Source organism: Rhodovulum kholense, assembly GCF_003053725.1.
GTDB classification, from domain to species: domain Bacteria; phylum Pseudomonadota; class Alphaproteobacteria; order Rhodobacterales; family Rhodobacteraceae; genus Rhodovulum; species Rhodovulum kholense.
Genome location: NZ_QAYC01000008.1, coordinates 56,712 through 167,397, shown reverse-complemented (window position 1 = coordinate 167,397; position 110,686 = coordinate 56,712). Strand labels below are relative to the sequence as shown.

Annotated in this window: 108 protein-coding genes, 2 tRNA genes, 1 other RNA gene and 1 pseudogene (2 of these 112 only partly in view); 72 read left to right on the top strand and 40 right to left on the bottom strand. The window is 68.6% G+C overall.

The annotated features are described in order from the left end of the window. On the top strand, positions 1 to 288 hold the 3' end of the coding sequence (gene catB / locus C8N38_RS12270) for a type B chloramphenicol O-acetyltransferase (protein ID WP_108027467.1). Its footprint begins 345 nt before the window's first position; the window shows 288 of its 633 coding nt (coding positions 346-633); its start codon lies off the left edge, out of view; the stop codon is at positions 286 to 288. Positions 289 to 389: 101 nt separating this feature from the next. Here the strand turns inward: catB and fmt are convergent, their stop codons facing one another. The 4 genes from fmt to def (C8N38_RS12250) are packed head-to-tail and all read right to left on the bottom strand — an operon-like array spanning position 390 to position 2,801. Next, positions 390 to 1,289, bottom strand: a complete 900-nt coding sequence (gene fmt / locus C8N38_RS12265; protein ID WP_108027466.1) for a methionyl-tRNA formyltransferase — start codon at positions 1,287 to 1,289, stop codon at positions 390 to 392. Next, positions 1,289 to 1,792: a peptide deformylase gene (gene def / locus C8N38_RS12260; RefSeq protein ID WP_108027465.1), complete on the bottom strand. Its 504-nt coding sequence runs from the start codon at positions 1,790 to 1,792 to the stop codon at positions 1,289 to 1,291. Before def (C8N38_RS12260) ends, fmt begins: the two co-directional genes overlap by 1 nt. After that, positions 1,789 to 2,283: a peptide deformylase gene (gene def, locus C8N38_RS12255; protein ID WP_108027464.1), complete on the bottom strand. Its 495-nt coding sequence runs from the start codon at positions 2,281 to 2,283 to the stop codon at positions 1,789 to 1,791. Before def (C8N38_RS12255) ends, def (C8N38_RS12260) begins: the two co-directional genes overlap by 4 nt. Continuing rightward, positions 2,280 to 2,801, bottom strand: coding sequence for a peptide deformylase (gene def / locus C8N38_RS12250; RefSeq protein ID WP_108027463.1), 522 nt, complete (start codon positions 2,799 to 2,801; stop codon positions 2,280 to 2,282). The genes def (C8N38_RS12255) and def (C8N38_RS12250) overlap by 4 nt, the downstream gene beginning before the upstream one ends. 135 nt (positions 2,802 to 2,936) lie before the next feature. Here def (C8N38_RS12250) and C8N38_RS12245 point away from each other — a divergent pair, with 135 nt between their 5' ends. The 3 genes from C8N38_RS12245 to C8N38_RS12235 all read left to right on the top strand — a co-directional run bounded on the left by C8N38_RS12245 (position 2,937) and on the right by C8N38_RS12235 (position 6,474). Beyond that, positions 2,937 to 4,112, top strand: a complete 1,176-nt coding sequence (locus C8N38_RS12245) for a MalY/PatB family protein (protein WP_108027462.1) — start codon at positions 2,937 to 2,939, stop codon at positions 4,110 to 4,112. A 99-nt stretch (positions 4,113 to 4,211) separates the two neighbouring features. Beyond that, the gene (locus C8N38_RS12240; RefSeq protein ID WP_108027461.1) at positions 4,212 to 5,201 is read left to right on the top strand and encodes a glutathione S-transferase family protein; all 990 of its coding nucleotides are present in this window, start codon (positions 4,212 to 4,214) and stop codon (positions 5,199 to 5,201) included. Positions 5,202 to 5,280: 79 nt separating this feature from the next. Then, positions 5,281 to 6,474 (top strand): lytic murein transglycosylase, encoded by a 1,194-nt coding sequence (locus C8N38_RS12235; protein ID WP_108027506.1) that lies wholly within the window; start codon positions 5,281 to 5,283, stop codon positions 6,472 to 6,474. A gap of 46 nt (positions 6,475 to 6,520) precedes the next feature. Here C8N38_RS12235 and C8N38_RS12230 read toward each other — a convergent pair whose 3' ends face one another. The 3 genes from C8N38_RS12230 to C8N38_RS12220 form a co-directional block, all read right to left on the bottom strand. After that, positions 6,521 to 6,967: a YbjN domain-containing protein gene (locus C8N38_RS12230; protein WP_158272348.1), complete on the bottom strand. Its 447-nt coding sequence runs from the start codon at positions 6,965 to 6,967 to the stop codon at positions 6,521 to 6,523. Positions 6,968 to 7,113: 146 nt separating this feature from the next. Continuing rightward, positions 7,114 to 7,596 (bottom strand): YbjN domain-containing protein, encoded by a 483-nt coding sequence (locus C8N38_RS12225; protein ID WP_108027459.1) that lies wholly within the window; start codon positions 7,594 to 7,596, stop codon positions 7,114 to 7,116. A 76-nt stretch (positions 7,597 to 7,672) separates the two neighbouring features. After that, positions 7,673 to 11,131: an AAA family ATPase gene (locus C8N38_RS12220; RefSeq protein ID WP_108027458.1), complete on the bottom strand. Its 3,459-nt coding sequence runs from the start codon at positions 11,129 to 11,131 to the stop codon at positions 7,673 to 7,675. Positions 11,132 to 11,344: 213 nt separating this feature from the next. Between C8N38_RS12220 and mnmH the strand changes: the two genes are divergently transcribed. Beyond that, the gene (mnmH, locus tag C8N38_RS12215) at positions 11,345 to 12,406 is read left to right on the top strand and encodes a tRNA 2-selenouridine(34) synthase MnmH (RefSeq protein WP_108027457.1); all 1,062 of its coding nucleotides are present in this window, start codon (positions 11,345 to 11,347) and stop codon (positions 12,404 to 12,406) included. A gap of 3 nt (positions 12,407 to 12,409) precedes the next feature. Here mnmH and C8N38_RS12210 read toward each other — a convergent pair whose 3' ends face one another. The 5 genes from C8N38_RS12210 to C8N38_RS12190 all read right to left on the bottom strand — a co-directional run bounded on the left by C8N38_RS12210 (position 12,410) and on the right by C8N38_RS12190 (position 18,005). Further along, a complete protein-coding gene (locus C8N38_RS12210) occupies positions 12,410 to 13,531 on the bottom strand; it encodes an FAD-dependent oxidoreductase (protein ID WP_108027456.1) in 1,122 nt (373 codons plus the stop codon). 3 nt (positions 13,532 to 13,534) lie between these two features. Next, complete coding sequence (locus C8N38_RS12205; RefSeq protein WP_108027455.1) at positions 13,535 to 14,590, bottom strand: lipocalin-like domain-containing protein; 1,056 nt, start codon at positions 14,588 to 14,590, stop codon at positions 13,535 to 13,537. Beyond that, positions 14,580 to 16,997, bottom strand: coding sequence for an ABC transporter permease (locus C8N38_RS12200; RefSeq protein ID WP_108027454.1), 2,418 nt, complete (start codon positions 16,995 to 16,997; stop codon positions 14,580 to 14,582). The genes C8N38_RS12205 and C8N38_RS12200 overlap by 11 nt, the downstream gene beginning before the upstream one ends. After that, positions 16,994 to 17,653: an ABC transporter ATP-binding protein gene (locus tag C8N38_RS12195; protein ID WP_108027453.1), complete on the bottom strand. Its 660-nt coding sequence runs from the start codon at positions 17,651 to 17,653 to the stop codon at positions 16,994 to 16,996. The genes C8N38_RS12200 and C8N38_RS12195 overlap by 4 nt, the downstream gene beginning before the upstream one ends. Before the next feature lie 148 nt (positions 17,654 to 17,801). Beyond that, positions 17,802 to 18,005, bottom strand: a complete 204-nt coding sequence (locus tag C8N38_RS12190; RefSeq protein ID WP_108027452.1) for a YgaP family membrane protein — start codon at positions 18,003 to 18,005, stop codon at positions 17,802 to 17,804. A gap of 171 nt (positions 18,006 to 18,176) precedes the next feature. Between C8N38_RS12190 and C8N38_RS12185 the strand changes: the two genes are divergently transcribed. Together C8N38_RS12185 and dmeF are read left to right on the top strand one after the other, a co-directional pair. After that, positions 18,177 to 18,449 (top strand): metal/formaldehyde-sensitive transcriptional repressor, encoded by a 273-nt coding sequence (locus tag C8N38_RS12185; RefSeq protein ID WP_108027505.1) that lies wholly within the window; start codon positions 18,177 to 18,179, stop codon positions 18,447 to 18,449. Between the two features lie 149 nt (positions 18,450 to 18,598). After that, on the top strand, positions 18,599 to 19,504 hold the full coding sequence (gene dmeF / locus C8N38_RS12180; RefSeq protein ID WP_245895716.1) for a CDF family Co(II)/Ni(II) efflux transporter DmeF: 906 nt from the start codon (positions 18,599 to 18,601) through the stop codon (positions 19,502 to 19,504). Between the two features lie 21 nt (positions 19,505 to 19,525). Here the strand turns inward: dmeF and C8N38_RS12175 are convergent, their stop codons facing one another. Then, complete coding sequence (locus C8N38_RS12175) at positions 19,526 to 21,301, bottom strand: SLC13 family permease (RefSeq protein WP_108027450.1); 1,776 nt, start codon at positions 21,299 to 21,301, stop codon at positions 19,526 to 19,528. Between the two features lie 218 nt (positions 21,302 to 21,519). Here C8N38_RS12175 and pcaF point away from each other — a divergent pair, with 218 nt between their 5' ends. Genes pcaF through paaZ form a run of 8 tightly spaced genes read left to right on the top strand, consistent with a single transcriptional unit; the run spans position 21,520 to position 29,279 of the window. Beyond that, positions 21,520 to 22,725: a 3-oxoadipyl-CoA thiolase gene (gene pcaF, locus C8N38_RS12170; RefSeq protein WP_108027449.1), complete on the top strand. Its 1,206-nt coding sequence runs from the start codon at positions 21,520 to 21,522 to the stop codon at positions 22,723 to 22,725. An 18-nt stretch (positions 22,726 to 22,743) separates the two neighbouring features. After that, on the top strand, positions 22,744 to 23,727 hold the full coding sequence (paaA, locus tag C8N38_RS12165) for a 1,2-phenylacetyl-CoA epoxidase subunit PaaA (protein ID WP_108027448.1): 984 nt from the start codon (positions 22,744 to 22,746) through the stop codon (positions 23,725 to 23,727). Positions 23,728 to 23,757: 30 nt separating this feature from the next. Continuing rightward, the gene (gene paaB / locus C8N38_RS12160) at positions 23,758 to 24,042 is read left to right on the top strand and encodes a 1,2-phenylacetyl-CoA epoxidase subunit PaaB (RefSeq protein WP_108027447.1); all 285 of its coding nucleotides are present in this window, start codon (positions 23,758 to 23,760) and stop codon (positions 24,040 to 24,042) included. Positions 24,043 to 24,065: 23 nt separating this feature from the next. Further along, positions 24,066 to 24,839, top strand: coding sequence for a 1,2-phenylacetyl-CoA epoxidase subunit PaaC (paaC, locus tag C8N38_RS12155; protein WP_245895714.1), 774 nt, complete (start codon positions 24,066 to 24,068; stop codon positions 24,837 to 24,839). Further along, complete coding sequence (gene paaD / locus C8N38_RS12150) at positions 24,826 to 25,350, top strand: 1,2-phenylacetyl-CoA epoxidase subunit PaaD (protein ID WP_108027445.1); 525 nt, start codon at positions 24,826 to 24,828, stop codon at positions 25,348 to 25,350. Before paaC ends, paaD begins: the two co-directional genes overlap by 14 nt. Before the next feature lie 11 nt (positions 25,351 to 25,361). After that, complete coding sequence (gene paaE / locus C8N38_RS12145; protein ID WP_108027444.1) at positions 25,362 to 26,438, top strand: 1,2-phenylacetyl-CoA epoxidase subunit PaaE; 1,077 nt, start codon at positions 25,362 to 25,364, stop codon at positions 26,436 to 26,438. Between the two features lie 7 nt (positions 26,439 to 26,445). Then, entirely contained in the window at positions 26,446 to 27,198 is a 753-nt protein-coding gene (locus C8N38_RS12140) for a Phenylacetic acid catabolic protein (RefSeq protein ID WP_108027443.1), read from the top strand. A 14-nt stretch (positions 27,199 to 27,212) separates the two neighbouring features. After that, the gene (gene paaZ / locus C8N38_RS12135) at positions 27,213 to 29,279 is read left to right on the top strand and encodes a phenylacetic acid degradation bifunctional protein PaaZ (protein ID WP_108027442.1); all 2,067 of its coding nucleotides are present in this window, start codon (positions 27,213 to 27,215) and stop codon (positions 29,277 to 29,279) included. 256 nt (positions 29,280 to 29,535) lie between these two features. Here paaZ and C8N38_RS12130 read toward each other — a convergent pair whose 3' ends face one another. The 5 genes from C8N38_RS12130 to paaG form a co-directional block, all read right to left on the bottom strand. Then, positions 29,536 to 29,784, bottom strand: a complete 249-nt coding sequence (locus C8N38_RS12130; protein ID WP_146176266.1) for a hypothetical protein — start codon at positions 29,782 to 29,784, stop codon at positions 29,536 to 29,538. Positions 29,785 to 30,371: 587 nt separating this feature from the next. Continuing rightward, complete coding sequence (locus C8N38_RS12125) at positions 30,372 to 30,968, bottom strand: TetR/AcrR family transcriptional regulator (RefSeq protein ID WP_108027440.1); 597 nt, start codon at positions 30,966 to 30,968, stop codon at positions 30,372 to 30,374. Positions 30,969 to 31,020: 52 nt separating this feature from the next. Next, positions 31,021 to 32,331 carry a phenylacetate--CoA ligase PaaK gene (gene paaK, locus C8N38_RS12120; RefSeq protein ID WP_108027439.1) on the bottom strand — a complete coding sequence of 437 codons (1,311 nt, stop codon included), beginning with the start codon at positions 32,329 to 32,331 and terminating at the stop codon, positions 31,021 to 31,023. A 24-nt stretch (positions 32,332 to 32,355) separates the two neighbouring features. Beyond that, positions 32,356 to 32,790, bottom strand: coding sequence for a hydroxyphenylacetyl-CoA thioesterase PaaI (gene paaI / locus C8N38_RS12115; RefSeq protein ID WP_108027438.1), 435 nt, complete (start codon positions 32,788 to 32,790; stop codon positions 32,356 to 32,358). Positions 32,791 to 32,818: 28 nt separating this feature from the next. Further along, on the bottom strand, positions 32,819 to 33,613 hold the full coding sequence (gene paaG, locus C8N38_RS12110; protein WP_108027437.1) for a 2-(1,2-epoxy-1,2-dihydrophenyl)acetyl-CoA isomerase PaaG: 795 nt from the start codon (positions 33,611 to 33,613) through the stop codon (positions 32,819 to 32,821). 214 nt (positions 33,614 to 33,827) lie between these two features. Between paaG and C8N38_RS12105 the strand changes: the two genes are divergently transcribed. The 6 genes from C8N38_RS12105 (at position 33,828) to C8N38_RS12080 (ending at position 40,334) form a co-directional block, all read left to right on the top strand. Further along, positions 33,828 to 34,970, top strand: a complete 1,143-nt coding sequence (locus C8N38_RS12105; RefSeq protein WP_108027504.1) for an ABC transporter substrate-binding protein — start codon at positions 33,828 to 33,830, stop codon at positions 34,968 to 34,970. Positions 34,971 to 35,082: 112 nt separating this feature from the next. Then, on the top strand, positions 35,083 to 35,955 hold the full coding sequence (locus C8N38_RS12100; protein WP_108027436.1) for a branched-chain amino acid ABC transporter permease: 873 nt from the start codon (positions 35,083 to 35,085) through the stop codon (positions 35,953 to 35,955). Positions 35,956 to 35,960: 5 nt separating this feature from the next. Beyond that, positions 35,961 to 36,917: a branched-chain amino acid ABC transporter permease gene (locus tag C8N38_RS12095; protein WP_108027435.1), complete on the top strand. Its 957-nt coding sequence runs from the start codon at positions 35,961 to 35,963 to the stop codon at positions 36,915 to 36,917. Further along, the gene (locus tag C8N38_RS12090) at positions 36,914 to 37,705 is read left to right on the top strand and encodes an ABC transporter ATP-binding protein (protein WP_108027434.1); all 792 of its coding nucleotides are present in this window, start codon (positions 36,914 to 36,916) and stop codon (positions 37,703 to 37,705) included. The genes C8N38_RS12095 and C8N38_RS12090 overlap by 4 nt, the downstream gene beginning before the upstream one ends. Beyond that, positions 37,692 to 38,393: an ABC transporter ATP-binding protein gene (locus C8N38_RS12085; protein ID WP_108027433.1), complete on the top strand. Its 702-nt coding sequence runs from the start codon at positions 37,692 to 37,694 to the stop codon at positions 38,391 to 38,393. The genes C8N38_RS12090 and C8N38_RS12085 overlap by 14 nt, the downstream gene beginning before the upstream one ends. Positions 38,394 to 38,399: 6 nt before the next feature. Then, on the top strand, positions 38,400 to 40,334 hold the full coding sequence (locus C8N38_RS12080) for a 3-hydroxyacyl-CoA dehydrogenase NAD-binding domain-containing protein (RefSeq protein ID WP_108027432.1): 1,935 nt from the start codon (positions 38,400 to 38,402) through the stop codon (positions 40,332 to 40,334). Between the two features lie 6 nt (positions 40,335 to 40,340). On the opposite strand, the gene C8N38_RS12075 is transcribed toward C8N38_RS12080, so the two are convergent. The 7 genes from C8N38_RS12075 to C8N38_RS12045 all read right to left on the bottom strand — a co-directional run bounded on the left by C8N38_RS12075 (position 40,341) and on the right by C8N38_RS12045 (position 47,435). Next, positions 40,341 to 40,871, bottom strand: a complete 531-nt coding sequence (locus tag C8N38_RS12075) for a 2-oxoacid:acceptor oxidoreductase family protein (RefSeq protein ID WP_108027431.1) — start codon at positions 40,869 to 40,871, stop codon at positions 40,341 to 40,343. 3 nt (positions 40,872 to 40,874) lie between these two features. Further along, positions 40,875 to 41,723: a thiamine pyrophosphate-dependent enzyme gene (locus tag C8N38_RS12070; RefSeq protein ID WP_108027430.1), complete on the bottom strand. Its 849-nt coding sequence runs from the start codon at positions 41,721 to 41,723 to the stop codon at positions 40,875 to 40,877. Beyond that, the gene (locus tag C8N38_RS12065; protein WP_108027429.1) at positions 41,720 to 42,895 is read right to left on the bottom strand and encodes a 2-oxoacid:acceptor oxidoreductase subunit alpha; all 1,176 of its coding nucleotides are present in this window, start codon (positions 42,893 to 42,895) and stop codon (positions 41,720 to 41,722) included. The genes C8N38_RS12070 and C8N38_RS12065 overlap by 4 nt, the downstream gene beginning before the upstream one ends. Continuing rightward, positions 42,892 to 43,782 carry a 2-oxoacid:acceptor oxidoreductase family protein gene (locus tag C8N38_RS12060; protein ID WP_108027428.1) on the bottom strand — a complete coding sequence of 297 codons (891 nt, stop codon included), beginning with the start codon at positions 43,780 to 43,782 and terminating at the stop codon, positions 42,892 to 42,894. Before C8N38_RS12060 ends, C8N38_RS12065 begins: the two co-directional genes overlap by 4 nt. Before the next feature lie 3 nt (positions 43,783 to 43,785). Continuing rightward, positions 43,786 to 45,612: an indolepyruvate ferredoxin oxidoreductase subunit alpha gene (gene iorA / locus C8N38_RS12055; RefSeq protein ID WP_108027427.1), complete on the bottom strand. Its 1,827-nt coding sequence runs from the start codon at positions 45,610 to 45,612 to the stop codon at positions 43,786 to 43,788. Positions 45,613 to 45,838: 226 nt separating this feature from the next. After that, the gene (locus C8N38_RS12050) at positions 45,839 to 46,510 is read right to left on the bottom strand and encodes a GntR family transcriptional regulator (RefSeq protein ID WP_108027426.1); all 672 of its coding nucleotides are present in this window, start codon (positions 46,508 to 46,510) and stop codon (positions 45,839 to 45,841) included. A 22-nt stretch (positions 46,511 to 46,532) separates the two neighbouring features. Next, on the bottom strand, positions 46,533 to 47,435 hold the full coding sequence (locus tag C8N38_RS12045; protein ID WP_108027425.1) for a hydroxymethylglutaryl-CoA lyase: 903 nt from the start codon (positions 47,433 to 47,435) through the stop codon (positions 46,533 to 46,535). 115 nt (positions 47,436 to 47,550) lie between these two features. On the opposite strand from C8N38_RS12045, the gene C8N38_RS12040 reads away from it, so the two are divergent. The 8 genes from C8N38_RS12040 to C8N38_RS12005 all read left to right on the top strand — a co-directional run bounded on the left by C8N38_RS12040 (position 47,551) and on the right by C8N38_RS12005 (position 55,662). Beyond that, a complete protein-coding gene (locus C8N38_RS12040) occupies positions 47,551 to 48,768 on the top strand; it encodes a CaiB/BaiF CoA transferase family protein (protein WP_108027424.1) in 1,218 nt (405 codons plus the stop codon). Positions 48,769 to 48,879: 111 nt separating this feature from the next. After that, complete coding sequence (locus tag C8N38_RS12035) at positions 48,880 to 49,878, top strand: TRAP transporter substrate-binding protein (RefSeq protein WP_108027423.1); 999 nt, start codon at positions 48,880 to 48,882, stop codon at positions 49,876 to 49,878. An 87-nt stretch (positions 49,879 to 49,965) separates the two neighbouring features. Beyond that, positions 49,966 to 50,493 carry a TRAP transporter small permease gene (locus C8N38_RS12030; RefSeq protein ID WP_245895712.1) on the top strand — a complete coding sequence of 176 codons (528 nt, stop codon included), beginning with the start codon at positions 49,966 to 49,968 and terminating at the stop codon, positions 50,491 to 50,493. Next, positions 50,490 to 51,761: a TRAP transporter large permease gene (locus tag C8N38_RS12025; protein WP_108027421.1), complete on the top strand. Its 1,272-nt coding sequence runs from the start codon at positions 50,490 to 50,492 to the stop codon at positions 51,759 to 51,761. The genes C8N38_RS12030 and C8N38_RS12025 overlap by 4 nt, the downstream gene beginning before the upstream one ends. A gap of 40 nt (positions 51,762 to 51,801) precedes the next feature. Further along, positions 51,802 to 53,097: a TRAP transporter large permease gene (locus tag C8N38_RS12020; protein WP_108027420.1), complete on the top strand. Its 1,296-nt coding sequence runs from the start codon at positions 51,802 to 51,804 to the stop codon at positions 53,095 to 53,097. Positions 53,098 to 53,137: 40 nt separating this feature from the next. Beyond that, on the top strand, positions 53,138 to 54,172 hold the full coding sequence (locus tag C8N38_RS12015) for a TRAP transporter substrate-binding protein (RefSeq protein ID WP_108027419.1): 1,035 nt from the start codon (positions 53,138 to 53,140) through the stop codon (positions 54,170 to 54,172). Positions 54,173 to 54,186: 14 nt separating this feature from the next. Beyond that, positions 54,187 to 54,678 carry a TRAP transporter small permease gene (locus tag C8N38_RS12010; RefSeq protein WP_215731134.1) on the top strand — a complete coding sequence of 164 codons (492 nt, stop codon included), beginning with the start codon at positions 54,187 to 54,189 and terminating at the stop codon, positions 54,676 to 54,678. Positions 54,679 to 54,975: 297 nt separating this feature from the next. Next, entirely contained in the window at positions 54,976 to 55,662 is a 687-nt protein-coding gene (locus tag C8N38_RS12005; protein WP_108027418.1) for a hypothetical protein, read from the top strand. Between the two features lie 106 nt (positions 55,663 to 55,768). On the opposite strand, the gene C8N38_RS12000 is transcribed toward C8N38_RS12005, so the two are convergent. After that, positions 55,769 to 55,856, bottom strand: a tRNA-Ser gene (locus C8N38_RS12000). A gap of 287 nt (positions 55,857 to 56,143) precedes the next feature. On the opposite strand from C8N38_RS12000, the gene C8N38_RS11995 reads away from it, so the two are divergent. Genes C8N38_RS11995 through C8N38_RS11965 form a run of 7 tightly spaced genes read left to right on the top strand, consistent with a single transcriptional unit; the run spans position 56,144 to position 62,369 of the window. Continuing rightward, positions 56,144 to 56,869 carry an SPOR domain-containing protein gene (locus tag C8N38_RS11995; RefSeq protein ID WP_108027417.1) on the top strand — a complete coding sequence of 242 codons (726 nt, stop codon included), beginning with the start codon at positions 56,144 to 56,146 and terminating at the stop codon, positions 56,867 to 56,869. A gap of 39 nt (positions 56,870 to 56,908) precedes the next feature. Then, positions 56,909 to 58,072, top strand: coding sequence for a D-alanyl-D-alanine carboxypeptidase family protein (locus C8N38_RS11990; protein ID WP_108027502.1), 1,164 nt, complete (start codon positions 56,909 to 56,911; stop codon positions 58,070 to 58,072). 1 nt (position 58,073) lies between these two features. After that, on the top strand, positions 58,074 to 58,700 hold the full coding sequence (tmk, locus tag C8N38_RS11985) for a dTMP kinase (protein ID WP_108027416.1): 627 nt from the start codon (positions 58,074 to 58,076) through the stop codon (positions 58,698 to 58,700). Continuing rightward, complete coding sequence (locus C8N38_RS11980) at positions 58,697 to 59,824, top strand: DNA polymerase III subunit delta' (RefSeq protein ID WP_108027415.1); 1,128 nt, start codon at positions 58,697 to 58,699, stop codon at positions 59,822 to 59,824. The genes tmk and C8N38_RS11980 overlap by 4 nt, the downstream gene beginning before the upstream one ends. 6 nt (positions 59,825 to 59,830) lie before the next feature. Further along, on the top strand, positions 59,831 to 60,643 hold the full coding sequence (locus C8N38_RS11975) for a TatD family hydrolase (protein WP_108027414.1): 813 nt from the start codon (positions 59,831 to 59,833) through the stop codon (positions 60,641 to 60,643). Further along, positions 60,640 to 61,440 carry an MBL fold metallo-hydrolase gene (locus C8N38_RS11970; protein WP_108027413.1) on the top strand — a complete coding sequence of 267 codons (801 nt, stop codon included), beginning with the start codon at positions 60,640 to 60,642 and terminating at the stop codon, positions 61,438 to 61,440. The genes C8N38_RS11975 and C8N38_RS11970 overlap by 4 nt, the downstream gene beginning before the upstream one ends. Continuing rightward, the gene (locus C8N38_RS11965) at positions 61,440 to 62,369 is read left to right on the top strand and encodes an AEC family transporter (RefSeq protein WP_108027412.1); all 930 of its coding nucleotides are present in this window, start codon (positions 61,440 to 61,442) and stop codon (positions 62,367 to 62,369) included. Before C8N38_RS11970 ends, C8N38_RS11965 begins: the two co-directional genes overlap by 1 nt. 28 nt (positions 62,370 to 62,397) lie before the next feature. Here the strand turns inward: C8N38_RS11965 and C8N38_RS11960 are convergent, their stop codons facing one another. The 3 genes from C8N38_RS11960 to C8N38_RS11950 form a co-directional block, all read right to left on the bottom strand. After that, positions 62,398 to 63,420 (bottom strand): ankyrin repeat domain-containing protein, encoded by a 1,023-nt coding sequence (locus tag C8N38_RS11960; protein ID WP_108027411.1) that lies wholly within the window; start codon positions 63,418 to 63,420, stop codon positions 62,398 to 62,400. Positions 63,421 to 63,530: 110 nt separating this feature from the next. Then, positions 63,531 to 64,427: an RNA polymerase sigma factor RpoH gene (gene rpoH, locus C8N38_RS11955; protein ID WP_108027410.1), complete on the bottom strand. Its 897-nt coding sequence runs from the start codon at positions 64,425 to 64,427 to the stop codon at positions 63,531 to 63,533. A 134-nt stretch (positions 64,428 to 64,561) separates the two neighbouring features. Next, positions 64,562 to 65,626, bottom strand: coding sequence for an RluA family pseudouridine synthase (locus C8N38_RS11950; RefSeq protein WP_108027409.1), 1,065 nt, complete (start codon positions 65,624 to 65,626; stop codon positions 64,562 to 64,564). Between C8N38_RS11950 and C8N38_RS11945 the strand changes: the two genes are divergently transcribed. After that, positions 65,625 to 65,930, top strand: a complete 306-nt coding sequence (locus C8N38_RS11945) for a DUF6476 family protein (protein ID WP_108027408.1) — start codon at positions 65,625 to 65,627, stop codon at positions 65,928 to 65,930. The genes C8N38_RS11950 and C8N38_RS11945 overlap by 2 nt on opposite strands. 24 nt (positions 65,931 to 65,954) lie before the next feature. Here C8N38_RS11945 and C8N38_RS11940 read toward each other — a convergent pair whose 3' ends face one another. Beyond that, positions 65,955 to 66,344, bottom strand: a complete 390-nt coding sequence (locus tag C8N38_RS11940) for a DUF2147 domain-containing protein (protein ID WP_108027407.1) — start codon at positions 66,342 to 66,344, stop codon at positions 65,955 to 65,957. Positions 66,345 to 66,506: 162 nt separating this feature from the next. Here C8N38_RS11940 and hisA point away from each other — a divergent pair, with 162 nt between their 5' ends. The 14 genes and pseudogenes from hisA (at position 66,507) to ribD (ending at position 80,697) form a co-directional block, all read left to right on the top strand. After that, the gene (hisA, locus tag C8N38_RS11935) at positions 66,507 to 67,226 is read left to right on the top strand and encodes a 1-(5-phosphoribosyl)-5-[(5-phosphoribosylamino)methylideneamino]imidazole-4-carboxamide isomerase (RefSeq protein WP_108027406.1); all 720 of its coding nucleotides are present in this window, start codon (positions 66,507 to 66,509) and stop codon (positions 67,224 to 67,226) included. A gap of 139 nt (positions 67,227 to 67,365) precedes the next feature. Continuing rightward, complete coding sequence (locus C8N38_RS22150) at positions 67,366 to 67,497, top strand: hypothetical protein (protein WP_281258226.1); 132 nt, start codon at positions 67,366 to 67,368, stop codon at positions 67,495 to 67,497. Positions 67,498 to 67,811: 314 nt separating this feature from the next. Next, entirely contained in the window at positions 67,812 to 68,327 is a 516-nt protein-coding gene (locus C8N38_RS22305) for a DUF6950 family protein (protein WP_425440042.1), read from the top strand. Continuing rightward, positions 68,327 to 69,037 (top strand): hypothetical protein, encoded by a 711-nt coding sequence (locus C8N38_RS21405; RefSeq protein ID WP_158272347.1) that lies wholly within the window; start codon positions 68,327 to 68,329, stop codon positions 69,035 to 69,037. The genes C8N38_RS22305 and C8N38_RS21405 overlap by 1 nt, the downstream gene beginning before the upstream one ends. Before the next feature lie 107 nt (positions 69,038 to 69,144). After that, positions 69,145 to 69,651 (top strand): annotated as a pseudogene (locus tag C8N38_RS22300) (phage tail protein); the annotation flags it as partial. A 1,003-nt stretch (positions 69,652 to 70,654) separates the two neighbouring features. Continuing rightward, complete coding sequence (locus tag C8N38_RS21920) at positions 70,655 to 71,482, top strand: hypothetical protein (RefSeq protein WP_245895708.1); 828 nt, start codon at positions 70,655 to 70,657, stop codon at positions 71,480 to 71,482. Beyond that, entirely contained in the window at positions 71,479 to 72,084 is a 606-nt protein-coding gene (locus C8N38_RS21915) for a hypothetical protein (protein ID WP_245895706.1), read from the top strand. The genes C8N38_RS21920 and C8N38_RS21915 overlap by 4 nt, the downstream gene beginning before the upstream one ends. Positions 72,085 to 72,177: 93 nt before the next feature. Then, positions 72,178 to 72,441 carry a hypothetical protein gene (locus C8N38_RS11910; RefSeq protein ID WP_108027402.1) on the top strand — a complete coding sequence of 88 codons (264 nt, stop codon included), beginning with the start codon at positions 72,178 to 72,180 and terminating at the stop codon, positions 72,439 to 72,441. A gap of 1 nt (position 72,442) precedes the next feature. Then, on the top strand, positions 72,443 to 74,476 hold the full coding sequence (locus C8N38_RS11905) for a hypothetical protein (RefSeq protein WP_108027401.1): 2,034 nt from the start codon (positions 72,443 to 72,445) through the stop codon (positions 74,474 to 74,476). Between the two features lie 2 nt (positions 74,477 to 74,478). Next, the gene (locus tag C8N38_RS11900) at positions 74,479 to 75,354 is read left to right on the top strand and encodes a hypothetical protein (protein WP_108027400.1); all 876 of its coding nucleotides are present in this window, start codon (positions 74,479 to 74,481) and stop codon (positions 75,352 to 75,354) included. Beyond that, positions 75,351 to 78,473: a hypothetical protein gene (locus C8N38_RS11895; RefSeq protein WP_108027399.1), complete on the top strand. Its 3,123-nt coding sequence runs from the start codon at positions 75,351 to 75,353 to the stop codon at positions 78,471 to 78,473. The genes C8N38_RS11900 and C8N38_RS11895 overlap by 4 nt, the downstream gene beginning before the upstream one ends. Beyond that, positions 78,470 to 78,838 carry a hypothetical protein gene (locus C8N38_RS11890; RefSeq protein WP_108027398.1) on the top strand — a complete coding sequence of 123 codons (369 nt, stop codon included), beginning with the start codon at positions 78,470 to 78,472 and terminating at the stop codon, positions 78,836 to 78,838. Before C8N38_RS11895 ends, C8N38_RS11890 begins: the two co-directional genes overlap by 4 nt. Positions 78,839 to 79,132: 294 nt before the next feature. After that, positions 79,133 to 79,600: a transcriptional regulator NrdR gene (gene nrdR, locus C8N38_RS11885; RefSeq protein ID WP_108027397.1), complete on the top strand. Its 468-nt coding sequence runs from the start codon at positions 79,133 to 79,135 to the stop codon at positions 79,598 to 79,600. Then, a complete protein-coding gene (gene ribD, locus C8N38_RS11880; RefSeq protein WP_425440041.1) occupies positions 79,597 to 80,697 on the top strand; it encodes a bifunctional diaminohydroxyphosphoribosylaminopyrimidine deaminase/5-amino-6-(5-phosphoribosylamino)uracil reductase RibD in 1,101 nt (366 codons plus the stop codon). The genes nrdR and ribD overlap by 4 nt, the downstream gene beginning before the upstream one ends. A gap of 55 nt (positions 80,698 to 80,752) precedes the next feature. Here ribD and C8N38_RS11875 read toward each other — a convergent pair whose 3' ends face one another. The 3 genes from C8N38_RS11875 to C8N38_RS11865 are packed head-to-tail and all read right to left on the bottom strand — an operon-like array spanning position 80,753 to position 85,414. Next, entirely contained in the window at positions 80,753 to 82,807 is a 2,055-nt protein-coding gene (locus tag C8N38_RS11875; protein WP_108027395.1) for a capsular polysaccharide biosynthesis protein, read from the bottom strand. Positions 82,808 to 82,814: 7 nt separating this feature from the next. After that, positions 82,815 to 83,948: a polysaccharide biosynthesis/export family protein gene (locus C8N38_RS11870; protein ID WP_108027394.1), complete on the bottom strand. Its 1,134-nt coding sequence runs from the start codon at positions 83,946 to 83,948 to the stop codon at positions 82,815 to 82,817. Between the two features lie 14 nt (positions 83,949 to 83,962). Beyond that, complete coding sequence (locus C8N38_RS11865; RefSeq protein ID WP_158272345.1) at positions 83,963 to 85,414, bottom strand: capsular polysaccharide export protein, LipB/KpsS family; 1,452 nt, start codon at positions 85,412 to 85,414, stop codon at positions 83,963 to 83,965. A gap of 132 nt (positions 85,415 to 85,546) precedes the next feature. On the opposite strand from C8N38_RS11865, the gene C8N38_RS11860 reads away from it, so the two are divergent. From C8N38_RS11860 to C8N38_RS11825, 8 genes are all read left to right on the top strand, one after another. Continuing rightward, entirely contained in the window at positions 85,547 to 86,152 is a 606-nt protein-coding gene (locus tag C8N38_RS11860) for a riboflavin synthase (protein ID WP_108027392.1), read from the top strand. A 370-nt stretch (positions 86,153 to 86,522) separates the two neighbouring features. Beyond that, the gene (locus C8N38_RS11855) at positions 86,523 to 86,936 is read left to right on the top strand and encodes a hypothetical protein (RefSeq protein WP_108027391.1); all 414 of its coding nucleotides are present in this window, start codon (positions 86,523 to 86,525) and stop codon (positions 86,934 to 86,936) included. Positions 86,937 to 87,026: 90 nt separating this feature from the next. Beyond that, positions 87,027 to 87,329 (top strand): VPLPA-CTERM sorting domain-containing protein, encoded by a 303-nt coding sequence (locus C8N38_RS11850; RefSeq protein ID WP_108027390.1) that lies wholly within the window; start codon positions 87,027 to 87,029, stop codon positions 87,327 to 87,329. Positions 87,330 to 87,631: 302 nt separating this feature from the next. Then, positions 87,632 to 88,744: a 3,4-dihydroxy-2-butanone-4-phosphate synthase gene (ribB, locus tag C8N38_RS11845; protein ID WP_108027389.1), complete on the top strand. Its 1,113-nt coding sequence runs from the start codon at positions 87,632 to 87,634 to the stop codon at positions 88,742 to 88,744. Between the two features lie 3 nt (positions 88,745 to 88,747). Further along, positions 88,748 to 89,287 carry a 6,7-dimethyl-8-ribityllumazine synthase gene (locus C8N38_RS11840; RefSeq protein WP_108027388.1) on the top strand — a complete coding sequence of 180 codons (540 nt, stop codon included), beginning with the start codon at positions 88,748 to 88,750 and terminating at the stop codon, positions 89,285 to 89,287. After that, the gene (gene nusB / locus C8N38_RS11835; RefSeq protein WP_108027387.1) at positions 89,284 to 89,757 is read left to right on the top strand and encodes a transcription antitermination factor NusB; all 474 of its coding nucleotides are present in this window, start codon (positions 89,284 to 89,286) and stop codon (positions 89,755 to 89,757) included. The genes C8N38_RS11840 and nusB overlap by 4 nt, the downstream gene beginning before the upstream one ends. Before the next feature lie 289 nt (positions 89,758 to 90,046). After that, positions 90,047 to 90,376 carry a hypothetical protein gene (locus C8N38_RS11830; protein ID WP_108027386.1) on the top strand — a complete coding sequence of 110 codons (330 nt, stop codon included), beginning with the start codon at positions 90,047 to 90,049 and terminating at the stop codon, positions 90,374 to 90,376. 443 nt (positions 90,377 to 90,819) lie between these two features. Beyond that, a complete protein-coding gene (locus C8N38_RS11825; RefSeq protein ID WP_108027385.1) occupies positions 90,820 to 91,284 on the top strand; it encodes an MmcB family DNA repair protein in 465 nt (154 codons plus the stop codon). Here the strand turns inward: C8N38_RS11825 and C8N38_RS11820 are convergent. Then, positions 91,259 to 91,477: a DUF6324 family protein gene (locus C8N38_RS11820; RefSeq protein ID WP_108027384.1), complete on the bottom strand. Its 219-nt coding sequence runs from the start codon at positions 91,475 to 91,477 to the stop codon at positions 91,259 to 91,261. The genes C8N38_RS11825 and C8N38_RS11820 overlap by 26 nt on opposite strands. Before the next feature lie 179 nt (positions 91,478 to 91,656). Between C8N38_RS11820 and C8N38_RS11815 the strand changes: the two genes are divergently transcribed. Continuing rightward, positions 91,657 to 91,733: transfer RNA gene (locus C8N38_RS11815), tRNA-His, on the top strand. Positions 91,734 to 91,806: 73 nt separating this feature from the next. Here the strand turns inward: C8N38_RS11815 and C8N38_RS11810 are convergent. The 3 genes from C8N38_RS11810 to C8N38_RS11800 form a co-directional block, all read right to left on the bottom strand. Further along, positions 91,807 to 94,968 carry an efflux RND transporter permease subunit gene (locus C8N38_RS11810; protein WP_108027383.1) on the bottom strand — a complete coding sequence of 1,054 codons (3,162 nt, stop codon included), beginning with the start codon at positions 94,966 to 94,968 and terminating at the stop codon, positions 91,807 to 91,809. A 3-nt stretch (positions 94,969 to 94,971) separates the two neighbouring features. Further along, positions 94,972 to 96,063, bottom strand: a complete 1,092-nt coding sequence (locus tag C8N38_RS11805; protein ID WP_108027382.1) for an efflux RND transporter periplasmic adaptor subunit — start codon at positions 96,061 to 96,063, stop codon at positions 94,972 to 94,974. A 185-nt stretch (positions 96,064 to 96,248) separates the two neighbouring features. Next, a complete protein-coding gene (locus tag C8N38_RS11800) occupies positions 96,249 to 98,153 on the bottom strand; it encodes a bifunctional 2',3'-cyclic-nucleotide 2'-phosphodiesterase/3'-nucleotidase (RefSeq protein WP_281258225.1) in 1,905 nt (634 codons plus the stop codon). 249 nt (positions 98,154 to 98,402) lie between these two features. Here C8N38_RS11800 and nudC point away from each other — a divergent pair, with 249 nt between their 5' ends. Both nudC and C8N38_RS11790 read left to right on the top strand, forming a co-directional pair. Further along, a complete protein-coding gene (gene nudC / locus C8N38_RS11795) occupies positions 98,403 to 99,353 on the top strand; it encodes an NAD(+) diphosphatase (protein WP_108027381.1) in 951 nt (316 codons plus the stop codon). 34 nt (positions 99,354 to 99,387) lie between these two features. Further along, positions 99,388 to 99,855, top strand: coding sequence for an SRPBCC family protein (locus C8N38_RS11790; protein WP_108027380.1), 468 nt, complete (start codon positions 99,388 to 99,390; stop codon positions 99,853 to 99,855). Between the two features lie 113 nt (positions 99,856 to 99,968). On the opposite strand, the gene rpsU is transcribed toward C8N38_RS11790, so the two are convergent. Then, a complete protein-coding gene (gene rpsU, locus C8N38_RS11785; RefSeq protein ID WP_042458983.1) occupies positions 99,969 to 100,175 on the bottom strand; it encodes a 30S ribosomal protein S21 in 207 nt (68 codons plus the stop codon). Between the two features lie 110 nt (positions 100,176 to 100,285). Between rpsU and C8N38_RS11780 the strand changes: the two genes are divergently transcribed. From C8N38_RS11780 to C8N38_RS11770, 3 genes are all read left to right on the top strand, one after another. Beyond that, a complete protein-coding gene (locus C8N38_RS11780) occupies positions 100,286 to 101,002 on the top strand; it encodes a COQ9 family protein (RefSeq protein ID WP_108027379.1) in 717 nt (238 codons plus the stop codon). Further along, a complete protein-coding gene (locus C8N38_RS11775) occupies positions 100,999 to 101,988 on the top strand; it encodes an NAD(P)H-quinone oxidoreductase (protein WP_108027378.1) in 990 nt (329 codons plus the stop codon). Before C8N38_RS11780 ends, C8N38_RS11775 begins: the two co-directional genes overlap by 4 nt. Before the next feature lie 123 nt (positions 101,989 to 102,111). Next, positions 102,112 to 102,777, top strand: a complete 666-nt coding sequence (locus tag C8N38_RS11770; protein ID WP_108027377.1) for a hypothetical protein — start codon at positions 102,112 to 102,114, stop codon at positions 102,775 to 102,777. Between the two features lie 45 nt (positions 102,778 to 102,822). On the opposite strand, the gene C8N38_RS11765 is transcribed toward C8N38_RS11770, so the two are convergent. After that, entirely contained in the window at positions 102,823 to 103,452 is a 630-nt protein-coding gene (locus C8N38_RS11765) for a ribonuclease T2 family protein (protein WP_108027376.1), read from the bottom strand. A gap of 130 nt (positions 103,453 to 103,582) precedes the next feature. Between C8N38_RS11765 and C8N38_RS11760 the strand changes: the two genes are divergently transcribed. Further along, positions 103,583 to 104,347, top strand: a complete 765-nt coding sequence (locus C8N38_RS11760; RefSeq protein WP_108027375.1) for a DUF1013 domain-containing protein — start codon at positions 103,583 to 103,585, stop codon at positions 104,345 to 104,347. Positions 104,348 to 104,457: 110 nt separating this feature from the next. On the opposite strand, the gene C8N38_RS11755 is transcribed toward C8N38_RS11760, so the two are convergent. Continuing rightward, the gene (locus C8N38_RS11755; protein ID WP_158272344.1) at positions 104,458 to 104,964 is read right to left on the bottom strand and encodes a c-type cytochrome; all 507 of its coding nucleotides are present in this window, start codon (positions 104,962 to 104,964) and stop codon (positions 104,458 to 104,460) included. Positions 104,965 to 105,085: 121 nt separating this feature from the next. Between C8N38_RS11755 and C8N38_RS11750 the strand changes: the two genes are divergently transcribed. The 6 genes from C8N38_RS11750 to C8N38_RS11725 all read left to right on the top strand — a co-directional run. Continuing rightward, a complete protein-coding gene (locus C8N38_RS11750) occupies positions 105,086 to 105,919 on the top strand; it encodes a prephenate dehydratase (RefSeq protein WP_108027373.1) in 834 nt (277 codons plus the stop codon). Between the two features lie 76 nt (positions 105,920 to 105,995). Further along, positions 105,996 to 106,092: signal recognition particle sRNA small type (ffs, locus tag C8N38_RS11745), an RNA gene on the top strand. A 148-nt stretch (positions 106,093 to 106,240) separates the two neighbouring features. After that, the gene (locus C8N38_RS11740; protein ID WP_108027372.1) at positions 106,241 to 107,986 is read left to right on the top strand and encodes a DNA polymerase III subunit gamma/tau; all 1,746 of its coding nucleotides are present in this window, start codon (positions 106,241 to 106,243) and stop codon (positions 107,984 to 107,986) included. A 26-nt stretch (positions 107,987 to 108,012) separates the two neighbouring features. After that, a complete protein-coding gene (locus C8N38_RS11735; protein ID WP_108027371.1) occupies positions 108,013 to 108,357 on the top strand; it encodes a YbaB/EbfC family nucleoid-associated protein in 345 nt (114 codons plus the stop codon). A 357-nt stretch (positions 108,358 to 108,714) separates the two neighbouring features. After that, a complete protein-coding gene (gene recR, locus C8N38_RS11730) occupies positions 108,715 to 109,311 on the top strand; it encodes a recombination mediator RecR (RefSeq protein WP_108027370.1) in 597 nt (198 codons plus the stop codon). 123 nt (positions 109,312 to 109,434) lie between these two features. After that, positions 109,435 to 110,686, top strand: partial view of an extracellular solute-binding protein gene (locus tag C8N38_RS11725; RefSeq protein ID WP_245895704.1) — the 5' portion only. 698 nt of this gene lie beyond the right edge of the window; 1,252 of the gene's 1,950 nt are visible here — the first part of the coding sequence; the start codon lies at positions 109,435 to 109,437; its stop codon lies beyond the right edge, outside the window.

The window sequence follows — 110,686 nt, the reverse complement described above, 5'->3', positions numbered from 1 at the left end:
GTCTGGATCGGGGCCGAGGCGGTCGTGCTGCCGGGGCTGACAATCGGCGACGGCGCCGTGATCGGCACCCGCGCGGTGGTGACCCGCGATGTCGCGCCCTATGCGGTCGTGGCGGGTAACCCGGCGCGGACCCTCCGCAAGAGGTTCGAGGACAGGATCGTCGGTCTTCTGCAGGAGATGCGGTGGTGGGACTGGTCCGAGGACCAGCTGAGGGATGCGATGCCGATGCTGACAAGCGGCGATGTCGAAGGGCTTTACCTGCATTGGCAGGCGCATATCCGCGCCTGAGCCGGGGATGGCACAGGTCTTGCAAGCCGTGGCTTCGGGCTGCGGGGCCTGTGCCCGATCCCTTGTCCGCAGGGCGCCGCCTTGCGCCACGCGCGCCTGTCTCAGTCCAGCCGTTCGGGCAGCGGAAAGCCGCGCAGGATCTCGGCGGTGCTCATCGGGCGCTTGCCCTGGCGCTGGGCCTCCAGGATCTCGACCGCGCCCTCGCCGCAGGCGATGGTGAGCCCGCCCAGGACCGTGCCGGGGTTCGCAGACCGCTCGACCGCGCGGGCGCGCAACAGCTTCAGCCGTTCGCCCGCGACATTGCACCAGGCGCCGGGGAAGGGCGAGAGCCCGTTGACATGGCGCGCGACCTCGGGGGCAGGGCGGGTCCAGTCGACCTTCGCCTCGGTCTTGTCGATCTTGGCGGCATAGGTCACGCCGTCCTCGGGCTGATCCTCGGGCGGCAGATCGCGCAACTTTTCGAGCGTCTCGACGATCAGCCGGGCGCCCATGGCCGACAGCCGGTCATGCAGCTCGCCCGTGGTCTCCTCGGGGCCGATGGGCGTCGTTTCGCGCAACAGCACCGGCCCGGTATCGAGCCCTTCCTCCATCTGCATGATGCAGACGCCGGTTTCGGTATCGCCCGCCATGACTGCGCGGTGAATGGGCGCGGCGCCCCGCCAGCGCGGCAAGAGCGAGGCATGGATGTTCAGGCAACCCCGGCAGGGCGCCTCGAGGATCTGGCGCGGCAGGATCAGCCCGTAGGCCACCACGACCGCCACATCGGGGTCGAGCGCGGCGAAGGCGATGTCCTGTTCCTCGGTCCTCAGCGTCTTCGGGTGACGGACCATCAGCCCCAATTCTTCGGCGCGGGCGTGCACCGGCGTCGGGCGGTCCTTCTTGCCGCGGCCTGCGGGGCGGGGCGGCTGGGTGTAGACGCAGGCGATCTCGTGGCCTGCCGCGACCAGCGCGTCGAGCACCGGCACCGAGAAGTCCGGCGTTCCCATGAACGTCACCCGCATCAGCGTTTCCCCAGTTTCCGGGCCTTCTTCAGAAGGCGGTCGCGTTTCAGCCTCGAGAGGGTGTCGAAATACATCCGCCCCGCAAGATGGTCGATCTGATGCTGCACCGATGTCGCCCAGAGACCGGAAAATTCGCGCGTCTCGGGTTCGCCCTGCTCATTGAGGAAGCGCACCGTGACCCGGGCGGGCCGGGTGATCGTGGCATCGACCCCGGGCAGGCAGGGGCTCGCCTCGTCATAGGCCGACAGATCGTCCGAGGCGGCCACGATCTCGGGATTGGCCAGCCGGACGGCCGCGCCGCGTGTCTCGTTGCAGTCGAGGACCGCAAGGCGCAGCAGCACACCGATCTGGTTCGCGGCCAGCCCGACGCCATGGCCGGGCATCGCCTCCATGGTGTCGATCATGTCGGCCCAGATCGCGCGGATCTCGTCGGTCACGGCCTCGACCGGCGCGGCCGGGGTGGCCAGGCACGGGTCGGGCCAGTGCAGGATCGGGCGGATCATGCGCCGTAGGCCGCTTCCAGTTCGGACCGCTGGCCGGCATCGACCCGGTTCAGGGTGACTATGCCGTCGAGATGGTCGATCTCGTGCTGGGCGCAGACCGCCGAGATGCCCGACAGCACCTCGCGCCGACGGGTGCCGTCGAGATCGGTCCACCGCAGGGTGATCTCGATCGCCCGCTCGACCTCGGCCACGATCCCGGGCAGCGACAGGCAGCCCTCGGGGCCGGTCATGGTGTCGGCGGCGCGCTCCTCGATCACCGGGTCGACGAAGATCCGCGGGCTGCGCGGCCCGGCGGCACCGTTGACGTCCATCACGAACAGTCGTTTCAGCACGCCGACCTGCGGCGCGGCCAGCCCGCGCCCGGGCGCCGCGTACATGGTGTCGAGCATTTCCTGCGCCAGACGCGCGATTTCCGGCGTCACCTGCCCGACCGGCTCGCAGGGCGTCGCAAGACGCGGGTCCGGCCAGTGCAGGATCGGCAGGACGCTCACGCCCGGCCCCGTTCGCGTTTGAGCTTGACCATCTTGCGGGTGATGAGCTGACGCTTCAGCGGCTTGAGATAGTCGATGAAGAGCTTGCCGTCGAGATGGTCGATCTCGTGCTGGACGCAGGTCGCCCAGAGCCCGGTGAACTTGTCTTCCTTCGGATCGCCCGACGGGTCGGTCCAGCGCACGATCACCTCGGCCGGGCGGGTGACCTCGGCATAGGTCTCGGGGATCGACAGGCAGCCCTCTTCGTGGATGTTCTTGTCGTCCGAGGCCCAGACGACCTCGGGGTTGAACATCGCGAAGGGCTGGGGCCGGGCGCCCTCGTCCTTGGCGCAGTCCATGACGATCAGCCGCGACAGCACGCCGATCTGCGGCGCGGCGAGCCCGATGCCCGGCGCGTCATACATGGTTTCCAGCATGTCCTCGGCAAGCTTCTGCAGCTCGGCGGTGATGTCCGACACCGGGTCGGCCACCGTCTTGAGGCGCGGGTCGGGATGGATCAGGATCGGTCGAATGCTCATGATCGTCGGATTTAGGCGAAGCCGCGCCGCCGCGCAATGCGGCGTGTCAGGCTCAGGCATCGGCCCGGACCGGGCAGAGACCTTGCGCTGGGGCGCCAAGTCGCTAGCTTGACGCGCGCAAGACAGGAGCGCCCCATGAATTTCGACGAGATCATCGACCGCCGCGGCACCCATTCCTCGAAATGGGACATGATGGAGCCGATCTATGGCGTTCCGGCGGCGGACGGGCTGGCGATGTGGGTCGCGGACATGGACTTCCGCCCGCCGGTCTGCGTGGCCGAGGCGCTGCGTGGCATGCTCGATCACGGGATCTTCGGCTATTTCGGCGACGACCGGGCCTACAAGGAGGCGATCGGCTGGTGGATGCAGACCCGCCATGGCTGGAAGGTCGATCCGGCCGCGATCTTCACCACGCACGGGCTTGTGAACGGCACCGCGATCTGCGTCGACGCCTTCACCGCGCCGGGCGACGGGGTGGTGCTGTTCACGCCGGTCTATCACGCCTTTGCCCGGGTGATCCGGGCGGCGGGGCGCGTGGTCGTCGAATGCCCGCTGGTCAACCGGGACGGCCGCTATGAAATGGACTTCGCGGCCTATGACGCGCAGATGACCGGGGCCGAGACCATGGTGATCCTGTGTTCGCCGCACAATCCCGGCGGCCGGGTCTGGACCCGCGACGAATTGCAGGGCGTCGCCGATTTCGCGAAACGCCATGATCTGGTGCTGGTCTCGGACGAGATCCATCACGACCTGGTCTATCCGGGCGCGCCGCGCCACACGGTCATGGATCTGGTCGACGACAGCGTGCGCGACCGGCTGGTCATGCTGACCGCCACGACCAAGAGCTTCAACATCGCGGGCACCCATACCGGCAACGTGATCGTGCCCGACCCGGCGCTGCGCGCGCGCTTCGCGGCCCGGATGGCGGCGCTGGGCCTGTCGGCGAACTCCTTCGGCATGATCATGGCAACCGCCGCCTATTCGCCCGAGGGCGCGGGCTGGATCGACGCGCTGATGACCTATCTCGATGGCAACCGGGTGCTGTTCGACGAGGGGCTCAACGCGATCCCGGGGCTGTCGTCGATGCCGCTCGAGGCCACCTACCTGTCCTGGGTCGATGCCTCGGGCACCGGCATGTCGTCCGAGGAATTCACCCGCCGGGTCGAGGCGGACGCGAAGATCGCGGTGAATCACGGGGCCAGCTTCGGCACCGGCGGCGAGGCCTTCCTGCGCTTCAACATCGCGACCCCGAGGGCCCGCGTCGCCGAGGCGGTCGAGCGGTTGCAGAAGGCCTTCGCCGACCTGCAATAGCCCCAAAGCCCCGTGCGGTGACGCAGGGGCCATGCGCGGCCAGAGGCGATGCCGGGGCCGCGCGGGCCGCTATCTCTTCCCGAAACAGAAGGAGGAGATATGGGATATCTCATGGATGGCCGCTGGGAGAGCGGCTGGTACGACACCGAGAGCCATGGCGGGCGCTTCGTCCGCTCGACCGCGGGCTTTCGCAACTGGATCACGTCCGACGGCGCCCCGGGACCCAGCGGCTCGGGCGGTTTTGCTGCCGAAAGCGGGCGCTATCATCTTTACGTCTCCTATGCCTGCCCCTGGGCGCACCGGACGCTGATCTTCCGCGCGCTGAAGGGGCTGGAGCCGCATATCGGCGTCTCGGTGGTGCATCCCGACATGCTGGACGATGGCTGGACCTTCGACACCGGCTTTCCCGGCGCGACCGGCGACAGGCTTTATGGCATGCCCTTCCTGCGCGACATCTACACCAGGGCGAAACCGGATGTTTCGGGCCGGGTGACGGTGCCCGTGCTCTGGGACACGCAGCGCCAGACAATCGTGTCGAACGAATCGTCCGAGATCATCCGCATGTTCAATTCGGCCTTCGACGGCCTGACCGGCAATCGCGACGACTATTGGCCCGAAGACCTGCGCGACGGCATCGACGAGATCAACGCGCGGGTCTACGACAGCGTCAACAACGGCGTCTACAAGGCCGGGTTCGCCACCTCGCAGGAGGCCTATGACGAGGCGGTGCGGGCCCTGTTTGACAGTCTCGACTGGCTGGAGAAGCGGCTTGCGACCCGCCGCTACCTGATGGGCGAGCGGATCACCGAGGCCGACTGGCGGCTATTCACCACGCTCCTGCGTTTCGATCCGGTCTATCACCTGCACTTCAAGTGCAACCGCAACCGGCTGATCGACATGCCCAATCTCTGGGCCTATGCGCGCGAGCTGTACCAATGGCCGGGCGTGGCCGCGACGGTGCATTTCGACCATATCGTGCGGCACTACCACTACAGCCACGACACCATCAATCCGAACCGGATCATCCCGATCAATCCGCGGATCGACTGGACTGAACCGCATGGGCGCGACCGGCTGAAAGCCGCCTGAGCCAGCTTGTCTGCCGGTAACAGCTTGGTAAGGTGACGGCCGTAAAACGATTTTGTCTAAAATGGTCCGGAGCCTTTTCATGCGCCTGTCGCCGTCCCTGCCCGTTCTCTGCCTGCTGTCGCTGGGTCTTGCCTCCGGGGCGCCCGGCGGGGCCTGGGCGGCCTGCGGCGGCGATTTCGGCGGCTTCGTGGCGGGGCTTCGCGACGAGGCGGTGCGCCGGGGCCACGATGCCGGGGCGGCGCGGACCTTCCTTGCCGGCGTGCGGCAGGACCCTGCGGTGATCCGGGCAGACCGGGCGCAGGGGGTGTTTCAGCGGGATTTCATCGATTTCTCGCGACGATTGATCAGCCAATCGCGGCTGGACAACGGGCGGCAGAACGCCGCCCGCTATGACGCCGTGTTCGATAAAATCGAACGGACCTACGGCGTCTCGCGCGGCGTGTTGTTGGCGTTCTGGGCCCTCGAAACCGATTTCGGGGCGGTCCAGGGCGACTTCAACACGCTGAACGCTCTGGTCACGCTGGCCCATGACTGCCGGCGGCCCGACCTGTTCCGGCCGCAGGTCTTCTCGGCGCTGACGCTTTACGAACGCGGCGATTTCGACCCGGCCCGCACCACCGGTGCCTGGGCGGGCGAGATCGGTCAGGTGCAGATGCTGCCCGCCGACATCCTTGAAAACGGCGTCGATGGCGATGGCGACGGGCATGTGCTGCTGAAGACCTCGGCGCCCGATGCGCTGATGTCGGCCGCGAAGATGCTGAAGGGGCTCGGCTGGCGCGCGAACGAGCCCTGGCTGCAGGAAATCGTCATTCCGGCCAATCTCGACTGGGCCGAGATCGGGCTCGACCACGGCAAGCGCGTGTCGGACTGGGCGCGGCTGGGCGTGCGGGCGCGCAATGGCAGCCTGGGCCCAGGCAACCTTTCGGCCTCGGTGCTGCTGCCGATGGGGCGGAACGGCCCGGCCTTCCTCGCCTACCCCAATTTCCGCGTCTATTTCGAGTGGAACCAGAGCCTCGTCTACGTGACGACCGCGGCCTATCTGGCAACCCGTTTCGAGGGCGCGCCGATCTTCGACCCGCGCGCCCCCGAGCCGGGGCTTTCAGGGTCCGAGATGAAGGCGCTGCAGCAGAAACTGTCCCGGCGCGGCCATGACGTCGGCGGGATCGACGGCATCCTTGGCGAAAAGACCCGCGAGGCGGTGCAGACCGAACAGATCCGGCTGGGCCTTCCGGCCGATTCCTGGCCGACGCGCGCGCTTCTGGACCGGCTCTGACCGCCGCCTCAGGCAGCGGCCAGCCCGTGGGCGCCCGGCCCGCGCCTTACCAGTCGATGAAATCCTCGAAGGCGTCGATCGACTGGCGCCACAGGTCGACGGTCGTCGCGAACAGCTTGTCGTCGACCCCCGGATCGGCCAGGATCACGTCCATCTCAAGGCCCGGATCGCCCTCGTCGTCAAGCGTGGCCTTGGTGAACAGCCATTCGCGGTTCCACTGGTTCATCTTCAGCGCGGTGACCGGGTCGGGCATGTCATAAGCGACGTAGAACTGGATCGAGCTGCAGTCGGTATTGTCGGTGCAGCCGTAGAACAGCACCGAAAATTCGGTGTTCGACTTTCCCGTCAGATGGGTCACGATCTTGGGGTCGCCGAGATCGTCGGTTTCCATCGTCGCCGCCAGGCCTTCGGCGCGGAGCGCCTTCAGCACCGTATCGGGGTCCGAGGCGATGACATCGGCCGATGCCGCTCCCGCCCAACACGACAGGGCCAACAGGCTCGGCGCACAGCGGGAAAGGGTCCGGCGGGCGGAAAACGGGCATGTCATCGAAAGGTCTCCTTGGTCTTGAGCAGTCTGTGCCGAGGCAGTGCCGGTCGCGGCCGGAACTGTCAACCGGGCGACAGTTCCGGCCCTGCACTTCAGAAGCCGATGAATTCCTCGAAGACCTGCAGGGCTTCGGACCAGATCTCGCAGATATTCAGGAAGTTGCGGTAGCCCATCCCGTCATGGTCGAGGTTGACGTCGACGATCAGGGCCGGTTCGCCCGCGTCGTTGACCACGGCCTTGGCGAACATCTGGGCGTTGTTCCAGCGGTTCATGGCGTCCGGGTCCAGTGGCTGTTGCAGCGCATAGCGGGCGATGAACTGCACCGCGCCGCAATTGCCGTTCGAGCTGCACTTGTAGAAGAGCACGGTGAAATTGGTGCCGCGAACCCGGGCCTCGATCTTGGGGTCGCCCTGGGTGTCGACGCCCATGCTGGCGGTGAAGCCTGCATCGCGCAGCACGCCCAGCACCTGGTCGGGATCGGCGGCGCGCACCGGTTCCGAGGCCTGCAGCGGTCCGGCCAGAAGGATCTGGGCGCCCAAAAGACAGGCCGCGACAAGACGACGGGACGGACGCATCAACACCTCCTGCGGGGCGCGGGGTCGGCGCGCATCAGGACGCCGCGCGGTGCGGCTGTCAACCCCGCGGCCGAGGTCAGGCGACGAGGGCCTCGGCCTTCTTCAGATCGACCGACACGAGCTGGCTCACGCCCTGTTCGGCCATGGTGACGCCGAACAGCCGGTCCATCCGGCTCATGGTCACCGCGTGGTGGGTGATGATCAGGAAGCGCGTGTCGGTGCGCCGGGTCATCTCGTCCAGCATGTCGCACATCCGGGTGACGTTGGCATCGTCAAGCGGCGCGTCGACCTCGTCGAGCACGCAGATCGGCGCCGGATTGGCCAGGAAGACGCCGAAGATCAGCGCCAGTGCGGTCAGCGTCTGTTCGCCCCCCGACAGCAGTGACAGGGTCGACAGCTTCTTGCCCGGCGGCTGGCACATGATTTCCAGCCCGGCCTCCAGCGGATCGTCGGATTCGACCAGCACCAGCCGGGCCTCGCCGCCGCGGAACAGGTTGGTGAACAGCAGCGCGAAATTCGCGTTCACCTGCTCGAACGCGGTCAGAAGCCGCTCGCGGCCCTCGCGGTTGAGACTGGCGATGCCTGCGCGCAGCGTGCGGATCGCCTCGTCGAGGTCATGCTTTTCGGCGGTGAGGGTGTCATGTTCTTCCTGCACCGCGCGCGCATCCTCCTCGGCGCGCAGGTTGACCGCGCCCAGCGCCTCGCGCTGACGCTTGAGCCGGGTCACCTCATGCTCGATCGTCTCGGCCGACGCCATCCGGTCGGGGTCGTCGCCCAGCTTGTCCAGCAGGTCGGCGGGCGTTGTTTCCAGCTCTTCGGCGATCCGGGCGGTGGCCTGGGCCACCGTCTCGCGGGCGGCCTCGGCGCGGGCCTCGGTCGCGGCGCGGGCCTCGCGGGCCTCGCCCGCCCGGCGCTCGGCCTCGCGGGCGGCATGATCGGCCTCGCGGGCCCGGGTCTCGGCCGCGGCCAGCGCTTCGGCGGCGGCGGCGCGCCGGGTCTCGGCGGTCTCGATCTGACCGGCCAGATCCTCGCGGCGTTCGGCGATTTCCTCGGGCAGGGCGGCGGCGCGGTCGAGCTCCTCTTCGGACGCGGCCCTGCGGCTTTCAAGCTCGGCGACGCGGGTTCCGGCGGTGTCGAGCCGCTGGCGCCAAGTCTGGGCCTCGCGCGCGATCTGCGCCAGCCGCTTGGTGCGCGCCTCGCCGTCGCGTTTCAGCTCGTCATGGGCGGCGCGGCGGGCGATCATCGTCATCCGCGCGGCCTCGACCGTGGTGCGCACGTCTTCCAGCCGCGCCCGCGCCGCATCGAGATCGCCCAGCGAGGCCAGTTGCCCCTCGGCCTCGCTCAGCCGAAGACGCGCGCCGGTCGCCTCGTCCTCGTGGCGCAGCACCGCCATCCGCGCGGTTTCAAGCCGGCTCTCGGCCATCTGGCGGTCGGCCTCGGCCCGCGACAGGGCGCGGCCCAGATCGGCCAGCGCGCGGTCGGCCTCGCGGCGGGCCTCGCGGGCGGCGCGGTCGGCCTCGGTCGCGGCCTGCAGCTCGCGCGACAGCGCCTCATGCGCCTCGGACGCGGTCTCTGCCCGTATCTCGGCCTCGTCCAGATCGCGCCGAAGCTCGGCCAGACGGTTCAGCTGTTGCAGCCGGAGCGCCGCGGCGCTGGGCGCATCGGCGGCGGCGGCGCGGAACCCGTCCCAGCGCCAGAGATCGCCCGCCGGGCTGACCAGCCGCTGGCCGGGGCCAAGAGCGGGTTGCAGCCGCGCCCCGGTTTCGGCATCGGGCACCAGCCCGATCTGGCCGATCCGGCGGATCAGCGCCTCGGGCACCGCGACATGGGCCGACAGCGGCGCCGCCCCCTCGGGCAGGGGCGGCTCGGACGGGTAGGGCGGCAGCGCCAGCCAGCCCGAGGCCGCGCCGTCCCGCACCACCGGCGCGCGCAGATCGTCGGCCAGCGCCGCACCCAGCGCCTTTTCATAGCCCTTGTCGACGCCCAGCAGATCGAGGATCTGGCCGCCTTCGGCGGTGTCGCGCTCGACCAGCCGGGCCAGCGCCCCGACCTCGGCCCTCAACGCCCCGGCCTCGCCCTCGGCCGAGGATTTCTGCGCCCGCGCCTCGGCCTCGCGGGACTGGATCTCGGCCCGGGCCTCGTCGGTCGCGATCAGCCGCGCCTCGGCCTCTTCGGCCGTGTCCTGGGCCGCATCCTGCCGGGCGGCGGCCTCGTCCATCGCGGTACGCGCGGTGGCAAGGTTCGCGTCGGCGGCAGTGACGGTGGCGCGCGCCTTGGCGGCCTCGTCCTCGTTGCGTTGCAGTGTGCGGGCCGCGTCCTCGCGCAGGCGCTGGGCCGACTGATGGCGCGCGACCAGTCGGGCCATGTCCTCGGTCATCTGGCTTTGCGCCTCTTCGCGGTCGCGCAGCACCTCGGCGGCGGCATGAGCGGCCTCGGCCGCCTCGTCAAGCGCGGCGTCATGGCCCTCATGCTCGGCCGACAGCTCGGCGGCCTCGGTCTCGAGCCGTTCCAGCGTCTCGCCCGCGTCGCGGTTCAGCGCCGCCTCGCGCTCGATGTCGCGGGTCATCTGGTCTATCCGGCCGGTCAGGGTCTGGATCGCCTGGCGCGCGCGCTCGTCTTCCTGCACCAGCGCGTCCCGCTGCACGCTCAGGCGTTGCAGCACGGCGGCGGCAATGGCCTCTTCCTCGCGGAGCGCGGGCAGGGCGGTGTCGGCCTCGGTCCGCAGCCGGTCGGCCTCGCGCGCGGCGGTCTCGGCGCGGCCGGCCTCGCGGGTGCGTTCGGTCAGCGCGGCTTCGGCGGCGGCGCGGGCGGTATCGGCCTCCTGCCAGCGGCGGAACAGCAGCGTGCCCTCGGCCCGGCGCAGCTCTTCGGCGATGGCGCGGTAGCGCGCGGCCTGTTTCGCCTGCCGCGCCAGTTGCGCCAGTTGCTGGGCCAGCTGTTCCAGCACGTCATCGACCCGGGCAAGGTTCTGTTCGGCCGCGTTCAGCCGCAGTTCCGCCTCGTGGCGGCGCTGGTAAAGCCCCGCGATCCCGGCCGCGTCCTCGAGGATGCGGCGCCGGGCGCGCGGCTTGGCGTTGATCAGTTCGGAAATCTGGCCCTGCCGGACCAGCGCGGGCGAGGTTGCGCCGGTCGAGGCATCGGCAAACAGCATCTGCACGTCGCGCGCGCGCACGTCCTTGCCGTTGAGCTTATAGGCCGAGCCCGCGTCGCGGGTGATGCGGCGGATCACGTCCAGCATGTCGCTGTCGTTGAAGCCCGCAGGCGCCAGCCGGTCGGCATTGTCGATCTGCAGGCTGACCTCGGCGAAATTGCGCGCCGAGCGGGTCGAGGTGCCCGCGAAGATCACGTCTTCCATGCCGCCGCCACGCATCGCGGTCGGACGGTTCTCGCCCATCACCCAGCGCAGCGCCTCAAGCAGGTTCGACTTGCCGCAGCCGTTCGGCCCGACGACGCCGGTCAGGCCGTCGGCGATCACCAGATCGGTGGGATCGACGAAGCTCTTGAAGCCGTTCAGCCTGAGCCGGGTGAAACGCAAACGGGGTCTCCTGATTCCGCGTGGTCTTGCGATCCTTCGGGCAAGGCCCGGGCCTGTCAAGCGCGCCGCCCTTCATATCGGTGCGATGCCGGGGTTTTCCACAAGATATTGCGGAAATGGTGCCGGGCACGGTCCCCGCGCCGTCCTGCTCTGGCCAATGGGGGGCCGCGAATACCGCTTCCCGGAAGGCCCGGCCGGTCCTAGAACAGGTCCATGCCGGTTTCGCTTGCTTCCCTCACCGATCTTGCGGCGCTCGATTTCGACGAGATCCTCGACGTGCGCTCGCCGGCGGAATACGCCGAGGATCACATTCCCGGCGCGATTTCCCTGCCCATCCTGTCGAACGAGGAGCGCGCGCGGGTCGGCACGATCTACACCAGGCAAAGCCCGTTTCTGGCCCGCAAGATCGGCGCCGCCCTCGTCGCGCGGAACGCCGCGATGCATATCGAGACCGCGCTGGCCGACAAGCCCAAGAGCTATCGCCCGCTGGTCTATTGCTGGCGCGGGGGCCAGCGCTCGGGGTCTTTCGCGCTGATCCTCGGCCAGATCGGCTGGCGCGCCGAGACGATCGAAGGCGGCTGGCGCAGCTATCGCCGGCTGGTGCAGGAGGCGCTTTACGACCAGCCCTGGCCGGCGCCGGCGGTTCTGCTCGACGGCAATACCGGCACCGCCAAGACCGAGATCCTCGGCCTGCTGCGCGCGGCCGGGGTGCAGGTGCTGGATCTGGAGGGCCTTGCCAACCATCGCGGGTCGCTTTTCGGTGCGATGCCGGGCGGCCAGCCCGCGCAGAAGGGGTTCGAGACGGCGCTGGCGATGGCCCGCGCCGCGCTCGATCCGCTGCGCCCCGTGGTGATCGAGGCGGAATCGAGCAAGATCGGCCATCTCAACCTGCCCCGGGGGCTGTGGGAGGCGATGAAGGCCGCACCCCGGCTGGAGCTGTCGGTGCCGCTGGCGGCGCGCGCGGCCTATCTGGCGCGGCGCTACCGGGACGTGACCGATGACCCGGCGCGGCTTCTGGCCACCATCGACGGGCTGGCGCCGCAGCATCCGCGCGGCCGGATCGAGGCCTGGCGCGCGCTGGCCGCCGAGGGCGCGTTCGAGACCCTGGCTGCAGGGCTGATGGCCGACCATTACGACCCGCGCTACGGGCGCCAGCGCGCGCGGTTCGAGGACCGGCCGACGCGCCGCGTGACGCTGGACGGGCTCGACCCCGCCGCGCTGGCGGCGGCGCTGCCCGGACTGATGGCCGAAATCGACGCGCTGGCGCAGCTTTAGGCGTCAGGCTCCGGGCCGGTCGTGGAACTGCGCCATGAACCTGCGGTCGATGCGGTCCTTCCAGCGCCAGACCCAGCGGCCCTCGATGCGCACCGGCCAGCGGTCGGCGGCCGCGCGCTTCTCGCCCATCGAGATGAGCTTCAGATACTCCTTCTGCGGGCGGTAGGCGGTCAGCGGCCGCCCGGTCAGCGCGGCGATCAGGTTTTCGCGCAGCACCGGCGCCTCGCGCACCGCGAAGACGCCCGCCTTGGGCCGGGGCGCGTGCGAGAGATGCGCGCAGTCGCCCGCCGCGAAAACGCCGGGGTCCGAGACCGCGCGCAGGGTCTCGTCGACCGTCACGAAGCCGTCGGTCAGGTGCAGCCCGGTGCCCGCCAGCCAGCCCTGCGGGCGCGTGCCCGCCGCGCCGATGACCAGGGCGGCCGGGATCTGCTCGCCGCTGTCCAGCACCACGCCCGCCGCCTCGATCCGGGCGACCCGGACGCCGGTGCGCAGCACGATCCCCTGCCGCGCGAGCCGGTCGGTCATCGCGGCGCGGGCGGGCGGCCGCACGTCGCGCAGGATCTCGGGGGTCGCATCCAGCAACGTGATCTGGGGCACCCGCCCGGTACCGGCCAGACGGTACTGCGCGGCCAGCGCCAGCTCGACCCCCGCCACGCCCGCGCCGATCACCGTTACCCGAGGCGCCACAAGGCCCGCGGCGGCATCGGCCGCAAAGCCTTGCCAGCGCGCGGCGAAGGGACCGAGCGGCTTGGCGGGCACGGCATGGGCGGCAAATCCCGGCAGGCCGGGCAGGTCCGAGGAGATGCCGATATCGAGCGAGGCGATGTCGTAGGGCACGGGCGTCTGCCCTGCGACATGGACGCGCCGGTTGCCGGTGTCGAGCCCGTCGGCCCGGCCGAGGATCAGCCGGGCGCCCGCCGCGCGCGCCAGCCGCGCAAGGTCGATCTGCAACTGGTCGAGCCGGTAATGTCCCGCGACGAAGCCCGGCAACATGCCGGAATAGGCGGCCCGCGGCTCGGGGTCGATCAGCGTCAGCCGCAGGCCCGTCGCCGGGCGCCCGATCAGCGCGCGCAGGACCAGCGCATGGGTGTGGCCACCGCCGATCAAGACAAGATGCGGGGCCATGGGCTAGTAGCCTGTCATTTCCAGATAGCCCTCGCCCGGATGGCTGCCGGTGGCGGTGACGGGCCCTTCCCAGTAGGGCACGCGGGTGTCGTTCCAGGCCTGCGGTTGCATCGCCGCGATGGCGATGTCGAGATCGCGGGCCGGAAGGCGGACCCGCCACGCGGTCGGGATCTCGCGGCCCGCGACGCGGGTGGTCGTGCCCGGGATCATCTCGACCTCGCCGGGGGCCAGCGGCGTGGGCGTGCCGTCCGGCGCGATCCAGGTGCCGGTGGTATAGTCGCCCCGGGCGCCCCTCAGCCGGTAGACCATCAGCCTGGCCCCGCCGTCGAGATGCAGCGACAGCCAGTCCCAGCCGGTCTGGTCCTCGGCCAGCGGCTGGCTGGACCATTCCCGGTCGAGCCAGGCCGTGCCCTCGACCGTCACGCTGCGGTCGGGGAAGTCCAGACGGCCCGTGACCCGGTAGAAGGGCTGCGAATAGTAATGGCTGGCCTGCCCGTCCTCGGACTTGACCGAATAGCCCTGCGTGCCCTGCAGAACCAGCGGGCCGGTGGCCGCAAGCGCCAGATCGTAGGCAAAGCCGGTGCCGTTTGCGGTGAGGCTGAGCGCCGAAAGCGGATCGGCGCCGGGGGCGGCGATGCTGACCATCACCCAGTCGTCGATCTCGGCCCGGAACGGATCGAGCGTGACGCCTGCCTGCCCGATCCCGCCGCGGGCCAGCCGCTCGGCGGTGCGGTGGTCCTCGGCCGAGGTCAGGGCGGCATGGGCCATCCATGCAGTCCGGGTCTGCCAGCCCTCGCCCGGATCGCCCGGCGCCAGCGCGTTACGGAACAGCGTCCACTGGGTGCCGTAGTCCCGCCCGTCCGCGCCCCTGAGGTTGGCGGTGACATACCACCACTCGATCCGGAAATCCGGGTGGGCGCCGTGATCGGCGGGGAACTGCAGCCGTGTGTCGGGGCTGGGCAGGGCAAAGCCGTCCTCGGTGGTGCCGAGCCCGGCAAAGCCCTGGGCGAGGGCCGGAAGCGGCAGCAGCAGCGCGATCAGAAGGGGCCTAACGTTCATCGGCAAAGACCTTCAGCAGGTGGACCGGCGCGAGGCGCGACAGACGCCAGGCGGGCCAGGCGGCGGCCAGCGCGGCGGCGGCCAGCGCCAGCGCCCCCAGCCACAACCAGTCGCGCGGGAAAAGATGCATCGGCAGCCGCCAGCCGAAGGCCTCGACATTGATGACCGCCAGCAGCACCCAGGCCAGCAACAGTCCCACCGGCACCGCCAGCACCATGGTCAGCGCGGCCAGCAAGAGCGCGCGCAGCAGTTCCAGCCGTGCCAGCCGCCCCCGGGTCAGCCCCAGTGCCCAGACGGGGGCCAGCTGCGGCAGCCGCATGGTCGACAGCGTCAGCAGGCTCATGAACATGGCAAAACCCGCGACGCCCATGGTCAGCACGTTCAGCGCGGCGGTGACGGCAAAGGTCCGTTCGAACACCATCAGCGAGATCGTCTTGACCTCCTGCTGCGAGATCATGTTGTCCTGCGGCAGGCGGAATGCGTCCTCGATGGCATCGCGCAGCGCGGGCACCTTGGCCGGATCGGTGCGGATCGCATAGCGCAGCCGGTCGATGTCGGGATAAAGCGCGACCAGATCGGCGACGCCGATAATGACCTGCCCCCTGGTGTTGCCGTAATCGGCATAGACCCCCACCAGCGGCCGGGACGCGCCGCCCGGCAGCGGCACCGGATCGCCCAGATGCAGGCCCGCCCGGCGCCAGAGCTGTTCGTTGACGATGGCGCCCTCGCCTCGGGCCAGCACCTGCCAGACGGTCTTGTCGCCCAGAAGCATCGGCCAGTGATCGGGATAGGTGCGGTGATCGGCGACGCCATAGACCTCGCCCGGGCGGCCGAGGATCGTGCCGTCGATCTTCCAGATCGGCAGCAGCGCGTCGGTGCGGGGGGCCAGCCAGTCGGCGAGGCGCCGGGCCTCGTCCTCGGTGCGGGCAGTCACGTAAAGCTCGGACGGCAGGCGCTGGTCGAGCCAGGCGGTGAAGGCCAGCCGGAAGCTCGACACCATGGTGCCGACCCCGATATTGGCCGAAAGCGCCAGCAGCAGCGCCATCAGCGCCAGCGACAGGCCCGGCAGTTGCTGGCGGGTGTCGGCCCAGAACCACCGCGCGATGACACCCTTGGACAGGCGCTCGCCGAGGGCCAGTGCAATGGCCAGCGCTCCGGGCAGCACCAGCGCCGCGGCCAGCAGAAGCGCTCCCAGCAGCACGAAACCGCCCACCAGCCCCTCGCCCCAGAGCGCGGCGGCCAGGGCGATCAGCGCCAGAAGACCCGCAAGCCCGGTCTGCCACCCAAGGCTGCGGGCCGAGGCGCGGGTCCAGGCGCGGGGCTGGGCGGGGGCCAGCACCGGCATGCGCGCCAGACGCCAGAGGCTTTGCGCCGCCGCCGCGCCCGCGCCCGCCAGAGCCATGCCCAGTCCCGCCAGCGCCCATTCGGGGCGCAGCGACAGGCTGCCCGAGACGGTCGCGCCGTAAAGCCCGCGCAGGGTCGCCGCCACGTTCGGCAACAGCCCCGCCGCGATGACATAGCCAAGCGCGATGCCGACGATCCCGGCCACAAGGGCAAAGCCCATGATCTCGGCCGCCAGAAGGCCCACCAGCGTACGCAGCGGCAGGCCAAGGGCGCGCAGCGTGCGAAAGATCGGGCGGCGCTGTTCGAAGGCGAGCCCGATGGCTGAATGCACGATGAACAGCCCCACCGCGAATGACAGGAAGCCGAAGGCGGTCAGGTTCAGATGAAAGCTGCCGGTCAGCGCACCCATGTCGGCCTGCTCGACCGGGGTCTGGCGGGCAAGGGTCGGCGCGACCTCTGCCAGCGGCCGCTGGCGCAGCGGCTGATCGGGCGCGACCAGCAGCCGGGTGATTTGGCCCTCGGCGCGCAAGAGGCGCTGCGCCACGCCGATATCGACGAAGAGGATACCGGGCGCCATGCCCTCGGCTGCAGCCAGCGGCGGCAGGCCCTCGGCGCCGATGCGGGACAGTTCCTCGACCGTCTGGGGGGCGGCGAAGGCCAGCCCTTGGTCCGAGAAGAACTCGGCCGTGCGGTCCTGTCCGGTGACCGCGTCGGGCAGGCTTCCGGCAGGCAGGGTGAAGGGATCGACCCCGAGGATGCGCACCGGCACGCCGCGATGGGACCAGCGGCCCTCCAGCACCGGCGAGACCAGCCAGCCCGCGCGGCGCAGGTCCAGAAAGACCTGCTGGTCGAAATTCTGCCCGTCGCGCTTGGAGAGACTTTCCAGCCGGTCCTGCGACAGCACCGCCGCCGCCCGGTCGTAGCTTTGCCGCGCCTCGGCATTGATCGCCTGCACCCCCGACCAGAGCGCGGTGGCAAGCGCCAGCCCCAGGAACAGGCCCGCCAGTTGCAGCGGGTGGCGCCGCCAGTGCGACAGAAGCGCGGTGAAGGCCGTGCGGATCATGCCGCGAGCCGCCCGCCCGCAAGATGCACCCGGCGGCCGAGCCTTGCCGCGAGCCGGGGCGAATGGGTCACCATCAGAAGTCCCGCGCCCGCCTCGGACACCAGCTCCAGCATCAGGTCCATGACCGCGTCGCCCGTGGCCTCGTCAAGATTGCCGGTGGGCTCGTCGGCCAGCAACAGCGCGGGCCGGATCGCCAGCGCCCGGCCGATGGCCACACGCTGCTGCTGGCCGCCCGACAGCTGTTCGGGATAGCGCGACATCAGGGCCGACAGCCCGAGGCGGCTGGCCAAAGCCGCGATCCAGTCCGGGTCGTGGCGTCCGGCAAGCCGGGCCTGGAAGGCGAGGTTCGCGGCCACGTCAAGCGAGGGGATCAGGTTGAACTGCTGGAAGACCAGCCCCACGGTCTGGCGCCTCAGCGCGGCAAGACGCGGGTCGGGGGCGTCGGTCAGGTCCTGCCCCGCGACCTCGATCCGGCCGCTGTCGGCGCGGTCGAGCCCGGCGCACAGGTGCAGAAGCGTGCTTTTGCCGGACCCGGATTCGCCGGTCAGCGCGACCGTCTCGCCGGGGCCGACCGAAAGATCGACGCCGCGCAGCACCTCGACCCGGGTGCCGCCGGTCTCGTAGGCCTTGCCGACGCCGGTAAGTGACAAGATCATGGGCCGCCTCCCGTCTGCTGCGCCTATCTAGCGCGACCGGCGGCCGGGCACACCCCCGTCGGGGCCGGCGGGGTGCCGCACCCCGGAGCCCGGTCGAAGCCCTGGGCCGGGTCGAAGCCTGGTCGAGGCTCGGTCGAGGCCCGGGGGCCTAAACGAAGACGGTGCCGGGCCGGATGCCGATCCGCTTGAACAGCATCGCGGCCGGGCAGAAGCCGGTGACCGAGGCCTGCATCATGTTCAGCCCGACAAAGGCGGTCAGCAGGTACCACCAGGGCGAGGCCCAGGTGCCGAGGGCAAGCGACAGAAGGATCATGAAGCCCGCGAACATCATCACGGCGCGGTCGAGTGTCATTGGCCGGTCTCCCTGACTGGACCGGGGCCGTATTGCCCCGGACAGGCGAAGGATAAGGTCGCCCACAAACGAATTCAATAATTGGAATGGGAAATCGGGTCCCGCCGACGGGGATTGATCCGACAAGGGTCGCATGATAGGGGTACCCCCTATACCTATATGGACGATCCGATGTCGCATCTTACCAAGGACAAGCCCAAATTGCTGGCGCGCGTGCGCCGGTTGAAGGGGCAGATCGAGGCCATCGAACGGGCCATCGAGGCCGAGAAGGACTGCGGCGCGATCCTGCAGCTGGTGGCCTCGGTCCGGGGCGCCACGACGGGGCTGACCCAGGAACTGATCGAGGACCACCTTCGCCACCATGTCATCCTGATCGAGGACGAGACCGGCCGCGAAAAGGGCGGCGCAGAGCTTGCCTCGGTCCTGCGCACCTATCTGAAATAGGCCAGATCATGCACGATCACCCGCACACCTCCGGCTCCCCGCACGACCATCTTCACGATCACGATCACGATCACGATCACGGCCATGGCCACGCTCACGGCTCGGCCGCCGGTCTTTGCCATCCGCGCGGTCCGGGCGGGCCGGATCATGTGTTCCTCGGCGCAGATCACGACCGGAACGCGCGACGCACCTGGCTGGTGATCGGCATCACCGCGACGATGATGGTGATCGAGATCGCGGCGGGCACGGTCTTCGGGTCGATGGCGCTGCTGGCCGATGGCTGGCACATGGCGACCCATGCCGCGGCGCTGTCGATTGCGGCGGTGTCCTACATGGTCGCGCGCCGACACGCCCATGACCCGCGCTTTACCTTCGGCACCGGCAAGCTGGGCGATCTGGCGGCCTTCGGCAGCGCGGTAGTGCTGGGCGTCGTCGCGCTGTTGATCGGTTGGGAAAGCCTGATGCGGCTGGTGAACCCGGTCGGCATTCATTTCGGCGAGGCCATCGCCGTTGCCGTGATCGGGCTGGCGGTCAATGTCGGCAGCGCGGTTCTGCTGCATCAGGGCCCGCACGATCATGGGCACAGTCACGGGCACGATCATGGGCACAGCCATGGACATGATCACGCCCACGAGGTCGATCACAACCTGCGCGCGGCCTATCTGCATGTGCTGGCCGATGCGCTGACCTCGGTGCTGGCCATTGCGGCGCTGGTCGCGGGGCGGGCCTTCGGCTGGGTCTGGCTCGACCCGATCATCGGCATGCTGGGGGCATTGCTGATCGCGCGCTGGTCCTACGGGCTGATGCGCGACGCGGGCGGGGTGCTGGTCGATTTCGTCCCCGGCTCCGAGACCCTGCCCCAGAAGATCCGTGCCGCCATCGAGACCGACGGCGCCCGCGTAGTCGACCTGCATGTCTGGCAGCTTGGCCCGGGCCACCGCGCCGCCATCGTGGCGATTGCCGATGACGATCCGCGACCGGTTGCGGATTACCGCAAGCGGCTCATGCACCTCCCGCGGCTGTCGCATGTCACCATCGAGGTCGAGACGGCCTGAGCCGCCCCCTCCCGGCCGCGTTCAGAACGGGAAGAACAGCGGGATCACCCCGACCGCCACCACCGCAAAGAGGATGTTCAGCGGCAGCCCCACCTTCAGGAAGTCGCGGAACCGGTAGCCGCCCGCGCCATAGACGAAGGTGTTGGTCTGATAGCCGATGGGGGTGGCGAAGCTCGCCGAGGCGGCGAACATCACCGCCATGATGAAGGGCCGCGGATCGACGCCCAGCTGGGCCGCCAGCCCGATCACGATGGGCCCGACCAGCACGGCAACGGCGTTGTTGCTGATCATCTCGGTCAGGGCGCTGGTCAGCACATAGACCGCCGCCAGGATCGCAAGCGGCCCGAACCCGCCCATCAACCCGACGACCCAATCGACGATCAGCTTGGCGGTGCCGGTCTCTTCCATCCCCTGGCTCAGCCCCAGCATGCCGAAGATCAGAAAAAGGATGCGCCAGTCGATGGCGCTGAACGCCTCTTCGGGATCGACGCAACGGGTCAGCATCACGACGACCGCGCCGATCACCGCAAGCCCGGCGATGGGCATCACCTCGAAGGCGGCAAGCCCCACGACGGCCACCATCGTCGCGATGGCGATGGGCGCCCTGGCGCGCCGCATCGGCCGTTCGGAGGGTGCCGAGAGGTTGATAACTCCGCCATCCTCGACCAGCCGGCGCAGCCCTTCTGGCGGGCCCTCCAGCAGCAGTGTGTCGGCGAATTGCAGGCGGATGTCGTCGATCCGGTCCGACAGGTTCCGGTCTGCGCGATGCACCGCCATCACGTAGACGCCATAGCGCCGCCGCAGTCGCACTTCGGCCAGGGAACGCCCGCGCAGGGTCGAATTCGGGCCTATGCTGGCCTCGAGCGTCACCGTCTGGTCGGCGGTCACCGGCTCGACCCCCCGGTCCGACAGGTCGCGGAACGTCACCTGACCGTTCTCCTTCAGCCCGAGGATCTCGCCGGTGCCGGTCTTCAGGACCAGCCGGTCGCCGGGTTCCAGCACCAGCCCGTCGAGGCTGCGCCGCATCGAGACCTCGCCCCGGATCACGTCGAGGATGCGGGTCTCGGCGGTGTTGAAGGGCAGCTCGTCGAGCCGCTTGCCGACATAGCGCGACTCGGCCGGGATCAGCAGCCGCGCGAGGAACCGGCGCCGGGTCTCGCGCCCGACCAGATGCGCCAGCGACTGCCGGTCGGGCAGCAGGAAGCGCCCGGCAAAGGTCATGTAGGCCATGCCGACCAGCGCGAAGACAAGCCCCGGCAGGGTCATCTCGAACATCGAGATCGGCGGCTGGCCGGTGTCGCGGGCGACCCCGCTCATCAGGATGTTGGTCGAGGTGCCGACAAGGGTCAGCGTGCCGCCGAAGATCGCCGCGAAGGACAGCGGCATCAACAGCCGCGACGGCGAGACGCCGACGCTGGAGGCGACCGAGATCATCACCGGGGCCAGCAGGATCACCACCGGCGTGTTGTTCATGAAAGCCGAGGCCAGCACCGTCACGGTCATCATGATCAGTAGCGCGCGCAGGTAGGACCCCCTGGCCCGCGCGGTCATGAACTCGCCCAGCGCGGCGAGCACGCCGGTGCGTTCCAACGCGGCCGAGATGATGAACATCATCGCGATGGTGATCGGCGCACTGGACCCGAAGACGGTCAGAAAGTCGCCGGTCTGGATGATTCCGGTGGCCAGAAGGGCCGCCGAGGCCGCCAGAGCGGTCACCTCGGGCGGGTATATCTCCTTGATGAAGCTGAGAAAGACGATGGCGAGCAGGGCGAGAACCAGGATCTGGTCAAGCGACATCCGGAGGAACCTTCCGATGGGCGCATCTATTTATTCAAAATACGATAGGTGAAATCGGGTTTTTGCGGAAGCGGTTCGTTCGGTGACGCAACGGACGGGACGGCGAATTTTCCGGCAAGGCTCTTCCCATGCGGTCCGCTCCTGTCTATAGTGTGACCGAACGGTCGATCAATTTGCGGAAGCGAGTCGGCCGGGGGACTGACGTCTGGGAGGACCGAATGGCCGAAGCCTTCATCTGCGATGCGCTGCGCACGCCCGTCGGGCGCTATGGCGGGGCGCTGTCGGGACTGCGCGCCGACGATCTGGCGGCAGTGCCGATCGCGGCGCTGATGGCCCGGCATCCCGGTGTCGACTGGGCTTCGGTCGAGGATGTGATCCTCGGTTGTGCCAACCAGGCGGGCGAAGACAATCGCAACGTCGCGCGGATGGCGGCACTTCTGGCCGGGCTGCCGGTCGAGGTGCCGGGCACCACGGTCAACCGGCTGTGCGGGTCCGGGATGGACGCGGTCGGGCTTGCGGCGCGGACGATCCGTGCGGGCGATGCCGATCTGATGATCGCCGGTGGGGTCGAAAGCATGAGCCGCGCGCCCTTCGTGATGGCCAAGGCCGACACCGCCTTCTCGCGCCGGGCCGAGATCCACGACACCACCATCGGCTGGCGCTTCGTCAATCCGCGCATGGCAGAGGCCCATGGCACCCATTCGATGCCCGAGACCGCCGACAACGTGGCCGCGGACTTCGCCATCTCGCGCGAGGATCAGGACCGCTTCGCCGCCGAAAGCCAGGCCCGTTGGGCGGCGGCGCAGGCCGCAGGCGTCTTCGCGGGGGAAATCGTGCCGGTCGAGCTGCCGCAACGCAAGGGCCCGCCGCTGCGGGTCGAGACCGACGAGCATCCGCGCCCGGGCACCAGCGCCGAAAAGCTGGCGGGGCTGAAAGGGGTCAACGGACCCGGGCTGACGGTCACCGCGGGCAACGCCTCCGGCGTCAATGACGGCGCCGCCGCGCTGATCGTCGCGTCGGACGCCGCGGCCGTGGCGCAGGGCCTCACCCCCCGGGCCCGTATCGTCGCCATGGCCGCGGCGGGCGTGCCGCCCCGGATCATGGGCATGGGGCCGGTGCCCGCGACCCGGCGCGTTCTGGAAAAGGCCGGGCTCGATCTGGCGCAGATGGATGTGATCGAGCTGAACGAAGCCTTCGCCGCGCAGGCGCTGGCGGTGCTGCGGGCGCTGGGCCTGCCGGACGACGCACCCCATGTGAACCCCAATGGCGGCGCGATCGCCATCGGCCACCCGCTGGGCATGAGCGGCGCGCGGCTGGTCGCGACCGCGGCCAACCAGCTGGCGCGCAGCGGCGGACGTTACGCGCTTTGCACGATGTGCGTTGGCGTGGGCCAGGGCATTGCCCTTATCCTCGAACGCGTCTGATCAGGGAGGATCGCTAAGATGTATGCGCAGATGGTGACATCCGAGGGCGGCAAGGCCCGGGACGAGATGACCCCCGAGGAATGCGCCTTTCAGGACCGGATCGACCGGGGCGAGCGGATCGAGCCCAAGGACTGGATGCCCGAGGGCTATCGCAAAACGCTGATCCGCCAGATCGGCCAGCATGCCCATTCCGAGGTCGTGGGTCAGTTGCCCGAGGGCAACTGGATCACCCGCGCGCCGACGCTGGAACGCAAGCAGATCCTGCTGGCCAAGGTGCAGGACGAAGCCGGGCACGGGCTTTACCTTTATTCCGCCGCCGAGACGCTGGGGGTCAGCCGCGACGAGCTGACGGAAATGCTGCTGGCGGGGAAGATGAAATATTCCTCGATCTTCAACTATCCGACGCTGACCTGGGCCGATATCGGCGCGGTCGGCTGGCTGGTCGACGGCGCCGCGATCATGAACCAGGTGCCGCTGCAGCGGACCTCCTACGGGCCCTATGCCCGGGCCATGGTGCGGATCTGCAAGGAGGAGAGCTTTCACCAGCGCCAGGGCTATTCGATCATGATGACCATGGCGCGGGGCACGGCCGACCAGAAGGCGATGGCGCAGGATGCGCTGAACCGGTTCTGGTACCCGTCGCTGATGATGTTCGGACCTTCCGACAAGGACTCGGTCCATTCCGCCCAGTCGATGGCCTGGAAGATCAAGATCAACACCAATGACGAGCTGCGCCAGAAATTCGTCGACCAGACCGTGCCGCAGGCCCGGTTCCTCGGGCTCGAGATCCCCGACCCGGACCTTGTCTGGAACGAGGAAAAGGGCGGCTACGACTTCTCGCAGCCCGACTGGTCGGAATTCTACGAGGTGCTGAAGGGCAATGGCCCCTGCAATGCCGAACGGATGGAGGCGCGGATCGAGGCCTGGGAGGACGGCGCCTGGGTCCGCGAGGGGCTGATGGCCCATGCCGAAAAGCGTGCCGCCGCGCACGCGGCCGAATAACCGGTTTCAAGGGTTTCAAGGGAGGAGAACATGTCCAGCGAATGGCCCCTCTGGGAGGTCTTCATCCGCGGTCAGCACGGGTTGAACCACCGCCACGTCGGCAGCCTGCACGCGCCAAGCGCCGAAATGGCGATCCAGAACGCCCGCGACGTCTATACGCGGCGCAACGAGGGCGTCTCGATCTGGGTTGTGCGTTCGAACGACATCACCGCCTCGGCGCCCTCGGACAAGGGGCCGCTGTTCGAGCCCTCGAACGCCAAGGTCTACCGGCACCCGACTTTCTTCGACATTCCCGACGACGTGGGGCACATGTGATGTCCGCTCTGACAGAAACGACAATGCCAGAAACGACGCTGTCGGCCGATGCCGTGCTGTTCGAGACGCTGCTGCGGGTCGGGGACAGCGCGCTGATCCTCGGGCACCGGGTGTCGGAATGGTGCGGCCACGCGCCGACGCTGGAGGAAGATATCGCGCAGGCCAATGTCGCGCTCGACCTGATCGGGCAGGCGACCCTGTGGCTGGGGCTTGCCGCCGAGGTCGAGGGCGCGGGGCGCGACGCCGACGCGCTGGCCTTCCGCCGCGATGCGGGCGGGTTTCGCAACCTGCTGCTGGCCGAACAGCCGAACCGCGACTTCGCCGTCACCGTGATGCGCCAGTTCCTGTTCGATGCCTGGCATGCCGAGCTGCTGGCGGGGCTGGCGGCCTCGACCGACCCGCGCGTGGCCGAGATCGCCGCCAAGGCCCGGAAAGAGGTGGCCTATCACCTCGACCGGTCCGAAACGCTGGTGATCGGGCTTGGCGACGGCACGCCCGAAAGCCATGCCCGGATGCAGGCCGCGCTGACCCGGCTCTGGCCCTTCACCGGCGAGCCGTTCCGGGGCGACGCGACCGATGCCGCCGCCGCGGAGGCCGGGATCGCGCCCGATCCGGCGGCGCTGGAACCGGGCTGGCGCGCGCGGGTCGAGGCGGTGCTGGCCGAGGCGACGCTGACCCTGCCCGACACGGCGCGTTTTCGCAGCGGCGGGCGCAGCGGCGTCCATGGCGAGGCGCTGGGCCTTCTGCTGGCCGAGATGCAGTTCCTGCAACGGGCCTATCCCGATGCCACATGGTGAAACCGTGGACCGGCCCGCGACGGCGCAGGTCTGGGCGTGGCTGGCCGAGCTGCCCGACCCCGAGATCCCGGTCATCAGCCTGACCGATCTGGGCATCGTGCGCGACGTTGCCTGGCAGGGAGACACGCTGGTGGTGACAGTCACGCCGACCTATTCGGGTTGCCCCGCGACCGGGATCATCACGCTCGACATCGAACGCGCCCTGCGGGAGCGCGGCATCGGCAAGCTGCGGATCGACCGGCAGCTGTCGCCGCCCTGGACGTCGGACTGGCTGGGCCCCGAGGCGCGCGAAAAGCTGAGGGCGTTCGGCATCGCCCCCCCGGTGCCGGGCAGTGCCGCGATGCCGGGGGCGGCCCGCGCGCGCAGCCTCGCGGACGGGCTTTCGGTGGCCTGCCCGCGCTGCGGCTCGGACCGGACCGAACGGCTGAGCCAGTTCGGCTCGACCCCGTGCAAGGCCGCCTGGCGCTGCCGCGACTGCCTTGAACCCTTCGACTATTTCAAATGTATCTGAGAGGGGCGGCCATGGCCCGTTTTCACCCGCTGACCGTTACCGACATCCGCCGCGACACCCGCGATGCCGTGGTCCTGACGCTGGACCCGGCCGAGGCCGACCGTGCCGCCTTTGCCTTCACCCAGGGCCAGTACCTGACCTTCCGCCGGGCCTTCGACGGGGAAGAGCTGCGCCGCTGCTATTCGATCTGCTCGGGGCTCGACGACGGCTGCCTCCGGGTCGGGATCAAGCGGGTCGCGGGCGGCGCCTTCTCGACCTGGGCGAACGAGGACCTCAGGCCCGGCGACGTGCTCGAGGCGATGCCGCCGATGGGCAAGTTTCACGCCCCGCTCGACCCGACTGCGGCGCGCCATTACCTGGCCTTCGCCGCCGGATCGGGCATCACGCCAGTGCTGTCGATCCTCCGCACGGTGCTGAGCCGCGAGCCCGGCGCGCGGGTCACGCTGGTCTATGCCAACCGGCAGGTCAGCTCGATCATGTTCCGCGAAGAGCTGGAAGACCTGAAGAACACCCATCTCGGGCGGCTTGCGGTGATCCATGTGCTGGGCTCGGAAACCCAGGAGATCGACCTGTTCACCGGCCGGATCGACGCGCAGAAGATCGACCGGCTGTTCGCCGGCTGGATCGACGCGGCCTCGGTCGATCTGGCCTTCATCTGCGGCCCGCAGGCGATGATGCTGACGGTGGCCGACGGGCTGCGCCGGCACGGGCTGACCGACGACCGGATCAGGTTCGAACTGTTCCTGTCGACCCAGCCCGGCCGCGCCAGGCGTCCGGCGGTTTCGGTCGCGCAGACCGACACCGCCAATGCGACCCAAGCCAGCGTCACGCTGGACGGCACCACCCGCAGCTTTCGCATGCCGAAGACCGGGCAAAGCCTGCTGGAAGCCGCCATCGCCGCCGATCTCGATGCGCCCTTTTCCTGCAAGGCCGGGGTCTGTTCGACCTGCCGGGCCAAGGTGCTGGAGGGCGAGGTCGAGATGCTGACCAACCATGCGCTGGAAGATTACGAGGTCCGCGCGGGCTATGTGCTGACCTGCCAGTGCTACCCGCTGAGCGACCGTCTGGTGGTCAGCTATGACGAGTGAGGACGCCATGACCGAGATCAGCCTCGACGACTACCTCGCCCGGGGTGGCAAGCTGACCGCGCCGACCAACGTGCCCGCGCGCTATCGGGGCGAGCTGTTGCGGCTGATGTCGTCCTTCGTCGACAGCGAACTGGCGGGCTCGGCGGGCTTTGCCGATGCGATCAACCGGGCGCCCGGCATCAGGGAACGGATCGCCGCCAGCCGGATCGTGCTGGAAAAGGCCGATCATGCCGAACGGGTGCTGGACCTGATGACCGCCTTCGGCACCGACAAGACCCGCTATGAGCAAGCCCATGACTGGGCCGCGCGCGGTCCCCGCGAGGCCGAGATCGGTGCGCACCGGCAGGGCGCCGACATGCGCCTGTCGGTCTTCCATTATCCGCTGCAAGGTTGGGTCGACGCGGTCGTGATGAACGTGCTGATGGGGCTTGCGACCGGGGTGCAGCTGGGGGAACTGGCCCACGCCTCGTACACGCCCTTCGCCGAGGCGATCCGCGAGATCGCCCCGCGCGAGGCCCGCCATGCCGAGCTTGGCCTCGAGGGGCTGGCCAGACTGACGGCGGGCGAGGCAGGCCGGACCGAGGCGCGCCGCGCCATCGCCTACTGGATGCCGCGCGTCGCCGCCACCTTCGGGCAGGCGGACTCGCCCCGCTTCGAAACCTTGCGGCGCATGGGGCTGAGACACCGGACGAACGAGGCACTGCTGGCCGAGTGGCGGGCGCTGGCCGAGGCGGAGCTGACCCGCCTGAACCTGAACTGACGAAGGAGCACCCCATGGACGGATCGGCGACCATTCCCCGCCGCCTCGAAAGCTATCTCTCTGGCCATTGGCAGGCGGGGGCGGGCGAGGGCGCGACCCTTCTCGACGCCGCAACCGGCCGTCCGGTGGCGCGGATCGGGTCCGAGGGGCTCGATTTTGGCGCGGCGCTGGATTGGGGGCGGCGGACGGGCGGTGCCGCGCTGCGGGCGATGACGATCCATGAACGGGCGCTGATGCTGAAGGCGCTGGGCCTCAGGCTGATGGAGCTGAAGGAAGAGTTCTACGCCGAAAGCCTTCATACCGGCGCCACCCGCGCCGATGGCTGGATCGACATCGAGGGCGGCATCGGCACGCTTCTGACGCTGGCCTCGAAGGCGCGGCGCGAATTGCCCAATACCCGTGTGCTGACCGAAGGTCCGGTCGAGCCGCTGTCGCGCGACGGCAGCTTTGCGGGCCAGCACATCCTGACGCCGCTGACCGGCATCTCGATCCATATCAACGCCTACAACTTCCCGGTCTGGGGCATGCTGGAAAAGATCGCGCCCTCGCTGATCGCGGGCGTGCCCTGCCTTGTCAAACCCGCCAGCCAGACCGCCTATCTGACCGAACTGGTTGTGCGCCGCATCCTCGAGACCGGGATCCTGCCCGCGGGTGCGCTGCAGCTGGTCGCGGGCTCGGCCGGGGATCTTCTGGACCATGTGACCGGCCAGGATGCGGTGACCTTCACCGGCTCGGCCGCGACCGGGCAGATGCTGAAACGCCACCCCGCGCTGGTCGCGCAGGCAACCCGCTTCACGATGGAGGCCGACAGCCTCAACGCCTCGGTGCTGGGCGCCGATGCGGTGCCGGGCACGCCGGAATTCGACCTTTTTGTCCGCGAGGTGGCGCGCGAGATGACCGCCAAGGCCGGACAGAAATGCACCGCCATCCGCCGCGTTCTGGTGCCAGCCGGGCTGGAAGACGCCGTGATCGAAGGGCTGGCCGCGCGCTTTGCCAAGACGCCGGTCGGGCTGCCGGGCGATGCCGAGGTGCGGATGGGGCCGCTGGCCAGCCTCGATCAGCGCGCCGAGGTGCGCGCGCGCATCGCCGAACTGGCCGCCGACGCCAGAATCGTCTGCGGCGACCCCGAGGCGGTGTCGGTCGTCTCGGGCGATGCCGGGGCCGGGGCCTTCCTCAACCCGGTGCTGCTGCATTGCGCCGACCCGTTCGCGGCAAAGGCCGTCCACGACGTCGAGGCGTTCGGGCCGGTGGCCACCCTGATGCCCTATCGCGATGCCGCCGAGGCGGTGGCGCTGGCACGGCGCGGCAAGGGATCGCTGGTCGCCTCGGTCTTCACCAACGACCCGGATCTTGCCGCCGAGATGGTGATCGGCATGGCGCCGTTCCACGGCCGGGTGATGATCGGCAACCGTGCTTCGGCCAGAAGCTCGACCGGGCATGGCTCCCCGCTGGCGCCGCTGGTCCATGGCGGGCCGGGCCGGGCTGGCGGCGGCGAGGAACTGGGCGGCATGCGCGCGGTCCGGCATTACATGCAGCGGACGGGGGTGCAGGGCGCGCCCCGGCTTCTGTCGGCCGTCACCGGCCGCTGGATCGAGGGCGCCGAGGCGCAAACGGGGACGCATCCGTTCCGCAAATCGCTGGGCGAGCTCAGGATCGGCGATCAGGTCGTGACCGCGTCCCGCGAGGTGACCAGGGCCGATGTCGAGCATTTCGCCGAGTTCACCGGCGACAGCTTCTACGCCCATATGGACAGCGAGGCCGCCCGCGCGAACCCGTTCTTCGAGGATCGCGTCGCCCATGGCTATCTGATCGCCTCTTTCGCCGCCGGGCTTTTCGTCGATCCCGCGCCGGGGCCGGTGCTGGCCAATTACGGGGTCGACACCCTGCGCTTCCTGACGCCGGTCTATTTCGGCGACAGCCTGAGCGTCCGCCTGACCTGCAAGGAGATCAACCCGCGCGAGACGGCCGAGTATGGCGAGGTTCGCTGGGACTGCCGGGTGACCAACCAGAAGGACGAGACAGTCGCGCTTTACGATGTCCTGACGCTGGTCGCGAAGACCTGGCCCCTCACGGGGGAATGAGGCACGGGGCCACTGGGGGTGGCTGCCGCCTGCGGCCAGGGGCTCTGTCGGGTCCCCTGGCACGGCCGGGCGCACGGCGCTTTTCTCCGGTCGGCCGAAACGACCTGTCTGACGCAAGTTTCGCGTCCGGTCTCGTGGTTCGCCAGGGGCGCCGGTCAGGCGCGCCCGCCGGGCGAGAAGGCCGACCGCGCCCGCCGGCAGCCAGCCCGACGCCGGAAGGCGCACGGGCGAGGGCGTGCCGCGACCGGACCCGGTCTCACCCGGTCTCATGGGACAGGAACCCGACCGCCTTGTGGTTCGAGTTCAGGTTGATCTGCGTCGCCCTGTAATCGACGGTCCCTGCGATCGGGTCGGCCTCGCTGGCGTAATCGAACAGGAAGAATTCCCGGCCCGCGCTCTCGTTGACGCGGGATGCGACAAGCATCTGGTATGTGGTGTAAGCCTGCGCGGTGCCGCTGCAAAGCAGCGCCACGAGGGCCGGAGGCAAAGCAAGAGGTGATCTCATGACTTCTCTCCGAAATGAGGTATGATTCTACGCGCCAGCACTCCAATCCGCGCAAAACACCATGGATAACGATTGGCGTATCGACCATCTGCGCCTGCGATGCGCTTTTCACGCGCCGGTTTCAGTCCCGGTCCCGCTCGCAGTCCCGGCCCCGGGCGCATTCGCGAGATGGAATTCGGCCCCCCTTTCCCGAGGTCCGATCATGGCGCCGGGCGCGGCTGGAGCGTGGACGCGCGGCGTGCTGACGATCGGGAGGCGGCCATCTGCCCCGGCCGCGATGCCGGGCCGGCGAAGGACCGCCGGACGCCGCCCGGCTGTCGCGACATCTCGCGCCCGCAGCGTGGATCGGGCGGCGTGGACCGTCAGCACGGTCCCGCACCCACTTCAGGATTGCGTCCTGCCTGAAAACCCGCGGGGAAAAGGGACCGCCTTCAGGCGAGGTCCGCAGCCATGCGCGTCTTTCCCGCAGGTCCGGAGAGGGTCGACCCGAAAGATGTCGACCCGAAAGATCCGGCGCGCCTCGGGGCCGCCGGAGCGTCAGGCCGCGCCGCGCCCCGTCTTAGGCCCGGCCCCGGCCCGCGATCGGATCAGTCGAGGTTCCCGAGACCGCCCAGCATCAATCTGGTGGCGAGATCGGCATAGTCGTCGCGGCTGATCGGGCCGCCTTCCTTGAACCACATGTAGACCCAGTTCATCATCCCGAAGAGCGACATCGTCACCGGCATCAGCATCGTGCCCGGGCCTTTCAACTCGGGCCGGATCTCGGTCAGCACCGACGAAAAGCGGCGTACGATCCGGCGTTCGATCTCGGTCAGACACACGCGCTGGTCGGGCGACAGCGCGGCGGCGGCGTTCAGCTGCACCTTGTGCTGATCGTCCGCGCCCCGGTATTTTTCCAGCACCGTGCGCACCAGCAGGCGCAGCCGGTCCTCGGGGGCTGCGTCCGGTCTGTCGGCCTCGGCCAGTGCATCGTCAAGCTCGGTCAGGTGGGTTTCGATGATCGAGAAGATCAGCGCGTCCTTGCTGGGGTAGTAGTGATACAGCAAGGACTTCGAGACCCCGGCCTCGGCCGCGATCTGGGCCATCGAGGCCTTTTCCATGCCCTGTTCGGCAAAGACGCGCGCCGCGTCCAGAAGGAGGTTGCGCTGTTTCCGTTCGAAATCCTCGGCCCGTGTCCGTGCCATTCGCTCCTGCTTTCTCAAGTTCGGGGGCGGGGTCCGGCCCCGCCCGTCCTGCCTAGTCCTTCGGCCGGCGGTCGACGACGCGCCGGGCCTTGCCTGACGAGCGCTCGACGCCTTCGGGGTCGTGCACCTCGATCCGGGTGCTGACCCCTATCACCGACTTGATGTGATGGGCCAGTTCGTCGGCCGAAGCGCGCCGGGCCTCGGCGGCGCCGTGGCTGGCATGGCATTCGACATGAACGGTCATCGCGTCCATGCGGCCCTGCCGGGTCAGCTCGATCTGGAAATGCGGCGCGAGCCCGGAGCATTTCAGGATCTGTTCCTCGATCTGGGTCGGGAAGACGTTGACGCCCCGCAGGATGATCATGTCGTCGCTGCGTCCGGTGATCTTCTCCATCCGCCGCATCGACCGCACCGAGCCCGGCAGCAGCCGGGTCAGATCGCGGGTGCGGTAGCGCACCATCGGCAAGCCTTCCTTGGTCAGCGTGGTGAAGACCAGCTCGCCCATCTCGCCATCGGGCAGCACGGCGCCGGTCTCGGGGTCGATGATCTCGGGGTAGAAGTGATCCTCCCAGATATGCAGCCCATCCTTCGATTCCACGCATTCGCAGGCGACGCCCGGCCCCATCACCTCGGACAGGCCGTAGATGTCGACCGCATGCATGTCGAAGGCCTCTTCGATCTCGCGGCGCATGGCGTTGGTCCAGGGCTCGGCGCCGAAGATGCCGACCTTGAGCGAGCTGGCACGCGGGTCGATCCCCTGGCGGCGGAACTCGTCGAGGATCGACAGCATGTAGGAGGGCGTGACCAGGATGATCGAGGGGCGGAAGTCCTGGATCAGCGTGACCTGGCGTTCGGTCATGCCGCCCGACATCGGCACCACGGTACAGCCCAGCCGCTCGGCGCCGTAATGCGCGCCGAGCCCACCGGTGAAAAGCCCGTAGCCATAGGCGACATGGGCGATGTCGCCCTTGCGCCCGCCCGAGGCGCGGATCGACCGGGCCATCAGGTCGGCCCAGACGTCGATATCGTGCTGGGTATAGCCGACGACCGTGGGCTTGCCGGTGGTGCCCGACGAGGCATGGATGCGCACCAGGTTTTCGCGCGGGGTGGCGAACATGCCGAACGGATAGCTGTCGCGCAGGTCGGACTTGGTCGTGAACGGGAAGCGGGCCAGATCGGCGAGGCAGTGCAGCTCTTCGGGATGCACGCCATGATTGTCGAAGCGTTTGCGGTAGAAGGCGGAATTCTCGTAGGCGTGCTTTAGCGTCCGCTTCATGCGATGGAACTGAAGCGCTTCGATCTCGTCGCGCGAGGCGGTCTCGATCGGATCGAGGATGTCCTTCGTCGGGGTCAGATCGGTCATTGGGTCCTCCCTTTCGGCCCAGGTCTAGGCATCTGACCGGGGCAGCAGATGGCCCCGGATCGTGCGCGAGTTTCCGCGGAATTCTGCGATGGCGGTTCCGTCCTGATTGGTGATGCGCACATCGTAGAGGCCCGACCGCCCGCTGCGCGACAGCTCGCGCGCGGTGGCGGTCAGCCGGTCGCCGACATGGCCGGGCGCCAGATAGGTGACGGCGCAATGCTGGGCCACGGTCACCGCGTCATAGCTGTTGCAGGCATAGGCGAAGGCGGTGTCGGCCAGGGTGAAGATGTAGCCGCCATGGGCGATGCCATGGCCATTGGTCATCGCCTCGGTCAGGGTCATCGACAGCGTCGCCTGCCCGGGCGCGATGTGGTCCAGCCGCATGTCGAGCCGCCGGGCCGCGCTGTCGTCGTTCCACATCGCGGCGGCGCAGGCCTCGGCCAGCTCCTGCGGGGTCATTTCAGGTTTCATTTCGGGGGCCTCCAACCTACTGGCCCCGGAAGACGGGCGCGCGTTTCTCCAGGAAGGCGGCGACGCCTTCGGCATAATCGGCGCTTTGCCCGGCGCGGCGCTGGGCGTTGCGTTCCAGATCGAGCTGCGCATCGAAGCTGCCGCCCGAGGCGGCCTGGATCAGCCGCTTGGTCAGCCCGAGCCCCAGCGTCGCGCCCGCGGCCAGCCGTTCGGCCAGCGCGGTCGCCTCGTCCATCAGCGCCTCGTCCTCGACCGCCTTCCAGATCAGCCCCCATTCGGCGGCGGTGTCGGCGGGCAAGGGCTCGGCGGTCATCGCCAGCGCCTTGGCGCGCGGCTCGCCCAGAATCCGGGTCAGCGACCAGCTGCCCCCGGCATCGGGCACCAGCCCGATCTTCGAGAAGGCCTGGATGAATCTCGCCGAGCGCGCGGCCAGCACGATGTCGCAGGCCAGCGCGATATTCGCCCCGGCCCCGGCGGCGACCCCGTTCACCGCGCAGATCACCGGCTTTTCGAGGCTGCGCAGACGGCGGAGCGTGGGGTTGTAGAAGGTCTCGAGCGTATGGCCCAGATCGGGCGGCGGCCCACCCCGGCGCGGATCGCGGTCGCCCAGATCCTGCCCCGCCGAAAAGCCGCGCCCGGCCCCGGTCAGCAGCACCGCCCGGACCGCAGCGTCCTCATGCGCGCGGTCCAGCTGCGACCGGAGCGCCCTATGCATGTCCTCGTTGAAGGCGTTAAGCTTCTCTGGCCGGTTCAGCACCAGCCGAAGCACACCCCGGTCCAGCGTCGCCAGAACGCTGTGCGAGTCTGCCATCTCTCTCCTCCCGTCTTCCTCAAAATCTTCTTGCATAAACCGTCCGGTCGGTCAATAATATCCGTCAGGAGGATCGGGGGAAAGATCGGCACGGCCGTGTGGGAAGGATGGCGTTGGCCGTGGCATGGCCCGCGCGCATCGGCCCTTGGTGCGACGCGATTTCGTTCCGCCGGGAGCGCAAGACCAAAAAGATCTGATCTGGGAGGACAGGACCTTGAAGACCCTCACGACGACAGCCCTGGCGCTGATCGCCGCGCTTGGCGTGGCCGGCCCGGGCCTTGCCGAGATCCGGCTGGGCGCAAGCCTGTCGGCCACCGGCCCCGCCTCGTTTCTGGGCGATCCCGAGGCCAAGACGCTGGAAATGATGGTCGAGGCGCGGAATGCCGCGGGCGGCATTGATGGCGAGCCGGTCGAGCTGGTGCTGTATGACGATGGCGGCGATCCGAACAAGGCGCTGACCTTCGCAACCCGGCTGGTCGAGGATGACGAGGTGGTGGCGATCATCGGCGGTTCGACCACCGGCACGACCATGTCGATCCTGTCGGTTGCCGAGGATAACGAGATCCCCTTCGTGTCGTTGGCGGGTGCGGTCAGCATCATCGATCCGGTGCGACCCTTCGTCTTCAAGACCCCCCATACCGACCGCATGGCCTGCGAGAAGATCTTCACCGACATGGCGGCGCGCGGCATCGAGAAGATCGGCATGATTTCGGGCACGGACGGGTTCGGGGCCTCGATGCAGGCCCAGTGCAAGGACGTGGTGGGCCAGTTCGGCATCGAGATCGTCGCCGATGAGACCTACGGGCCGAAGGACGCCGACATGACGCCCCAGCTGACCAAGATCCGGGGCACCGAGGGCGTGCAGGCGGTGCTGAACCCGGGCTTCGGCCAGGGCCCGGCCATCGTCACCCGCAACTACCATCAGCTTGGCATCGACCTGCCCTTCTACCAGTCGCACGGGGTGGCCTCGGACGCCTTCATCGAGCTTGCGGGCGCCGACGCGGCCGAGGGGCTGCGGCTGCCGGGCACCGCGCTGCTGATCGCGGGCCAGCTGGCCGAGGACGATCCGCAGCGCGCCGTGGTGCAGGCCTACAAGGCCGAGTTCGAGGCCGCCTATGGCATGGAGGTCTCGACCTTCGGCGGCTATGCCCATGACGCCTTCGCGCTGGTGATCGATGCCATCTCGCGGGCGGGCGGCACCGATCCGGCCGCGATCCGAGACGCGCTCGAGGCGACCTCGGGGCTGGTCGGCACCACCGGCACCTACAGCTTCAGCGCCGACGACCATCTGGGGCTGGACCTGTCGGCCTTCCGCCTGCTCGAGATTCGGGACGGCGGCTGGGTGCCCGTGGACTGAGATCCCGTCGACTGAGATCCGGTCGGTCGAGATCCTTTCGACCGAGGCCCCCCCGGGCGGCGCCGGGATCGCGCCGCCCCCTTCCCCGAACGCCCGAGGCACGGAGACGTCCATGGACGCGCTGATGCAGTTTGTCTTTTCCGGGGTGACGGTCGGCGCGGTCTATGCGCTGGTCGCTCTCGGCTTCACCATCATCTACAACGCCTCCGACGTGGTGAACTTCGCCCAGGGCGAATTCGTCATGCTGGGGGGCATGATCACCGTCTTCGCGCATCTGGCCGGGCTGCCGCTGCCGCTGGCGGCGCTGGGGGCGATCCTGGCAACCGCGGCGCTGGGGGTCGCGCTGAACCGGCTGGCCATCGAGCCCGCGCGCGGCGCGCCGGTGGTGTCGGTCATCATCATCACCATCGGCGCCTCGATCCTGATCCGGGGCGCGGCCCAACTGATCTTCGACAAGCAGTTGCACGGGCTGCCGGCCTTTTCGGGCGACGATCCGATCCGGGTCATGGGCGCGACAATCCTGCCGCAAAGCCTCTGGGTGATCGGCGGGGCGCTGGCGGTCTTCGTCGGGCTCTGGGCCTTCTTCACCCGCACGCTGACCGGCAAGGCGGTGCTGGCGACCTCGAACAACCGGACGGCGGCGCAACTTGTGGGCATCAATACCGGCTGGGTGATGACGCTGGCCTTCGGGCTGTCGGCCGCGATCGGCGCGCTGGCAGGCGTTCTCGTCACCCCGATCACGCTGGTCAGCTACGATGTGGGCGTCGGCCTTGCGCTGAAGGGCTTCGCCGCTGCGATGCTGGGCGGCATGGGCAATCCCAAGGGGGCGCTGGCGGGCGGGCTGCTGCTGGGGCTCTTCGAGGCGCTGACGGCGGGCTATGTCAGTTCGCAATACAAGGAGGCGGTGGCCTTCGTGGTCATCCTCGGCGTCCTGTTCGCCATGCCGCAGGGCCTTTTCGGCCGCGCCGGGACCGAGAGGGTGTGACCGGCATGCGCCTTTCCGCGAAATGGACCCAGCTTCTGATCCTCTTCCTGTTGATCGCGCTTTTGCCGCTGTTCTTTCCCTCGGGCTACTACTTCCGGGTGGGCGCGCTGATCTTCGTCAACGGGCTGGCGGTGATCGGCATCGTGATCCTGACGGGCTATGCCGGGCAGATCAGCCTCGGCCATGCCGGGTTCGCCGGGATCGGCGCCTATGCCTCGGCACTGGCGCCGGGGCATCTGGGGCTGCATCCGCTGCTGGCGGTGGTCCTCGGCGCCCTCGTCTCGGCCGCGGTGGCCTGGCTCGTGGGCCGCCCGATCCTCAGGCTCAAGGGCTATTATCTGGCCGTGGCAAGCCTCGGCTTCGGCATCCTGGTCGCCATGGTCCTCAGCAACGAACGCGCCTTGACGGGCGGGCCCGACGGCATGCCGGTGCCCGATCCGGGGCTGCGCGATCTCCTGAAGGATCTGGGGCTGAAGCTGACCGGGGGCGAGTTCTGGTACTGGTGCTGCGGGCTGTGCCTGCTGATCGGCGCCTGGGCCGCGCTGAACCTGCAGGCCAGCCCGACCGGCCGGGCGCTCCGCGCGCTGCACGGGTCCGAGGTGGCGGCGCGGACGGTTGGCATCGACGTCGCGCGGCTGAAGCTGCAGGCCTTCACCATTTCGGCGGTCTATGCCTCGGTCGCGGGCTCTCTGCTGGCGATGCAGAACCGGTTCATCACGCCCGATGTGGCGGGCTTCATGCATTCGATCGAGATGGTCACCATGGCGGTGCTGGGCGGCGTCGGCTCGGTCATCGGCGCGATCTTCGGCGCGGTGATCCTGACGCTGCTGCCGCAGGTGCTGACGGTCTTTGCCGACTACGAACAGATGGTGCTGGGCGCGGTGATGATCCTTGTCATGATCTTCCTGCCCGAGGGGCTGATCCCGTCGCTGGCGCGCAAGCTGAGGGGGAGGGGCGAATGAGCCTTCTGTCGGTCGAGGGGCTGGGCATCGCGTTCGGCGGCGTGCGCGCCGTCCATGATGTGGGCCTCACTGTCGCGCCGGGCGAGATCGTGTCGATCATCGGGCCGAACGGGGCGGGCAAGACCACGCTGTTCAACATGATCTCGGGCGTCTATCTGCCCGGCGCGGGAAGGGTGCGGCTTGACGGCGAGGACGTGACCGGCATGGCGCCGCATCTTCTGGCCCGCCGTGGTCTTTCGCGCACCTTCCAGAACCTGCAGATCTTTCCGGCGATGAGCGTGCTGGAAAACGCCGCGACCGGGTTTCATCTGCGCGAACGCGGGGCCTTGCTGGCCGACCTGCTGGCGCTGCCGGGCGCGCGCCGCCGGTCGGCAGAGGCGCTTGCGGGCGCGCGCGATCTGCTGGCCCGGGTCGGGCTCGACCGCGCAGCCGATCGCGAGGCGGGCGAGCTGTCCTATGGTGCGCTCAAGCGGCTGGAAATCGCCCGCGCGCTGGCCACTGCGCCGCGGCTCTTGTTGCTGGACGAACCCGCCGCCGGGTGCAACGCGGTCGAGACCGAGGAAATCGACCGCCTGATCGCCGGGATGGCACAATCGGGCATCGCCATCCTGCTGGTCGAGCATGACATGAAGCTGGTGATGCGTATCTCGACCCATATCGTGGTCCTCGATCATGGCGAGAAGATCGCCGAGGGCGACCCGGCTACGGTCAGCCGTCACCCCGATGTGATCGCCGCCTATCTGGGCGCGCCCGTCGCAGTCGAGGGGGCCGCCCATGCTGACGGTTGAGAACCTGCGCGCGCGCTATGGCCGGATCGAGGTGCTGCATGGCATCGACCTGACCGTGAATTCGGGCGAGATCGTCACCGTCGTCGGCGCCAATGGCGCGGGTAAGACCACCCTTCTGCGCTGTCTGTCGGGCATCCAGCCGATCACCGATGGCCGCGTCGTCTTTCGCGGCGAGACCTATGTGACCACGCCCCCGCACAAGCGGCTGCGCCACGGGCTGGCGCATTCGCCCGAGGGGCGGCAGATCTTCACCAATCTCTCGGTCGAGGAAAACCTGCGGCTTGGCGCCTTTCTTTACGACGACGACCGCGTGGCCCGCGACATGGACGAGGCCTTCGCCCTGTTCCCGGTGCTGCGCGAGAAACGCAACCTGGCCGCCGGTGGGCTGTCGGGCGGGCAACAGCAGATGCTGGCCATCGCCCGCGCGCTGATGGGGCGCCCCGCCTGCCTGCTGCTTGACGAGCCCTCGATGGGTCTGGCGCCGCTGCTGGTGCAGCAGATCTTCGACGTGGTCACCGGGCTCAAGGCGCTGGGGGTGACCGTGCTGCTGGTCGAACAGAATGCCTTCGGGGCGTTGAAGGTCGCCGACCGGGGCTATGTGATGGAAACCGGGCGGATCGCGATGGAGGGGCCGGCCGAGGCGCTGATCGCCGATCCGCGCATCCGCGAAGCCTATCTGGGGATCTGATCCGACATGTCCGCACTGACCATCGACCGCGAGGGCGAAATTGCCGTCGCGACCCTCGACAACCCGCCCGTCAACGCGATCTCGGCCGAGGTGCGCCGCGCGCTTTGGGAGGCGGTCGAGACGTTTGACGCCGACCCCGAGATTCGCGCCGTGGTGCTGGTCTGCGCCGGGCGCAGCTTCATCGCCGGGGCCGATGTCAAGGAATTCGGCCTGCCGCCGGTCGCGCCGCACCTGCCCGATCTGGTCGCCCGGATCGAGGCCGCCGCCAAGCCCTGGACCGCCGCCATTCACGGCGCGGCGCTGGGGGGCGGGCTGGAAATCGCCCTTGGCTGCCGGTTCCGGTTGATCGATGCCGAGGCGCGGGTGGGTTTCCCCGAGGTCGGTCTGGGCGTCATTCCGGGCGCCTCGGGCACGGTGCGCACGCCCCGCCTCGCGGGCGTCGAGGCTGCGGTCGAGATGGTCACCTCGGGCAAACCCGTGCCCGCGCCCGAGGCTCTGCGGCTGGGGCTGGTCGATGCGATGGTCACGGGCGATCTGCGCGGCGCGGCGGTTTCTTACGCCGCCTCGATGATCGGCGGGCCGCTGCCCGAGCCGGTCTCGGCTCGCCCGGTCGAGACCCGGCCCGACAGCTACTGGGCCGAAAGCCGCGCGCGGCTGGAAAAATCGGGCGAGACGGCACCGCTTCGGGCGCTCGAGGCGGTGCGCAAGGCGACCGAACTGCCCTTCGACGAGGCGATGGCTTTCGAGCGCGCCACGTTCCTCGCGCTGCGCGACAGTCCCGAGGCGGCGGCGTTGCGCCATGTCTTCTTTGCCGAACGCGCGGCGCTTCGTCCTGCCGCGCTGAAGGGTGTCGCGCCGCGCGGTATCGGCTCGGTCGGGGTGGTCGGTGGCGGGACCATGGGGGCGGGCATCGCCGCGGCCTTCCGCATGGCGGGGATGCCGGTGACGCTGATCGAGCGCGACGCCGGTGCCGCCGCCCGCGCCCATGCCGCCGTTTCGCGTATCTTCGAGGGCGCGGCCGCGCGCGGCAAGCTGACCGGGGCCGAGGCCGGGGCGTTGTCGGACGGGCTGGTCTGCACCGATGACCATGCGGCGCTGGGCCATGTCGATCTGGCTATCGAGGCGGTTTTCGAGGATCTGGCGGTCAAGCGGGCGGTCTTTGACGACCTGGCCCGGGTCTGCCGCCCCGACGCGATCCTGGCCACCAATACCTCCTATCTCGACCCGCGCTGTCTCGCCGAGGGGATGCCCGCGCCCGAGCGCCTGATCGGACTGCATTTCTTCAGCCCGGCCCATGTGATGAAGCTGCTGGAGATTGTGCCGCTGCCCGGCACCGCGCCCGAGGTTCTGGCGACGGCCTTCGACCTGGCGCGGCGGCTTGGCAAGATGCCGGTCCGGGCCGGGATCTGCGAGGGCTTCATCGGCAACCGCATCTTGAAACGCTATCGCGCGGCGGCCGAGGATCTGCTGGCCGAGGGCGTGCCGGTGGCGGGGGTCGATGCCGCGATGCGCGGCTTCGGCTTCCGGATGGGGCCGTTCGAGGCGCAGGATCTGGGCGGGCTCGACATCGCCTTCCTGCAACGCGAGGCGGCCCGTGCCGAGGGCCGGGATGTGCCCGAAACGCTGGCCGACATCCTCGTCCGCGCCGGGCGCAAGGGCCAGAAGACCGGGGGCGGCTGGTACGACTATCCCGAGGGCGGCCGCAGGCCGGTCGCCTCGGACGCGGTCGCGCGGCTTCTGGCGGACCGGATCGCCGGGGGCGAGGTGCCCGCGCCCGAAGCGATTGCCGAGAGGCTGGTCGGCGCCATGGCCGACGAGGGTGCGGCGATCCTGTCCGAAGGCATCGCCGAGACCGCGGCCCAGATCGACCTGGTCGAGATCCACGGCTATGGCTTTCCCCGCGCGAAGGGCGGGCCGATGCACTGGACCGGCCGGGGCTGAGCGCCCTCAGGCCGGTTCGGTCTCGCCCATCGCCAGTCCCGCCGCGAAAGCCTCGCGATTCAGCCGCTCGAACCGGGCAGGGGTCTGGGCGACGATTGCGGCCAGCAGCTGCTCGGGCGGGCAGATGGACGCCTGCGCGGTCAGCGCGCCGAGCGCGACGATATTCGTCACGCGGGGGTTGCCGAGGGTGCGCGCGGTTTCGGTGAAGGGCAGGCAGAGCGTGCGGAACGGACCCCGGGGCGGCGTCGTCACGCGCTCGGCGTCGCACAGGACCAGCGAGGCCGGGGTCAGAAGCCCGGTCGAGACCGTGGCCGCCGCCTCGTCGAGGATCAGCAGCACATCGAGCCGTCGGGCCAGCGGGTAATCGGCCTCGCCCTCGCCGATCACCAGATCGGAGCGCGACAGCCCCCCGCGCGAGACGGGCTCGTAGGCGTTCGACTGCGCGACGGTCAGCCCGGCCTCGGTCAGCGCCGCGGCAAGGATGCGCGCCGACAGCAAGAGCCCCTGCCCGCCGCTGCCGCTGAAACGGATCTCCATCGCTCAGTGCTCCTCGTTCCGGATACGGGCGGCCATGGCGCGCCAGGCGGCGCCGTATTCGGGCCGGTCGGTCCGGGTCAGGACGCCGGTCCGCAGCGCGTTCGGCCGGAACGGCACATCGACCGTGTTGCGATAGGCATAGGGTCGCATCGCGCTTTTCTTGGCCAGCATCATCTCGGGCGAGGCGCCAAGATCGTTCTTGCGGCCATAGATCTCGGTGCAGTCCGACAGCACCTCGACGAAGGAAAAGCCCTCATGCGCGATGGCCTGTCCCAGCAGCGTCTTCAGGGCCAGCACCTGCGCCGTCACCTCGCGCCCGACAAAGCTGGCCCCGGCCGCGGCGGCCAGCGCGCAGGCGTCGAAATTGGGCTCGGTATTGCCCTCGGGCGTCGTGGTGGTGAACCGCCCCTCGGCCGTCATCGGCGAGACCTGTCCGCCGGTCATGCCGTAGATCTCGTTGTTCAGCATCACGCAGGTGATGTCGAGATTGCGGCGGCAGGCATGGATCAGATGGTTGCCGCCGATGGCCAGACAGTCGCCGTCGCCGGTGATGACGATGACATGCAGGTCGGGCCGCGCAAGCTTGAGCCCGGTGGCGAAGGTCAGCGGCCGGCCATGGGTGGTGTGGAAGGTGTTGGCGTCGATATAGGCGGACAAGCGCCCCGAACAGCCGATGCCCGAGACGACCGCCAGCCGGTCCTTCGGGATGCCTTGTTCATGCACCGCCCAGAGCAGCGCCCGCAGTGCGATGCCGTGGCCGCAGCCGGGGCAGAGGAAATGCGGCATCCGGTCCTGCCGCAGGTAGTCGTTGACATCGAAGCTCGCGGCGCTTTCGGTCTTGGTGTCCTTCATTTCAGCGCCTCCCGCGCCGCCCCGGCGATCTCGTCCGGGGTCAGGGTCTCGCCATCGATGCGGGACAGCCCGGCGACCTCGGCCCGGCCCGCCAGCACCCTCTCGACCTCCAGCACCAGCTGGCCCTGGTTCATCTCGGGCACCAGAACCTTGCGCGTGCCCGCCGCCGCCACCGCCTCGCGCAGCGGCGTCTCGGGGAAGGGCCAGAGCGTGACCGGCCGGAACAGCCCCACCTTCAGCCCCTCGGCGCGCAAATCCTTCACCGCCTGCCGCGCGGCGCGGGCGGAAATGCCGATGGCGACGATCAGCAGATCGGCATCCTCGGTCGCCTGCTCGCGCCAGCTTTCGATCCGGGCGCGGTGCAGGACCAGCTTGTCGGTCGTTCGGGTCAGCGCGGCGGCGGCGACGGCGGGGTTCTGGGTCGGAAAGCCGTCCGGGCCATGGGTCAGGCCGGTGCAATGGCTGCGATAGCCGTCGCCCGGGCGCGGCATCGGCGGCACCAGATCGGCGGTTTCGGCATAGGGCAGGAAGCCCTCGCGCGGGCCGGTGGCGAAGGGCCGGGCGATCCCGGGCGTCTCGGGCACGGCACCCAGATCGACGGTTTCGGTCAGATGGCCGATCACCTCGTCCAGCAGCACCACGACCGGCACCCGCAGGGTTTCAGACAGCTCGACCGCGCGGATCGTCTCGGAATAGGCCTCGCCGACCGAGGCCGGGGCCAGCACGATCACCGCATGGTCGCCATGGGTGCCCCAGCGTGCCTGCAGGATGTCGCCCTGCGCCGGGCGCGTGGGCATCCCGGTCGAGGGCCCGCCCCGCATCACATTGACGATCACGCAGGGGATCTCGGCGCCGCAGGCATAGCCGAGGTTTTCCTGTTTCAGCGAAAACCCCGGACCCGAGGTCGCGGTCATCGCCGTCACGCCCCCCATCGAGGCGCCGATCACCGCGCCCATCGAGGCGATCTCGTCCTCCATCTGGATGAAGGTGCCGCCGACTTTCGGCAGCTCGCGGGCCATGGTCTCGGCCACCTCGGACGAGGGCGTAATCGGATAGCCCGCGAAGAACCGGCATCCGGCGCGGATCGCGCCCAGGGCACAGGCTTCGTTGCCTTCCAGGTTGCGGCGGCCGGTCAGGGCGGGCGGCGCAGCAGCGAGGGACGGGGCGGTCATGACGCGGCCTCCTGAACGGGCGTATTGGTGACGGAAATCGCCATGTCGGGGCACAGCCAGGAACAGAGCTGGCAGCCGGTGCACAGATCGGGCAGCGCCAGTTCGGCCTTGAGCTGGTCGTTCAGCCGCAGGCAGCGTTCGGGGCAGCTTTTCACGCAGATGTCGCAGCCCTTGCACCAGTCGGCGGTGATCTCGACCACGGTCTCGACCTGCGGGTGATGCACCTCGGCGCGGGATTTCTGCAGCCCGCTGGCGGTGACGTCGATCCGCTTGGTCCCGCCCAGCGCCCAGGCCCGGCCCTCGGCGAAGGCCCGGGCGTTGATCTGAACCGATTTGGGCGGGACGGTGGCGGCGATGACCTGCGCCCAGGCCTCTTCGGGGAAATCGAGCGCGGTCGACAGCGCGCCCAGCAACACGGTATTGGCGGCCCGCGCATTGCCCAGATTGGCCGCAAGGCCGGTCGCGTCCATCACATAGCCCGCATGGACCTGGTCGATGATCTCTTCGGGGGTCTGGGGCGCATAGGCGGGCTCGGCCCCGCGCTTGCGGCTGCGGCAGGCGAAGGGCGGCACGATCTTCTGGCAATCGGCGATGAAGGTGCCGGTCTCGGGCTTGAGATGCCGGATCCAGCGCAGGCCCTCGGCCCATTCCAGCGCGACAAGGATGTCGACCTCGCCCTCGGGGATGGTCGGCGACCAGACCTTGGCCCCGAAGCGGACATGGCTGAAGACGCCGCCGCCGCGCTTGGCCATGCCGTGGACCTCGCTTTGCTTCACGTCATGGCCGGCCTCCTGGCACAGCTGGGCCAGCACCTTCGAGACCATGATGACGCCCTGTCCGCCGACGCCGACGATCAGAACGTTTGTCGTCCGGTTGCGCTTGTCCATGGCTCAGACCTGTTCGGCAATGTCGGCGGGCTTGATCGAATGCGAGGCGCAAAGCTGCGCGCACAGACTGCAGCCGATGCAGGCCTCGGGGTCGATCTTCACCTTGTGGCGGCCTTCGTGCCAGCCCTCGGCCCAAGTGATGGCCGGGCAGCCGAGGTTCATGCAGGCCTGGCAGGCGATGCAACTGTCCTGATCGACCGCCATCGCCGGGCCCTTGATCCGCACCGGGTCCAGCACGCAGGGCCGGTCGGAAATCACCACCGACACGCCCTTGTGCGCGACCGCCTCGCGCAACTGCCGCTGCATCGAGGCGGTGTCGTAGCTGTCGACCTTCTGCACCCAGCGCACGCCCAGCGCCTTGACCAGCGCGAAGAAATCGACCCGCGGCGCGGGATCGCCGCGCAGGGTGCGGCCGGTGCCGGGATGGTCCTGCCCGCCGGTCATCGCGGTGATGTGGTTGTCGAGGATGAAGACGGTGATGTCGGCATCGTTGTAGATCGCGTCGATCAGGGGCGGGATGCCCGAATGCAGGAAGGTCGAGTCGCCGATGGTGGCGACGATCGGCCGGGTCTCGGTTCCGGCCTTGGCCATGCCGATCGCATTGGCGATGCTCGACCCCATCGAGACGCAGGTATCCATCGACTTCAGCGGCTCGACCACGGCCAGCGTATAGCAGCCGATATCGCCCGCGACCCGCGCATCGAGCGCGCCCAGCGCCATGAAGCAGGCCACATGCGGGCAACCCGCGCAGAGGACCGGCGGGCGCACCATCGGCGCGAATTCGAAAGGCGCCGCATGGACCCGCGCGGGCATCAGCCCGGCCTTCGCCAGCCCGTCATGGACGATCTCGGGCGAGAATTCGCCCTCGCGCGGGAAGAAGGCCTTGCCGTCGCAGGCGATCCCCATTGCCTTCAACGCGTCCTCGATCAGCGGTTCCAGTTCCTCGACCACGATCACCCGCTCGACGCCTTCGCAGAACTCGCGGATCAGCCGGTCGGGCAGGGGCCAGGTGACGCCGAGCTTCAGCACCGAGACGTCGGGCAGGCATTCCTTCACATAGGTATAGGGGATGCCCGAGGTGATGATGCCGACCCGCGCATCGCCCGGCTCGACCCGGTTCAGGGGGCTGTCCGACAGGGCCTCGCGCAGCCGCGCCTCGCGCGCCAGCACATGGCCGTGGCGCATCCGGGCATGGGCCGGGATCATCACGTTCTTGCGGGGATTGTCCTCGAAGACGCGCGCGGCGGGTGTCTGGCGCGCGCCCAGGGTCACCGCGCTTCGGGTATGCGACAGCCGCGTGGTCGAGCGCACGAAGACCGGACAGTCGTATTCTTCGGACAGGTCGAACGCGGTCCGGGTGAACTCGAGAGCCTCCTGCCCGTCCGAGGGCTCCAGCACCGGCACCTGGGCGAAGCGGGCATAGATCCGGCTGTCCTGCTCGTTCTGCGAAGAATGGATGCCCGGATCGTCGCAGACCGCGACCACCAGCCCGCCATTGACCCCGATATAGGAAAAGGACATCAGCGCATCGGCCGCGACATTCATGCCGACATGCTTCATCGCGGTGAAGGCGCGCGCGCCCGCGAAGGAGGCGCCGATGGCCACGTCCATCGCGGTCTTCTCGTTGGTCGACCACTGGGCGTGGATGTCGGCGGCGGGATAGGCCGCGAGGCTTTCCAGGATCTCGGTCGAGGGCGTGCCGGGATAGGCTGCGGCGACCCTGGCGCCGGCCTCCCAGACGCCGCGGGCGATGGCTTCGTTGCCGGTCATCGGGCGGGACTGTCCCGCGCCAAGAGGCTCGTCGGCACCCTGCCGGAGGGCATGTGTCATTGGCGTCGTCCTGTGTCGCGCGCGGAATTGCACAAAATTGCCCAGCTTCTAGTCTTTGGGCAATTTTCGTACAAAGCGCGGATTGCCGCAGCAGTTTTGGTATGGCAATCCTCGGCGCGGACGACGGCGCGGTCCTTGATCTGGGGCAAGCCGCCCGCGGGCCGCGGGCCGGACGTGATGTCACACGCGGCCCTGCGGCGGTCCCGAAGGCCCAAATCCCGAAGGCTCAGGACCCGAAATTCCGGCGCGCGGCGGCCGTGGCCGCATGCAGATGGGTCTGCATCGCAGCCCCCGCCCAGTCGGCATCGCCCGCGAGGATCGCCTCGGCGATTTCCTTGTGATGCGCGGCCGAGCGCCGGATCGCGGCTTCGTCGTAGCTTTTGAAGGTCAGCGAGACGAGCCCGAGATTGACGACGAGCGACAGCATCGCCTCCAGCCGGGGCGAGCGCGCGGCGGTCAGGATCAGCTGGTGAAAGGCGCGGTTGGCCTCGGTGATGGCCTCGTAATCGGCATCGTTTCGCGGCGGCACATGGGCCTGCATCTGCAGGGCGAGGTCGGCCAGCTGCGCGCGTTCCCCGGCGCTGGCAAAGCCCGCGGCGCGGCGCGCGGCGTAGGATTCAAGCAGCAGGCGCATCGCGAAGATCTGTTCGATCTCGTCCGCGCCCAGTCCCACCACGCGCAGCCCGGGCCCGGCCTCGCGGGTCAGCAGACCCTCGAGGATCAGCCGCTTGACCGCCTCGCGCACCGGGGTGCGCGACATGGCGAGGCTTTCCGCGAATTCGGCCTCGGTGACGCGCTCGTTCTCGGCATAGTGGCCCGAGAAGATCCGCTTGCGGATCGCCCGATAGGCCAGTTCGGCCGCGCCGAGCCGTTCGCCGCCATCCTCTGCCCGTGCCATTCTTCCCCCCGTTTCGTCGCGCTCAGATCCCGGCGGGGGCCGGGAAGCCGCCCGCCTTCATCAGCATCCCCGGAACCGGATGGCCCAGGGCCACCTCGAGCGCCTTCGCCCCTGCTATTGCCCGGTCGAGATCGTATCCGGTTGCAATACCCGAGCGCTCGAACATGTAAACCAGATCCTCGGTCGGCAGGTTGCCGGTCGCGCGCGGCGCGAAGGGGCAGCCGCCGACGCCGCCCAGCGAGGCATCGAAGGACCGCACCCCGGCGCAATACCCGGCCCAGGCATTGGCGAGCCCGGTATTGCGGGTGTTGTGCAGATGCAGCCGGATCGGCAGGTCGGGAAACCGCGCACGCACCGCGCCCACGCGGTCCTCGATGTCGCGGGGGGTGGCCACGCCGATGGTGTCGGCCAGCGTCAGCTCGTCGGGCGCGGCCTCCATCACCTGCTCGAGCACCTCGATCATCCGCGCCACCGGAACCTCCCCCTCGAACGGGCAACCGAAGGCGGCGGCCAGGGTGACATTGGTGCCGACCCGGCCCCGGGTTTCGGCCGCGAGGCGGTGCCAGAGCGCGACGCCCTCGGCGGAGGTCATGCCCTGATTGCGCTGGCTGAACGTGTCGCTGAGCACGATGGCATAATTCACCTCGTCGAGCCCGGCCTCCAGCGCGCGCGCGAAGCCGCGATGGTTCAGCACCAGACCGATATGGCGCAGCCCTTCGCGGGGCAGATCGGCGCACAGGGCCTCGGCATCGGCCATCTGCGGCACCCGCGCGGGATTGACGAAGCTGGTGATCTCGATCCGGGTTGCTCCGGCGTCGATGATCGCGGCCAGCATGCGCTTTTTTGTATCCAGATCAAGAAACGTCTTCTCGTTTTGAATGCCATCTCGCAACGTGACATCCACAATTTCAACGACATCCTTCATTTTCCCCTCCCCGGGCAAGAAATCCGTTGAGACCCTCTTTCAGATTTGTATACATTATTCACAAGGAGAGTCGAGGCATGGCATGCTGCGCCGCGACAAGGGAGAGGGAAGACCAATGCCAAGCGAAGAAACGGCCGCGCGACGCGGGCCGCTGAACGATGTCCGCGTGCTGGAAATGGGGCAGCTTCTGGCGGGGCCGTTCTGCGGGCAGTTGCTGGCCGATTTCGGCGCCGAGGTGATCAAGTGCGAACAGCCGGGCCTCGGCGATCCGCTGCGGGTCTGGGGGCAGGAAAAGCCCTATGGCAAGTCGCTCTGGTGGCCCATCGTGGCACGCAACAAGAAATCGCTGACGCTGAACCTGCGCACCGAAGAGGGCCAGGAGATCGTGCGCGACCTGATCCGCTCGACCGATATCCTGATCGAGAATTTCCGCCCCGGCACGATGGAGCGCTGGAACCTCGGCTATGAGGATCTGAAGAAGATCAATCCGCGGCTGATCATGGTCCGCGTCACCGGCTTTGGCCAGACCGGCCCCTATTCGCGCCGCGCGGGCTATGGCGCCATCGGCGAGGCGATGGGGGGCCTGCGCTATGTGGTGGGCGATCCTTCGACCCCGCCCAGCCGGATGGGGATCTCGATTGGCGACGAACTGGCGGCGGTCTATGCCTGCATGGGCGCGCTGATGGCGCTGCATGCCCGCGAGCGGACCGGCCAGGGCCAGGTCGTCGACAGCGCGATCTACGAGGCGGTGCTGGCGATGATGGAAAGCACCGTCAGCGAATACCATGTCGCGGGCTATGTCCGCGAACGGACCGGCGCGACGCTGCCCAATGTCTCGCCCTCGAACGTGTTCGAGACCCGCGACGGCAAGCTGCTGCTGATCGCGGCCAATCAGGACACGGTGTTCCGCAGGCTCGCTTCGGCGATGGGCCGGCCCGATCTGGCCGAGGACCCGCGCTATGCCACCCATTCGGCGCGCGGCACCCACATGACCGAACTCGACAACCTGATCAACGACTGGACCCGCACGCAGGACCTGAAGCCGCTGGAAGATACCCTGCACGAGAACGGCGTGCCCTGCGGGCTGATCTACAGCGCGGCCGAGATGCTGGACGACCCGCATTTCAAGGCGCGCGAGGCCATCGTCGAGCTGCCGCATCGCGATTTCGGCTCGATCAAGATGCAGAACGTGGCGCCGCGCCTGTCGGACACGCCGGGCGAGATCCGCCATGCCGGACCCGAACTGGGCGAGCATACCGACGACATCCTGCTGAACGATCTGGGGCTGTCGCCCGACCGGCTGGACCGGCTGCGTGCGGAGGGCGTGATCTGACGTTCTGACAGGCTCCCGCGCTCCGGAGGAGGGTCGCGCGGGAGACATTGGGCGGCACCGACCGTCCGTCATTCGCCGGTCGAAACGCTGGCACATTCTGGGAGGATTACCATGAAACCCTATCTTCTGGCCGCCCTGCTGGCGGGAAGCGCGCTGGCGGGCTCGACCGGGCAGGCAGTGGCCGACAAGACCCTGCGCGCGACCGTTCAGGTGTCCGTCGATCACCCGATCGGCGCCAATGTCGTGACCTTCAAGGAGGCGCTCGAAGAGCTTTCGGGCGGCGAGATCAAGGTCGAGATCTACGACAGCGCCCAGCTGTTCAAGGGCAGCGAGGTGCCGAAGGCGGTCGCGAGCGGCGCCATCGACATGGGTGTCGTGCTGGCCGACGAATATTCGGGCACCGTGCCTGCCGCGGGCATCTTCAGCGAGCCGTTCCTGTTTCCGAGCTACGAGGTGCTGGCCAAGGCCGCCGCGCCCGAAAGCCCGGTGCGCCAGACCTTCGACCGGCTGATCGGCGAGACCGGGACCAAGGTGCTGTGGTGGCAGGATTACGGGCCCGTCCAGATCCTGTCGAAGGACCACCCGATCCGCACGCCCGCCGACATGAAGGGCAAGCTGGTGCGCGCGCTCGGCAAGCCCGTGGGCGATTTCATCGAGGCCGTGGGCGGCACACCCGTCGTCATGGGCGGATCGGAACAGTTCATGGCCTATCAGCGCGGCACCGTCGATATCGGCATGAGCGGCACCACCGCCGTCAAGTCGCGCAAGCTCTACGAGGTGATGGACCACGTCACCATGACCAACCATTCGCTGGCCGAGTTCATCGTGGTGATCAACCCCGCGACCTATGACGGGCTCAGCGATCAGGAGCGCGCCTGGGTCGACGAGGCCGCCCATCGGGCCGAGGCCGACCTGCGCGCCAAGACCCGGCAGCAGAACGAGGAGGCCGCGGCCTGGCTGGTCGAGACCGGCAATGCGACGGTGACCGAGCTGACCCCGGAAGAGATCGCGCAATGGCAGAAGGCCTCCGCGCCCGCCATCGACATCTTCATCAAGGATGCAGGCGCCACCGGACAGCAGCTCGTCGACGACATCCGCGCGCTGTACTGATCGCGCTCCGCCATGACCGAAGGCACGCACGCGCCGCCGCCCCGGGGCCCTTCGCGGGTCCCGGAACGCCTGGACGGACCTGCCCTGTTGCGGGCCGTCGACCGGCTGTCTGCCATCGCCGGACGATGCGCCGATCTGGCGCTCGTCGCGATCTGCGCGATGGTCACCTATGAGGCGCTGGCACGCTATGTGCTGCACGCTCCCACGCGCTGGACCTCGGATGTGGCGACCACGCTTTTGCTGTGGCTGACCTTCGTCGCCATGGCGCAAAGCCTGCGGCAGCGGCGGATGATCCGGATCACCGCGCTGATCGGCGGCCGCAGCCCGACCGCGGCCCGGCTGATCGAGCTGTTCTCGCTGGTGGTCATCGGCGGGTTCTCGGCGATGGCGGTCTGGCTCTGCTGGGGCGAGATGCTGGAAAGCATCGCCATGGGGCGGCGCACCGCCAGCATGCTGCAACTGCCGCAATGGATCGTCGAGGCGCCGGTGGTGATCGGCTTCGCGCTGCTGTCGCTGCAGGCCTTCGCCGATGCGGCGCGGCTCTGGCTGCGGCCCGCGCCCGATTTCGGCCATGGCGACGCAGGCGACCTGCCCGGCGAAAGGGATACCGCATGACTCCGGTTCTGATCATCGTCGGGCTGATCGCGCTTTTGCTGACCGGGCTGCCGGTCGCTTTCGGGCTGGCCTCGCTCGGGACGCTGCTGATCGTGCTGAAGGGGCTGCCGCTGGCGCTGATCCCCGCGAACCTCTTTGGCGGTGTCAACGATTTCGTGCTGATCGCGGTGCCGCTGTTCCTGTTCATGTCGAACATCCTGCTGCGAGGCGGGGTCGGGCGCGATCTCTTCGTGGCGCTGCAAAGCTGGGTCGGCCATTTCCCCGGCGGCCTCGGCATCGCGGCGCTGCTGTCCTGCGGGATCTTCGCGGCGATCTCGGGCAGTTCGGTCACGACCGCCGCCACCGTCGGCACCGTCGCCATCCCCGAGATGATCCGGCGTGGCTATGGCACCTCGTTCACGCTGGGCCTGCTGGCCGCGGGCGGGACGCTCGGCATCCTGATCCCGCCTTCGGTGCCGCTGATCGTCTACGGCGTCATCGCCGAGGAAAGCATCGGCAAGCTCTTCCTCGCCGGGATCGGCCCCGGCCTCGCGCTGATCCTCGTCTTCGGCCTCTATGCGGTGGTCGCGGCCACGCTGGGTAACCGGGCCACGCGGGCCGGGAAGGCCAGCTGGCCCGAGCGCCTGAGCGCCAGCCGCCGCGCCCTGCCGACCGCGCTTCTGGCGGTGCTGATGCTGGGCGGGATCTATTCGGGCGCCTTCACGCCGACCGAGGCCTCGGGCATCGGGGCCACGGCCGCGCTGCTGATCACGGTGCTGCAGCGCTCGCTGAGCTGGCAGGATTTCCTGGCCGCGCTGAGGGATTCGGTGATGACGACGTCGGTGATCTTCCTGATCGTCGTCGGCGCCAAGATCTTCGGTCGCGCGATCACGCTTTACCAGATCCCGGCCGAAGTCGCCGAGATGTTCTCGGTCGCGGGCGACAGCCGCTGGGTGTTCCTGCTGATCGTCTCGGCGATCCTGCTGTTCGTCGGGCTCTTCCTCGAAAGCATGTCGATGCTGCTGATCATGGTGCCGGTGCTGTTGCCGACGGTGTTGGGCTTCGGCATCGATCCGGTCTGGTTCGGCGTCTATTTCGTCCTGCTGATCGAGATCGCACTGATCACGCCGCCGGTCGGACTGAACCTCTTTGTCATCCAGGCGATTGCCCGGACCGGGATCGGCACCGTGATCCGGGGCGTCACGCCCTTCGTCCTGCTGATGCTGCTGATCGCGGTGGTGATGTGCGCCCTGCCGGGGCTGGCCCTGCTGATCCCCTACGGGCTGTGATGCGCATGACGACCGACTTCGAACCGAAAGGGACCGCCCGATGATCGAACCCGTCCTCGTGGTGGTCCTGCTGATCGGCCTGATCGGCATGGGCGCGCCGATCTTCCTGGCGCTCGGCGCCAGCGGCCTTCTGGGCCTGTGGATGGCGCGGGGGCCGCTGGCCTTCTTCTTCGCGCCGACCTCGATCTTCGGCCAGCTCAATTCCTTCGAGCTGATCGCGCTGCCGCTGTTCATCCTGATGGGCAACCTGCTGTCGGCGACGCCGGTCGGCACCAACCTCTTCCGCGCCGCGGCGATCTGGCTGTACTGGCTTCGGGGCGGGCTCGCCATCGCCACGGTGGGGGCCTCGGCGCTGTTCGGGGCGGTTTCGGGCGTGTCGGTGGCGGGCGTCGCCGCCGTGGGCTCGATCGCGGTGCCGCAGATGCTGGAACGCGGCTATTCGCGCGGGCTCGCGGCGGGGGCGGTAGTCTCGTCGGGCGCGCTCGCGATGCTGATCCCGCCCTCGGTGCCCTTCATCATCTACGGCGCGGTCTCGGGCGTCTCGGTCGGCGCGCTCTTCGTCGGGGGCATCGTTCCGGGACTGGCGCTGGCCGGGGCGCTGGCGCTTTACATCTACATCCGCGTTCGCCGCCATCCCGACCAGGCGCCCCGCGAAAGCGGCCCGCCGCCCCGCGCGGGCGAGATGCTGCGCGCGCTGGGCGGCATCTGGCATGCGCTGCTGCTGGTGGTGATCGTGCTGGGCGCGATCTACAAGGGCATCGCCACGCCGTCCGAAGCCGCCGCCTTCGGCGCCGCTGGCGCCTTCCTGATCGCGGCGCTGGTGTTCCGCACGCTGAGCTTGCGCAGCTTCGCCCAGATCCTGGCCTCGTCGGTCAAGGTCTCCTGCACGATCCTGCTGATCATCGGCTGCGCCAAGATCTTCGGCGACTACCTCAACCTCGTGCGCGTCCCCGAGATCGTGACCGAACGGCTGACTGCCACCAGCCTCCCCGACTGGGCGATCCTGGTGGTGCTGATGCTGGCCCTCGTGCTGCTGGGCATGCTGGTCGACGCGGTGTCGCTGATCGTGGTGACGACGCCGATCCTTCTGCCGCTGATCCTGGCGCTGGGCTATGACCCGCTCTGGTTCGGCATCATCCTGGTGATGAACCTCGAGATCGCGGTGGTGACCCCGCCGGTCGGGCTGAACCTCTATGCGCTGCGCGGGGTCTGCCCGATGCTCAGCGTCGAAGAGATCGTCCGCGCGGTGCTGCCCTTCGTGGCGGTCCAGTTCGTGATGCTGATGATCTTCGTGCTGTTTCCGGGGCTGAGCCTCTGGCTGCCCGGACTTCTGTGACCCGTTTCATGTCAGGATACCAAAGGGGAGGAACCCAGAGATGACCCAGACGAGACGCACTTTCCTGAAGACCGGCACGGCGCTGATGGGGGCCGGTGCCTTTCTGGGCGCGACCGGCGGACCGGCGCTGGCCGCGACCCGGCTGACCGGCGTCAGCTACCTGCCGCCCAGCTACCGCGCGCTGTCCTTCGGCTCGGCCGGGTTTGTCGAGCGGCTGAACGCAAGCGACGCGGTCGATGTCGACTATTACGACAGCGGCAAGCTGCTGAAGGCCGACGAACAGCTGGCGGCGCTGAGGGCCGGCACCATCGACTTCATGTTCCACACCACAAGCTACATCACCCGCTCGGTGCCGATCTTGGGCATCACCGGCCTGCCAGGCGTGATCGAGGCGCTGTACGAGAACCCCGACCGCCTGAGGAAGGGCAGCCCGCTGTTCGACCTGATCAACGAAGAACTCGCCAGGGAAGACCTCTACATGGTCTCGATGATGGGCAATGTGCTCGAGCCGGAATATCTGTGGTCGAGCGCGGGCGCCCCGATCCGGTCCATCGCCGACGTGAAGGGCAAGAAGGTCCGCGTCGTCAGCTTCGAGGGCACCAAGGTCGTCGAGGGTTTCGGCGGCGCGGCCGTGCGGCTGCCCTCGTCCGAGCTTTACCTCGGGCTGCAGCGCGGCACCGTCGATGCGGCCGTGGCCAATATCTCGACCATCATCGGCCGCTCGCTTCAGGAACAGCTGCACCATGTCTACCGCCTGCCGATCACCGGCTTCGGCATCGGGCTCTTCGTCACGCCGCAGCGCTGGGAAAAGATGGGTGACGAGGTGCGCGCGGCCTTCGAGACCGCGGCCGACTGGTTCGACGCCAATGGCGCGAAGGAGGCCAACGAGGTGATCTACCGCGACGATTACTGGCCCGCCATCGAGGCGGCCGGGATCGAGGTGACCGATCCGACCGGCGAGGATCTCGCCGCGCTCGACGCCGCCGCCGAAGAGGTGCGCGCGGCCTGGATCGCGGATGTCGGCGAAGAGACCGGCCACCGCGCCATTGCGCTGGCCACCGGCCAGGCCGGCTGAGCGGGGAGGGCGCCGTGAGACAGGTCTTCACCCGCATGGTTCAGGGCACCCGGATCGTGGGGCAGCTGGTGCTGGTCTTCATCGTGGTGACGATCTGCTATGACGCGATCCAGCGTTACGCCTTCGCGGCGCCCACCTCCTGGTCGCTGGAGGTCAACACCTTCCTGCTGATCTATGTCGCGGTCATGGTCGCGGCCGATGTCCAGCGCACCGACAACCATATCCGCATCACCTTCTTCGTCGAAAATGCCGCGCCAGCACTCCGCCGCGCGGCACGCGCCGTCGTCGCGATGACCGGCATCGCCTTCGCGGGCATCCTGACCTGGCGCGGCGCGCTGATGGCAGAGCAGGCCTGGGACTATGGCGAACGGGTCTCGTCGAGCTTCGGCACGCCGATGGTCCTGCCTTATGCACTCCTGCCGCTCGGGTTCGGCACGCTGGCGTTGCAGTTCCTGTTCGACCTGATCGACGCTTTTCGGGACGATCCGCCGGATCAGTTGGGGTAACGAAGGCTGCGGCCGCCGTAAAATCCGGCGCCCCGTCGATGCACTGCGGGCCGGGCCCCTGAACCGTCGCGCAAAGGGTGGCGGATGTGGTGGCCGACATACCGGACAACCCGGCACAGGTGGCGGCGCAGCTGCAGCGCATCGCCCTGACCGACGCAGGGGACGATGAGTGTGTCCCGGGCGAGGTTGTCGCGGCGGCGGCTGAATCCCTGCAATTCGACCCCACTTGCGCGGTGCGGGTGTTTTCCGATCTGGTGCCCAACCCCTTCGTGGCGCGGGGGGATCGTCGCGGACCTGGTGAAGGGTCTGGAAGCGCGCGGCTTCGACGCGGCCAAGCTGGGCGCTGCATCCGGCGTGATCATCGACCGGCTGCGGGTGGTCCCGACCAAGGAACACGATGCCCGATCCGAATCACTGTTCCGCGCGGCGGTGAAGGCCGGTGACATTCGATTCCGGCTCCGGCTGGACGGCAACAACTGGCAGATGCCCGACCACATGCTGACCACGCGACCGGCGAAGTTGCCCCACCTGACCGGAGCCGATGGCGGCGCGCTGGCCCGCAGCCTGTTTTTCCCTGTATTCCGAAACGAGTTGAACGGCGAGGAACGGAACGTCGCCGTGCACCAGGATGGGGATGACGCGGTGAAGTGGTGGCACCGGAACGTAGCCAAAGCCAGTCTCAGGATGGCGCTGCAAGGCTGGAAGCGCGGGCGCATATATCCTGACTTCATCTTCGCCACGGGCGGTAACGCAGGCGCTGGGCGGATCGTGGTGCGGGAAACCAGGGGCGACCACCTGCAAAACCCCGACACCGACTACAAGCGGGGCGTTCTGGGCTTCCTCACGCAGAACTTTTTCTGGGATCAGGCAGTGCCCGCAGGGCAGTTGCAGATAGCCATGACCGGCGAGACGGTGGAATGTGCCCTGGTCCTTATGGAAAACATGCCTTCGCTTCTGTCGAAGCTTATCGCAGATCGAAAATAGGCAGCCCGAAGCACTCCGATCAGACCAAGATCAAGCCTTCTTCGGATCTGGGGCCTTGTGTGGGTGGGGGCCAATCTTGGAAATTCACAATAAAATAAGAGTTTAATGGCGGAAGGGGTGGGATTCGAACCCACGGATGCTTGCACATCGGCGGTTTTCAAGACCGCTGCAATCGACCACTCTGCCACCCTTCCGTGCTTGCCAGCGTACGGTTTCCAGGGAAACCGAGGGGCCGGGCAAACCGTGTCAGGCTTAGCCGGAACTGCCGGGCGCGACAACAGGCTTGTGCGCCGGGCGCGACCGCGCAGGCCTGCGGGGGCGGGCAAAGGCGGCGCCCGTCGGGGCAAGCCTTTCCTTGCACCGCCTCTGACGATATGATTCGCGCGGATCTTGCAGCGGTCGGCCAGCGGTTGGCCGGAGCTGGCCGGGCGCAGAGGACGACGACGCCGCACGGCAAACGTGCGCGAAACAGGGGCGATGCATGCAGGGATACCGGATCGCGCGGATGGCGGTCCTGCTGGCGGTGACAGGCATTCTGGCCGGCTGTCAGGGTGGCGCGGGCGCAGGGCTTTTCGGGAGCAAGGGCGTCGGCGATGCGCCCGGGCCGCAGATCGTGCAACGCGCGGCGGGCGAGGATGTCGAGGCGCCCGAGGTGTTTCAGGCCGAAGAGACCGGGCTCTGGGACGGGCGCCCCTCGCTGGGCGGGATCTGGATCGCGCATCCCGACGTGACCGACCCCGAGCGGGTGATCATTCGCAATACCGCAACCGGCCAGTCGGTCGTCGGCGCGCTCTTCCGCCGCGAACGCGAGAGCCCGGGGCCGCGCTTTCAGGTGTCGTCCGATGCGGCAGCGCAGATCGGGCTTCTGGCCGGGCAGCCGACCGAGCTGAGCGTTACGGCGCTGCGCCGGACCCCCGACCCGCAGCCCGCCGCGACCGCGCAGGACGACGACGCAGAGCGCGCGCCGGCGGCGCTGACCCGGCGCTTCGTGCAGGTCGCCACGGTCGACAGCGCGGACGGCGCCAAGCAGACGGCGGCGCGTCTGACCAAGGCCGGGCTTTCGGCCGAAATCCGCGCGCCGGATCCGGGCGGGCGGCCGCTCTGGCGTGTCGTCTCCGGCCCCGTTAAGACCGAGGACGACCGGGCGGCGCTGATCGAGGCGGCGCGCGGGCTGGGCTTCAAGGATGCCTATGCCGTGACCCGCTGACCCGTTCGTGCGACGCCGGACCCAATGCGAGAGGTGACCATGCGACCGACCTTCCTGTCCGCCCTTGCCGGGGCCCTGGCGCTGATGGCGCTGTCCGTCCCCGCAGAGGCCAGCTTCGAGACCCGGGCGGGCGCGGCTTATGTGGTGGACCAGACCACCGGGACCGTGCTCCTGTCGAAGAATGCCGACCAGCCGGTGCCGCCCGCCTCGATGTCGAAGCTGATGACCCTGAACATGCTGTTCGAGGCGCTGCGCGACGGGCGGGTGACGCTCGAGACCCAGTTCTCGGTCTCGGCCAAGGCGATGTCGATGGGCGGCTCGACGATGTTCCTGAATGAACGCGACCGGCCGACCGTCGAGGATCTGATCCAGGGCATCATCGTGCAATCGGGCAACGATGCCTGTGTGGTGGTGGCCGAGGGGCTGGCGGGCACCGAAGAAGCCTTTGCGCGGCTGATGACCGAGCGCGCCCATGCGCTGGGCATGACCAATTCGACCTTCGCCAATGCTAGCGGCTGGCCGCATCCGAACCAGCGGATGAGCATGCACGATCTGGGTATCCTCGCGATGCGTCTGATCGACGAGTTCCCCGAATATTACGGCTTCTTCGGCGAGCGCGAATACGACTATGACGGCCGTGCCCCGCAGAACCGGTTCAACCGCAACCCGCTTCTGAAGCTCGGGATCGGCGCCGACGGGCTGAAGACCGGCCATACCCAGGAGGCAGGCTACGGGCTGGTCGGCTCGGCCCTGCAGAACGGGCGGCGGGTGACCTTCGTGATCTCGGGGCTGGAAAGCACCGAGCAGCGCGCCGAGGAAGGCGAGCGGATCATCAACTGGGCGTTCCGCCAGTTCGTGCAGCGCGGCGTGCTGCGCCGGGGCGAACGTCTGGCCGAAACCGATGTCTGGATGGGCGAGATCGAGAAGGTCGGGCTGGTCGCCAAGGACGATCTCGAGGTGCTGCTGCCGGCGGTGGTGCGCGACACGGTCGATGCCGAGGTGCATTTCCACGATCCGGTGCTGGCGCCGATCGAGGCCGGGCAGGAGCTGGGCGAGCTGGTGATCCAGCGCCCCGACATGGAGCCGCTGCGGGTGCCGCTGGTGGCCGAGCGCGAGGTGGCGCGGGGCGGGTTCGTGCCGCGTTTGCGAACCGCGACCGAGGTGTTCCTGCGCTGGGCCGAGAAGAAGGCCGCCGACCTCTGACATGGCCGGGCGCGCGCGGTTCATCACCTTCGAGGGCATCGACGGGTCGGGCAAGTCGACCCAGGCGCGCGCCCTGGCCGAGCGGCTGCGCGCGGGCGGGCATGAGGTCGTGCTGACGCGCGAGCCGGGTGGCAGCCCCGGCGCCGAGGAGATCCGGCGGCTGGTGCTGGAAGGCGACCCCGACCGGTGGTCGGCCGAGACGGAATTGCTGCTGTTCACGGCCGCGCGGCGCGACCATCTGGAACGGACCATCGGTCCCGCGCTCGACCGCGGTGCGGTGGTGATCTGCGACCGCTTCGCCGATTCCACCCGGGTCTATCAGGGCATCACCCGGGGCGATCTGCGGGCCACGGTCGACCGGCTGCACGACCTGATGATCGGTCGCGAGCCCGACCTGACGGTCATCCTCGACATGGCGCCCGCGACCGGGCTGGCGCGTGCCAAAGGGCGCAACGGGTCCGAGGAACGGTTCGAGGATTTCGGCGAGGCGCTGCAGGCCCGAAGCCGTCAGGGCTTCCTCGATCTCGCCGCTGAATTTCCCGGCCGCTGCCGCGTGGTCGATGCCGACCGCGCGCCGGACGAGGTCGCCCGCGACATCGCGCGGCTGGCCGAGGCGGCGCTGGCATGAGCGAGGCGGAGCTTCCCGAACCCGACCGAGTCGAGGGCGCGCCGCATCCGCGCGATACCCTTTGCCTGATCGGGCAGGAGGCCGCCGAGGCCGCGTTTCTCGATGCCTTTTCCGGCGGGCGGATGCATCACGGCTGGCTTCTCAGCGGGCCGCGCGGGGTCGGCAAGGCGACGCTGGCCTGGTCGGTCGCGCGGTTTCTGCTGACCCGACCCGCAGCGGGAGGCGATGCCGGGCTTTTCGGGGCCGAGGCCGCGCCCGACAGCCTGGCCGTGCCCGCCGATCATCCGGTCGCGCGCCGGATGGCGGCGCAATCCGAGCCGGGGCTGTTCGTTCTCAGGCGCGGGCCCAACGACAAGGGCAATGCGCTGTCGGCCGAGATCCGGGTCGACGATGTGCGGCGGCTGAAATCCTTCTTCGGGCTGTCCTCGGCCGAGGGCGGACGGCGCGTGGTGATCGTCGATTCCGCCGACGAGCTGAACGTCAGCGCGGCCAATGCGCTGCTGAAACTGCTCGAAGAGCCCCCCGCGAATGCCACCCTGCTGCTGATCAGCCATTCGCCCGCGCGGCTTCTGCCGACGATCCGGTCGCGCTGCCGCGAGCTTCGGTTGGGGCCGCTCGGGCCCGACGACATGGCCCGCGCGCTTGCGCAGGCGGGCCATGAGGCGGGCGACAGCGCGGCGCTGGCCCAGCTTTCGGGCGGGTCCGTGGGCGAGGCGATCCGGCTGGCCCGGCTGGACGGTCTGGCGCTTTACGCCGATCTGGTCGGGCTTCTGGCCGGGCATCCGCGGCTGGATCGGTCGCGGCTTCTGAAACTTGCTGAAAGCACGGCCGGGCGTGGCGCCGAGGCGCGGTTCGACCTGACGCTTCGGCTGATCGAACTGGTGCTGGCGCGGCTGGCCCGGACCGGGGCCACCGGCGCGCCCCCGCCCGAGGCGGCGCCGGGCGAGGCCGCGCTGTTGACCCGGCTGGCCCCCGACGCCCATGCCGCCCGCGCCTGGGCCGAGGCGGCGCAGGACCTGACCGCGCGGGCGCGCCAGGGCCGGGCGGTGAACCTTGACCCGGCTTCCCTCATCCTCGATACGGTTCTGAGACTTGACGAGACCGCCGGCCGGCTGGCCGCCTGAGGCGAGATGAGCGACACCAAGACCCCCGAAATCACCGACAGCCACTGTCACCTCGACTTCCCCGACTTCGCGAACGAACTGGACCAGGTGCTGGCCCGGGCCGAGGCGGCCGGGGTGACGCGGATGGTGACGATCTGCACCCGCCTCCGGCAGGAACCGCAGGTGCGCGAGATCGCCGAGACCCATGCGCCGGTGTTCTACGCCGCCGGCACCCATCCGATGAGCGCGGCCGAAGAGCCGATGGCCACGGTCGACGAACTGCTGGCGCTGGCGAAGCATCCGAAATTCGTGGGCATTGGCGAAACCGGGCTTGATTATCACTACACCGCCGACTCGGCCGACGTGCAGCAGGACAGCCTGCGCATCCATATCGCCGCCGCGCGCGAGACCGGGCTGCCGCTGATCATCCATTCCCGCGCCGCCGATGACGACATGGCGCGCATCCTCGCCGAGGAATACCGCAACGGCGCCTATGGCTGCATTATGCATTGTTTCAGTTCATCGCCCGAGCTGGCGCGCGCCGCGCTCGATCTGGGCTTCTACCTGTCGATGTCGGGTATCGCGACCTTCCCGAAATCGAAGGAGATCCGCGAGATCTTCGCGGCGGCCCCCCTCGACCGGGTGCTGGTCGAGACCGACGCCCCCTATCTTGCCCCGCCGCCCCATCGCGGCAAGCGCAACGAACCGGCCTATAGCGCCCATACCGCGCGGGTCGGGGCCGAGGTCTTCGGGCTCGACTATGCCGATTTCGCGGCGCGGACCCAGGCCAATTTCGACCGGCTCTTCGCCAAGGCCGCCAGCTGGCGGGCCGCCGCGTGAGCGCCGAGCTGCGCTTTACCATCCTTGGCTGCGGCTCGTCCGGCGGCGTGCCGCGGATCGGGGGGCATTGGGGCGCCTGCGACCCGGACAATCCGAAGAACCGCCGCCAGCGCTGTTCGATGCTGGTCGAACGCATCGCGCCCGAAGGCACCACACGGGTGCTGATCGACACCTCGCCCGATTTGCGCAACCAACTGCTGCAGGCCGGCGTCGGCGAGCTTGATGCCGTCGTCTTCACCCATTCCCATGCCGATCACGTGCATGGCATCGACGATCTCCGGCAGATCGTCTTCAACCTGCGCAAGCGGCTGCCGGTCTGGGCCGACGGGCCGACCCAGGACGCGTTGATCGCGCGCTTCGGCTATGCCTTCATCCAGCCCGAGGGCTCGCCCTATCCGCCGATCCTCGATCTGCATCCGATCGACGGGCCGGTGACAGTGCTGGGGGCGGGCGGCCCGGTCACGCTGGTGCCGTTCCGCGCCCGGCACGGGTCCATCGACGCGCTTGGCTTCCGGATCCAGGGGCTGGCCTATCTGCCGGATGTGGCCGAGCTTTACCAGGAAAGCTGGCCGATGCTCGAGGGGCTCGAGATTCTCGTGCTGGACGCGCTGCGCTATACCCCTCATCCGACCCATCTGAATGTCGAGGAGGCCCTGGCCTATATCGACCGCGCCCGGCCCCGCCGCGCGGTGCTGACCAACATGCATATCGACCTCGATTATGCCCGGCTCGACGCCGAGACCCCCGAGACCGTCACCCCCGCCTATGACGGGATGGTGCTGAGCCTCGCCGACTGATGGAAGCGCTGATCGAGGTCATCCTTCCGGTCTTTCTGGTCCTCGGTTTCGGTTATGTCGCGGTCTGGCGCGGGCTTTTCTCGGATGCGGGCGTCGACGGGCTGATGAAGTTCACGCAGAACTTCGCGATTCCCTGCCTGCTGTTCCGCGCCGTCTCGACACTGGATCTGGGGCAGAATTTCGACTGGCGGCTGCTGGTCAGCTTCTATTCCGGCGCCCTGACCGGCTTTGCGGTGGGAACGTTCGGGGCACGGCTCCTGTTCGGCCGCACCTGGGAGGACAGCGTCGCCATCGGTTTCATCGGGCTTTTCTCGAACTCGTTGCTGCTGGGCGTTCCGATCACCGAACGGGCCTTCGGCGCCGATGCGCTGCAGGCGAACTATGCCATCATCGCGGTGCATTCGCCGATCTGCTATGGCGTCGGGCTGACCGCGATGGAGATCGTCCGGAACCGCGGCGCGGGGCTGGTGCGGACCTCGGGGGCGATCCTGCGCTCGATGTTCCGCAATGCGCTGGTGATCGGCATCGCGCTGGGGCTGGTAGTCAATCTGGGCGGGCTGAGCGTGCCGGTGGTCGTGCAGGACGCGCTGGACCTGATGGTCAGGGCCGCGCTTCCGGCGGCGTTGTTCGGGCTTGGCGGCGTGCTGTCGCGCTACCGTCCCGATGGCGACCTGCGCACGGTGCTGTTTGCCTGCGGCCTGTCGCTGGTGCTGCATCCGGCCGTGGTCTGGGGCATGGGCACGGTGCTGGGCCTGTCGACCGGGCAGTTCCGCTCGGCCGTGCTGACCGCGGCGATGGCGCCGGGGGTCAACACCTACATCTTTGCCAACATGTACGGCGCGGCCCGCCGGGTCGCCGCCTCGGCGGTGCTGGTCGGCACGCTGGGCTCGATCCTGACCGTCTGGGTCTGGCTGGCGCTGCTGCCCTGACGGACCGGACGCCCGCAAGGCGCGGCGGTCAGCACAGGGACGGCGCGGACCGGACCCTTTCGATCACGACTTCCAGTTCGGTCCGGTACAGATCGCCGACGGCGCCAAGGGCGAGGTGCCGGGCCAGTTGCCGTTCGAGATAGGGCAGCACGCCTTCCCCCCGGTCGTCCAGCGCGCGCGGGTCGGCCCCGTGCGACAGCAGGCTTTCCGCCAGCGCGCGACAGGCACCGGCCATCTGAAGGGGCAGCCGCCCGGGCGTGAACCAGGGCTCCGAGCTGTGCGCGAAGGGGCGATTGGCATCGGCCCCGAGGTCCAGAAGCGCGTCGAGAACGGGCGGCGTGCCTTCCAGCACCGCGCGGTGCAGGGGGGTCCAGCGATAGGTGTCGGTCTCCGCCTCGAGATCGGCGCCCGCCTCGACCAGCAGCCGGGCCAGCGTCGCGGTGGTCTCGGCCGGTTCCCACGGGCGCGGATAGACCCCGAGTTCATGCAGCGGCGTCACGCCCTTCGCGAGCCCGGCATTCGGATCGGCCCCGGCCGCAAGCAGGATCCGCAGCACCGCGGGCGACCGGCGTTCCACCGACAGCGCGCGGCCCAGCGGGGTTTCGGACCGGGTGCCGTAACGGGCATTCGGGTCGGTGCCCACCAGCGCCTCTTGCAACCGGGCCAGATCGCCCGTCGCGATGGCGTCGAACAGCGCCTGTCCCGGCTCGGGCAGCACCTCGAACCGCGCCTCGGGAGTGCGCATCGCGGCCAGCAGGACCGCGCTCTGGCGCCGCAGCGCCTCGGACAGGTCCTGGGCGCGGTGGGTATCGCCCAGGCTCTCGGCCTCGGCATGGGCGGCCCTCAGTCGCGCGTTCCGTTCGCGGAAAGCCGCGCTTCCGGCAAGCCGCGAGCGCTGCGCCGAAATCTCGCGGACGATTTCCGGCCGCAGCCATCCGTCGGCCAAGGCCCTGGACCGCAACTCGTCCGCAATGGCCTCAAAACTGTCAATATCTGCCGTCCCGGCGGCTTCGGAGAGCTGCTCGAGGTACTCGTCAAGATCCAAACCCATTTCCACACACCAAAAAACAAAGGGAGTCTGCCCCCAGTGCTCGGGATAGTTGTGGAATGGGGCGATTTTTCTGATGAGATGAGACGAATTTTAGGCAACTCGTCCCAAAATCAGACCTGAGCAAGGAGTCCCTTCTGCGTTGCGAGGTCCTTCATCCGCTTCTGAAGCTTCTCGAAAGCCCGGACCTCGATCTGCCGGATCCGTTCGCGGCTGACATTGTAGACCGATGACAGATCCTCCAGCGTCACCGGCTGGTCCTGCAGGCGGCGCTGCATCAGGATGTCCTTCTCGCGGTCGTTCAGCACGTCCATCGCCTCGGCCAGAAGCGCGCGGCGGCTTTCCATCTCGTCCTTCTCGGCATAGGCCTCGGCCTGGTTGGCGTCCTCGTCCTCCAGCCATTCCTGCCATTCGGTGGTGGTGTCGCCGTCGCCGCCGACCATCGCGTTCAGCGAGGCGTCGCCCCCCGACAGGCGGCGGTTCATGGCGATGACCTCGTCCTCGGTCACGTTCAGGTCATGGGCGATGCGCTGCACGTTCTCGGGGCGCAGGTCGCCGTCTTCCAGCGCGCCGATCCGGGCCTTCGCCTTGCGCAGGTTGAAGAAAAGTTTCTTCTGCGCCGAGGTGGTCCCGAGCTTCACCAGGCTCCAGGACCGCAGGATATATTCCTGGATCGCGGCGCGGATCCACCACATCGCATAGGTCGCCAGCCGGAAGCCCTTTTCCGGGTCGAACCGCTTGACCGCCTGCATCAGGCCGACATTGGCCTCGGAAATCACCTCGGCCTGGGGCAGCCCGTAGCCGCGATAGCCCATGGCGATCTTGGCGGCGAGCCGCAGATGCGACGTCACCAGCCGGTGCGCGGCATCGGTGTCGTGATGGTCCACCCAGCTTTTGGCCAGCATGTATTCTTCTTCCGGCTCGAGCAGCGGAAACTTGCGGATCTCCTGCAGGTACCGGTTCAGCCCCTGTTCCGGAGACGGGGCGGGAAGGTTGGCATAGTTGCTCATGCGGGTCCCTGTTGCTCCTGCGTCACTTGTTAGGCAGGTAATGATCGAACCGGTCGGTTCAAGCTCTGCCCTGTCCCTTCATCGCACGGACCATGTTCGGTGTTCCGTCGAAAAAGGGTGAATGCGGCAAACGCTCACGAAGGCGTGCTTTGTTGTGTCAACCCCCCGAGGCGGCGGACAAGGTCCTCCATGTCGGCGGGCAGCGGCGCGGCAAAGCGCAGGGTCTCGCCGGTTTCGGGATGCACGAAGCCCAGCGTCGCGGCATGCAGCGCCTGACGCGGAAAGGCGGCGGCCGCGGCGGCGGCCTCGGGCCCCAGCGCCTTTTCCGAAAGCCGTCGCCGCCCGCCATAGACCGGATCGCCGATCAGCGCGTGGCCGACATGGGCCATGTGCACCCGGATCTGGTGGGTGCGGCCGGTTTCCAGCCAGCAGGCGACCAGCGCCGCCGCGGGCGGCGTGCCGAAGGGTTCGACCACCTTCACCCGCGTCACCGCGTGCCGCCCGCCCGCCGCCAGCACCGCCTGACGCTGCCGGTCGGTGCGGTGCCGCCCGATCCGGGTCGCGATCCGCAGCACGCCGCCCGTCTCGAAACTGGCCCCGGCCAGCCCGTTCAGCCGCGGGTCGGCGGCATCGGGAACGCCATGCACCAGCGCGGTATACTGGCGTTCGACCGTATGGGCGGCGAATTGCGCTGCCAGCCCCGCATGGGCCTTGTCGGTCTTGGCCGCCACCAGAAGCCCGCTTGTGTCCTTGTCGATCCGGTGCACGATGCCCGGCCGCCGCTCGCCTCCGATGCCCGCAAGACTGTCGCCGCAATGGGCGAGCAGGGCGTTGACCAGCGTGCCCGACGGGCTTCCGGGCGCCGGATGCACCACAAGCCCCGCAGGCTTGTCGACCACGATCAGGGCGTCGTCCTCGTAGACCACGCTCAGCGGGATGTCCTCGGGCGCGGTGCGGATCTCGGCCGGCTCGGCCAGCTCGATCTCGATTTCCTCGCCCTCGGCCACCTTCGCCCGGGCATCGGTCAGCGCCGTGCCGTTCCGCCATACCGCGCCGGCCGCGATCAGCTTGGCCAAGCGGGAGCGGGTCAGCCCGGCCTCCTCTGGCACATCGCGGGCAAGCGCCTTATCAAGGCGGCCGGGCGGGGCCGGTCCGATCAGGACGGCAAGACGGCGAGGCGAGGAGAGCGGCGAGGACATGGACGACAAACCCGAACCGGAGGCGCTGCCCCCCGATCTGAAACTGCTGCGGATGCTGGTCACCCTGTTGATGGTGACGATGATTGCGGGCTTTCTACTGATCGTCGCGCTCTTTGTCATCCGCATGCCGGGGCAGGGCGGCGCGCTGCCGCTGCCCGAGGCGCTGACCCTGCCCGACGGCGCCGAGGCCGCGGCGGTGACGCGCGGCCGCGACTGGGTGGCGGTGGTCACCGAAGACGACCGCATCCTGATCTATGACGCCGCGACCGGCGCGCTGCGCCAGACCGTCGAGATCCGCCACTGAGCCGGACGCGGCGCGCCTTGGTGTCTATTGTACCCGCTTCCAGCGGCCGCCGTCGCGGCAGATGCCGATGACGCAGCCCGAGACCGACAGGAACTCGCCCTCCAGCGCCATCTTGGAATTGTAGGTCTTGTTGCGGTCGGGCGCCCAGACCTTGCCCTTGCCATAGCGGCCTCCGCCCTGGGGTTTCATGTCCCAGACGATCTGCCGCCCGATCGTATCGGTTTCGATCTGGCGGCCCTGGCGATCATAGGCCCGGATCAGCGTGCCGCAAAGCGCGGCGCCGCAGGGCGCGATCCGGATATGCCCGAAATGGCCGTTATCGTCGAGCGGGGTCTGCCAGACCCCCTCGACCGGGTCGGCATGGGCGGCGGTGGCGGCCAGCGTCAGGGCCGCGATCAGAACGGTGATGCGCATCGTGCTCCTCCCAAAGCATGCGGGCAAAGTCTGGCGCGGCGGCCTCCGTCGGGCAAGGGTGACGTGAGGCGAGCCCGCCCTTTTGGCGCGCGCTCGGTCCCGTTGCATTCCGGGGCCGTTCCTGCGACAGAACCCCGACTCGGACCCGGAAGGACAGCGCCCATGATCCTCTATCCCGCCATCGACCTTAAGGACGGCCAATGCGTGCGGTTGCTGAGGGGTGACATGGACAAGGCGACCGTCTTCGGCGAGGACCCGGCGGCGCAGGCGCTCGCCTTCCAGAAGGCGGGGTGCGACTGGCTGCACCTGGTCGATCTGAACGGCGCCTTCGCGGGCGCGCCGGTCAATGCCGCGGCCGTCGAGGCGATCCTGGCCGCGACCGAGGTGCCGGCCCAGCTGGGCGGCGGCATCCGCGACATGGCGACCATCGAGATGTGGCTGGGCAAGGGGCTGGCCCGGGTGATCCTCGGAACCGTGGCGGTCGAGAACCCCGATCTGGTGCGCGAGGCGGCCCGCGCCTTCCCGGGCCGGATCGCTGTCGGCATCGACGCCCGCAAGGGGCGGGTCGCGACCAAGGGCTGGGCCGAGGAAACCGACGTGATGGCGACCGATCTGGCGAAATCCTTCGAGGATGCAGGGGTTTCGGCGATCATCTATACCGATATCGACCGCGACGGCGCGATGGCGGGCCCGAACGTGGCCGCGACCGAGGCGCTGGCCCGCGCCGTCTCGATCCCGGTGATCGCTTCGGGCGGCGTGTCGTCGCTGGCCGATCTGACGGCGCTTCGGGCCACCGGCGCGATAGCGGGCGCGATTTCGGGGCGCGCGCTTTACGACGGCGCCATCGATCTGGCCGAGGCCCTCGCGCTTCTGAAGGACTGAGGCCCGGACGGACCGGTCCGTGTCAGGAGACGCTGAATACCTGAGTGACCGGAAGGTCCTGAAGTATTGAGATGAGATCCTTCGACTCGGCCACGACGGCCGATCTCGCCAGGCCGGTTCCCGTCATGCGGAGATCCTCGTGTGGATCCAGGCGCGCCACCGCGCCACGGGGGCGGCGACCGAGGTGGGGATCTCCACGCTGCCCCAGACCGAAACCCTCTCGATCGGCGGGCGGACGCGCACCTATTATGGCGCCGGCACGATGGTCTGACTGCCGCAGCTGACGCTGAGCCTGATCAAGGCCTCGCCCGCGCTGCGTCAGGCAATCTCGGTCTACGATGCCCGGCACGCCCCGGTCGAAATCCACCGTGCCCTTTGCGACCCGGCGACCGGCGCGCTGATCGCGGAACCGCATGTCGTCTTCACCGGCTATCTCGACAAGCTTGAGGGACGCGCGGCGGCGGGGGGAGGAGGGCGAGCTGCCCGCCAAGCTGGTGCCTTTTTCGCAAAGGCTGACCCGCACTTTGCCCGCGCGCTGGAGCTACGAGGTCATCAAGGCCGCCAACGGCGACGGGTTCTGCCGGTATGCCGTGGTGTCGGCGGAAACGAACTTCGTCCGGGAGAACAAAACGCAGAAGTCCGGTTCCGGGGGGCACCTGGCGGGATCCGGGTGCGGACGGGAGGCTGGGCATCGATATTTTCCGCCATCCGGACTGGCAACGGCGCCTGATCGGCTATCTCGAGTCGCGCGCTTCAACGCCCTTTGAATTCTGCATCCACGATTGTGCGGCCTTCGCGCACGGGGCGGTCGAGGCTATCACGGGCACGGCGCTTGCGCCGGATCGGTTCGGGTATCGCACCCATTCCGGGGGGCTGCGCGTGGCACGGCGGGCCGGGTTCGCGGATGCCGCGGGCTGGCTCGATGCGCATCTGCCATCTTGCCCGCACAGCATGGCGCGCCCGGGCGACCTGGTGCTGGTCGCTGGCGACGAGGGCCCGACGCTGTCCGTCTGCCAGGGCCCCTATGTCTATGTGCCGATGGCGATCGGGTGGGGGACCATGCCGCTGACGACCGGGCTGCGCGCCTGGAGGATAGGCTGATGCCTCAGGCGGGACTTGCCATCGCCGGAGCCTGGTCTGCCTTCACGGCATCGGCCGTCGGATCCTTTCTGCTGACAAATACCCTCGGTCGGCTGCTTGTCACCGTCGCCGTCAGCGCATTGATGCGCGCGACGATGACGAAGCCGAAGGACCCGGGCATATCCGCGAAGGTCACGCAAGCCGGCGCGGACAACCCGCTGAACATCCCGCTTGGCACCTATGTTCCGGACGGCACGCGGATTGCACCGCCCATGACCTGGGGCGGATCGAACCAGTACGCGACCTTCGTGATCGCGCTGTCGGCGGTGCCCGGGTGCCATCTGCGCCGGTTCGCACTGGATGGCGAATGGGTCGACCTGGATTTCGACCATCCGCACCCGCTGGTGGGCTATCCGGTCCAGGGCAGGTACCAGGGGAAAGCATGGGGCAAGTATTACGACGGTACCCAGGCCACGGCGGATGCGCACATGTTGGAAAAGTGCGGCGGCCATCCGGACTATCCCTGGTCGGCCGACATGGTCGGCGAAGGTATCTGCTATGCGATCGTCACCCTGCAATACGACCGCGAACTGTTTCCGAGCCCGGAACCGCGAATGCTGTTCGAGCTGTCCGGGATCCCGCTTTACGACCCGCGGAAGGACCCATCGGTCGGCGGCGCTGGCGCCCATCGCTGGGATCAGCGATCGACGTGGGCACCCAGCGATGCCTGATCACGCAGGCCTACAACATCGCGCGCGGGATCGCGCTTTGCACAGGCGATATCTGGGGCGGCGATTATCCCGTCTGGGCTTTGCCGCTCACCCACTGGTTTGCGGCGATGAACGCCGCCGATGCCGATGACGGAACGGGCGTCGCGATGTACCGCGGCGGGTACAGCGCGACAGTCGACGGCAAGCCCAAAGACGTGATGGAGGAGCTGTTCAAGGGCGCGGCCGCCGATGTGACCGAAACGGCCGGCCAGCTGCTGGTGCGGGTGGGCGGACCCGCGCTGCCGGTGTTGTTCGTCACTGATGACGACTGGCTTATCAGCCGGGAGCGGACCGAGACGCCGTTCCCGTGCGTGACCGAGACGTTCAATGGCGCGCGGGCCAAGTATCCGGAGCCCGCCAGCCTCTACAGCCCCGAGGACGCGCCCGCGCGGATCGTTCCGGAATACGAGGCCGAGGATGGCGGGCAGCGCCAGCTGGCCGATCTGCAATACCCGGCCGTGCCCTATGTCGACCAGGTGCAGCGCCTGATGTACGCCCTGGTCGAGGACAATCGCCGGTTCATCCGCCACGGCGGCACGCTGCAGGGGGCGGCCGCGCTGCTGGACCCGATGGATTGCATCGCCTGGACCTCGGCCGAATACGGCTACACCGCCAAGGTGTTCGAAATCGCCGGGCTGACCGAGGACCTGCGCGGATGCCGCGCGGCCGTGTCGCTGCTTGAACGGGACCCGGACGACTGGATCGTTCCGCCGGAAGCCATCCTGCCGTCGACCCCGGTGTCGCCATCCGCGACGCCGCCCGCGCCCCAGACGGTCCCGGGGCTGCAGGTTGCGGGCATTGCCCTGAAGGATGCGCTGGGGAGGGACCGGTGGGCGGCGATCGCAATCACCTGGGACCCCGCGGATCTGGCCGATGGCGACGGCATCCGGTGGCGGGTGCGCCTGGCGCCCGGCGGCGCAATCCCGGCCCAGGGCGAAAGCTATGATGCGCCTGCGGGCCGCATCGTCGTGTCGGAAGGGATCGTCGGCGCGACCGCATACGAGGTGCAGGCCGAAATCGTCGTTGACCGGCCGACCCAGGCCTCGAGCTGGCTCAGCATCACGACCCCGGACGTTCGCCTGTCGGTCGAGGATCTGGACGACGAGGCGCAGCTGGTCATTGCGGCGGGGACCGACGCGCTTGCGGACATCGCCGCGCTCAGGGACGGCTGGAGCGGGACGCTGGGCGAATACGCGGACGCCCTGACCCTGGCCGACATGTCCAATCTCGGCGCCGATATCGACACGGTCTACGTGACCGATGCCAACTTCGCGGCCGCGACCACCGCGCTGCAGGCACGGCTGGAAACGACGCCCAGCCTGTTGTCCGTCGGGAACTTCGTCTACGGAATCGGTCGGTGGACCGCCCCTGCCGCGGTGCTGGACGCGGGCGCCTATGCCCAGAGCATCGGGATTTCCAAGCTGTTGCGGCTGACCGACCGCAGTACATTCGACGGCCCGATGCGGTCCGACCCTGCGATCGCGGGTCGAAAGCTGCGGTGGAGGGGCCGGGCTTCGAACGGGCCGCAAGGCGCTGTCGACCACCTGGTCGACTGGGCCAACCCTCGTGCTGATCGACGTGACCGCAGTCAAGGAAGTGCAGGTCAGCGTGGATACCCTGGCGCTGACCAAGGTCGATGCGGACGGGGCGCGGGCCGCGGTGACCAGCGAGATCTCGGCGCAGTTCGCGGATCTCGAGGCGCTGGCCTCGGCCACGTCTTATGCCGCCGCGACGGCCGATGGAATCGCGGCGGGGTTCGTGTTCACGCTCAATGGCGCGAACGTCGCCCAGCTGGTCAGCGTCGCGAGCGGCACCGAAGGTCCACCGGTATCGGTCTTCGTGCTCGATACCATGACGGTCCAGTCCGGAAACTACGTGCCTGGCGTGTCGGGGTATCGCCTGGGCCAGGATGGCACGCTCGAGATCCAGAGCCTGATCGAGAGGGACGCGCTGAAGGACGGCGCGATCACCGACAGTTTCGAGGTCGTGGCGATGGCGGTCCAGTCGACGTCTTACGACGGCGATTTCCTCCTGACCGAGATGTTCATTCCCGAGGCGGCGATTGCGGCCGTGCCCGGGCAGCTCTTCGCATTCAGTGTGGTGCTCGATGCGGCCTACGGCGGTGTGCCAAACGCCACCGACTACATGCAGAACTACATCTATGTGCGGTACCAGCTGACCAGCTGGGCAGACGGGTCCCGCTGGGAAACGGTCAAGTCCTGGAACCTGGAAGACGACGTGGGCGTCAACCTGAACTACCGCTCGATCGGGGTCGCGGGCTTCGTGCCGGTGTTCTGCAAGGGGTTCCGTCTGCAGATCCGCTGGGCCAAGCAGGAGGACGCAGCCCGCGCGCGCATCTATGTGCGCAACATCATCCTCTCGGCACAGGCGGTGGCGGTGACATGACCTATCCTTGGGCATTGGTCGACGAGTCGGGATACGTCCTGTCGGCGGGCTCCACGTCTCAGGCCGCCGCGGTACCGGAGGGCGCGGTGCCGCTGCCGCCGGAGGTGTCACCGCGCATGGCACATCTCTTTCGAAAGCTCGGGAACGCCTGGATTGCGCGGCCAGCAGAGGATTTCCCGCCAAACCCTTCGCCGGAACCGGAACCGGCGGGCGCGGCACTGGCGTCGGCCCGGCGCCGTGCCATCGCCGAGATTACCGATGTGACCTCGGCTTTGCGGCGCCGCTACATCACGGCCGCGGATGGGCAGGACATGCTGTACCAGGCGAAGCGCGATGAAGCCGTGGCCTATCTCGCGCTCGATCCGGAACCGGCCACGCTCACGCTTTTCCCGCTTCTCGCGGCCGAGGTCGGTATTACGGCGTCCACGCCTTACGAGTTGGCCCAGCTCTGGGTGAACATGCAGGCGATTTGGCTCGCCGCGGCCGCACAGATCGAGCCGATCCGGCTGACGGCCGTCTACACCGTCGAAACTGCCGCGACCGAGGGCGAGATCGCCACGGCGCTCGCGACATTCCGGGCTGCGATCGGGGGACTTGGGTAGACACCCGCAGGGGCCTGCGGGCGGTCTGGCCCACGACGTAACGGCACTTTGAAGCGACGTTTATGACCGGTCAAGCGCGCATTCGGAGGCCCCATGCTGACGCCCCTCACCCTCGCGGCCGCGTGGTCGCCCGCAGCCCAGTTCAGTGTCGCGGAAGACACCGACGTCCTGCTGTCCAACCCGTCGCCGTATTTCCGCCTGGTCTGGACGGTCACGACCTCGACCGACGCGCCGGCCGTCGGCGTCGACCAGGCCAACCCGCTCCTGCCGAGTTCGGGAATGCCGATGACGCTTTACGCGGGCGAGACCTTGCACCTGGCCGGGACGGCCGGAGCACCCGCCGGCGTGGAGCACTGAGATGCCGCGCATCGGCGGCGGGCGGTGGGCGGGGCCCGGCGGTGGTCGGCGCCTGATCGTCGGTACCGGACCTGTGCTGGGCGCGCTGGCCGACGGCGACACGCTCGGGCTGGCCGTGACCTGGGGAAGCTACGCGTCGACCATCGGCGGCACGCTCGCGACCGCGCGGGAAATGCGGCTCGGCGCGGGCAACTGGGCCAGCTATGACGGCGATGTCGAGGTGTCGGCCGGCGAGGATTGGCAGATCCGGGAGACCGTCAGCTTGTCCGGATTGACGCTCAGCCGCACATTCCTGTCCGGCGTGTCGGCGGTGGTGGCCCTGGAACCGGCGTGGTCGGCCCCCATCGCCGGAAATGGTCTCCCTGACCTCACGCTCTATATCGGCGGCGATCCTGTCGTGATCGACGTTAGTTCGGATTTCGATCTCGGGAACCCAACGGCCAGCCTCGCGCCGGTCGGGACGCTTCCCGCGTGGGCTTCATGGTCATCGCCCAACGTGACGCTCGATCCTGGCGAGGTCAGCGATGCGACTTCGGCGACACTGGTGTTCCGCGCAACGAACGTGATCGACACGGCCGACACGGGGTTCCAAGTCGCAATCATCTCTCCCTACGCCGCGCCGACCTATACCGTCTCCCTTGGGGCGATCGTCGAGGGCCAGACGGTCGGCGCTCCGGGGAGCGGCGCGAACGTCCAACCGACGCTCTCAGGGGGCGCTGGCGTTCCAGCGGCCGCCCTGACATGGAGCGCCACAGTGGACGGCTCCCCCGCGTCGCTGCCGATCACGGCCGTCGCGGGTACCGATATCGTGCTGACCGCCAGCGACGCGAGCCACCCCACCGGGGCGTTCAGCGCGTCGTCGAGCCCCGTCACTGTCTCTGCCGCGGCGACCCTTTCGATCGACACCGCGCCGACGCTTTCCAGCGTTGCGCCGGTCGAAGGGAACACCATCGCGGCGACGCCGGGCACGGTCAGCGGCGGCGAGTCGACGCGCACATGGCGCTGGTACTCCGGCGCGACCCTGCTGCAAGAGGGGCCGAGCGCTGCCTATACCATCACAGCGACGTCTGTAGGCGGAACCATCTTCGCCCAACAGGTTGAGATCCCGCTTGGATCAGGTAGCCCGGTCACGCGCGACAGTGCCCCGTCCGGGACCGTTGTGCCGCTGGTTTTTTCGATCCTAGACAACGACAACGGCACCGCCGCGATTACGTTTACCGAGGGCGCGGAATCGCGGGTCTTTTACGAAATCCCGGACGGCCCCTATCAGGGCACATATGACCTGGACCTGGGTGTGCTGCAGACCCTTCCGGTCTGCATCGCAACGCCGGCTCTGACCGGCACGGCGACCGTGGGCGAACTGCTTACATCGGTCGCATTCTACTGGGTCTATAACCCCGACCTCGGCGATCTGGTCGTCGAGGACGGATGGGAGACAGGCGGCGAGGTGATCGCCGATGCTTCCGGACTGACCCATTTGGTAGGCGAGGCGGAGGCAGGGCTGGCCACCGGCCGCACCGAAACCGGAACCCAGGCGGGGGCGTCCGGCCCTGTGATTGTGCGGGGGCCGACACGGCAAATTGCATCCGGATCGGTGCAGCCGGTCATTTCCGACTTGGCTATCGTCCGCACCGGGTACAGCGAGCTTCGGATATCCGCCGACGTGACGAATGTGGGGGACGGTGCCCTGCATGTCGTCGCGGGCGATCTGCTGTCGCCGAATGCACGGCAAATCTCTCAGGGTCTGACAGGCGAAGGCGAGCCTGCATTTCGGGTTGGATCCACCCCGATCACCGCGCCTGGTGTCGTGGCCGTCGCCGTCAGCGCGTTCAGCGAGGGCCCCGAGATTATCGAGGTCGCGGTGGCCCAGATCTCGATCAGCGACGATCCCTCGAATGTCCTGTCCGGAGTGACCAGCCTTCCGCCGCCGACCGCCACTGGCGGGTCGGTCATTATCGCCGGACCGATCTTTGATCCCGCCGACTGGATCATAGGCGCCATCGGCGGCGGCCACATTAGATTCACAGGAGCCTGAGAATGGTTGGCGAAGTCTATGTTCTTGCGGCGCCCGCAGGCGCAATCCCCGACGTCCCGAACGATGGGGCGCTCGTGCAGATCCCCGGGACAGACATGTATCTGCGTCGGGTGACCCCCGGCGAACTGCCGTCCATCGCGCCACCGGCCGGGCTGCACGACCTGTTCGCCATGCGCCGGATCGCCGATGGCGTCAGCCGCACGGCCGGGTTCGACTCTGCGGCGGCGCTGCAGTGGCACGACGCCTCGGACGTGCCGACGATTTCCCACGTCGGCGGTGCGGTAAGCGCGATTGCCAACAAGATCTCCGGAGGTCTCGCCCTCACCGGCAGCGGGACCACGGGGGTGGGTGCCAGCAATGTGAACGGGCTGAATACCATCGTCATGGACAGGGCCCAGTCAAACTCCTTGGAGACATCGGGTGCCCTGCTACCGGCGGCCGGAAACTGGCTTTGGACGCTGGTCGTCGGGATCGGCGCGGTGGGTCATATCAACAGCGGGCTCGTCTATGGGACCGGCGGCGACGTGGGGCTGTACATCACCGCGAACCACGCTTCGCAGTTCAATGGAACATTCAACATCGGCGGGGTGGCTGGGGCGTTTGCAAACCCGCCCTATGCCGGATTGCACGTCGTTCAGATCGCGGCCGATCTGACCGGCGCCGCGCCGGACCCCGGAACGGCGAAGGTTTTTGTCGACAATGTCGAGGTCACCACCATCAGCTACGAAGCCGCGGTCAACGCGGTGACCTGGTCGCTGTTCCGGTATGGATCGCAGTATCTGGGCGGCCAGTTCTGCGAAAGCATCATCAGCGCGGATCCCGCTGAGCAGGTCGCCGCTCACGACTTCGTCGCAACCAAATGGGGGCTTGCGGCATGAGCCGGTTCGAAATCAGGGGACCGGTCGCCGGCGCCACCGTCAACGCCCGTATCCGGCACCCCGATACGGGCAATGTCCTCGTGGAAATGGCGCGCGGCGCCTGGGGCGTCACTGAAGCCGTCCCGCCGACCGAGGTCGGTGCCACTCTGGCTGTCGACATCGACTACGGGGTCATCGGGCGTATTCCGATTGCGATGTTCGGCGACAATGCCACCGGCATTCTTTCGGTAGTGACCCGGCCGGACCCGGATACGGCGCATGTCTCGCTCGCGCCTGGCGGAGACGAGGTCTACGTCAGCACGGTCGACCGCCCGGAGATCCGACGCGATGCCGTGCGGTCGACAGACGATGACGAAGACGCTCCGGATGGTGGCGAGTTCGTGCTTTATGCTGGACCGGAGTTCGACGACGACGGCTGGGACGCGTTGACAACAATGTGCAATTACCGTGTCCAGCGGGCACCGGGGCACGCTTTTGCGTTCCAGGTGCTGGTCGGTGTCACCGATGGCGACCCGGTGCTCTGCGAGATCACTGTCGTGCCGAAGGCGGGCAAGGCACTTTCCGGGTGGTCTGTTGGACGCGGCATGAAACTGGCGGTCGACGCGAACGGCGATACCGTCTTCGAGCCGGCCGAAGAACATATCGACCTCTATGTGTCTCTCTCCGAGGCTGCCTACACAATGGCTGACATCGTCGCCGAGGCTTCGGCCGTGGTGGAGGACATTCATAGCGGAAAGGTCGACGACTTCATCGCCATGCAGGTCCGCGACGGTGGAGTGATCTACGGCGACACGGTTCCTCCCGATCACGTCACATATTACGGGTCTCCTTCGAAGCCGATCCATCCGGAATGGGTCCGAGGGATCGTCAGCACCTTGCTGAGCTCACACGGCTTCGGATCTGTCCACCTCTTCTACGAGAGGGGGTATAACTACAATGATGGTCTAAGCGAGGTGTTGGCGGTCTACCCCTGTGGGCAGAGCATCCTGCATCCGAACCTGATTGGCGCCTGGGGCACGGGCGCAGACCCGATCATGCACAACATGAATTTCAACATGGAGGGCGGTGCCAAGAAACACGGGGTCGCCTTCCGGGATCTCGAATTTCCGATCTCGACAGGAATTTCCGGCGACGGACTTTCCAACGTCATCATCGAACGCTGCAATGTGCGGGGGGCGATCTACTTCCGAAAGATGGACACGAAGGGCCGCGGTGCGCGCGTCACTATTCGCAAAAGCAAGCTCGTCCAGGCATTCGATACAAACGGCGGGTTGGACTCGGCCAATCCGGATTTTTGGCGGGGCGATCATCGCCCGAGCTGCATCAAGCCGGGCGGGGGATCGAGCGGCACGATCATCCAGGAAAACATCATTGCCTGGGGTGGCATGGGGCCTGGGTGGCTGAACACCTACGGTCCCGACGGAATACCGAGCAAAGACGACGCCTATGGCTATCTTCCCAACAACAGCGATCCCCGGCTGGGTTTGAACGGCTACGCCCCGCCCGGCCCAAACCTGCTGACACACCCGATCTATTTCGACAGTTTCAACCGCCATATCCTGATGCGCGACAACTTCGTCTTCGGGTCGGGCGGGTCGCTGATCCAGTTGCGAGGCGGCGCGGTGATGCGCAACTGCGCATTCGCGTTTGGAAACCAGATGTGGAACGTCGGTAAAGGCGACTTCAATAACTACAACGATGCCATGTTCGAGGCGCAGACTACGGATGGGCACAGGTCTCTGTGCCAAGACGTAGTCGCTACCCATGCTGGCTATATGGACGGTCCGAACGCTGGCAACTCGATGAGCCAGGGGGTGCGCGTATCCTCGCCTCTGGTGTCATTTGACCGGGTCCTGGTGCTGCACGATCTCAACCCTAACGATCCGAATGGGGCAGCTCGGCTTGTCAGCGATTGGGATGGAGAGGTCCACGCTCGCCGCGACGGGTTCGGCTATACGGACGAGCAATTTGCGCCGGGGGCTTATCTCGCGGGCTTCAAAGGCCGCGAGCGGGATCTGCTCTCCTATTGGGGTGACCAAGTCTACAACCCGGGAGCCCTCGACCTGAGCAATGTCAACGATGCCACGATTTTCCGCTGGTACGACGCGCAGCGGGGGAACGCTCCCGACACCACGACTGACATCCTGGACATATACTGGTGGCTCCGCGATCTGCCCCCGGATGAGATCAAGTCGACGGTCGATAGTTTCATGGCATTCATGCAGGCGCCGTTCGGCATTGCCAGACGGTGGCGGACAGCGGCGGCCGCCTGTTCCTTCGTGCCCGATCTGGCCGAGGACGGTTGTCGGTGGGACAATCCCAACAACTGGGGCCGCGATCTGATCCCCGGCAGCTTCGCTGGCGATACCGTGGCGATCAACGGACACGAGGTGTTCTTCCAGGACCACACCTTAACCGTGGCCGGGCTCGATCTGGGCGCGGGTGGGCATCTGCATGCGGTGAACGGCCGCCTCGACGTCGCGGCCGCGCCGACCTGCACCGGAAGCGGTGCGATCACCGTCGACGAAACGGGTCAGGTCTGGCTGGCAGGGTACAACGGCAGCGCCCCGCTGTCCGTCCGTGTGCTGGGTGGCCGGTTCGCGAATACCGATGCTTTCGCGGGCCCGGCGGACATCGTCGTGAACAGCGCGAATGACCGGAAAGGCAGGAACGAGCCGAAGGAGACTTGCGAATTCCTCTGCGGCCACGGTGCGGCGGTCATGACGATCAAGGCGGGTCATGTCTTCGAAATCGTCGGCGGCGGTCCGCGCGTCGGGTTCGACGGGCTTGGTGGCGCAGCCGCAGGGCTTGTCGTCGAAGATGGCGGGACGCTGCGGTTTACGGCCGGCGGCGACGGTCGCGTGGCCACTCTAAGAGAGTTTCGGTCAGGCGCGAATGGCACCGCCGGGCCCGACGTGGTCTCGTCCGTCACTCTTGCCTCGGGTTCGACGCTTGAGGTCGATTGCCGGTCGATCATGGTTGCCGGGACCTACACGCTCCTCAGCGTGGACAGCCTCACAACGACCGGCGCGACCCTGACCGCGATCAACGTGCCTTCCGGGCTCTCTGCATCCTTCCCGGCCGCTTCTGGCGGCGTCCAGACCATGGTGCTGTCATGAGCAGCCTCTGGGATGACGTCCGCGAGATCGCTGCCGAGATCGGCCGCGGGTCGGACAAAGCCGAAACCATTAAGTCTCCACTCTATCGGCGCGCCTTGGTCGACGTGGCGCACGGCGCAGTTGGAGCTCTGATCTGGGCCGCCTGTGCGGCCGATGTCCGCGCTGGCCTGATCGGCTGGGCAATCTTTGTCCTGGTCCAGGTGCTGAATGTGCGGAACGGGTCATCCGGCCGCGATGTGAATGTCGACTTCGGCACGACGATGATCGGGTTCGTCGCTGGGATGACTGGTTCGAGCTGGGCGCGGGCGCTCGCCCCGTTCTGTGCGGCGCTCGCCGGGTATGCTTACCGGCGGACGTGGGGGTGATCCGCGCTCGAAACGCTTTTGGACGGTCGTTCAAGCGGCGTTCAAAGGCCGGTCGTGAGCGCATCGATTAAACACGTCCGCTCCGACATTGACTGTCACACACTCCGGATTTCAGTGTCGCGCTACAATCCGGTTCTGACCGGCCCCGCGCCCGAATGCCCCGGCGCGCGTGTGGCCCTGTCAGGCCCTCATGCCTTCCCCAACATATAGCGCGCGATTTGGCCCCTACCCAAATCCTAGAGGCTCCCCTATAGTGCCTGTGGATAAGTTCACGCCGTGCCCGAGAGAGAGCCCATGCGCTGCCCGTTCTGCGGAAACATCGACACACAGGTGAAGGATTCCCGGCCCGCCGAGGATCATGTCGCGATCCGTCGGCGGCGCTTCTGTCCGGCCTGCGGCGGGCGCTTTACGACCTATGAACGAGTGCAGCTCCGCGATCTGGTGGTGATCAAGTCCAGCGGCCGGCGCGAGGATTTCGACCGCGACAAGCTGGAACGCTCGATCCGCATCGCGCTGCAGAAACGTTCGGTCGATCCGGAACGCATCGACCAGATGATCTCGGGGATCGTGCGGCGGCTGGAAAGCATGGGCGAGACCGACATCCAGTCGAAGGTGATCGGCGAGATCGTGATGGAGGCGCTGGCCCGGATCGACACCGTGGCCTATGTGCGTTTCGCGAGCGTCTACAAGAACTTCCAGGAAGCGGGCGATTTCGACAAGTTCGTGAGCGAGCTGAGGCCCTCCGCCCCGGCCGAAGAGTGACCGTCGGACAGGACGCGCGGTTCATGGCGCTGGCACTGGGCCTTGGCGCGCGCGGCAAGGGGCGGACCTGGCCGAACCCGGCGGTGGGCTGCGTGATCGTGCGCGAGGGCCGGATCGTCGGGCGCGGCTGGACGGCGCCGGGCGGCCGGCCCCATGCCGAACCGCAGGCGCTGGCCCAGGCCGGGGCGCTGGCCAGGGGGGCGACCGCCTATGTCTCGCTCGAACCCTGTTCGCATTACGGCAGGACCCCGCCCTGTGCCGAGGCCCTGATCCGGGCCGGGCTGGGGCGGGTCGTGACCGCTCTCGAGGACCCCGACCCTCGGGTCGCGGGGCGCGGCCATGCGATGCTGCGCGCGGCCGGGATCGCGGTCGAGACGGGCGTGCTGGCCGAGGCCGCGGCGCGGGCCCATCGCGGTTTCCTGCTGAGCCGCCGCGAGGGGCGGCCGATGCTCACGCTGAAGCTTGCCACCTCCTTTGACGGACGGATCGCCACCGGCTCGGGCGAAAGCCGCTGGATCACCGGCCCCGAGGCACGCCGCCATGTCCATGCGCTGCGCGCGGGCCATGACGCGGTGATGGTGGGCGGCGGCACCGCCCGGGCCGACGACCCGGCGCTGACCGTGCGCGGGCTGGGGATCGCCTATCAGCCGGTCCGGGTGGTCTGCGCGGCCGGGCTCGATCTGCCCGAAACCGGACAGCTGGCAGCCAGCGCCCGCACGGTCCCGCTCTGGCTGTGCCACGGCCCCGATGCCGACCCGGCGCGCCGCGCCGCCTGGGAAGCGCGCGGCGCCCGCTGCATCGGAATCGCGACCGGCCCCGATGGGCGGCTCGACCCGCGGGCGCTGCTTGCGGCGCTCGGGACAGCGGGCCTGACCCGGGTCTTCTGCGAGGGCGGCGGCGCGCTGGCCGCCGCGCTGCTCGGTGCCGACCTGGTCGACGAGCTGATCGGCTTTACCGCCGGGCTCGCGCTTGGCGCCGAGGGGCGCCCGGCGGTCGGACCGATGGCGCTGGCGCATCTTGCCGACGCGCCGCGCTTTGCGCTGTCCGAGACGCGCCCGCTCGGCCCCGATCTCCTCCATGTCTGGACCCGGCTCTGAACGCCTCTTCTTCTTGGCGAAAATACCCCCCCGCGGAGCGCGCGGCCGAAGGCCGCTACCGGCGCCAGAGCCAGGCCTGCCCGGCCAGCGCGCCCTGCACCCGCGCCAATGCCCGCAACCGCGCACCGCGCCGCGGCGCCTGTCCGGCGGCCAGCCGCTCGGCCGCGATCTCGGCGGGGCAGGGGCGGCCCGTGACCGGGTCGAGATAGCGCGGATAGGCGATCAGCGCGGCATGGGCCAGCGCCAGCAGGTCGGGCCGCGCCCGGCGGCGCGCGGGCGGCGCGGCCAGATCGCGCGTGAGGCCCCAGCCGGCATAGAAGGGCAGCCCCAGGCAGGTGACCGGCACCCCGCGCAGCAGCGCCTCGAAGCCCAGCCCCGAGCACAGCGTCCAGACCTCATCGACCGCGGCCAGCGCCGCCGCCGGATCGACGGCCCCGGGCAGCACCAGATCGGCATGCGCCCGCGCCGCGGCCGGGGCGAGCGCGCCGGGGCGCAGCCCGGCCGCGACATCGGGATGCGGCGCATAGATCAGCACGGCCCCGGGATTTTCGGCGCGGCAGCGGGCCAGCAGGGCGATGTTATCGCACTCGGCCGGGCAGCCGAAGCGGATCGCGGCATCGTCCTCGACCTGTCCCGGCACCAGGATACGGTGCCCGTGGGGAAGGGCGGGCAGCGCGCACCCGCCGGAATTGTATTTCGACAGCCCGGACGCGATGAGGAATGCCACCAGCCGCGCGGTACGCGCCGCCTCCACCGGGTCCAGACCGGGCCGCCCGGCGATCAGCCGCTCGATCCTGCTTTCCTGGCCCGGGTCGTAATGGATGCCAAGATCGTCAAGCACCAGCGACAGTGGCGGCACCAGCGCCGCGCCCAGCCCGCAGGACCGCAGGACCCCGTCCTCGACCCGCACCGTTCCGGGGGGCAGCGGCGCACTCCCGCCCGCCCAGGCCATGGCCCGACGCCCGCTGGCGCGCGCAAGGCGCCCGGCCTCGGCCGGATCGGCGGCAAAGCGCATTGGCCGGACGGTGCCGAAGAACCGCTGCAGCGTCGGGCGTTTCCACAGCCGCATGCCCGAGGCGACCCAGCCCGCGCGGTCCTCGCGCCAGGCCCGGGTCTCGGCCTCGAAGATCGCCAGCGCGTCCTCCAGCGGACACAGCCGGTCGTGGAACGGGTCGTACCAGCGGGGCGCGAGGATCATCGCCGCCGCGAAAAGTTGCGCCGGGCTCAGCGGCCGGGCACGCCGGGCCAGCGGCCGGTCATCCTCGGTCAGGCCCCAGCCGGCATAGAAGGGCTGGCCGAAGACCCGCGGCCGGTGCCCGGCCAGGATCGCCTCGAACCCCATCTGCGACGAGACGGTATAGACCGCGACCGCGCCCTCCAGCAGTGCCCAGGGCGAAACCGGCTCGGTCAGCACCCGCACCCGGCCTTGCGCCTGCTCGGGGCCGAGATGCCCGGCGCGCAACCCCTGCGCGGCCTCGGGATGGGCCTTGATCAGCACCGGCGCGCCGGGGTTTTCCAGCTCGGCCGCGGCCAGCATCGCGGCGAAGGTGGTGGCATCGGCGCCGGAGGCGCGCACCGCCGCGTCCTCCGCCCCCTGGTCGATGACCAGCACATAGCCCGGGTCCGGCACCTGCGCCCCGGGGTCGAAACCGGTATACTTGGTCAGATGCCCGGCGCGGAGCCGCGCCATCGCGGCCCGGGCCCGCCCGATCAGGTCGGGATCGTCCAGCGGGTGGCTCGCCAGCAGGGTCTCGAGATCCGACGGCCGGGACGGGTCGAAATGAGGACCGCCCCGGTCCAGCATCAGCCCGAGCGGCGGCCCCGCTCCGCGCGCCCGCCCCGGTAGCACCGAGCGGAGCGGCGCGTCCTCGACCCACAGCAGCCCGGCACCGCGCCTCCGGGCCAGACGCCGGCCGCGCGCGGCGGTCCGCCCCATCCCCCAGACCGCCACCAGATCGCTCGGCCCCGGCAGGCCAAGCGCGACCGGGTGGCCCGCCAGCTCGAGGATGCGCCGGACCCGGGCCTGGGTCAGAAACCCGGTCGAAGAGGCGAAAAGCCGCCCGCGGCCGGGGGCCGGGGCGGCAGTGTCGGTCGGCGCGGGGCCGGTCATGACCCGATCAGTTTTCGACCGTGGCCGAGACGTTGCGGGCGGCACCGGCGGTGCCGGTGATCACGCTCAGCAGCTTGATCCAGCGGACATAGGGCGCTTCCGTCACATAGACCGTGTCGCCGTCGCGGATGGCGAAGTCGCGGGCCAGGAACAGCCCGGCGGGCTCGGTCAGGTTCAGCACATAGGCCACGCGCTGTTCGCCGACCAGATCGTTGCGGGCCAGCACCTGACGGGCGATGTCCTGGGGCTCGTTGCGCAGCACGAAGATGCCGGTCGGGTCGGCCAGCGCCGAGCTGAGGCCGCCGACCTGCGCCAGCGCCTCGACCGCCGACATGCTCTGGGTGATGAAGCGCACGTTGCGCTGGTTGCCGGTCGCGCCAAGCGCCGTGAAATCGCGGGTGTCTTCCTCGACCAGAATCCGGTCGCCGTTGCGCAGCGCGATGTCCAGCGACGGATCGGCATAGAGATCCTCGAACCAGATCTGGCCGCGGGTCTTGCCGCGGATCACGGTGATCTGGGCGATCTCGGGCGGGATCACGATGCCGCCCGCCGAGGCCAGCATTCCCGACAGGGTGCGGTTCGGTCGTTCGATGGGGAACACGCCCTGCTTGCCGACGCCGCCCGCGACCGAAACGGTCGCGCCGTCGCCAGCGAGCCGCGTCACCATCACCTGCGGGTCGGGGGTCTGGGCGTCGAGCTTTTCGGTGATCTTCTCGCGCAGGCCCTCGGGCGTGCTGCCCGCGGCCTGGATGCGTCCGGCATAGGGAATGAAGATATAGCCCGAGCTGTCGACCTGCACCTCGTTCAGCGTGGCGGCATTGCTTTCGCGCGGCGCCAGCAGGCCGTCGTCGACGTTCTCGAACACGGTCAGGCCCAGCGTGTCGCCAGCCCGGATCGTGTCCGATCCGATCGGTGCCGCGTTCAGGAAGGAGGCCGGAAAGCCGCTGGCGGGCACCACCGCAGTGGCCCGGTTCACCCGGTCGTTCACCTCGACGATGAAGGCGTCGCCGTCGCGCAACGTGGACCCGTCGAAGATCTCGGGCTTGTTGGGGCCCGGCCGGGGCAGGCCGCAGGCGGCCGTCGCGGCGAGCAGTCCGACAAGAACGAGGAGTCGTACCCCTCGGGCTGGCAGTCTCTTCACGTAGGTGTCCCTTGTTACCTGCCGCGGCGTTTCACTCCCGCCTTTGCGGCGACGCTAAAGAACTCTCGCCCGAAAGACCAGACGGGCGAGCGGCCCTGTCCCGCAATCGCCCGCAGGTGTTGCCGCTCGGCCTCCCCGGGTGGCGCGGCCGCCGACGGGTCGGCCGCGGCGGCTTGCCCGGCCTGCGGTGTCGAAGCCGGTGTCCAAGCCGGTGTCGAACTCTGGGCCAAAGCCGGAACCGGGGCCGACAGCAGGCGCTCGACCGTGGGGCCGATCGCGTGCTCACGGCCCTCGCGCGTGTAGTAGTCGCCCAGGATCTGGCTGGTTGCCAGCAGATAGCGGCGGAAAAGCTCGAAGGCGGCGCGGTCGGGCGGATCGGGCGCGGCGAAGAAGGCGGCCAGCGGCCGGTCCGAAACGAGCCCGGGCTTGCCGTAGACCGCCGCCCCCAGGGCGCACAGCGGCAGCCCGCGCCAGATCGCATAGGGCCCGGCGGTCGAGTTCACCGTGACCGCACCGGCCGCCCCGGCCAGCAGCCGCGCAAGCCGGCCGCCATCCACCAGATGCACGCGATCCGCCAGCCCCGCCGCCCCGGCGATCCGCGCGATCGCGGGGCCAAGCGGGGTGCGCGCGTCCTCGAGCGGATGCGCCTTGAACACCAGATGATGGCCGCGTGGCGCGCTCTCCGCGAAGGCGGCGATCACCTGTTCGAGGAAACCGGTCATGGTGGCGAAGGGGCCGTGACGCAGGAAATTGGCGTCATGGGCCAGCTGCAGCAGCACCACGTAGTAACGAAACCCGCCACGGCGGATCTTGCGCGTGGTCAGCATCCGGCGCGGCGCCAGCAGGGGCAGCGCGGCCAGGCGCCTAAGGTGCAGCGCGAATTCCCGGCCCACCGGCAGGCCGCGATGCGGCCGGAAGCTGCAGTAGCGGCGCGAGGGCAGCAGCACCAGCCCGTGGTAAAGCGCGCCATAGCCGATATGGGCGCGCAGGTTGCCCCAGCGGTCGCTCAGCGGTCCCGGCAGCGGCGCGCCCTCCGGCATCCCCGCCGCCATGTCCCCGAGCGACAGCCGCATCAGCGGCGAGTTGCCGTTGGCGCCATCGCGTTCGCAGGTGATCCAGTCGGGCCTCAGATAGCCCTCTTCGAAGACATGCACCGCGAGGCCGCGCGCCCGGGCCGCGGCGATGGCGGCGGCGTGGCAGGGGCGGGTGTCGCCATAGACGACAAGGTCGGTGATCGCCAGCCGGTCGAGCAGCCGGTCCACGGTCGCGGGCCAGATCTCGGGCGGGTCGGTCACGGCGACGTAGCTTTTCGGGTCGCTCCAGAAGGCCGCATCGCCCCGGTTGAAGCCCGCGCGCCAGACCTCGGCGCCGGTGCCGCGCAGCCCCCGCGCCAGCCGGTCGAAGAAGGGGCCGTGCGGCCCTTGCAGCATCAGAAACCGGCGCCCGGCGCCGCGTGCCCGTTCCATCGCCTTTTCCCCCTTGTCTTCCATCTGTGCCCGATGTGTCCGCTTCTGGAAAGCCGAACCATGCGTGCCGCTTGCCCCCCGCCGCCGCAGGCGATAGGTCAGGTCGTGACCCGCGCCGCAAGGAGCCCCAGCATGTTCACCGGCATCATCACCGATATCGGCACCATTCGCGCGCTTTCGATGAAGGGCGACCTCACCGCCCGGATCGGCTGCCGCTACGCGCCCGACAGCATCGATATCGGCGCCTCTATCGCCTGCAACGGCGTCTGCCTGACCGTGACCGACCGCGGCACCGACGACGAGGGCGCCTGGTTCGCCGTGTCGATCTCGGCCGAGACGGTGTCGAAGACCAATATCGGCGACTGGGCCGAGGGCGGCCGGATCAACCTCGAACGTGCGCTGAAGGTGGGCGACGAGCTTGGCGGGCATATCGTCTCGGGCCATGTCGACGGGGTGGCCGAGATCGTGGCGATGGCCGAGGAGGGCGACAGCACCCGCATGACCTTCCGCGCGCCCGAGGCGCTGGCGAAGTTCATCGCGCCGAAAGGGTCGGTGGCGCTGAACGGCACCTCGCTGACAGTGAACGAGGTGGAGGGCGCGACGTTCGGGATCAACTTCATCCCCCATACCAAGGAGGCCACCACCTGGGGGCTGGCCGGGGTCGGGGACAAGGTGAACCTAGAGATCGACACGCTGGCGCGCTATGTCGCGCGGCTGCAGGAGTACGACGCGGCCTGAGCACGGCCCGAACGCCATAGGGCTCCCGGGGCGTTTCCCGAGGCCCGGGCGGATGCCATCGTCCGCGCCCCTTGGCGGGGATGGGGACGCCGGGCCATCCCGGATGACGCCGGCGCGCGTTGAAGACCGCCCGGCGCGCCAACGGGGTCTTGCGCCCGCTAGGACCGGCCGGACCGTCCCCGGCCGCGGGTTCCCGCCGAAAAGACAGGCGACGGGCGGCGCGACGCCCCGAAATCTCGCTCAGGATGCGGAGTCCAACGCTGGAGACACCGCCCGCGCGTTCCCTCCCCGATGTGCGGCTTGCGGATGTCGCGCCATCCGGCGTGGCGCCCTGGGCGTCCCATTCGGTCCATTTCATCAAGGCGGTGGAATGCGCTCCCTGTCTCCTTTCATTCTTGCTCTGTCGCTGTCCGCCCTGCCCGGATCTGCGGCCACGGTCTTTTCCGACGCGGGCCTGACCGCGGCGGACATCCAGGATACCGCCGATGCCGTCCGCGCCGAGTTTTCCGGGCTGACCGGCTTTACGCCCACCAGCGAGGACCCGGACGGGCGGCGGGAAATCAACTGGGACGACCTGCCCGATGCCTTTGCCGACCCGAACGACTTCCCGGGCGATTTCTTGAACGGCTCGACGCCGGGCCACGCCCGCGGGATCGAGTTTGTCGCGACCGGCAGCACCGAGGGGGTCGAGGTGTCGTCCTCCTCGGCCTCGGGGGTGCCGATCAGCCGGACGAGTATACCTTCTTCAGCCCCGAGCGGATCTTCCGGCCCGATGACGGGGTGACCTTCGACATCCTGTTCTTCGATCCTGTCGACCAGACCACGCGGGCCAACACGCGCGGTCTTCACCGGTCTGGAAGACGAAGGCCAGGTCGTGCTGTCCTTCCACGACATCCATGGCGATCTGCTGGTCGAGGACTACATGCCGCCCAGCGGTGCCGCGAAGCTGTCCTTCCTGGGCGTGGTGTTCGACGATCCGCAGGTCGCCAGGGTGTCGGTCGGTACCGCGCTGCTCGATCCCGAGGACGAGCCGGTGATGGACGACTTCCTCCATGGCGAGCCGGTCCCGGTCGAGATCGCTCCGGTGCCGCTTCCGGCCGGGGTGGTCTTCGGTCTGACCTCGATCGCGGGGCTGGCCGCCTTCCGCCGCCGCGCGCCGGGCCCCCCCCGCGCCTGATCCCCCGACGACAGACCGGTCTCCGCCCCGGCGGTGGAGGCCGCGTCAGTGTGGGGCGGTCCGGCCGGGTCGCGGCATCCTCGGCCCGGCGACGAACGCCCAAGCCCGTAAACACCGGTTCCGGGGTCGAAGCAGCGGCCCCGGGCCCTGCCGCCATCGCCCGGGGCTCGACCGTTTCGTCGCAAGGCCGTCGCGTTCTCTGCCCCGCCCGGCGGCCCCGATTTCCGGGCCGCCGGGCATGCGGGTTCTTTCCAATCTGTCCCGACCGCGCTAATAGGCGGGCTTCGGAACAGGTGGACGACATGGAAGACATCGGCGATCCCAGCTATCAGGACGCGATCTCCTCGATCGAGGAGATCATCGAGGATGCCCGCAACGGGCGCATGTTCATTCTGGTCGATCACGAGGACCGGGAGAACGAGGGCGATCTGGTGATCCCGGCGCAGATGGCCACCCCCGAGGCGATCAACTTCATGGCGACCCATGGCCGGGGCCTGATCTGCCTGACCCTGACCGGCGAGCGGGTCGATGCGCTGGGCCTGCCGCTGATGGCCTCGCAGAACTCGTCGCGGCACGAGACCGCCTTCACCACCTCGATCGAGGCGCGCGAGGGCGTGACCACCGGCATTTCCGCCCATGACCGCGCCCGCACCGTGGCCGTCGCCATCGACGCCAGCAAGGGCGCGAGCGACATCGCGACGCCCGGCCATATCTTCCCGCTGCGCGCCCGCGACGGCGGCGTGCTGGTCCGCGCGGGCCATACCGAGGCGTCGATCGACGTCTCGCGGCTGGCCGGGCTGATCCCGGCGGGCGTGATCTGCGAGATCATGAACGAGGACGGCACCATGGCGCGGCTGCCCGATCTGGTGGCCTTCGCCCAGCGGCACGGGCTGAAGATCGGCACCATCTCGGACCTGATCGCCTATCGCCGCCGCCACGACAATCTGGTGAACGAACGCGCCGTGCGCCATGTCACCTCGGCCCATGGCGGCGACTGGGTTATGCGCATCTTCACCGATGAAACCCAGGGTGCCGAACATGTGGTGCTGACCAAGGGCGACATCACCACCACCGACGCGCCGGTGCTGGTGCGGATGCACGCGCTCGACCCGCTGCAGGACGTGCTGGGCCTCGGCCCGCATCCGGCAGGCGAACTGTCCGCCGCGATGGAGATCATCGCCGAGGAGGGCCGCGGCGTCGTCGTGCTGCTGCGCGACACCACGATGAAGCTGGTGCTGGACGGCGCGGCCTCGCCGCAGACGCTGCGCCAGTACGGGCTGGGCGCGCAGATCCTGGCCGCGCTGGGTCTGCACCGGCTGGTGCTGCTGACCAATTCGCCGCTGCCCCGGGTGGTGGGGCTCGACGCCTACGGGCTCTCGATCGAGGGCACCCGGACCATCGAAAGGAAGGCTTGAGCCATGGCCGAACAGGACCCCCATCACACGCTGGCGCTTCCGGCCTTCGATAGGCCCGCGAAACTGCTGATCGTCGTCGCGCCCTTCTATCGCGACATCGCCGACAAGCTGATCGCCGGGGCGGTCGCCACGCTTGACGCCGCCGGTGTCGCGCATGAGCTGATCGAGGTGCCCGGCGCACTCGAGATCCCGACCGCCATCGCGCTGGCCCACCGGCTGTCGAACTTCGACGGCTATGTCGCGCTGGGCTGCGTGATCCGGGGCGAAACCACCCATTACGAGACTGTCTGCAACGACAGCTCGCGCGGGCTGACGCTGCTGGGGCTGCAGGGCGCGCTGATCGGCAACGGCGTCCTGACGGTCGAAAACCGCGACCAGGCGCTGCGCCGGGCCGATCCGGCCGACATGGACAAGGGCGGCGGCGCGGCGGCGGCGGCGCTGCATCTGATCGCGCTGGCGCGGCGCTGGAGCGGCGAGACCAAGGGCGTGGGCTTCCGTCCCTCGGGCGGGTTCCAGGTCGCCGAGGGGACCGACCGCACATGACCGAGCCTCGCAAACCCAACCGCAACCAGATGCGGTCCGCCGCCCGGCTTTATGCGGTCCAGGCGCTGTTCCAGATGGAACAGTCGGGGCAGGGCGTCGACACCGTCCGGCGCGAATTCGAGACCTGGCGCTTCGGGGTCGGCTACGAGGACGGCGAAGAGCTGGCCGAGGGCGATGTCGACCTGTTCCGCGCGACCCTGGAAGGCGCCGTCAGCTGGCAGGCGAAGATCGACCAGATGACCGACCGGGCGCTGGTGGCGAAATGGCCCATTGCCCGGATCGACCCGACGCTGAGGGCGCTGTTTCGCGCCGCCGGGGCCGAACTGGTCGAGGCCAAGGCGCCGCCGAAGGTCGTGATCACCGAATATGTTGACGTGGCCAAGGCGTTCTTCCCCGAAGGCCGCGAGCCCAAATTCGTCAATGCCGTGCTCGATCACATGGCCCGCGAGGCGCGCCCCGAAGCCTTCTGAGTCTGGCGTTCTGATCGCGGCATCCTGAGCGGCCGCGCCGTTTCCGATTTCCTCTGGAACCTTCGCGAATCTGCCGATTGTTCGGGGCTTCGTCAGGGGCCCCGGCATGGCCGCTGGGCCCGAGTCGGCTTTGGTAACCCTCTCTTAACCGTTCCAGCCCCATGATGACGTTACGGAAGCCGGCTGCCGGACGCTGCGCCGGGCCGGGCCGATCGACAGGTGCCCCAAGTTTCCTCTTGGAATCCTTCTCGGAATGGCTACCTAATTGGAGCAAGGAACGGAGACACCGATGCCCAAGCTCGTGACCCTCTACATCCGCCAGACCGCCATCGGGTTCGTACTGTCGGGTCTTTTCGTCGGCCTTCTGATGTATTTCGACGTCGCCAATCTCTGGCACCTCGTGACCAACGTCTCGGGCGGCTGGCTTGCCGGGGCGCTTCTGTTCCTGTTCAACGGGATCGTCTTTGCCGGGGTGCAGTTCGGCATCGCGGTCATGGCGATGGCCCGGGACGACGACGCCGATAACGGACGCCGCCGCCGGGAACCGGTGCGCGGCCTGGCCGAGGTTCTGGTGCCGATCCCGGTGCCGGTGAAGGACGAGCGCAGGATGCGGCGCTGACCCGGCCTTCCCCTCGTTTCAGATGCACGACTGGAACGGCGGCCCTTCGGCCGCCTTTTTCATGCGTCGGCAACGGGATGGGACTGGCCACGGCGCAGGCGGCCACGCGGGCCGCAGGGCCATGCGGCGGTCGAACGGGCCGCAGACGAACGGGCGCCTGACGCCCAGGTGGCGGACGAATTCGTCAGGTTTCGTCAGGGCGCGGAAGGGGCGGGACCACCGCAAACGTGGAGGCATTGCAATTCCCGAGGACCTGTTACTACAGGTGGGCGCCGGGTAACCGGACCAGGATCCGGACAGAGCCAGCTCCCTCGGATTTGCTTAAGGCCACCGGAATTTGACCTCTGCACGGGAAGGGCAGACCCCGCCTCGGCGATAGATAGGATGCCGGTGCCGTGCCGACAAGGCTTGTCGAGCGGCGGCGCGTGGATCATGGTCGCGCCATGTCCGATCCCGGCCCGATCCCGCTTGCCCCCGGCCAGCTTCTGGCCCGCGGCGTCTGCCGCCACCTGCGCGATCTGGGCTTTGCCACGGTCGAGGAACTGGCGCCCGCGGCGGGGCTGCGGGTCGATGTCATGGCGCTGGGCCCGAAGGACGAGATCTGGGTGATCGAGTGCAAGTCGAGCCGCGCCGATTTCACCTCGGACCGGAAATGGACCGGGTATCTCGACTGGTGCGACCGGTTCTTCTGGGCGGTGGACGCCGATTTCCCGTCCGAGCTGCTGCCGCCGGACACCGGGCTGATCCTTGCCGATGCCTATGGCGCCGACCTGGTGCGCGAGGCTCCCGAATCCCGTCTGGCGCCGGCGCGGCGCAAGGCGCTGATCCACAGATTCGCCCGCCATGCCGCGCTGCGGCTGCAGGCGCTCCGCGATCCCGGCCTCAGCCCTTCGGCTTGGGGGCCTTGACCTTCTTCTCGGTCATGGCCCGCGCCTGAGCGGCGGCGGCGCGCAGTTCGTCCGCGATTTCCTCGGCTTCCTCGGGGTCGAAATCCATCGGGATCTCCAGCCCCTCGCCTTCGACATAGATCCGCACCATGCCAAGACTGGTCGGTCCGATCTGCAGGTTGGCGGCGAAGTCGCTTTGCTTGTCGATGCCCATGGCGCAGGTTCCCCGGGGTGATGAAGCCGCCGGGTTAGCGCGTTGGCCCGGGTCTGGCAAGGGCGGCGAGGGCAACGCGGGCCTGTCCTTCAGGGGGGCGGCTGTCCTGTGATGACGTGCCTGCGGTCGAGAACGGGTCTTGCAATCGCGTCGGGGGGGCGCTAAATCGCGCGGACAGTGCCGCCTTAGCTCAGTTGGTTAGAGCACCAGATTGTGGATCTGGGGGTCCCCCGTTCGAGCCGGGGAGGCGGTACCACACCCCTTTCGCCAAAGAAGTCGAACAGCCCGTCACGTGTCGGATCCTCGATCCGGCAGGCCCGCGCCTTGCATCATTCCCCGGGAGTTGCCACCGCCTCCCTTGCCTGATCCGTCCGGTCGCCCGCGCCGCCCCTGATCCTTTCGCGCAGGGTCTGGAAGACCACGTACAGCGCGGGGATCACGAAGATGCCCACGACCGCCGCGGCCAGCATCCCGCCCGCGACCCCGGTGCCGACCGCCCGGCGCGACAGCATCGAGGCGCCCTCGGCGGTGACCAGCGGGATCAACCCGGCGATGAAGGCGAAGCTGGTCATCATCACCGCGCGAAACCGGGCATGGGCGCCCTCGATGGCGGCCTCGGCGATGCCTGCCCCGGCCTCGCGCCGCGCCTTGGCGAATTCGACGATCAGGATCGCGTTCTTCGCGGCCAGCGCCAGCAGCACCACCAGCCCGATCTGGGCATAGAGGTTGAAGGGCAGCCCGGTCGCCAGCAGCGCCAGCATCGCCCCCGCGACCCCGAAGCTGACCGACAGCAGCACCGGCACCGGGATCGTCCAGCTTTCGTAAAGCGCCACGAGGAAGAGATAGGCAAACAGCACCGCCAGCGCGAGGATCGCCGCGGTCTGCCCGGCGGCCTGCTTTTCCTGCAGCGCGGTGCCCGTCCATTCGACTTCATAGCCCGGCGGCAGGCTGGCCGCGGCGACCTCTTCCATCGCGGCCAGCGCCGCGCCCGAGGCGGTGCCGGGCGCCGGATCGCCGGTGATCCTGGCGGCGCGCTGGTTGTTGTAGCGTTGCAGCGACAGCGGCCCGGTGGTGTAGTCCGCGCTGGCGAAGGCGCCGACCGGAACCATTTCGCCGTTCGCGGTGCGCACATGGATCCGCGCGATGTCGCCCACCTCGTCGCGGTCGCCGGGCAGGGCCGTCATCCGCACCTGCCAGGACCGGCCGAAGAGATTGAAGTCGTTGACATAGGCCGACCCCAGCGTGGGTTGCAGCGCGGCGAAGACGTCCGAGACCGGGATGCCCAGCGCATAAAGCCGCTCGCGGTCGATATCGAGGAAAAGCTGCGGGCTGTCGGCCGAGAAGGTCGTGTAGACGCCGGACAGTCGCGGGTCTCCGTTCGCGGCGAAGGCAAGCCCCCGGGCGGTCGCGGCCAGGTCGGCCGCGGGCCGGCCCTGGGTGTCGAGCAGTTGCAGCTCGAACCCCGACCCGCTGCCGAGCCCGGCGATGGGCGGCAGGTTGAAGGCGATGACCTGCGCCTCGCGGATCGCCGCGCCCTGCACCATGGCCTGTCGGATCGCGGCAAAGACCGAGGTTTCTTCGGTGGTTCGTTCCTCGAACGGGGCCATCGAGACCAGCGCGAAGGCCGCGTTCGACCGGGTGATCCCGTCGAGGATCGAGAAGCCGGTGACCGAGGTGACGCTGGCCACGCCGGGCAGGCCCTGCAGGATCCGTTCGACCTCGCGCTGCGCGGCGGCGGTGCGGTTGACCGATGCGGCCTCGGGCAGGCGGGTCTCGACGATGAAGGATCCCTGATCCTCGGCCGGCAGAAACCCCGAGGGCACCGCGCGGAAAAGCCCGCCCGTCAGAACCATGGCGCCCGCGAGCAGCACGAGCCCCAGAACCGACCGCCTCACCAGCGCGCCCGCCGCCGCCGCATAGCGGTCGCGCGCGGCGTCGATGCCGGTCGAGATCCGGCCCATGATCCCCTTGCGGGGGCCGTGATGGGGCCTCAGCACGATGGCGCAGAGCGCGGGCGACAGGGTCAGCGCGTTGATCGCCGAGATCACCATCGAGACCGAGACCGCCACCGCGAATTGCTGGAAGAGCTGACCCGAAATGCCGGGAATGAAGGCGACCGGCACGAAGACCGATAGCAGAACCAGCGTGATTGCGACGATGGCGCCGGTGATCTCGCCCATCGCCGCCTCGGCGGCTTGCGCAGGGTCAAGCGAGTGGTCCTCTTCCATCTTGGCCTCGACCGCCTCGACCACGACAATGGCGTCGTCGACGACGATGCCGATGGCCAGCACCAGCGCCAGCAGCGACACGGTGTTCAGCGTGAAGCCCATCGCTAGCATCACCGCGAAGGTTCCGACCAGCGCCACCGGCACCGCGATCAGCGGCACGATGGTGGCCCTGAGCGACCCGAGGAAGACGAAGACCACCAGCACGACCAGCACGAAAGCCTCGATCAGCGTATGCTCGACCGCCGCGATGCTTTCCTTCACGAAGACCGAGCTGTCCGAGACGGCCGTGTAGGCCATGCCCTCGGGAAAGCGTTCGGCCGCGCGGGCCATCACCGCCTTGACCCCGTCGGCCGCCGCGATGGCATTGCCGCCGGGCGCGAGATACAGCCCGATCAGCGTCGCGGGCGCGCCGTCGAAGCTGGTCGTCACGTCGGAACTGCGGTCGCCCAGTTGCACATCGGCCACATCGCCCACCCGCACCACGCTGCCGTCGGCGGCCGAGCGGACGATGATTTGGGCGAATTCTTCGGGGCTTTCCAGCCGCCCTCTGGTCGAGATGTTCAGCTGCATCCCCGGATCGTCGGTGACCGGCTGCCCGCCGACCCGGCCAATGGCCGCCTGAAGGTTCTGGCTTTTCAGCGCGGCGGCGACATCCGAGGGCGTCAGGTTCAGCGCGGCCAGCCGGTCCACGTCCAGATCGACGAGCATCGCGAACTGGTTCGCGCCGAACATCGAGGCATCGCCGACGCCCTCGACCCGTTTCAGCGCATCCAGCAGGTTGATCCGGGCATAGTTGGTCAGATCGCCCCCGGTGACGCGGCCGTCGGTCGCGTAAAGCGCGACGCCCATCAGCAGCGACGAGGATTTCTTGGCGACCTTCACCCCGGTCTGTCTGACCTCGGGCGGCAGCAGCGGCTCGGCCAGGGCCACGCGGTTCTGCACGTTCACCGTGGCGATGTCGGGATCGGTGCCGACCTCGAAACTGATCGTCAGGATGTAGGTGCCGTCCGCCCCCGAGGTCGAGGACATGTAGATCATGTCGTCGACCCCGGTCACCTGGTCCTCGATGACCTGGGCCACGGTCTCTTCGACCACTTGGGCTCCGGCGCCCGGGTAGCTTGCGGTGACCGAGACCTGCGGCGGCACGATATCGGGAAACTGTTCGACCGGCATCTTGGTCAGGGCGATCAGCCCGGCGATGAACAGCACGATCGAGATGACCCCGGCCAGGCGGGGGCGGCGGATGAAGGTCCGGGCCAGCATGGTCTAGCCGTCCACCGGGGCGGCCGCGTCCACGGGCTGGCCGGGCCGGACCTTGTTCAGACCTTCGGTGATCACCCTCTCGCCCTCGGCAAGACCGTCCGCGATCACCGCAAATCCCCGGGCGGTGCGCCCGACCGTGACCCGGCGCAGCTCGGCCCTGTCGCCGTCGCCGACCACCAGCACGAAGGCGCCCTGCACGTCGCGCTGCACCGCCTGCTGCGGCACTGCCAGTTCCGGCGCCGGTTGCTGCGCGGTCAGCTGTACCCGGACCAGCTCGCCATCCAGCAGCAGCCCCTCGGGATTGTCGAAGCGGGCGCGCAGGGTGACGCTGTCGGTGCCTCCGGTGACCGCGCTGTCGACGAAATCGACATCGCCGGGCCGGTCGTAGACCGTGCCATTGGCCAGCGTCAGCGTCACCGCGTCGATGTCGCTGGCCGCTCCGGCCGCGACCCGTTCCAGATAGCTGCGCAGCACGGCGGTCGGCACCTGAAATTCCGCATGCATCGGGTCCAGCCGGATCAGCACCGCCAGTGGCCCCGCTCCGGCCGCGATCATCGCCCCGGCATCGACCTCGGGCGGCCCGATGCGGCCGGCGAAGGGGGCCGCGATCTCGGTATAGGACAGGTTCAGCCGGGCGCGGTCGAGCGCCGCCGACAGGCGAATCACGTCGCCCTCCCGGCTGGCAAGATCGGCCTCGGCCGTGTCGAGGATGGCCTGCGCGGCGGCATTCCGCGCGACCAGTTCCGCCTGCCGGTCCCGTTCCAGCCGGGCGCGGTCGCGGGCGGCCTCGGCCGTGCGCAGCGCGCCTTCGGCCTCCTTGACGGCGGTCTGAAACAGGTCCTTCTCGATCCGGAACAGCACCTGGCCCTCGGCGACCAACTCCCCGGGTTCGAAGCCGATTTCCTCAAGCATCCCGCCCACGCGCGCCACCAGCGCGACGGTGCGGTCGGCGTCGAGGCGGCCGTTGAAGGTGGCGGTCCGGGTCAGCTCCATCGTCGTGGCGGGCACGGCGACAACCGATGGCGGCGGCGTCTGCTGCGCATGGGCCGCGCAGCCAAGACAGATCGCCCCGAGAAACAGGCGGATTCCGGTCACGGTGAAGTCCCTCCCCCAAGGGCCCGCATCGGGGCGGGCTCCGGGAAAGTTTACATCGTTTAGTCATTCCAATGTGAAATTTTCGATCCGGACGGGTGGGCGGACCCGTTCCGGGCCAGGTCGGGGCCGTTCGGGGCCGTTTCCGGACCGGTCCCATGCCGCTGCCCGGCGCAGCGGGGGCGGCGCTAAAGCGCGATGCGAAGACGCAGGAAGCCGTCGGGGCCGTTTTCTGCGGGCTCGAGAGCGAGGTCGCGCAGCTCGTCGAGATGATCGAGCGCGGCCGGGCTGGTGTCGAACAGGACCGTGGTGCCGGGCAGATCCTCGAAGCGCCAGGTGGCATCGGCCCGCGGCGCGACGGTGCCGTGTTCGGCGATATAGCGCAGCAGCACGTCGCGGTTGGCATCGGGCGCCTCGAACGCCACGGTGTCGACCCCGGTGCCGGGAAAGCCGCCGCCGCCGCTGGCCCGGAAACTGTTGGTCGCGACCACGAATTCCATGTCGTCGGTCACTGGCTGTCCCTGCCAGCTCAGCCCCGAGATGCGTCCCGCGGTCGGGTCCAGCAGCCGGCCCCCCGGCCCGAAGCGCGGCGGCCGGCTGAGGTCGATCCGATATTCGACCCCGCAGATCACGTCGAAATTATAGCACGGGGCCTCGGGATTCAGCAGGATCTGGTCGGGTTGGCCCGGCTCGATCCGGTTGAAGAGCGCGGCCGAGCGTTCGAGCCAGCCGCGCAGCTGGGCGCCGGTCACCCGCACCGCGCGCACCGTGTTGGGGTAAAGGTAAAGATCGGCGACGTTTCGGATCGCGATGTCGCCCGCGGGCACGTCGGTGTAGTAGTCCGGTCCGCCATGGCCGCCCGCCTTGAACGGTGCCGCCGCCGACAGCAGCGGCAGGCCCTCGTGGCGGGTGCCCTTCAGCATCTCGGCCAGGTACCAGCGCTGGGCGTCGGCGACGATCTTGACCGAGGCGTCGTTGGTCACCAGCGAGAAATAGCTGTGCAGCGGCACTTCGGTGCGGCCGACGGCGCGGCGGGTATAGGCCAGCGTCTCGGCATGGGCGGGCGCCGCGGCCGTTATCACCTCGGGATTGCTGGACACCAGCGGCACCACCCCGCGGCCGGGCTTTCGGTGCGCGATCGGGTGCACCGCGCTGCGGTGTTCGGCCACCCGCCACCCGGCCGTGCCACGCTCGAGCAGCAGGTCGACCACGCCAAGATGCGATCCCCAGAAGCCGGGCATGACGGCGGGCTTGCCGCAGATCGTGCCCGCCTCGGCATCGACCCCGGGGATGCCCGCGAAATCGGGACCGGGCAGGGTCATGTGCTGATGTCCCGACAGGATCGCGTCGATTCCCTCGATCCCGGCCAGCGGCAGGCAGGCATTCTCCTGCCGGTCGACATGGTCGGGCTCGCCGATGCCGGAATGGGCCAGCGCCACGACCAGATCGGCGCCGTCGGCGCGCATCCGCGGCACCAGCGCCCGGGCGGCCGCGACGATGTCGCCACCCTCGGCCCGGCCGTGCAGATGCCGGCGGTCCCAGATCGCAATGGGCGGCGGCAGGAAGCCGATCACTCCGATCCTCAGCGGATGGGGCTGTCCCGCGCCGTCGCGCACCGTCCGGTCCAGCAGCGTATAGCGCGGCAGCGCGGCCAGCCCGGGCGGGGCCAGCGGGCCGGGCAGCAGATTGGCCGACACGACCGGGAACCGCGCGCCATCGAGCGCAGTCAGCAAAAAGTCGAGCCCGTAGTTGAAATCGTGATTGCCCAGCGTCGCCGCGTCATAGCCGACCGCATTCATCGCGGCGATCATCGGATGCATTTCGCCCGGGCGCAGGCCGCGTTCATGGGCGATATAGTCGCCCATCGGGTTGCCCTGCAGGAAATCGCCATTGTCGAACAATAGCGTATTGGCCGCCTCGGCCCTGAGCGTCGCGATCAGCGCGGCGGTGCGCGCCAGCCCGGCCGAGTCGATGGGGCGGTCGGAATAATAGTCATAGGGAAAGACATGCACATGCAGGTCCGAGGTTTCCATCAGCCGAAGATGCACGCGGTCGGCGGCGGGCGAAGCGGAAAATGGGTGCAGCGCGTTCAAGGATGCCCCCGCCTGAATGCCGCCCGACAAGGGGCGCGGCTGGCCGATACCAAACTACTCGGGCCGCGTCCGCAGCCTGCCGGGGAAATGGCTTTGACTTGGGGGCGGAATGCGACCATCACCGGCCTGCGAGAGTAAAGGGTTCGCAAGCGGATGGCGAGAGCCAATTCGCGTCAGGCGAATGTGGGATTGTTTGCATTCGCCCCAAACTGACGCCCGCCTTGCGCCATTGCAGGAAAAGGAGCCGCCATGCAACTGGCCGAGCAGGTGACTTTCGGAGGCGGCGGTCTGGACCGGGCCGCGTTGCGGCGCGGCGATGCCGTCTGGCTGGACGATGCCTGGGGTAAGGGACGGGTCCTGCCGCTCTGGCGCGGCAAGCCGCTGTGCTGCGAAGACGGGCTTGGCTGGGTGCCCTGCGCGAACCCGGTTCCGGCCGAGCGGCGCGCGCGGGCGATCTTCCTCGGGCTGGCCGATGGCGCGCCGCATTTCGCCGTCGATATCTCGGACTGGCGCCCGGACGAGATCCCCGACACGCTGGGCCTGTTTCTCGATCCGTCCGAACAGCGCCATCCCGATCTGCCGGAAGATCACCTCTTTCGCGAACTGCGCCGGGTGATGCCGGGGCTAGACCCGCTTCAGGCCGAACTGGCGGCGACCGCTAAGGGGATCTGCGAATGGCACCGCACCCACCGGTTCTGTTCGCGCTGCGGCCAGCCCAGCCGGATGGTCGATGCGGGCTGGCGCCGGGTCTGCGAGGCCTGCAGCACGCCGCATTTCCCGCGCACCGATCCTTGCGTCATCATGCTGATCCTGCAGGGCAACTCGGTCCTGCTGGGGCGCTCGCCGGGCTGGCCCGAGGGGATGTTCTCGCTCCTGGCGGGCTTCATCGAGCCGGGCGAGTCGGTCGAGGCCGCGGTGCGGCGCGAGGTCGCCGAGGAAACCGGCATCCGCGTGGGCCGGGTCGGCTATCTGGCCAGCCAGCCCTGGCCGTTTCCGGCCTCGCTGATGCTGGGCTGCCGGGGCGAGGCCCTGTCCCGCGAGATCACCGTCGATCCGGCCGAGATCGCCGAGGCGCGCTGGGTGCCGCGCGAAGAGATGCTGGCGGTCATCGCGGGCGAATCCGCCGACATCCGGCCGCCGCGCCCGGGGGCGATTGCCGGCTACCTGATCCGCAGATGGCTTGCGGACCGGCTGGATTGAGGCCAGAACGGACAGAGCCAGCCCGGAGCCAGACATGCAGCTTACCGCCCGCGAAGACATCGCCGCGCCGATCGAGGAGGTCTTTGCCGTGCTGTCGGACTTTCCGCGCGTCGAGGCCGCGGCCGGTCGCCGCGGGGCCGACCTGCGCCGGCTCGACGACCGCAGCGAACCCGGGCCGGGCATGGCCTGGGCTGCCGAATTCACGCTGCAGGGCGCCCGGCGCGCGGTCGAGACCGAACTGGTCGCCTTCGAACCGCCGCAACAGATCCGCCTGCAGTCGCGCTCGGGCGGGCTGCAGGCCGCCAGCGCCATCGAGCTGCAGCTTCTGGCGCCGCGCCTGACCCGGCTGGCCATCTCGATCGAGCTCGCCTCGAAGACCATCGGCGCGCGGGTGCTGCTGCAGACGCTGCGGCTTGCCCATCACCGGCTGGCCGAGCAGCTTGAAACATCGGTCGCCCGGCTGGCCCGCGAGATCGAGGCGGGCCGCTTCCGTCAGGGCTGAGCCCCGGCCGCAAGGCAAGGATTTTCAGGGTCCCGGAATCGACAAACCCCCGGGCAGGGCCTCGGGGGTCGTCTCGCTGGAGCATTGCTGCTCCGGTTCGCATGCCGACGGTCTTACAGAAGACCTTCGCGCTGGGCTTTCTTCCGCGCCAGTTTGCGCGCACGGCGGACGGCTTCCGCCTTCTCGCGCGCTTTCTTCTCGGACGGTTTCTCGAAATGTTGCTTGAGCTTCATTTCGCGGAACACGCCTTCGCGCTGAAGTTTCTTCTTCAGAGCCCGAAGCGCCTGGTCGACATTGTTGTCGCGAACGCTGACCTGCATGTGGTTGTCACCACCTTTCTTGCTGGAGTTTCGAATTTCGCAGGAGGTGGCCGTATAGCAAAGCCGCGCGAACTTGTCTATAGAGGGGGCCGTCGAAAGGAGGCCCCCGCATGACCGACACGCCCCAAGGCCTGGATGCCATCAAGCAAGAGCTTCTGGACGCGGCCCTGATCCACGTCCCGTTCGACGGATGGAGCGAGGCCGCCTTCCGCGCCGCCATCGCCGATTCCGGCGTCGATGCCGCCATGGCCCGCGCCGCCTGCCCGCGCGGTGCGGTCGATCTGGCGGTGGCCTATCATTTGCGCGGCGACGACGAGATGGTGCGCCGCCTGACCGAAACCGACCTCTCGGCGATGCGCTTTCGCGACAGGGTGGCGCTGGCCGTGCGCTACCGACTGGACGCGGCCGAGGACAAGGAGGCCGTGCGGCGGGGCGCCACTCTGTTCGCGCTGCCGCCTTACGCCGCCGAAGGCTCGCGGCTCGTCTGGGGCACCGCCGACCGGATCTGGACCGCGCTCGGCGACAGCTCGGACGACGTGAACTGGTACACCAAGCGCGCCTCGCTGGCGGCGGTCTACGGCTCGACCGTGCTTTACTGGCTGGGCGACGAAAGCCCCGACCATGCCGAGACCGCCGCCTTCCTCGACCGCCGGATCGGTGATGTGATGCAGCTCGAAAAGGTCAAGGCGCAGGTCAACAAGGCCTGGGTTCTCAAGCCGCTGATGCTGGGGCCGAACTGGCTTGCCCGGCAGATCCGTCCGCCGCACCGGCAGCCCGACCGGCGGCTGCCCGGATCGGTCCGTCCCGGCCTGCCGGAGCGCACATGACGCTCCCGGCAACGATGCGGGCGGTCGAGATTTCCGAACCCGGCGGCCCCGAAGTCCTGCGTCCGACCGAACGCCCGGTGCCGGTGCCGCGGGCGGGCGAGGTTCTGATCCGGCTGGCCTATGCCGGGGTGAACCGGCCCGACGCGCTGCAGCGCGCGGGATCCTACGCGCCGCCGCCGCAGGCCTCGGACCTGCCGGGGCTGGAAGGCGCGGGCGAAGTTGCGGCGCTGGGCGAGGGCGTGTCGGGGCTTCGGGTCGGCGACCGGGTCTGCGCGCTGCTGCCGGGCGGCGGCTATGCAGACTATGTCGCGACCTCGGCGGCACATGCGCTGCCGGTGCCGGACGGGCTGGGGCTGAAAGAGGCCGCCTGCCTGCCCGAGACCTTCTTCACGGTCTGGTCCAACGTCTTCATGCGCGGTGGCCTCACGGCGGGCGAACGGTTCCTGGTGCATGGCGGGTCCTCCGGGATCGGCACGACCGCGATCCAGCTGGCCTCGGTCTTCGGGGCGCGGGTCTTCGCCACCGCCGGCAACCCGACCAAATGCGCGGCCTGCCGCGATCTGGGGGCCGAGCGGGCGATCGACTATTCCAGCGAGGATTTCGTCGAGATTTTGCGGGCCGAGGGCGGGGCCGACCTGATCCTCGACATGGTGGGCGGCGACTATCTTCCGCGCAACGTGCGGGCGCTGGCCGATGACGGGAGGCTGGTGCAGATCGCCTTCCTGCAGGGGCCCAAGGTGGCGCTGAACTTCGCGCAGGTGATGATGCGGCGGCTGACCATCACCGGATCGACTCTGCGCCCGCAATCGGATCTGGCCAAGGCGCGGATCGCGGACGAACTGCGCGAGAGGGTCTGGCCGCTGCTGGCCTCGGGCCGCATCGCGCCGGTGATGGACAGCGAATTTGACCTGACCCAGGCGGCGCTGGCCCATGCAAGGATGGAACAAAGCGCCCATGTCGGGAAGATTGTCCTGAAGATCGCCTGAGACTGCGCAACGCCCTGGAAACTCACCGTTTCCGGGGCGCGTAAGGCCTTGCAAAAGCCGCGAAATCGTCACAATCCCGATCCCGGTGGCAGGGGCCGCCGGGGTTTTGAAGGGGTGATTTCGATGAAAGGCATTTTCTCTCTCGCAGGGCTGGCGCTGGCCGCCGGACTGGGCACGGCGCAGGCCAGCACGCTGACGCTGGACTATACCGGGCAGACCCCCGGCGCGACGACGGTCTATTATTCCTTCTACGGCCGGTCGGACTCGGCCAGCGCCGGACAGTTCGCCTTCGATGTCGCGGGGCAAAGCGACCCGCTTCTGGCCTGGTGCGTGGACCTGACCCATGCGCTGAGCCAGACCGCGACCGGCTACACGACCGGCGCATCGCTCTTCGGCAGCACCGTCCTGACCAATCTCGACCGCCTCTTCACCCAGCATTACGCAGATGTGGTCGATGCGGTCAGCTCGGCCGCGTTCCAGGTCGCGATCTGGGAGGTCGTCTATGACAGCGACAGCCTCAACCTCGGGCGCGGCGCTTTCCGCCTGAGCGGCTGGACCGACAACCGGGTCGAGCGCAAGGCCGCCGATTTCCTTGCGCTGACCGACGAGACCGGCGGCTATCAGCTGGACTTCCTGAAATCGACCTCGTGGTGGCGGCCGAGCCAGAGCCTTGTGACTGCGGTCGCCACGCCCGATCCGGCGCCGGTGCCGCTTCCGGCCCCGGTTCTGATGCTGGGCTCGGGGCTGCTGGCGCTGCTGGGCCTGTCCCGGCGCCGCAAGGCCGCCTGAGCGCCTCCGTCCGACACCATGAGGCCCCTTCGGTCCGGCTGACGGTCAGCGGATCGGGGGCATCGCCGCGTCGCGAAGCGTGCAATCCTCGACCGTGTCGGCGGCGCAGGGACGGGGCCTCAGATCCCTGGTCAGGCAGATCCGCACCTCCTGGATGCGGCCGGCCTTGCAGGTCACGGTCAGCATGTCGGGCAGAAGGCCGGGATTGGCCTGCAGGAAGGCCTCTTCGACCACGCCCGCGGGCAGCCGGACCGGAGCCGTCAGCTTGCGGAAGGCGGGCGGCCGGATGACCGCGCCATAGGCCCGGCGCGCCGCGGCAAAATAGTCGCCCGCCGACAGGCCGGAACAACGCCCGTGTTTCTTCCACTGGTACCAGGCCGCGCCCGAACTGCCCATCAGATCGGCCATCCGCGCGGTCTGGGCGCGCGAGGGGTCGGGTTTCGCGCCGCGGCAATAGCCGGGCCAGCCCTGTTCGTATTGCGGCCAGAGCCCGTGCAGAACCCATCCCGCGCCCCCGCCCGGCGCGCAATGCGGGCTTTGCCGGGCCTCGCCCTCCAGCGCGCACCAGCTTGGCGCCCAGCTGAGCGCCAGCAGGTAATAGTCGAATTTCCCGGCGGGCTCGCCATCGGCGCGGGCCAGGGTCGCAGACAGCAGCAGCACGGCCAGCCAGCGCATTTTCTCTTTTCTCCGGGCGTTTCGCCGACTATATAGACTGGAACTTCCCCGAAAACGAGGAACCGCGCCAATCCGGCGCAGCCGTTTCCCGGCCCGGGGAGCGCTATGGTCGCACGAGAGGAGAAGGCCGATGAACAAACCCATCATGGCCAAGGCCACCGCCGTCTGGCTGGTCGACAACACGACGCTGAGCTTCCGGCAGATCGCCGATTTCTGCGGCCTGCACGAGCTGGAAGTGCAGGGCATTGCCGATGGCGACGTGGCGGGCGGGGTGCGCGGCTTCGATCCGGTCGCGAACAACCAGCTCGACCAGTCGGAAATCGACAAGGCCGAGAAGGACCCGCTTTACAAGCTGCGGCTCAAGTTCAACCCGGCCGCGCTGGGCGAGGAAAAGCGCCGCGGCCCGCGCTATACGCCGCTGTCCAAGCGGCAGGACCGGCCCGCCTCGATCCTGTGGCTGGTCAAGTTCCACCCCGAACTCAGCGACGGCCAGATCGCCAAGCTGGTCGGCACCACCAAACCGACGATCCAGTCGATCCGCGAACGCACCCACTGGAACATCTCGAACATCCAGCCGATCGACCCGGTGGCGCTGGGGCTCTGCAAGCAGTCCGAGCTTGATTCCGCCGTGCAGAAGGCCGCCCGCAAGCGCGCCGCGGAAGGCGGGCTGATGACCGATGACGAACGCCGCAAGCTGGTCTCGACCGAACAGTCGCTGGAAATGGGCACCGAGCCGCGCCTGCCCTCCGCCATTTCGGGGCTCGAAACCTTCACCCTGACGCGCCCGGACGACGACGAGGAAGAGGACCGATTGGTGCCGGATGCCGACAGCTTCTTCAACCTGCCCGATAACGGTGACGAGGAAGACGAGGACGACGACGATCCCCGCCGCTGATCCGCGGCCGGGCGATCCGGTCCGGACGGACAGAAACGGACGGCTCGTTTCGGCGGGCCGCCCGTTCGCCTTTCAAGGGCTCGCTTGCGCGGCGCGTGGCCGGGCGGCGCTCAGTCGTCGAGCGAGTCGAGATAGGCGATGACGTTGGCGCGGTCCTGCGGGTCCTTGAGCCCGGCAAAGGTCATCGCCGTGCCCGGCACCACGTCGCGCGGGGCCGCGATGAACTCGTAGATCCGCTCGGCCGTCCACTCCCCCTCGAGCCCCGCCATCGCGTCGGAATAGGAAAAGTCGGCCACTGCATGCACCGGCCGCCCGACCACGCCGTAAAGCGACGGCCCGACCGCGTTCACGCCTTCCTCGGCCCGGTGGCAGGACTTGCACTGGTTGAAGACCCGCTCGCCCGCGGCCGCATCGGCCTGGGCCATGCGCTCTTCGAAGGTCAGCTCCTGTTCCGGTTCTGCCGGGGTCTCGGGCTCTTCCTCGATGACCACATAGGCGGGTTTTTCAAGCTCGGGCGGCGTGAAGTAGAACCCTCCCGCCCGATCGACCAGCACAAACAGCAAAAGCGCCCCCGAGCCCGCGCCCAGAAGCTTGGTGAAGCTCACCTTCTTCAGCATCAATTCGATCCCATGTTTTCCCGCGAACTTCCTATGTGCTTCCCCTTCGGCTTGGCAAGAAGTATTCAGTTTAACCATCGACCCGGCCGGGTCCCGGCCAGCCACAGGAAACAGTCCCCACATGACCAGCCGTATCGCCTTTCAGGGAGAACCCGGCGCCTATTCGCACCAGGCCTGCCACGACGCCCGTCCCGAGATGGAGGCGCTGCCCTGCCGGACCTTCGAGGACGTGATCGAGGCCGTGCGCAGCGGCGAGGCGGACCTGGCGATGCTGCCGGTCGAGAATTCGACCTACGGGCGGGTGGCCGACATCCACCAGCTTTTGCCGGATTCCGGGCTGCATATCGTGGGCGAGGCCTTCGTCAGGGTGCATATCAACCTGCTGGCAGTTCCGGGCGCGCCGCTTTCGGGCATCCGCCGCGCGATGAGCCATACCGTCCTGCTGGGGCAATGCCGGGACTTCCTGCATAAGCATGACATCCACCGGGTGACCGGGGCCGATACCGCGGGCTCGGCCCGGCAGGTGGCCGAGATCGGCGACCCGGAATTGGCCGCGCTCGCGGGCGATCTGGCGGCCGAGATCTACGGGCTCGAGGTGCTGGCCCGCCATATCGAGGATCACGACAAGAACACCACCCGCTTTCTGCTGATGTCGCGCGAACCCGACCGCACGCGGCGGGGCGATCTGGGCATGATGACCACCTTCGTCTTCCGGGTCCGCAACATTCCGGCGGCGCTTTACAAGGCGATGGGCGGCTTCGCGACCAATGGCGTCAACATGACCAAGCTGGAAAGCTACATGGTCGACGGGTCCTTCACCGCGACCCAGTTCTACGCCGATATCGAGGGCCATCCCGACGACCCCCATGTCGCCCGCGCGCTGGAGGAACTCGACTACTTCACCTCGCATCTCGACATTCTCGGGGTCTACCCGGCTGACCGCAAACGCAGCTGAGCCGCGGCTGCGGCGCCGGGGCCGGACCGGACCCCGACCCTTGCGAATCCGCCGCGTGACGTCTATGTAACGCCTCGAGAGGTTGGCGCGGGCGAGCGCCTCGCCAACCCGGTCAGGTCCGGAAGGAAGCAGCCGTAACGAGCCCCGTTCGGGTCGCTGTCCAGCCTCTCACCTTCTCCCCGACAGGCGTACAGGCGTTTTGCAGTCCGACAGCGGGCGCTTCTGTCCGGCGGTCTCTGCCGGGGACTGTCCGCGATCCGCTGGACGCCGCCCGGGTCAGGGCCTACCCTGTCGCCCGGACCCGCGATTTCGAGAGGACCCATGGCAGACCCCCAGGGCACCGCCTATCAGGTGCTGGCGCGCAAGTACCGTCCCGCCACATTCGCCGATCTGATCGGGCAGGATGCGATGGTGCGCACCCTCAAGAACGCCTTTGCCGCCGACCGGATCGCGCAGGCCTTCATCATGACCGGCATCCGCGGCACCGGCAAGACGACGACCGCCCGGATCATCGCCAAGGGCATGAACTGCATCGGCCCGGACGGGCAGGGCGGCCCGACGACCGAGCCCTGCGGGCAATGCGAGCATTGCCGCGCCATCGCCGAGGGCCGCCATGTCGATGTGATGGAGATGGACGCCGCCTCGCGCACCGGCGTGAACGACATCCGCGAGATCATCGACAGCGTGGCCTACCGGGCGGCCTCGGCGCGCTACAAGATCTACATCATCGACGAGGTTCACATGCTGTCGACCAGCGCGTTCAACGCGCTGCTGAAGACGCTGGAGGAACCGCCCGCCCATGTGAAGTTCATCTTCGCCACCACCGAGATCCGCAAGGTGCCGGTGACGGTGCTGTCGCGCTGCCAGCGCTTCGATCTGCGCCGGATCGAGCCCGAGGTGATGATCGCCCATCTGAAAAAGATCGCGGGGCTCGAGAACGCGCCCATTTCGGACGAGGCGCTGGGGCTGATCACCCGGGCCGCCGAAGGGTCCGTGCGCGACGCGATGAGCCTTCTCGATCAGGCGATTGCGCATGGCGCGGGCGAAACCACGGTCGATCAGGTCCGCGCCATGCTGGGCCTCGCCGACCGGGGCCGCGTGCTCGATCTTTTCGACATGATCATGGCGGGCGACGCCGCAGGCGCGCTGGGCGAGCTGGCCGCGCAATATGCCGACGGCGCCGATCCGCTGGCGGTGCTGCGCGATCTGGCCGAGATCACTCACTGGCTCAGCGTCATCAAGATCGCGCCCGAGGCCGCCGACGACCCGACCGTCGGCCCCGACGAACGCGCCCGCGGCCGCACCATGGCCGAGCGGCTGTCGATGCGGGTGCTGGCGCGGATGTGGCAGATGCTGCTGAAGGCGCTGGAAGAGGTCTCGATGGCGCCCAATGCGATGATGGCGGCCGAGATGGCGGTGATCCGGCTGACCCATGTCTCGACCCTGCCCGCGCCCGAGGATCTGGTGCGCAAACTGCAGGACAACCCGCCCTCGGGTCCCGCGCCTTCCGGCCCCGCGCCCTCGGGCGGCGGCGGGATGCAGGCGCAAGCCCGGGGCGTCCCGATTCATGCCGCGCCCTCGGGCGGCGGCGCCGTCACCGCGCTGGCCCGCGCCCCCGAGCAGACGCTGGCGCATTACCCAAGTTTCGAGGCGGTGGTCGACCTGATCCGCGCCAATCGCGACATGGTGCTGCTGGTCGAGGTCGAGGCCGGCGTCCGGCTTGTCAGCTATTCCCCCGGCCGGATCGAATTCGAACCCGCGCCCGGCGCGCCCGCCGATCTGGCCCAGCGGCTGGGACAGCGGCTGCAAAGCTGGACCGGCGCGCGCTGGGCGGTTTCGGTCGTGGGCAAGGGCGGTGGCCCCACCATCGACGAGACCCGCAACGCCGCCGAGGCCGCGCGCAAGGCCGAGGCCGCCGAACATCCACTGGTCCGCGCCGTTTTTGCCGCCTTCCCCAAGGCCGAAATCATCGACATAAAGCCGCCCGAGGTCCTGGCGGCCGAGGCGGCCGCCGAGGCTCTGCCCGAGGTCGAGGAGGAATGGGACCCGTTCGAGGACGACGACTGAACGCATAACAGGCGAAGGAGACACGCATGTTCAAGGGAATGGGCGGCCTTGGCGACATGGCCAAGATGATGAAAGCCGCGACCGAGATGCAGGGCAAGATGGCGGCTCTGCAGGAGACGCTGGCCACCACGCTGGTCGAGGGCGAAAGCGGCGCGGGGCTGGTCAAGGCCACGGCGACCGCCAAGGGCACGCTGACCGCGCTGTCGATCGATCCGTCGATCTTCAATCCCGACGAGAAGGAAGTGGTCGAGGACCTGATTCTGGCGGCCATCAAGGACGCCCAGCAGAAGGCGATGGAAAAGACCAAGGAAGAGACCCGCAAGCTGACCGAGGAAATGGGTCTGCCTCCGGGGCTCGGCCTGCCGGTCTGATCAAATGTTTTTCTTCGGCCCAGAGGATGCCTCCAAGCTTCCTTTGAGTGGAGAGACCGCTGAAGTGGTGATCTCCGAGGCGCGCAAAGCATATCTGGAACAGATTTGCGCGTACTTGGGGATCTCGCTTCTCTTTGGGTGGATTGGTTATAGCTCGAGCGGACCTGCAGCGCAGATAGTGAATAGTATAGCTGGGCTGGGGCTCATCTTGTTTTTTATCACTTCGTACTGCTTTCTTACAGTTCATTTCCGGGACGCTAGGCGTGTTCGGGGAGACATTCTGCAAGCTGCTCAGCACCAGAAGGACCCAGATTTGTTTTGGCGCTGTTACTCCGATCTGTTTCCGATGGCGTGGAAATGAGTCGCCCGCACGAGATAGACGCGCTGATCGACCTGATGGCACGGCTGCCGGGGCTTGGGCCCCGGTCGGCCCGCCGTGCCGTGCTGCATCTGGTCCGCAAACGCGCGGTCCTGTTGTTGCCGCTGGCCGAGACCATGCGCAAGGTCGGCGAGGCGGTGCATGATTGCGCCGTCTGCGGCAACATCACCACCGCCGATACCTGCGAGATCTGCGCCGATCCGGCCCGCTCGAACGGCGAGATCTGCGTGGTCGAGGATGTGGCCGATCTTTGGGCGATGGAACGCGGCGGTGCCTTCGGCGGGCGTTATCACGTGCTGGGCGGCACGCTGTCGGCGCTCGATTCGGTCGGGCCCGAGGATCTGCGCATTCCCGATCTGGTCGAACGGATCGGGCGCGAGGGGATCTCCGAGGTGATCCTGGCGCTGAACGCGACCGTCGACGGCCAGACCACTGCCCATTACATCGCCGAAGAACTGGCCGAGACCGGCGTGCGGCTGAGTTCGCTGGCCCAAGGGGTGCCGATCGGGGGCGAGCTCGATTATCTCGACGACGGCACGATCAGCGCGGCCCTGAAGGCGCGCCGGGGGCTCTGAGCCCGGGATTACCCCGTCGATTGCGGAAGTCTCACGGAATCTCAACTTGAACCGGTGCCGCCCGGGCCATTAGCTAGGGCAGGTCTCGCGTCCGTCCGACCGCAGAAGACAGGGAGTTTGCCGATGCCCACCCCCCGCCGCCATCCGCACCGTGCCGTTCTGCCGGTTCCGGCCAGACCTTCGCCTCGCCTTGCGGTCAGGACGCTTGCGCTGATGCTGGCGCTGATGCTGGGCGCGGTTCCGGCTCTGGCGCAGGATGCGCCGCCTTCGACCCCGGCGGCTGACGGCACCGAAACCGTGATCAAGACCCATGCCTTTTCGGAACTGGGCCAGCCCAAGTATCCGGCCGATTTCCAGCGGCTCGATTACGTCAATCCGGACGCGCCCAAGGGCGGCGAGATTTCGATCTGGGCGCCGGGCACCTTCGACAGCTTCAACCCCTTCACCCGCAAGGGCCGCGCCGGGGCGCTGGCGACGATCAATATCGAACGCCTGATGACAGATGTCGCCGACGAGCCCGGAACCTCGTACGGTCTGATTGCCGAAAGCCTCGAATATCCCGAAAGCGAGGACTGGGTGATCTTCAACCTGCGGCCCGAGGCGCATTTCACCGACGGCACCCCGGTAACCGCCGAGGACGTGAAATTCACCTTCGATCTGCTGATGGAACAGGCGCTGCCCTCGTACCGCGAGGCGATCAAGAAGCTCGTCTATTCCCCCGAGGTGCTGGATACCTACCGGATCAAGTTCACCTTCAAGCCGGACGTGCCGCGCGACGGGCTGATCAGCCAGATGGGGTCGAACCCGGTGATGTCGAAGGCCTGGTTCGAGAAAACCGGCGCGCGTCTTGATGAAAGCAGCCTGACCCCGATCATGGGGACCGGGCCTTACGTGCTGGACAGCTACGACATCAACCGCCGGATCGTCTACAAGCGTGACCCCGACTACTGGGGCAAGGACCTGCCGATCAATATCGGGCGCTACAATTTCGACCGGATACGGGTCGAGTATTTCGCCGATTCCATCGCCGCGCTCGAGGGCTTCAAGTCGGGTGCCTACACCTTCCGCGAAGAGGACAGCTCGAAGACCTGGGCGACGGGCTACGATTTCCCTGCGGTGGCCGAGGGCTGGGTGAAGAAGGACGAACCCCATGACGGCAACCTGCCGCCCGACAGCGGCTGGATCTTCAACCTCGCCCGGCCGCAATTCCAGGACCTGCGGGTGCGCCGCGCCATCGGGCTCATGTACAATTTCGAATGGACCAACGAGACGCTGCAATTCGGCCTCTTCAAGCAGCGCAGCTCGTTCTGGGAAAACAGCGATCTCGGCGCACCCGATGCGCCTCCCGAGGGCCGCGAGCTTGAACTGTTGCAGG

What these genes read in the sequence shown, in the direction of transcription:
- fmt (WP_108027466.1), bottom strand. Translation starts at nt 1,289, where the DNA reads ATGCGGGTGACGTTCATGGGAACGCCGGACTTCTCGGTGCCGGTGCTC.
- def (WP_108027465.1), bottom strand. Translation starts at nt 1,792, where the DNA reads ATGATCCGCCCGATCCTGCACTGGCCCGACCCGTGCCTGGCCACCCCG.
- def (WP_108027463.1), bottom strand. Translation starts at nt 2,801, where the DNA reads ATGAGCATTCGACCGATCCTGATCCATCCCGACCCGCGCCTCAAGACG.
- C8N38_RS12245 (WP_108027462.1), top strand. Translation starts at nt 2,937, where the DNA reads ATGAATTTCGACGAGATCATCGACCGCCGCGGCACCCATTCCTCGAAA.
- C8N38_RS12240 (WP_108027461.1), top strand. Translation starts at nt 4,212, where the DNA reads ATGGGATATCTCATGGATGGCCGCTGGGAGAGCGGCTGGTACGACACC.
- C8N38_RS12235 (WP_108027506.1), top strand. Translation starts at nt 5,281, where the DNA reads ATGCGCCTGTCGCCGTCCCTGCCCGTTCTCTGCCTGCTGTCGCTGGGT.
- C8N38_RS12225 (WP_108027459.1), bottom strand. Translation starts at nt 7,596, where the DNA reads ATGCGTCCGTCCCGTCGTCTTGTCGCGGCCTGTCTTTTGGGCGCCCAG.
- mnmH (WP_108027457.1), top strand. Translation starts at nt 11,345, where the DNA reads ATGCCGGTTTCGCTTGCTTCCCTCACCGATCTTGCGGCGCTCGATTTC.
- C8N38_RS12210 (WP_108027456.1), bottom strand. Translation starts at nt 13,531, where the DNA reads ATGGCCCCGCATCTTGTCTTGATCGGCGGTGGCCACACCCATGCGCTG.
- C8N38_RS12205 (WP_108027455.1), bottom strand. Translation starts at nt 14,590, where the DNA reads ATGAACGTTAGGCCCCTTCTGATCGCGCTGCTGCTGCCGCTTCCGGCC.
- C8N38_RS12200 (WP_108027454.1), bottom strand. Translation starts at nt 16,997, where the DNA reads ATGATCCGCACGGCCTTCACCGCGCTTCTGTCGCACTGGCGGCGCCAC.
- C8N38_RS12195 (WP_108027453.1), bottom strand. Translation starts at nt 17,653, where the DNA reads ATGATCTTGTCACTTACCGGCGTCGGCAAGGCCTACGAGACCGGCGGC.
- C8N38_RS12190 (WP_108027452.1), bottom strand. Translation starts at nt 18,005, where the DNA reads ATGACACTCGACCGCGCCGTGATGATGTTCGCGGGCTTCATGATCCTT.
- C8N38_RS12185 (WP_108027505.1), top strand. Translation starts at nt 18,177, where the DNA reads ATGTCGCATCTTACCAAGGACAAGCCCAAATTGCTGGCGCGCGTGCGC.
- C8N38_RS12175 (WP_108027450.1), bottom strand. Translation starts at nt 21,301, where the DNA reads ATGTCGCTTGACCAGATCCTGGTTCTCGCCCTGCTCGCCATCGTCTTT.
- pcaF (WP_108027449.1), top strand. Translation starts at nt 21,520, where the DNA reads ATGGCCGAAGCCTTCATCTGCGATGCGCTGCGCACGCCCGTCGGGCGC.
- paaA (WP_108027448.1), top strand. Translation starts at nt 22,744, where the DNA reads ATGTATGCGCAGATGGTGACATCCGAGGGCGGCAAGGCCCGGGACGAG.
- paaB (WP_108027447.1), top strand. Translation starts at nt 23,758, where the DNA reads ATGTCCAGCGAATGGCCCCTCTGGGAGGTCTTCATCCGCGGTCAGCAC.
- paaC (WP_245895714.1), top strand. Translation starts at nt 24,066, where the DNA reads ATGCCAGAAACGACGCTGTCGGCCGATGCCGTGCTGTTCGAGACGCTG.
- paaD (WP_108027445.1), top strand. Translation starts at nt 24,826, where the DNA reads ATGCCACATGGTGAAACCGTGGACCGGCCCGCGACGGCGCAGGTCTGG.
- paaE (WP_108027444.1), top strand. Translation starts at nt 25,362, where the DNA reads ATGGCCCGTTTTCACCCGCTGACCGTTACCGACATCCGCCGCGACACC.
- C8N38_RS12140 (WP_108027443.1), top strand. Translation starts at nt 26,446, where the DNA reads ATGACCGAGATCAGCCTCGACGACTACCTCGCCCGGGGTGGCAAGCTG.
- paaZ (WP_108027442.1), top strand. Translation starts at nt 27,213, where the DNA reads ATGGACGGATCGGCGACCATTCCCCGCCGCCTCGAAAGCTATCTCTCT.
- C8N38_RS12130 (WP_146176266.1), bottom strand. Translation starts at nt 29,784, where the DNA reads ATGAGATCACCTCTTGCTTTGCCTCCGGCCCTCGTGGCGCTGCTTTGC.
- C8N38_RS12125 (WP_108027440.1), bottom strand. Translation starts at nt 30,968, where the DNA reads ATGGCACGGACACGGGCCGAGGATTTCGAACGGAAACAGCGCAACCTC.
- paaK (WP_108027439.1), bottom strand. Translation starts at nt 32,331, where the DNA reads ATGACCGATCTGACCCCGACGAAGGACATCCTCGATCCGATCGAGACC.
- paaI (WP_108027438.1), bottom strand. Translation starts at nt 32,790, where the DNA reads ATGACCCCGCAGGAGCTGGCCGAGGCCTGCGCCGCCGCGATGTGGAAC.
- paaG (WP_108027437.1), bottom strand. Translation starts at nt 33,613, where the DNA reads ATGGCAGACTCGCACAGCGTTCTGGCGACGCTGGACCGGGGTGTGCTT.
- C8N38_RS12100 (WP_108027436.1), top strand. Translation starts at nt 35,083, where the DNA reads ATGGACGCGCTGATGCAGTTTGTCTTTTCCGGGGTGACGGTCGGCGCG.
- C8N38_RS12095 (WP_108027435.1), top strand. Translation starts at nt 35,961, where the DNA reads ATGCGCCTTTCCGCGAAATGGACCCAGCTTCTGATCCTCTTCCTGTTG.
- C8N38_RS12090 (WP_108027434.1), top strand. Translation starts at nt 36,914, where the DNA reads ATGAGCCTTCTGTCGGTCGAGGGGCTGGGCATCGCGTTCGGCGGCGTG.
- C8N38_RS12085 (WP_108027433.1), top strand. Translation starts at nt 37,692, where the DNA reads ATGCTGACGGTTGAGAACCTGCGCGCGCGCTATGGCCGGATCGAGGTG.
- C8N38_RS12080 (WP_108027432.1), top strand. Translation starts at nt 38,400, where the DNA reads ATGTCCGCACTGACCATCGACCGCGAGGGCGAAATTGCCGTCGCGACC.
- C8N38_RS12075 (WP_108027431.1), bottom strand. Translation starts at nt 40,871, where the DNA reads ATGGAGATCCGTTTCAGCGGCAGCGGCGGGCAGGGGCTCTTGCTGTCG.
- C8N38_RS12070 (WP_108027430.1), bottom strand. Translation starts at nt 41,723, where the DNA reads ATGAAGGACACCAAGACCGAAAGCGCCGCGAGCTTCGATGTCAACGAC.
- C8N38_RS12065 (WP_108027429.1), bottom strand. Translation starts at nt 42,895, where the DNA reads ATGACCGCCCCGTCCCTCGCTGCTGCGCCGCCCGCCCTGACCGGCCGC.
- C8N38_RS12060 (WP_108027428.1), bottom strand. Translation starts at nt 43,782, where the DNA reads ATGGACAAGCGCAACCGGACGACAAACGTTCTGATCGTCGGCGTCGGC.
- iorA (WP_108027427.1), bottom strand. Translation starts at nt 45,612, where the DNA reads ATGACACATGCCCTCCGGCAGGGTGCCGACGAGCCTCTTGGCGCGGGA.
- C8N38_RS12050 (WP_108027426.1), bottom strand. Translation starts at nt 46,510, where the DNA reads ATGGCACGGGCAGAGGATGGCGGCGAACGGCTCGGCGCGGCCGAACTG.
- C8N38_RS12045 (WP_108027425.1), bottom strand. Translation starts at nt 47,435, where the DNA reads ATGAAGGATGTCGTTGAAATTGTGGATGTCACGTTGCGAGATGGCATT.
- C8N38_RS12040 (WP_108027424.1), top strand. Translation starts at nt 47,551, where the DNA reads ATGCCAAGCGAAGAAACGGCCGCGCGACGCGGGCCGCTGAACGATGTC.
- C8N38_RS12035 (WP_108027423.1), top strand. Translation starts at nt 48,880, where the DNA reads ATGAAACCCTATCTTCTGGCCGCCCTGCTGGCGGGAAGCGCGCTGGCG.
- C8N38_RS12025 (WP_108027421.1), top strand. Translation starts at nt 50,490, where the DNA reads ATGACTCCGGTTCTGATCATCGTCGGGCTGATCGCGCTTTTGCTGACC.
- C8N38_RS12020 (WP_108027420.1), top strand. Translation starts at nt 51,802, where the DNA reads ATGATCGAACCCGTCCTCGTGGTGGTCCTGCTGATCGGCCTGATCGGC.
- C8N38_RS12015 (WP_108027419.1), top strand. Translation starts at nt 53,138, where the DNA reads ATGACCCAGACGAGACGCACTTTCCTGAAGACCGGCACGGCGCTGATG.
- C8N38_RS11995 (WP_108027417.1), top strand. Translation starts at nt 56,144, where the DNA reads ATGCAGGGATACCGGATCGCGCGGATGGCGGTCCTGCTGGCGGTGACA.
- C8N38_RS11990 (WP_108027502.1), top strand. Translation starts at nt 56,909, where the DNA reads ATGCGACCGACCTTCCTGTCCGCCCTTGCCGGGGCCCTGGCGCTGATG.
- tmk (WP_108027416.1), top strand. Translation starts at nt 58,074, where the DNA reads ATGGCCGGGCGCGCGCGGTTCATCACCTTCGAGGGCATCGACGGGTCG.
- C8N38_RS11980 (WP_108027415.1), top strand. Translation starts at nt 58,697, where the DNA reads ATGAGCGAGGCGGAGCTTCCCGAACCCGACCGAGTCGAGGGCGCGCCG.
- C8N38_RS11975 (WP_108027414.1), top strand. Translation starts at nt 59,831, where the DNA reads ATGAGCGACACCAAGACCCCCGAAATCACCGACAGCCACTGTCACCTC.
- C8N38_RS11965 (WP_108027412.1), top strand. Translation starts at nt 61,440, where the DNA reads ATGGAAGCGCTGATCGAGGTCATCCTTCCGGTCTTTCTGGTCCTCGGT.
- C8N38_RS11960 (WP_108027411.1), bottom strand. Translation starts at nt 63,420, where the DNA reads ATGGGTTTGGATCTTGACGAGTACCTCGAGCAGCTCTCCGAAGCCGCC.
- rpoH (WP_108027410.1), bottom strand. Translation starts at nt 64,427, where the DNA reads ATGAGCAACTATGCCAACCTTCCCGCCCCGTCTCCGGAACAGGGGCTG.
- C8N38_RS11945 (WP_108027408.1), top strand. Translation starts at nt 65,625, where the DNA reads ATGGACGACAAACCCGAACCGGAGGCGCTGCCCCCCGATCTGAAACTG.
- C8N38_RS11950 (WP_108027409.1), bottom strand. Translation starts at nt 65,626, where the DNA reads ATGTCCTCGCCGCTCTCCTCGCCTCGCCGTCTTGCCGTCCTGATCGGA.
- C8N38_RS11940 (WP_108027407.1), bottom strand. Translation starts at nt 66,344, where the DNA reads ATGCGCATCACCGTTCTGATCGCGGCCCTGACGCTGGCCGCCACCGCC.
- hisA (WP_108027406.1), top strand. Translation starts at nt 66,507, where the DNA reads ATGATCCTCTATCCCGCCATCGACCTTAAGGACGGCCAATGCGTGCGG.
- C8N38_RS22305 (WP_425440042.1), top strand. Translation starts at nt 67,812, where the DNA reads ATGCCGTGGTGTCGGCGGAAACGAACTTCGTCCGGGAGAACAAAACGC.
- C8N38_RS21405 (WP_158272347.1), top strand. Translation starts at nt 68,327, where the DNA reads ATGCCTCAGGCGGGACTTGCCATCGCCGGAGCCTGGTCTGCCTTCACG.
- C8N38_RS21915 (WP_245895706.1), top strand. Translation starts at nt 71,479, where the DNA reads ATGACCTATCCTTGGGCATTGGTCGACGAGTCGGGATACGTCCTGTCG.
- C8N38_RS11910 (WP_108027402.1), top strand. Translation starts at nt 72,178, where the DNA reads ATGCTGACGCCCCTCACCCTCGCGGCCGCGTGGTCGCCCGCAGCCCAG.
- C8N38_RS11905 (WP_108027401.1), top strand. Translation starts at nt 72,443, where the DNA reads ATGCCGCGCATCGGCGGCGGGCGGTGGGCGGGGCCCGGCGGTGGTCGG.
- C8N38_RS11900 (WP_108027400.1), top strand. Translation starts at nt 74,479, where the DNA reads ATGGTTGGCGAAGTCTATGTTCTTGCGGCGCCCGCAGGCGCAATCCCC.
- C8N38_RS11895 (WP_108027399.1), top strand. Translation starts at nt 75,351, where the DNA reads ATGAGCCGGTTCGAAATCAGGGGACCGGTCGCCGGCGCCACCGTCAAC.
- C8N38_RS11890 (WP_108027398.1), top strand. Translation starts at nt 78,470, where the DNA reads ATGAGCAGCCTCTGGGATGACGTCCGCGAGATCGCTGCCGAGATCGGC.
- nrdR (WP_108027397.1), top strand. Translation starts at nt 79,133, where the DNA reads ATGCGCTGCCCGTTCTGCGGAAACATCGACACACAGGTGAAGGATTCC.
- C8N38_RS11875 (WP_108027395.1), bottom strand. Translation starts at nt 82,807, where the DNA reads ATGACCGGCCCCGCGCCGACCGACACTGCCGCCCCGGCCCCCGGCCGC.
- C8N38_RS11865 (WP_158272345.1), bottom strand. Translation starts at nt 85,414, where the DNA reads ATGGAACGGGCACGCGGCGCCGGGCGCCGGTTTCTGATGCTGCAAGGG.
- C8N38_RS11860 (WP_108027392.1), top strand. Translation starts at nt 85,547, where the DNA reads ATGTTCACCGGCATCATCACCGATATCGGCACCATTCGCGCGCTTTCG.
- C8N38_RS11855 (WP_108027391.1), top strand. Translation starts at nt 86,523, where the DNA reads ATGCGCTCCCTGTCTCCTTTCATTCTTGCTCTGTCGCTGTCCGCCCTG.
- ribB (WP_108027389.1), top strand. Translation starts at nt 87,632, where the DNA reads ATGGAAGACATCGGCGATCCCAGCTATCAGGACGCGATCTCCTCGATC.
- C8N38_RS11840 (WP_108027388.1), top strand. Translation starts at nt 88,748, where the DNA reads ATGGCCGAACAGGACCCCCATCACACGCTGGCGCTTCCGGCCTTCGAT.
- nusB (WP_108027387.1), top strand. Translation starts at nt 89,284, where the DNA reads ATGACCGAGCCTCGCAAACCCAACCGCAACCAGATGCGGTCCGCCGCC.
- C8N38_RS11830 (WP_108027386.1), top strand. Translation starts at nt 90,047, where the DNA reads ATGCCCAAGCTCGTGACCCTCTACATCCGCCAGACCGCCATCGGGTTC.
- C8N38_RS11825 (WP_108027385.1), top strand. Translation starts at nt 90,820, where the DNA reads ATGTCCGATCCCGGCCCGATCCCGCTTGCCCCCGGCCAGCTTCTGGCC.
- C8N38_RS11820 (WP_108027384.1), bottom strand. Translation starts at nt 91,477, where the DNA reads ATGGGCATCGACAAGCAAAGCGACTTCGCCGCCAACCTGCAGATCGGA.
- C8N38_RS11810 (WP_108027383.1), bottom strand. Translation starts at nt 94,968, where the DNA reads ATGCTGGCCCGGACCTTCATCCGCCGCCCCCGCCTGGCCGGGGTCATC.
- nudC (WP_108027381.1), top strand. Translation starts at nt 98,403, where the DNA reads ATGCAACTGGCCGAGCAGGTGACTTTCGGAGGCGGCGGTCTGGACCGG.
- C8N38_RS11790 (WP_108027380.1), top strand. Translation starts at nt 99,388, where the DNA reads ATGCAGCTTACCGCCCGCGAAGACATCGCCGCGCCGATCGAGGAGGTC.
- rpsU (WP_042458983.1), bottom strand. Translation starts at nt 100,175, where the DNA reads ATGCAGGTCAGCGTTCGCGACAACAATGTCGACCAGGCGCTTCGGGCT.
- C8N38_RS11780 (WP_108027379.1), top strand. Translation starts at nt 100,286, where the DNA reads ATGACCGACACGCCCCAAGGCCTGGATGCCATCAAGCAAGAGCTTCTG.
- C8N38_RS11775 (WP_108027378.1), top strand. Translation starts at nt 100,999, where the DNA reads ATGACGCTCCCGGCAACGATGCGGGCGGTCGAGATTTCCGAACCCGGC.
- C8N38_RS11770 (WP_108027377.1), top strand. Translation starts at nt 102,112, where the DNA reads ATGAAAGGCATTTTCTCTCTCGCAGGGCTGGCGCTGGCCGCCGGACTG.
- C8N38_RS11765 (WP_108027376.1), bottom strand. Translation starts at nt 103,452, where the DNA reads ATGCGCTGGCTGGCCGTGCTGCTGCTGTCTGCGACCCTGGCCCGCGCC.
- C8N38_RS11760 (WP_108027375.1), top strand. Translation starts at nt 103,583, where the DNA reads ATGAACAAACCCATCATGGCCAAGGCCACCGCCGTCTGGCTGGTCGAC.
- C8N38_RS11755 (WP_158272344.1), bottom strand. Translation starts at nt 104,964, where the DNA reads ATGCTGAAGAAGGTGAGCTTCACCAAGCTTCTGGGCGCGGGCTCGGGG.
- C8N38_RS11750 (WP_108027373.1), top strand. Translation starts at nt 105,086, where the DNA reads ATGACCAGCCGTATCGCCTTTCAGGGAGAACCCGGCGCCTATTCGCAC.
- C8N38_RS11740 (WP_108027372.1), top strand. Translation starts at nt 106,241, where the DNA reads ATGGCAGACCCCCAGGGCACCGCCTATCAGGTGCTGGCGCGCAAGTAC.
- C8N38_RS11735 (WP_108027371.1), top strand. Translation starts at nt 108,013, where the DNA reads ATGTTCAAGGGAATGGGCGGCCTTGGCGACATGGCCAAGATGATGAAA.
- recR (WP_108027370.1), top strand. Translation starts at nt 108,715, where the DNA reads ATGAGTCGCCCGCACGAGATAGACGCGCTGATCGACCTGATGGCACGG.